The organism is Devosia sp. WQ 349K1 (assembly GCF_016595685.1).
In the GTDB taxonomy this organism is placed as follows: domain Bacteria; phylum Pseudomonadota; class Alphaproteobacteria; order Rhizobiales; family Devosiaceae; genus Devosia.
Genome location: NZ_JAENGO010000001.1, coordinates 795,136 through 910,478 on the forward strand (window position 1 = coordinate 795,136; position 115,343 = coordinate 910,478).

A 115,343-nucleotide genomic window follows, 5' to 3' on the forward strand; every position below is an offset into this window, starting at 1 on the left:
ACTGCGCCGCCGGTCCCCAGAACGCCCGCGCCGTGCCCAAGAACACCAGCACAACGAACATCGGCCAGACCTCGTCGCTGTTCCCCCCTGTCAGCACCAAAAAGCTCAGTGCGCATAAGAGCTCAACAGCCAAACAAATGGCCATGATACGGCGTCGACTAAACCGGTCCGCCGTCAGCCCGGTCACCAGCATCAAAACCAGCGCCGGCAAAAACAGCGCCAGCCCGACAAGTCCAAGCAGCAGCGCATTGCCTGTCACATCATAAATGTGCCACGCAATCGAGACCGACATGATCTGAACGGCAAAGCTGACGAGCAATGTCGTCAGCCAGAAAAAGCGGAAACCGATATAAGTAAAAGCGAGCTTGGAGGGCTCAGAGGGGGCGTGCGTACTCATGAGTACACTGCATCGCACTTTGCCCCCACGCCGTCAAAGACCAAATAGAGCGTGAGTTCTAGCTCACTCGTCTTTCTGCGACTTCTGCCGATTGGGGTTCGGCCGCTCATGGCGACGATCAATGGAAGAGATCACGCCCCGCAAGGTGCGGATTTCTTGGCTCGTAAAGCGACCACGCGTCAGCGCCGTACGCAGATTGGTGATCACGCTGGGCTTTTTGTCAGGCGCGGTAAAGAACCCCGACCCTTCCAGAACGGTTTCCAGATGCTCCATCAGCCCCACCAGTTCGTTGCGTGGCGCAGGCTCATGCAGCCCATCGCCAAACGGCAGGGCCTTGCCTTCTTCGCTGGTGCGACGGAACTCGTAGCTCATCAGCAAGACTGCCTGGGCAATGTTGAGGGAGGCAAAAGCCGCTTCAACCGGCAGCGTCACAATGGCGTCAGCCAGCGCGACTTCATCATTGAGCAGTCCCCAACGCTCACGTCCAAACAGCAAGCCGACCTTTTCGCCCTTGCGAATATGGGTCGCCATGGTCGCTGACGCTTCTTCCGGCCCATAGACCTCTTTTTGCATATCGCGCGAACGCGCAGTGGTCGCATAGACCAGCGTCAAATCGGCAATAGCTTCTTCGAGAGTTTCATAAACCGTCACGCGTTCCAGCACGTGGTCAGCCTTGGATGCCGCAGCAATTGCCTTTTCATTGGGCCAGCCATCGCGTGGACGGACAAGGCGCAAGTCCCACAAGCCGAAATTGGCCATGGCACGCGCGGCCGAACCGATGTTTTCTCCCAACTGAGGCTCACACAAAATGATCGCCGGAGTTGGTGCGTAGTTAATCGGTTGAGAACTGTCCGTGCCTGCCATGTGCCGCCCATCCTAGAAAGTCTGGGCGGCATATCGCAATTGCTTGCTAGGGGCAAATCAAGCGACGCGGCCACGCACCGGTAATTGCACGATTTTTGTGGCCGGACGCCAATCGCGGTCGAGCAGTGCGAAGTGCATTTCTTCGTCCCAATCGCCTTGATAAAGTGCATGCTCACGGTAATGCGCTTCCAGTCGCATACCCAGTTTCTGCAGCAATTTCACAGTGTTGTGGGAGCGAGCATCACTTCGCGCCACAATGCGATGCATATTGAAATGGTCGAACCCCAGCTCGAACATCGTCGACAAAGCCTGCGTCAAATAACCTTGCCCACTCATGCTCGGCTCAATGGCAAATGTCATTTCGCCCTGACGCGCCATGGCATCATACCAACGCAAGCTAACCTGCCCGATCAGCCGTTCATCGCCCTTCCGGCATAGCGCCAGCGTGAGCACATCGCCGGGCCGCACCAGATCGGTTTGCTTACGCATAAGCTCGACCGCCTCGGCTTCGTCTCCGGCATAGCGAGATGGGCGCTCCAAATAGCGGGCAAGCGTTGGCAGAGCGTGATAGCGCGACACCGCCTCCAAATCCGCACGCTCAAAGGGGCGTAAGATCAGATGAGCAGTTTCAATCGGAAAACGCAAAGTCGACATCCTCGGGTCCCTTTCAGTTGAGTGAAATATCAGCACTTGCCCGTTGAACGGCGTCAGCTGCTCGCGGTTCCCGAAATATTGTCTCCTATAATAGCGTCTTAGAGCCTTGATTTTGCGCGACCCACTCACGGCTCAGCATGGCGTAGTACAGTTCCTCATCCCAGCGCCCTTTGAACAAGCCGTGCTCGATGAAATGCGCTTCCTTCCGCATCCCCAAGCGCTCCATCAAGCGCCATGACGGGGTGTTAGCGGCGTCGCAGCGGGCAAAAACACGATGCAGTTCGGCGCTTTGAAAGGCGAGAGCCAACAGCACGCGGCACGCTTCGCTGGCGTAGCCCTTGCCCTGATGATCTGGATGGAAAATCCAGCCAATTTCTCCCTGACGCGCTTCAACATTACGCAGGATAAGACACACCTCACCCACGAGGGTCCCATCGCGTGTCTCGACCGCCAGCGTCAGCCGACTATCGACCTTATCCAAATGCACATGATTTATCCTCTGCTGGATGGCTAGCGCGCATTCTTCGCGCGTCAGCGCCTCATCCATCAGATACTGCGCCACGTCCTCACGTCCGCGATACGCAAACATCGCATCAGCGTCCCGGCGCGAAAAATGTCGCAAAACCAGACGCTCAGTCTCAAGAGGCGAGTGTAGGTGAAAATCCATGAGCTTTATCACGCCATTGGCGCCTTCCCACTGCTCAAAACATTTGGCACTTTTGGCCCCTTGCGCCACGAAATGCCAAATGCAAGCCTATCCAGATGCCACAAGATGTACAGCATAATGCCATAGTAGAAGCCAATGGACGCTGCGACTGCGGGGCGGTCACGGTCAGGGCGAGTGGTCGCATCCTTTCCATGTTCACCTGTGCCTGTCTGAACTGTCAGGCAGTCACTGGCACCGGCCATAGCAGCATAGCGCTCTTGGCAGCAGACGATATCTCCCTCACCGGCGAAACCAAGCCCTATACCCGTGACGCCGCCTCCGGCGCGCGCTTCACGCGCCACTTCTGCCCGGTGTGCGGCACCACACTCCACGCCCAAAGTTCTCGCGCTCCGGGCGTCAGCATCCTACCTGTCGGTATTTTCGCAGGCAATAATCAGTGGTTTAAGCCCAAACACCTACTTTTCGGACGCAGCCGCCAACCTTGGGACTGGCTGCTAGAAGACCTGCCCATCCACGAAACCTATCCCGAGAAAGCTGCGCCATGAGCATGGCCATGCAAGAGCTACTCGACCGGTTGGAAGCAATCATTCCGCCAAGCCTTGTCTACGCGACCAAGAAAATGTTCGGCGGAACAGCCCTCATGGTCCGTGGCCACATGGCGCTTTGGGCCGGAAAAGAGGGCAATATGCTCGTCCGCGTCGGAAAAACCGGAATGGAAACAGCGCTCAAACACGAAGGCACCTCGCTCATGGAAATGACAGGACGCACCATGGGCGGCTTCGTTCTGGTGTCCGGCGATGTGCTGGAAGACGAGGAAACGCTGGCCTTCTGGTTGCAAACGGGCCTCGCCTCAGTCCAAATTCTTCCGCCGAAGTGAACACAGACTTCTCGGCATGCCCCCTTGCCGAGCCTAACTTTGCTCTTTCTTTGGCCGATGTTATACGGCTTACTCACGCGCGGCTAAGATGCCGCTATCATGCTTTTAAGGGAGTTTTCGATGAGCAAGATCAAAGTCGCCAACCCGGTCGTCGACCTCGACGGCGATGAAATGACCCGCATCATCTGGCAGGCCATTAAAGACAAGCTCATTCATCCCTACCTCGACCTCGACATCGAATATTACGATCTGTCGGTCGAAAACCGCGACGCCACCAACGATCAGGTGACCATTGACGCTGCAAACGCGATCAAGAAGCACGGCGTCGGCATCAAGTGCGCGACCATCACCCCAGATGAGCAGCGCGTCGAAGAATTCGGCCTCAAGAAAATGTGGAAGTCGCCAAACGGCACCATCCGCAACATCTTGGGCGGCGTTATCTTCCGCGAACCAATCATCTGCAAGAACGTGCCACGCCTCGTTCCAGGCTGGACCCAGCCAATCATCGTTGGCCGTCACGCTTTCGGCGACCAGTACCGCGCCACCGACTTCACCTTCCCAGGCAAGGGCACGCTGACCATCAAGTTCGCCGGCGAAGACGGCACCGTCATCGAGCACGAAGTCTTCCAGGCTCCGGGTTCTGGCGTTGCCATGGCCATGTACAACCTCGACGACTCGATCCGCGATTTCGCTTATTCGAGCTTCAACTATGGTCTCGCCCGTGGCGTTCCGGTCTACCTCTCGACCAAGAACACCATCCTCAAGGCCTATGACGGTCGCTTCAAGGATATCTTCCAAGAGATCTACGACGCCGAGTTCAAGCAGAAGTTTGAAGAAGCCAAGATCTGGTACGAACACCGCCTGATCGACGACATGGTTGCCTCCGCCCTTAAGTGGTCCGGCGGCTATGTTTGGGCTTGTAAGAACTACGACGGCGACGTGCAGTCCGACATCGTCGCCCAGGGCTTTGGTTCGCTCGGCCTGATGACCTCGGTTCTGGCGACGCCAGATGGTAAGATTGTTGAAGCTGAAGCTGCCCACGGCACCGTGACCCGTCACTACCGCCAGCACCAGCAGGGCAAAGAAACCTCCACGAACTCGACCGCGTCGATCTTCGCTTGGACCCGCGGCCTCGCGCACCGCGCCAAGCTCGATGACAACGCAGAGCTCGCCAAGTTCGCGCTGACTCTGGAAAAGGTCGTTGTCGACACCATCGAAGAAGGAAAAATGACTAAGGACTTGTCCTTGCTCGTTGGTCCAGATCAGCCATGGCTCTCGACCCTCGGCTTCCTCGATGCGATCGACGAAAACCTCCAGAAGGCAATGGCTAAGGCCTAATCCCTTCCAATACCAAATCAAAGAAACGGCGCCCCTGTGGCGCCGTTTTTTTTATTCACAAAACCAAAGACTTGAACCGTCCAAAAGCAACGGTGGCACACCACCATGTCCTGCGAACCAACCGCTACAAACGCCACCCTGCCCAAGACGCCTGTGGCCTCACTAAAGCACGGTCGAACACCAAAACGGGCCTCGACTGCCGAGGCCTAATCCACTCACCAAAAAACAAAAAGGGCGCCCGTTGGGCGCCCTCCTCAGATTGAAACCGACCAATCTATTTCGTCTTTTTCTTGCCCTCTGTGGGCTCAGAAGCAGGGGCAGACGACGCTGGCTGATCAGCGGCGATACCGGCAGCGGCGGCGGCAGCTTCAGACACTTCCACCTCCACACGTTCACCGGCGATGACGGTAAACGGCACCTCATATTCTACGTCGTCGGCAAACTGCCCCACGGCAACATAGTCGCCCTCGGCAAAAGCGTACTGCCATTCGACGTCATATTTGGTAGTGACCTCACGGCGCGTGCCATCGATACCTAGCCCGGCTTCATAAATGGCCATGCGCTCTACGCCCGGCGCAGTGAAAGCCGCAACCCCGGCATTGAGATTGACCACAAGGTCCAGCCGCTCACCATCGACTATGGTAATAGGGGTCTCAACGCTGACAGCTTCAAAGTCAGTTTTGAGGATATAATCCCCTGGCGCTGCATAAAATTTAGCCGACGTATCATATTCCACGTCGATCTCTTCACGGCGTCCGTCGATGGATTTACGGGCCGACATCAAACCATACCGCAGCTGATTGCTGGTCACATCCACGCCTTCGGCATAGATCGCCGTGGCCTCCATAAAGCCCGCGTGGAGATTGATGTCCTTCTCTAATATTTCACCCGCAGTGAGAGAAAACTCTTCGGTATAGATGACGGAGTCATGGGTCACCTCCATCTCCAGCGGTCCTGCTGGAAGCCGGAAAGTGCCTTCGCCAAACTCAGTAGACCTGTCATCACCATAAGAGATGCGGATCTGCGTATTGCTATTGGGAACCTCGCCTTCCGAGGTTACGGCGCGGACCTTCACCAAACCGGCATTCAGATTGACCACCGGCTCGGCCAACTCACCATCGCCAACACTGATTTTCTGCTCGACCTTCGCCCCGCCCAAAGTGGCGCGCAAATAGTAATCACCGGGCTCAACGTTGAACTTAGCCCCTGAGTCATATTCGGTTTGCAAACGCTCACCGATACCGGTTGTAGCGACTGCGTGCACCTCCCAGACCAACTGGCCCAATTCATTATGATAAGGCACGCCCTCGGCCAATATGGCCTGCGGCACCAGATTAAACTCATGTTCCACTGGAGCAGGTTCAGGTGCTGGTTCGGGTTCTGGAGCTTGGGCGACTTCGGCAACGGCGGTGCCGAGAGCATCAACTAGCCCTGCCCCGTTATCAGCCGAGAAATACTTGCCGCCGGTGTTCTCCGCGAGGCAGGCGACTTGTCGCCCTTCCTCATCGGTCAAACCAAAACCCAGAACGTGGGTGGTGAAATTGACGCCTTGCGCTTCTAACTCATTGCCCAGCGCACAAGGATCAACCTCGCAAGTCTCCAACCCGTCAGTAATGAGAATGACCGTTGCGGCATCCTCGGTGTAGCGCAGTTCTTCCGCAGCCAAGCGCACCGCATCACTGAGTGGCGTCATGCCCTTAGGGTTTATTTTCGCTGCAGCTGCATTGATTGCCGCAGCTGTCCCAGACGCAGGCGCCACCAGCAACTCGATATCGCCGCAGTTTCCCTTTTCGCGGTGACCATAGGTCATAAGACCGAGCTCTAACTCACCCGGCAGGGTGGACAGCACTTCGCTCAACGTATCGCGAGCAATGCCAATTCTGGGCGTTCCATCGACTTGGGCCCACATTGATCCGGACCCGTCCAAAACAATAATGGCCTGTTCCGCGGACGTTACCGGAACAACCATAGCCAGAGCGACGCAAGCTCCGGAAAAGAGTTTAATCAAGTTCAATCTAGGCTCTCCTCACGAGGCAGAACCGAAACCAGCCCTGCACTATGCTTCGCACCCAGAGACGAAAATAGGCAAACAACTAAACTGATAGCAATAGATCACGCCATCACAAGTCAAACTAACCCCTAACAGAAGCCAATAAAGTAACGCACAACTTCCATTTGGAAGCAGAGCCTAACCAGCGACGAAAAACTTAAGCAACTGTCATTAAATACATTTCACATCCCGAAGCGACGTAACCACCCCCTGTCTTCATCACCTCCTTGAAAAATCATACAAAGCGGCGCACTCCGTGAGTGACGGGGTAAGATTTCACTCGTATGGTAGTCCCGTCTACCGAATCTCCCTTTTTTCACTGAGTGATCCTGATGCCTATCGGCGTCCTACTTGCGTTTGTCGCCTACGCCGTTTTCTCTATGAGCGACGCTCTGATCAAAGTGATCGGCTCTGGCATATCTGTCTTTGAAGTCGCGTTTTTTACGGCCATATTCTCCATCATCCCTTTGATGCTCCGCAAAGACGGCGAGCGTTTTCGCGACATATACAAGCTCCACCACCCTTGGCTCTTGCACCTCCGCTGCGCGACGGCAATTACGGGGAGCGCCTGCGTAGTCTACGCTTTTACGCATATTCCCTTTGCCGACGTCTATGCGATCGGCTTCACCACACCTGTATTCGTCACCATACTTTCAGTAGTGTTTCTCAAGGAACACGTCACCATCCAGCGCTGGCTGCTGCTGGTCCTGTGTTTCTTGGGTGTTGTATTGGTCATCCGCCCGGGCGTGCGTGAAGTCCTGCCCGGCCACTACATTATGATGTTCGGCGCCTTCCTTGGCTCCATCACGACCATCATTCTGCGCCATGTAGCGCCCCGCGAGCGGCGCGTTAGCATTGTCGGGCTGCAAGTGCTCTATTCGGCGATCATCAATGGCTTGTTGATGATCCCAACCTTCGTCATACCAACGTGGGAACAGATGCTGATCTTCCTCAGCATCGGCCTGCTCGGAGGGCTCGGCGGGCTACTTGTCATTGCAGCCACGAAGGTCACACCGGCCAACATCGTGGCCCCTGTCCAATACAGCCAGCTCATCTGGGCTATCCTATTTGGGGCACTCTTCTTTGGCGAATACCCGGATTGGGTAGCCATTATCGGCATGGTGATCGTGGTGATCGCTGGCCTCCTCAACGTCATCAGCGACCGCAGACCGATCCGCTGGAAGCCCCGCATCTTCTTCTTTCGTACCGGCCAATAGCCATAAAAAAAGCCCCGTCTCTCGACGGGGCTTTTGTATTTCGAACTGACCCGCTTAGAGCAGCGCGCGGATCGCCGCAACGGCGTCTTCAGCTTTGGAAGCGTCTGGTCCACCACCCTGAGCCATATCCGGACGACCGCCGCCGCCCTGACCGCCGAGAGCAACTGTAGCGGACTTGATCAATGTGCCTGCAGCGTACTTGGCGGTGAGGTCTTCGCTGACGCCAATAGCAACAGTGCCCTTGCCGTCTTCACCCTTGAGGACAACGACAACCACGCCGGAACCAATACGCTTCTTCTCAGCGTCAACGACCGACTTGATGTCCTTAGCCGCAATGCCTTCAACCACGCGACCAACGAAGGTCACGCCGTTGACTGTTTCGGTAGCGCCGCCACCTTCACCGCTACCGCCGAGCGCCAGCTTCTGACGGGCATCAGCAAGAGCCTTTTCAGCACTCTTAAGCTGGTTCTGCAGCGCTTCAATACGATCAAGAACCTCGTGGGTTCCCGAACGTAGGAGACCGGCCGCCGAGGAAACCAGCTGGATATTGGTGTTGCCACGATGACGAGCTGCAGTGCCGGTGAGTGCTTCAACGCGACGGACACCAGCAGCAACTGCGCCTTCCGACACAATCGACACCAGACCGATATCGCCAGTACGCTTCACATGCGTACCGCCACACAGTTCAACGGACCAGCCAACACTGTTACCGGTTGGCTCACCCATGGAAACAACGCGAACTTCGTCGCCATATTTTTCGCCGAACAGAGCACGCGCGCCAGATTCCTTAGCTTCTTCCACGCCCATTAGGCGTGTTTCAACCGGGGTGTTCTGGAGAATGATCGCATTGGCGATGTCTTCAACTTCTGCCAATTCCTGTGGCGTCATTGGCTTGGTGTGGACGAAGTCAAAGCGCAGACGATCGGCCGAAACCATCGAGCCCTTCTGCGCAACGTGATCACCGAGAACGAGGCGCAGCGCTTCGTGCAGCAAGTGGGTCGCGGAGTGGTTCGAACGGATCGCCGAACGACGTGTGTGATCGACAACCAGCTCAACAGCCTGACCGACCTTCAGCGCCCCCTCCTTGACGGAGACGCGATGCGCGAAGACGCCCTGATACTTATTGGTATCGGTCACAAGGGCCACAACGCCATCAGCCTTGATCACGCCGCTATCGCCGACCTGACCGCCGCTTTCGCCATAGAATGGTGTCTGATTGACGACGACAATGCCGTCCTGACCAGCGGAGAGTTCAGTGACTTCCTTGCCATCGACCAAGATGACATTGATCTCGGCTTCTGCAGTTTCAGTTTCGTAACCGAGAAATTCGGTTGGGCCGAGCTTGTCGGCAAGACCGAACCAAACAGTGTCGGTGCCCGCTTCGCCCGAACCAGCCCAGTTTTTGCGGGCCTCGGCCTTCTGCTGCGCCATAGCGGCATCAAAGCCTGCCTGGTCAACAGTGATCGAACGCGAACGCAAGGCGTCTTCGGTCAGATCGAGTGGGAAGCCATAGGTGTCGTAGAGCTTGAACGCGGTCGCACCAGCGAGCACGTCGCCTTCGCCCAGCGAAGCGGTTTCGGCTTCGAGGATCTGCAGGCCACGGCCAAGGGTCTTGAGGAAGCGGCCCTCTTCAAGACGGACGGTTTCCGCGATCATGGCTTCGCCACGGCTCAGTTCTGGATATGCCTGACCCATTTCGCGCACGAGGGTTGGAACCAACTTGTGAATCACTGGCTCATTAGCACCCAGAAGGGTCGCATGACGCATCGCACGGCGCATGATGCGGCGCAAAACGTAGCCGCGACCTTCATTGGACGGCAGTACGCCTTCAGCAATGAGGAAGCTCATCGAACGCAAGTGGTCGGCAATTACGCGCAGCGAGCGATTGCCCGGACCGTTGATGTCGGAATTGGTTGCGTGAGCGGCAGACGAGATCAGCGCCTTGAACAGGTCGATATCGTAATTGTTGTGAACCCCCTGCATCACTGCAGCGATACGTTCAAGACCCATGCCGGTATCGATGGACGGGCGTGGCAGGCCAGTACGCGAACCATCGGCATGCTGTTCGAACTGCATGAAAACAAGGTTCCAGATTTCGATCCAACGATCGCCATCTTCATCAGGAGAACCCGGAGGGCCGCCCCAGACCTTATCGCCGTGGTCATAGAAGATTTCCGAGCACGGACCGCAAGGGCCGGTATCGCCCATCTGCCAGAAGTTGGACTTGGCGCCGAGGCGAACAATGCGATCTTCAGAAAGACCAGCAATCTTCTTCCAAAGCTCCATAGCCTCATCATCGTCCTGATAGACGGTGACCATCAGCTTGTCTTTTGGAAGAGCCCAATCCTTGGTGAGGAGGTTCCAGGCCAGTTCAATCGCGTCGGACTTGAAATAATCGCCAAACGAGAAGTTTCCGAGCATTTCAAAGAAAGTGTGGTGGCGCGCGGTAAAGCCCACATTGTCCAGATCGTTGTGCTTACCGCCAGCGCGTACGCACTTCTGCGCCGTCGTCGCGGTCGAGTAAGGACGCTTTTCAACGCCGGTGAAGACGTTCTTGAACTGGACCATGCCCGCATTGGTAAACATCAACGTCGGGTCATTGCGCGGGACGAGCGGGCTCGAGGCAACAGCTTCGTGGCCATTGCGTGCAAAGTAGTCGACAAAGCTCGAACGAAGATCGTTTACGCTGGTCATACACAGGCTTTCATGGCGAGCGGGCGCAGTGACGCCCGAGTAGGAAAATTTGGGGGCTATTTATCGTGATGGCTCGTTGTGTGTCCAGCGTTGGACGGGGAAAAACCGGCGAGTTTTCAGCAAGTGGCGCATTTGCCCCAAGTGCTGTGACGGCTTTGTCAATTATTTGACCTAAAGCGTCTCCCCGGAAAACAAAAACCCCCGCCGAAGCGGGGGTAGTGCAATCAATTTCAATCTTAGTCTTCGCTACCTGCGTCGTCTTCGCCGGCCGCCACCAAGAGCACTTCACCGAGGAGGCCGGAGCTTTCGCGCACACCCTGTTCAATGGTGTTGGCGACTTCTGGATTATCCTTGAGGAACTGTCGGGCATTTTCACGCCCCTGCCCCAGACGCTGACTTTCCCAGGAGAACCAAGCGCCCGCCTTATCGACGATGCCGGACTTCACACCCAGATCGAGCAATTCACCGGTTTTGGAAATGCCTTCGCCATACATGATGTCGAATTCGACCTGACGGAACGGCGGGGCAAGCTTGTTCTTGACCACCTTCACGCGGGTCTGGTTACCAACGATCTCTTCGCGATCCTTGAGAGCACCGATACGACGGATGTCCAAGCGAACTGACGCATAAAACTTTAGCGCGTTACCGCCTGTGGTGGTTTCTGGCGAACCATACATCACACCGATCTTCATACGGATCTGGTTGATGAAGATGACCAGACACTTCGACTTCGAAATCGACGAGGTCAGCTTACGCATGGCTTGGCTCATCAGACGCGCCTGCTGTCCCGGCAGGCTATCGCCCATTTCGCCCTCAAGTTCAGCGCGAGGGGTGAGAGCCGCAACCGAGTCGATGACGAGCACGTCGATCGCGCCCGAGCGCACCAAGGTGTCCGTGATTTCAAGCGCCTGCTCGCCAGTATCCGGCTGCGAAATCAACAGGTCGTCGATATTCACGCCAAGCTTACGAGCATAGACCGGATCAAGTGCGTGCTCGGCGTCCACAAACGCGCAGATGCCGCCCTTACGCTGGGCCTCCGCGATAACATGCAGCGCCAATGTAGTCTTACCGGAGCTTTCCGGACCAAAAATCTCGACAATACGGCCCTTTGGCAGACCACCAATGCCCAGCGCGATGTCGAGACCAAGCGAACCGGTTGAAATAGCTTCAACTTCAATCGCCTGGTTTTCACCCAAGCGCATGATTGAGCCTTTACCGAAATTACGTTCGATTTGGCTCAGCGCGGCCGCAAGAGCCTTATCCTTGTCCATAGATCCACCTTCAACAACGCGAAGCGACGAAGCTGCCATAATGCTGTCTCCTTATTTCACGCTCTCGAAGTCACTGCAACGAGAGGATCTAGCCAATGTGCGATATCTGTATCGCATTTGTTCTCACTTTGTACCCATTCAGTCAAGGCGGAAAATGAGAACAAAGCCAGACTTTTGAAAGACAGCCTGTTCAGGGCCCAATTGCCGCGATTCTGCTGCGCCTGTCGCGCCACTTTAAAAAGTATGATTTATAGCTAGACAGCTGCCAAAAGCTTGGGTTCTATGCCCCCGCTCAGGGGAAGCGCAGCCGAGGACTGATATGCATCTCATTCAATATTTGGACGACAACAACACGCGTGCTGTGGGCGTAACGCTCGAGGGCGTCACGAGACGCCTCAACGAGATCACGAGCGTCTACGCTTTGGCGCAGAAGGCTTTTTTGACCAAAGGTGGCATCCCTGCAGTGGTGAAGGCTGTGGGTCTTGGTGAGACCGTCGACAAGGCACAGCTCTCCGCCGCAGGACGCTTGCTTTCGCCCATTGACCACCCCGATGCCGCCCATTTGCACGTTACCGGAACGGGCCTAACCCACCTTGGTTCGGCAGCAACCCGCGACGCAATGCACAAGGCAAATGGTTCAAAGCCTGTCGAAGAGCTGACCGACAGCATGAAAATGTTCCGTATGGGACTTGAGAACGGCAAACCGAAAGACGGTGAGCGTGGCGTCCAGCCGGAGTGGTTCTACAAGGGCAATGGCAATATCGTTGCGAGGCCCGGCCAGCCAATCCCGTCCCCAAGCTTTGCCCTCGACGCTGGTGAAGAGCCGGAGATGGCCGGCATTTACGTGATCGATGGGGATGGCAATCCTCGCCGCATCGGCTTTGCCGTAGCCAATGAGTTTTCTGACCACGTCACCGAGCGCATCAACTATTTGTACCTCGCACACTCGAAACTGCGCTGGTGTTCATTTGGCCCTGAAATCCGTGTCGGTGATTTACCGAAGCACGTGGAGGGCACCTCGCGCATCCTGCGTAATGGCGAAGTTCTGTGGCAAAAACCGTTCCTCTCTGGCGAGGACAACATGAGCCACACCATAGCCAATCTCGAATACCACCACTTCAAATATGACCTATTCTGCCAGCCGGGCGATGTGCATGTGCATATGTTCGGGACAGCAACACTGAGCTTTGCTGATGGGATTTCGACTCAACCCGGCGACGTCTTCGAAATCGAAGAGACCCAGTTCGGTCTACCGCTCCGCAATGGCGTTGCGATCGATGCCGACAAGGATGTGAAAGTTTTGGGGCTCTACTGATCCCCTCACCCGCGCAGTAAAAAGCCCGCTTCTCATGAAGCGGGCTTTTTTGTTCAGACTACATGATCAGTTCGGCTTGTCCTGGCGCTGCAGGACTTCCTTGACCTTGGAATTGATGTCGTCGAGCGAATAAGGCTTTGGCAGGAAGTCGACGCTCTGATCGTCCTCAATGTCGCGTCGTACGCTTTCCTCAGCATAACCAGAGACGAAGATGATCTTGAGATTTTTGATCTTACCACGGATCGATTTGAGCATGGTCGGTCCGTCCATTTCCGGCATCACCACGTCAGAGATGATCAGATCGACCTCATAATTGTGGTCTTCGAGCACCCAGATCGCCTCTTCCCCGCTATCGGCTTCGAGCACTTCATAGCCGGTAGCGCGCAGCGCGCGAGCGGAGAAGGCACGGACGCTTTCCTCGTCTTCCACGAGCAGAATGCGTTCGTGACCGGTAAGGTCCTTGGCTGGAACGGCGGCCGCGATAGCTGCCTTCTGCACTTCTTCAATCGTCGGTACATGACGCGGCAGGAAGATCTTGAAAGTCGTGCCCACGCCGACGGTCGAAACCGGATAGATAAAACCTTCGGTCTGTTTGACGATGCCATAAACGGTCGACAGACCAAGCCCGGTACCCTTGCCGAGTTCCTTGGTGGTGAAGAAAGGATCGAAAATCTTCTGCAAGATTTCTGGGCTCATACCGGTACCGGTATCTTCCACCTCAATGAGCACGTAATCGGCTGCCGGCATGCCTTCATGGCGCATGGAGACAACATCGATCTCGCCCACATTGCTGGTGCGAATGGTGATCGAGCCACCATTAGGCATAGCGTCACGGGCGTTAACGACGAGGTTGATAATAACCTGCTCTAGCTGCACCACGTCAGCGCGAACTGGCCAAATATCACGTCCATGATCGACGGCCAGCTGGTTCTTTTCGCCAATCATGCGCTTCAATAGCACCGTCAAATCATCAACGATCAGCGGCAATTCAAGCACTTGTGGCCGCAGGGTCTGGCGGCGCGAGAAAGCCAAGAGCTGCCGGGTAAGACCGGCCGCGCGATTAGCGTTCTGCTTGATCTGCATCAGCTCATTAAAGGATGGATCGCCCAACTTGTGCTTGAGCAAGAGGAGATCGGAGAAGCCAATAATAGCGGTGAGGAGATTGTTAAAATCGTGGGCAATGCCGCCTGCCAACTGACCAATCGCCTGCATCTTCTGGCTTTGCGCAAACTGCGCTTCGAGCTTGCGCTGGTCCGTCATATCAAGCGCGTAGACGTTCACCTGTTCAGGCGAACCAGCACTGAGTTCCGAAGCGGAGATATAAAGGCGAACCGCGTGATCGCCTTCCATATTGAGCGTCGCATCTACAGGCTCGACGGCCGACCGCCCCGACATAGCGTCGGCAATGGCCTTCACCAGCTTGTCGCGGCTAGAGCCATCGACCAAGTCAACGACCGGATGCAGCTCCAGACTTTGCGCTTCCCCCGACCACTGGAAGATACGGCTGAATGGGGCATTGGTACGGACAATCCGCCCTTCCCCATCAAGGGTCGCAATCGCGAATGGCGTATCGTTGAAGAAGCGCGAGAAGCGCACTTCAGCGGCGCGTAGCGCTTCTTCATTGTCTGGGGCACTGGAGCGATCGAGCACCAACGTCCGGGTTTCCCCGAGTTCGCCATCGGCCAAGCGCGCTGCACGGTGCAACAGCCGCACCGGCAATGTCGTGCCATTGCGGCGCACGAAATCTATGTCGATGATCTCCGTGCGAATTTCGCCATCGCCACGACCACGCATCAGCAGCGACGCACCATCTCCACGGACAATGTCCGATAGCGCCAACTGGCCGACATTAAACTCGGCCAAATCATAGCCCAGCCAATCCGCAAGCGTTGAGTTGAGATACTGGATGCGGCCCTGGGCATCTGCAGAGAAGAAACCGGAAGGCGAGTGATCAAGATAGTCAATGGCGCGCTGCAGATCGCGGAACGCCGTCTCGTTGTTTTCGCGATCACGCGTAATGTCTTCTACCGACCAAGTGACTAAAGGCTTGGTCGTTTCGTCGCTAGCAGGGAGCGGACGCACTGCGACACGATACCAGAAAACACGATTGGCTTCAGCCTGAGAACCACCGAGGCCGCCCGGAATTCGAATGTCTTCGATGGCATTTCGGCCTTCCTTGGCAGCGCGCGACAGTCGGTAAACCGCCTCGCTCGCATCGGCATATCCCGCAAAAAGGCGCGGTACGCCAACAGGGACACCATTGGTGACGCCGCCGGGGAAACTACCATAATGGTGGTTCACATATGAAATCTTGCCGTCACGGTCAGCAATCAGCACGCCAAAGGGCATGCTATCGACCAGAGCATGATTGACGGTACGGCGTTCTTCGGTTGAGGCGAAGCGGAAGAGATTGGCCGCAAGCCCGAACAGGAAAAACACACCAGCGACAGCTAGCAGCCCAACGAAACTCATCACGATCTCGGGTGATATGCGATCCCCGAAGAGAGAAAACACAACCGCCGCCGCAATCAGCGCCGCGCCGAGTAGTATAACGCGCCACAATCCTGTGCCGCCGCGCGCAGCGTCGAGGACGGGTTCGGGATAGCTATGCTCGCCGAGCGGCGTCCTTGCCATAATTACGTGCTCCAACGTCCCGAATCGAGACAATTAAAAAAGGATTAGCAAATGGGGGCCGGTGTTGGGAGCCCGAAGGAGTTAATCTTCATAGTCAATCTACCGCGTCGGACGCCAACCTCCACGCCGATTTTTCAGCCCCATCACGAAACCGATGACTTCAGCAACAGCCTTGAAGTGCTCGATTGGAATGGTTTCATCAAGATCCACAGTGGCATAGAGCGCACGAGCGAGGGGTGGGTTTTCAACCACAGGCACGTCACTATCTTCTGCCAAAGCGCGAATGCGCAGAGCAACGGCATCAACGCCCTTGGCGACGCAAATTGGCGCAGCCATCTTAGCATCGTATTTTAGCGCCACCGCAAAGTGCGTGGGGTTTGCGATAACCACGGTAGAATTAGGAACCTGCGCCATCATGCGCTTACGAGACCGTTCTTGCCGCAGCTGACGCAGGCGTCCCTTCACATGCGGATCGCCTTCCTGCTGCTTATACTCTTCGCGCGTTTCCTGAACGGACATCATCTGACGCTTCCACCACTTCTGACGCACGTAGAAGTAGTCCGCACCAGCGATAATCGTCACGACAATCAGAACTGCGCCGAGGATTTTCACGCCGAGCTCTTGAAAATCCAAGAGCATAACGAGCGGATCAGCAGTCATCATCGTGTCCAGTCGGTCGCGTTCCGGCCAACACACTGCAACGACGACGGCGCCAACAATGATGATTTTAAGGAGCCCCTTGCCGAAGTTCACCAGAGCTTCAGAAGAGAACAGGCGCTTTGCCCCTGCTAAGGGAGAAATTTTGGATAGCTTGGGCGTGATGGGCTGCGCGGACCAAACCGGCTTGTGCTGTACCAAATTCGCCAGCACGCCGCAGGCAAACAGAATGATAAGTGGGATCAACATGACCCCGAGGACAGAATAAACTAAGCGACCGATGAAATCAGAAAAGCCAGCGGCACTGATGTCGATCTGATCAACGTTCATCAGGACAAGACTGAGCGACGTGTTGAGTTCGCTCGCAACCCAAGGCGAGACCGATGCGAAAACACCGGTGATGCCTATCAGCATAAACCAAGAGGTGACCTCTTGGCTTTTCGCGACATCACCCTTTTTGTGAGCGTCATCGAGCTTCTTCTGGGAGGGGTCTTCGGTTTTGGAGTCTTTGTCCTCGTCTGACATCTCTTAGCCTCGCCACATCGTCAGATGCTCTTCGAAGGCGGTAAGATACCAGCCCATCATCATCGAGAGGAGAAGGAAGAGGAGCAGGATGCCGACCAAGATATTGGCTGGCATAAGCACAAAATACACCTGCAACGCAGGCATGAGACGCGCGAGGATGCCCGAACCAAGGTTAAAGACCAGGCCGAAAACGATGAACGGCGCTGCCATCTGTACGCCCACAGCGAAAGCACTAGCCACGGTTTGCAGGGCAAGCTGCATAAAGTCTTCAAACATCATCGGGGCCGATATGGAGAAGACCCCGTAGCTGTCATAAATCGCGGCAAGAGCCAGATGGTGCAGGTCTGTCGAAAAGATGAGCGCCAAACCCAAAAAAGACAGAAAATTCGCAAACACGGCGCTTTGCGCACCAGCTTGGCCGGGGTCCGCTCCGAGAGCACCCGATAGACCCGTTTGGAACGCCACAATGGTCCCTGCCACGAGCGTTGCCATTGTGGTGATACGAATAATCCCGCCGATGATCAGCCCAATAGCTAGTTCATGCAGCAACAGGCCAACGACAGCGCCTAAGTCTGTCGGCATAGAGGGAATGAGGGGACTAAGAAGGGGAAAAACCACAAACGTAAACGCTAGCGCAAAGCACAAGCGAAGCCGCATCGGAATAGTCTTCTCTCCGAGGGCGGGCATCAGCATCAGCAACGCGCCAATGCGTGCGAACAAGACCATGAACGCAAAGGCCACATCTGGCAGCCAATTTAGGCTGACCGTCACCTCAGAACCCGACGATAATCATGTCGACGACTTTATCCATAAAGCCCGACATGGTCGCCCCCATAAAGGGCAAGATAAGCAACATGGTAAGGAACATCGCCACCACCTTCGGCACGAAGACGAGCGTCTGTTCTTGAATTTGAGTTAGCGCCTGGAAAAGCGCGATGACAACACCGACAGCAAGGCCAACAAGCATCAATGGTAGCGATACGATGAGCAAAGCCCAAATCGCTTGTTGAGCAATATCGAGTGTTTCTGCGCCAGACATGACAGGGTTCCGGTGGAATCAGGCCGTTAGGGTAGCGCAATTCGGGGTAGCCCGGCTCTGAAATTGGCCGGGCTCCCCAAAACTTAGTCTTAAATCGACATCCGCATGATTTCTTCGTAGGCGGAAATCACACGATCGCGGAGAGTGACCATGCTTTCGATAGCCATCTCGGTTTCTGAAAGGGCCGTCACCATATCGATGACATTTGCCTTACCGTTGACCATGTCGATGGCCAGCGCATCCGAAGCCTGCCCCTTATCGAGCACACTCTGAACATTGCTCGCCAGCATGGACGCAAAGTCGTTGATGGGACCGAGGTTTGCCTGCAGATCGGTCATCGGCAGCGGCTGCATAGTAACGAGACGGCTAGCGTTGGTATAAGCGCTAGTTGCGGCATTCAGTGGGGTAGTAATTGCCATAACAAAAGCTCCAATAAAAAGGGTTTTTAACCGCCGAGAATGTCGAGCGTGCGCCCGAGCATTTGACGGGTGACCGTGACAACGTTGAGATTGGCTTCGTAGCTACGCTGCGCCTGCCTCATGTCCGCGGTCTCAATAATGCTGTTCACGTTTGGATATTGAACGTAGCCACTCTCATCGGCTGCAGGGTGACTAGGCTCGTAGCGTGGAATGAAGTCCGATTGGTCCAACGCCAACCGGCCCACCTCAACAATGCGACCACCCACCTCTGCATCAAAGCTAGCGTGGAAAGTTGGGATCCGCCGACGATAGGGATCTTCGCCAGGCGCCTTGCCCGCCGAGTCCGCATTGGCAATATTCTCTGCTATGACGCGCATGCGCGCGGTCTGAGCGTGCAATCCAGTAGCGGCGATCTTGAGTGATGAATTAAAGTCCATGACCTACCTCAAACGTTCTTACCCAGCGCAACGCGCAGGATACGGACCGACTTCTGATACAGCGACGTCGCTGCCTGGTAGTCCATCATGTTGGTTGTAACTTTCATCATCTCATCCTCGAGCGTAATCCCATTGCCCTCGGGAGTGACTTCGAAGTTGGCCATACGCTGGGCTGCAAATTGACCGCCTTCTGAAGATGCAACGATGTGCATAGGCTGAGTTACGATCGTGGAGATCGAAGCTGAACTCATTTGCTTTGCTCTATTAGCAAAGTCATACTGCGCAAGATCTCGACCGCGATAACCGGGTGTTTCGGCATTCGCGACGTTCTCTGCGAGCAATCCTTGTCGGCTTTGATGCCAACGCATTTTATCGGTCAGTGCTGAAAACACCGGCATGTCCATCAGTCCCATTTCCCGACTCCGCAGTTGTTAATGGGCAATTCTTGCCGATTTTAGGGTTAACAAATGGTTAATTTTGGTCGCAAAATGCTTTGCTGACAGCAATATGCGGCAATAATTACCCACCAAAAGGCCGATCTTGCCCTAAAATACAAATCGGACTATCGCCTTACGTGCCTGAAAAAATGGGAGTTTCGACCTTGCAGTTTATCACCAGCCTCTTCGGGGGCAGCGGCAATACGGTGGTTACCGCCGTGCTCGCGCTTGCCATCGTCCTAGTCCTTATTCTGCTGGTAAGCTGGCTACTCAAGTTCATCAGCAATGCATCAGGCAAAGCAGTACGCGGTCGCAACAAGCGACTGGCCGTCATCGACACGTTAAATGTTGATCAGAAAAGACAATTGCTCATTGTACGCCGCGACGATGTCGAGCATCTCATCCTCATTGGCGGCCCCCAAGACATCGTCGTAGAGGCGGGTTTCGCTGCGCCTGAACAACAAGTCGCGGTCACTGCGCGACGCGGTTTGGCACCTTCAGCCGTGCGCCGAATGACACCCCCTGCCCAACCAACAGCATCGCCGGATGTCGCACAGACCGATTCTCCGGAGCCTGTAGTGACGGCCGCGCCAGGTACTGTACTTGAGCAGTTGCAACGTGCAGGTCACCCATCGGACAAGAAGGGTCACGTGTCGCTGCGCCACACCGGTCTTCTGCGCCCTGTCCGCAAGGGAGACGAAGATTCCACGTCGCAAACCTCGGATTATTCGCCCGTTAAGCCTGTCGACTCAGATAAAGAAGGCGCTGACACCGATTTGGGCGGGAATGCGTCGCTTGATAATGACACTAAAAAAGATGCAAATCGCAGCTAAACCAGCACGCAGCTGGGGATGGAAAATCTGGCTGCCAGTGATCTTCGCTGGCAGCTTTTTAGTTGCCGCGACATCCACAGGCTACGCTCAAGACGTCTCGATAGACTTCGGGGACGAAACGACCCTCACGGAACGCGCTGTGCAGCTGATCGGCATGATCACGCTGCTATCGCTAGCGCCCTCGATCCTCGTCATGGTGACGAGTTTCACGCGCATCGTTGTGGTACTTTCCCTTCTCCGCACAGCCATTGGCCTACAGACTGCGCCGCCGAACTCTGTGATGATCTCGCTGGCGCTCTTCTTGACACTTTTCATCATGCAGCCGACGCTGCAGCAGTCTTACGACCAGGGCATAGCGCCACTTATGGCCGGTGAAATTGAGGTCGCCGAGGCCTTCGAGAGAAGTGCAGCACCGCTCCACGAGTTCATGCGCTTCAACGTGCGCGACAAGGACCTCTCTCTATTTTACGACCTAACGTCAGCCGAAGTCCCTGAAACCGTAGAAGAAATTCCGCTGCATCTGCTCGTGCCAGCGTTTATGATTTCTGAGTTGCGGCGGGCATTTGAAATCGGCTTCCTACTCTTCCTTCCCTTCGTCATCATCGACATGGTGGTCGCTTCAGTTCTGATGAGCATGGGTATGATGATGTTGCCGCCGGTAACGATCTCACTCCCCTTCAAACTCATTTTCTTCGTACTGGTCGACGGCTGGTATCTCGTTGCCGGGTCACTTGTTCGAAGTTTTGGCACATAGCCAAGCCTAACCTTGGAATTTGTAACGCCGCGGCTTAACTGAAAGCCGCGGCGTTTTTCTTATTTCCTGTGTCAGACAACCGACGCCACGGTCACAGCCTTAGCGCTGGTCGGCGCCTTATCTGATCATGTTGGAGCACATCAATGGGAGGCACGTGCCCGCAGCCCTAAAAGCCTAACTATGCGCTCAAAATGAAAACGCCGCGGCCTCGAGTGAGGCCGCGGCGTTATTGGTTCAAGGTCGCTCGTTTAGCGCGACGCCATTCCTGCATCCACCTTGGTAGCGGTAGCAGGCGTCAAGGCCCCCTCCCCGCCATAGGTCTCGTGGTAAGAGGTCAGGAATGCTGTGAGACTATCAATCGCAGCAATTTCAGCCGCAACTTTCTTGAACTCCAGCGAGCTCGCTTGGATCGGGCCAGTGACATAATCGAACATCGCCCACTCTGGAGCACCGACCATTTCATCGCTGAACTTTGTCCGTAGACGCGATGCACCATAGTTATCGTTGGCCAAAACATAGCCAACACCCGCCTTCACCAGGTTCAGACGCGCAGCCGCATCGAGCGGAGTGCCTTCGGGACGATTACCATAAATGGCTTCGATCATTTCGCCCGCTTGCGAATAACGCTTCGCTTTCCAATGCGCATCAATGCGGAGCATGTCCACATCCTTGCCACTCAGCATGCGGACGAGATCGAGCGCCAGCACGTCGCGCCCAGCATCGATCATGGCGCGAGCCTCCAGAATGCGGCGCTGGCGCTGCAGGCTATCCGGCAGGTCTGGCAATCGCGTATCGTTCAAGACGCGCATGGCATCCTGCGGACGACGGTCCGCCAGATAAATCACAGCAAGGTCCGTGCCCAGCTGAGCACGCGCAGCTCCACGAAGTCGATTATCCAGCTGATACCGCAAGAGTTCGGCTGCCTGGGGAAGCAAATCCACCCGCACGAGACGACGCGCCAGATTGCGGATCATTTCGTCACCACGCGCGCCTGGCGGCGTCAGGTGCTGGAAGTCGTAGTATATGCTCAGGGCCTCGATCGGGCCGATGGAGTCGGCCACACCATTGAGATAGAGATCGCTGAACGTCTCCTGCGCTTCGTCTCGTAGCGCATTAAGCGTTGGACTCTCGTTGTAATGCGAGATCGCATTACGCACCGCCTCGAAACCGAGGCGATAATCCCCGTTACGGAAATACAAGCTTGCTAGCAGCGCCTGCATGTCCGCTTCCAGCCTGTCACCACGCCAAAGCATGATCTCCGACGAGAGCGTTTCTGTTGCCTTTGCAAGGTCCAGCCGCCCCTGCTTGTCGAGCAATAGCAGCGTGCGATATACAGCTTCCGCACGGCTCGGACGCACCTCCGAAGCAATGACTTGACCGTAGATATCGAGCGCTTCGTCAGGGCGGTTCTTAAGCTCTGCCATACGCGCAGTGGCGATGAGATAATTAGACGCCATCTGTTCAGGCAGCAGCGCAAAGTTCAAATCATCCAGCACAGATTCTGCGAGCACAGGGTCTTCTGCCTCTACCGCAGCGCGTGCTGTCGCCAATTGAAACTCGCGGCGAGCCCACTCGGGATAATTCTGCTGCACGGCTTGCGCATCGAGTGCATCCGAACGCGCGCCACGGAAATCACCCGCATTCGCTCGCGCGATCGTCCGCCAGAACTTGGCGTCGATATCTTGGTCGAGCGACGGCGAATTTAGAACGCTGAGCGCGTCGAGCGAGCGTTCAGCAAGGATGTTCGCTACAGCAGCCGTCGTCCGCATCTCGCGGGTCAACGCCTCGTCGACCTGTTCCTCTTCAAGCAGACGGATGACCCCTAGAGCCTCCTCCGCGAACTGGTTGGCGATGTAATACTGCGAAAGGTTAAGACGCGCCGCGTCACGCTCCGCGCCCTGCGTCAATGCAGCTGCCATTTCCAGGCGATCGCGCTGCTCGGTGAACACGAAGGGATCTTTATGTTCGAGCGTACCGAAATCGATAAAGCCACTGCGGTCCATGACTTCGCTGGACGTTCCGATATTCCGGAGCGTATCAAGCGCCGAAACGGTCAATCCAGTCGCCTCGGAGACAACCGCATAACTATCCTCAAGCGCAACCGTCACAGTGGATGACTTCGGCTTGACGACCAGACCATGCACACTGCGCAGTGCAGTGAAATCAACATAGTCCAGTGTGCGCGTTAAACCGCGCGCTGGTGGATAGGCCGTAACGACGGATAGCGTATCGCCCACAATCGGATCTTGAAACTGGTGGATACGCCCCGGGCGCGCGATATCAGCCACCATCTCGAACGATCCAATATCGTCGCGACGACGGCTGAGTGCCATTGGCTCAGTCGGGCTCAGCATCATGTCACCAAGCGACAATACCCATGCCATGCCTTCCGAGCCGATAGTCGCGAGGCGCTCTTGGGAAAGATCCAATCGGACGATTTGCGTGTCACCAGATGTCAACACAGCATAGTCGTCGGTAATAGCCTCGAGGTCAGATGAGTACGCCGGCGTACCGATGCCCGAGACGGTATCAAAAATGAGCCACACACTGTCGCCGCGACGGAATACCGCCGCCGGAATATCTCTTTCAAACGGAAAGACGACGCGTACCGTGTTGCCCAGCACGTTGACATAAGGCGTAATCGTCTCGGCCGGAGTTGCCTGCAAAGCCGAGATAGTCGGCTCTGGCGGACGTGACGCCTCCGCCTCTGCCTGCGCATTTTTTGCCGCCTCATCGGCGAGCGCGGTCGCCGTCAACGCAGGCAGATCAATACCACCGGTGTCGATATCCAAGACATACTGGCTGGACGAAATGGCATAGAACCGAGGCTCAACACCTTCGGCGAAACGGAGTGACGCGACCGAACCGTCAAGCGAATAGCCCGTAGCAATCGAGGCCAGCTGCTCGGGGAGTTGGTCGATAATTTGAGAAACATCGATCTCAACTGGCCATTCAAAATTGATAGCGCCCAGCTCGCCCTTCTGAACGAAGTTAGCGTCAGTGGGCACGGACCAGTCGAATTGAATACGTGTAAAGGTAGCGGCAGTACCAATGCGCACCTTAGCGGTTGGATTTAGCTCCGCAGCCATGCGGGCCTTACGGTCTTGTTCGGCCTTAATCGCAGCCTGGCGGGCGCGCTCGGCCAACTCATCCACAATCTCTTGCGGGAGTGGTGGCGGCATCCCCTGCCAACTGGAAGGCATGAGATCGACGAAAAGCTTCTCGCCTGCCTCTATATGATTGAAGTTGTAGGTATTTTTTAGTCCAACTCGCAGACCGCGTCGGTCGGGATCGACCCGCGCCACAGAAAGGTAGTTTGGCATAGTGGTGCCGACATCGGGCAGCACTAAATCGACCTGTTCTTCAAACTGAATCGAGAGCACGCCATTATCGATTTTCATCGAGTATGCAGGCAATGCATCCAAGTTTGGAAAGCTGAGTATGAGGCGGGCAAAGCCATCTTCTTCAGTGGCGAATAACTGCCCCTTTTCTTGGGCCCATGCGGAAGAAGCTACCATTTGGCAGCTTAAGGCCACAGTAGCTAAAAGGAGGTACTTCGTCCCCTTGGGACTCTTCTTAATAGCGCTCTTCACCGGCCTTCTGCCCGTCCGACGCCAAAACGCGTTCATGAACAAGGCTACTGCCAGGCACCTCATGAACGCGAGGCTTTCCATAACTGACCCGCCGCATACACGACGGGCCTGTTATATCTACCTAGCGCTACTTAACAGCAGCCTAAGCCATTCACAGCTATTGACCAACAATCTGTGGTAAAGCGGCCAGATCGTCGACTGACATCTGTTCTGCTGGCTCAGTGGTATCCGTCGCCATGCGCACGGTCAGCTCTTGAGCACGCGCAGTCGTCATCGCCGCCATAATGGGAGCCATCTTACGCGGCGTCATCATCTTCGCCACTCGGAACAGGACTTCCATATCCAGCTCATCAAAGATTGCTGCAGCGTCCTTCGGCTTCATGGTGCCGTACATCGCGACAAGAGCGCCGAACTGACCTTCTTCCATAGCCTTGCGCTCTTCCACCAAGGACGAGATTTGAGTCTCGATGGACTGCAAGGTCTGCTGACGCTCTTCAATGCGCTTTTCAGCTGCTTCAACAAGTGCCGCACGCATAGCGAGCTCTTGCTCATAAGTCTGGAGCTCGGTGCGACGCTCGGTCAAACGCTCAGTGATCACGCCTTCGGTGCTCTGCACACCACCATCAACCAGCGGCACTGCACCAGTTGGCGTTAACAACTGCGCCTTTGCATCAAGCATTGGCGGGCAATCTGCCGAAATCACTAGCAAAGCACCAGGAGCCGCGTCTTCGGACCCATCTGCCGGAACTGGAGCACATGCGTTATCCAAGGCGACTGGGTTCGACAAGGTAAGATCGGTAACCGCAGCTTCGCCAGTAGGAGTGCCCGACGGAGCCATAGTTGGAGCACCGTCAGCGAGAGTCGGCGACATATCGTCAATCGTCGGCTGATCAGAGAGGGTAACAGTCTGATCGGCCAAGGTTGTTCCAAGCGCGGTAGACGCGCCTTCACCATCAGCTGCAGCCACCCCCGACACTCCAGTCAAGACGTAGCCGCCTGAGCTTACTAGCCCAATAGTCTTGAAGACCAGAAGCGCCGAGATTGAAACAATAACAACTGGGAGAAGGCGGATTTTAGTCACGCAGCGACTCCACGGTTACGAACGCGAGCCTGCAGTTGATCAAGTGCCGACTGCACCTTGTTGGCCACGGGCTGCTCAACCTGCACAGAAGGCTCTTCAGCCTGAGCATTGCGAGCAACACTTGTGATACGGGCAATGCGCTCCATGAGAACATTACCGGCATTAACGTGGTTCGCCAGTTCGATGCCAAAACGCTCAGCTTCCTGCAGACGCGAGGAAAGCTGGTTATCAGCCTCAATCGCAGTACCCTTCAGCTCTTTAATTGCCTGATTGGCGAGATTGGTCGCAGCAACAAGATCTGCAACCATTTGACGAAGCGCGTCACGATCCTGATGCAAACGCTTCAGGCGCTGGTTCAGAACGACACAGTAACCGATCGTCAGCAGCAAAAGTACAGCGACAGACCCTTCAACGATCACACCCAGTGGTAGGCCGAACATCAGCGCTGCTCCATCTTCTCATCAATAGCTTCAAAGGCGGCCATGGTGACCTTTGGCGGATTTAACGGGCGCGCGACGCGCACCGATACTTGGTTACCGATATGCCCCATGATGGCTTCGGTGAGTTCGACATCACCACAACGCAACCGGATCGGGTCGCTCGGCGTGCGGTCAAACATCAATGTATGGCCAGGCTTGATGTTGAGAACCTTGGCAAGCGGTAGTCTCTGCTCATGCAGCACCGCCTCCACTTCAACATCGGCCTGATAAATCTCTGACGCGAGGTGACCTTCCCAGATCGGATCGCGGCCGAATTTTTCACCCATGAACATCTGCAACAGCTGATCACGGATAGGCTCGATGGTCGCGTATGGCAGCAGGATTTCAACCTTACCGCCGCGATCATCCATCTCGATACGAAGTTCGATCAGAATGGCCGCATTGGCCGGACGGGAAATTGCAGCAAAGCGCGGATTGGTCTCCATGCGCTCAAGCTTAAAATTCACCTGCGTTACCGGCTCAAAAGCGCGATGCGTATCTTCAAGAATGACCTCGATCATCCGGCGCGCCAACGCCAGTTCAATCGTTGTATAAGGCCGCCCCTCAACACGGATATTGCCACCTACACGACGCCCGCCCAACAACACATCAATCATCGAATAGATGAGGTTGGAGTCGACCGTTAGCAGGCCATAATTTTCCCACTCTTCCGCTTTGATGACCGACAAAATGGCCGGCAGCGGAATGGAGTTCAGATAGTCGCCGAAGCGCACGGACGAGATCGAGTCCATGGTCACTTCAACGTTGTCAGAGGTGAAGTTGCGCAGCGAAGTCGTCGACAAGCGCACAAGGCGATCGAAGACGATTTCAAGCATCGGCAGGCGCTCGTAGGAGACCAGAGCCGAATTGATAAGCGCCTGAACGCCTGTCAGCTCAACATCACTGCCCGCACTCGCATCAAAACCGAGGAGACTGTCGATTTCGTCCTGATTAAGAACGCGATCAACACCACCGTCTGGCTCACCAGCCGCAGCTTCAAGCATTGCGGCCCATTCAGCAGCAGCGGCCGCAGCGCGCTGCTCTTCAGTCATATCTTCGTCAGAAGGCGGCGGTGGTGGCGTGGACAGACTGTCCAGGTCATCAAGGCCCCATTCGTCGTTGAGTTTATCGTCGTCGCCCGGACCAGCCATTACTGCACCAGAATTTCTTTGAAGAGAATGCTCTCAACCTCAGCCGGGTAGATGGCCAGATTAACGCGACGCAACAGCTCTTCCTTGAGACGATAAATACCCGCCGAGCCCTCTAGATCGCTTTTACGCAGCTCGCGCAGATAGACTTGGAACGCATCGACAACCTTCGCGAGGCGCGGCTGAATCTGCGTCATCATTTCTTCATTGGCTACTTCAAGCGCGATCGACAGCTTCATATAGGCCGGACCACTTCCCGCAGAATTCAAATTCACGGTCATCGGTGGCAGGTTAAAAATGAAGGTGTCTCGTGCAACTACGGGCGCCTCACCCTGAGCTGAGTCATTTGAGCTACTCAGGAAGAAGTAGAGGCCACCACCGCCAAGCAGCAGAGCCAAAATCGCCGCAGCGATAATAATCAAGAGTTTCGGGGGGCGCTTCTTTACAGGCGCGTCTGTACCAATTTCAGCTTCCGCAGCCATAGTTTTGCCCTACCAAAAGTCTGCATCACAAGACGATTCCGGATGCCCTCTCAGCTAATGCCCAGATGGTTAACGAAACCTTAACAAACCTCTAAACCGGCATTTTTTGCCGGGTAAGTTTTACCTAGGTGATAGTTCTTTAGCGGCAAGATTTTCACACACGTTAGTCACCAAACCCTTGGAAACGCTAGCGCCAATCAGTTGGCATGGTTTCTGCAAGGTTAACGGCGAGGCCCTGCTTGGGGAAGTAAGGCTTCGGGACTAACGGGGATCTAAATGATTGAAAACGCACAACTGATCAGCCTGTCGAGGCAAATCGCACTGCAGCGCCGCATGGATGTGATGGCCAACAATATGGCCAACATCAACACGACAGGGTTCAAAGGAGAGAATATTCTCTTCGAAGAATACCTTATGCCAGTTGCGCGCCACAACGACTTCCCCACACTCGATCAGCCTCTTTCTTACGTTCAGGACTGGGCCACAGTTCATGACATGAGCGCTGGCGCTTTCATGAACACCGGCAACGACCTGGACGTAGCGCTGAATGGCGAAGGCTTCTTTGCTGTCGAAACGCCTGCAGGTGAACGATACACCCGCGCAGGGTCATTCCAGTTGAGCAACACTGGCGTCCTGGTTGACCTGTCGGGCAATCCAGTCATGGGCGTTGGCGGCCAGTTCCAGTTTGGCCCTGAAGAGATCGGCATCACCATCAGCCAAGACGGCACCGTATCGTCCAGCGCCGGTGTTAAGGGTCAGCTGCGTATCGTTGAGTTCGCAAACACCGAAGAGCTCGTACGCTCGGGCGACAATCTGTTCGCTGGTGGCACCCCACTCGAAGCAACAACGACCGTTGCTATGCAGGGTTACCTAGAACGCTCCAACGTCTCGGGCATCTCCGAGATGGCCGACATGATCCGCATCACGCGCTCTTACGAGAGCATCTCAAGCCTTACCAAAAAACACGACGACATGCGCCGTGACGCCATCCAGCGTCTCGGAAGCGCACAAGCATAATTCGGAGAGCCTGCCATGAAAGCACTATATATCGCATCGACCGGCATGGGCGCTCAGGAGCGCAACGTCGAAGTTATCTCAAACAACATCGCGAACATGCGCACCACTGGCTACAAGCGCCAGCGCGCTGAGTTCCAGGACCTGCTTTACCAGCAAATCAGCCGCGCCGGCTCGCAGACCTCAAGCCAAGGCAACATGATCCCGGCAGGCCTCGAAATTGGTTCGGGCGTTCGCACCGTGGCGACCCCACGCGTGATGAGCCAGGGTTCGGTCAACCCGACTGAGCGTGAACTCGACGTCGCTGTCCGCGGCGAAGGTTTCTTCCAGATCGCCCTGCCAGATGGCCGCACCGCATACAGCCGCGACGGCTCGTTCGAACGCGATGCTGAAGGCAATCTCGTAACCTCCAATGGCTACCTCGTTCAGCCGGGCATCAACATCCCAGCCAACGCTCGTAGCGTTTCGATCTCGCCAGACGGCACGATCGAAGCCTTTATCGGTACAGACGGCCTTCCAACCCAACTCGGCCAGCTTCAGCTTGCTCGCTTCGTGAACAAGTCTGGCCTTGAATCGATGGGCGACAACCTGTTCCTCGAAACCGCGGCCAGCGGCGAAGCGCAGATCAGCGTTCCGAACGTCGATGGGTACGGCGACTTGATGCAGGCCTATTTGGAAATGGCAAACGTCAACTCGGTGACCGAAATTTCCGATCTGATCGCAGCGCAGCGCGCGTACGAAATGAACGCCCGCGTCATTTCTGGCGCTGACGAAATGATGCAAGCGACTAGCCAGCTCACCTAATGAGGATCACGGGAATGTCCGCACTTCGCTCTGTTACCTTGGCATTGAGTGTCGCGCTTTCATGCAGCTGCGCCTTTGCGATGCCGCTTATGAAGTCCGACGTTACGATATCGAGCGCCATCGTGACCTTTGGCGATATGTTCGACAACGCCGGAGCAGACGCAGAAAAAGCGCTGTTCCGTGCGCCCAACCCAGGAACGACCGGCGATGTCGACGTAAACACCGTTCGTCAAGCCGCCAAGCGTATCGGCGTTCCCGTGTTTGATACCAGTGGGCTGGAGCAGGTGCGGGTCTCAAGATCTTATAGCCTTGTAGACCAAGCGATGCTCACGGAGCTGATTGAAGCTGACCTGCGCCAGAAGGGTGTCGTTACCGGCCAAATGCAGGTGCAGGCCCATTTCAACGAAGGCTTCGAGCCAATTAAGGCTGCCGATAGCTTTCAGCCCGCCAAGCTGGATGCCCTGCGCTACCTGCCGGGCAGCAGCAGCTTCACAGCGCGCTACATCATCGATGGCGTCGGCAGCGCATTCACCTTGTCCGGCACGCTGGACCTGTTGATCGAGGCACCGCACTTGGTCGCGGCTCTCCCCGCAGGGGCAGTTCTGGCACCAGAGCATATTTCTATGCGCCCGATTTCTGTCAAGCAGGCCGACGCTCAGGGCATTCCCCACTATGACCAGCTTATCGGCAAAGCGCTCAACCGTCCAAGCCGCGACGGCATGCTGCTGCGTGCAACCGATGTCAGCGTGCCGCTGACAATCGCCAAGAACGACCTCGTTACGATCGTCTTCAATCAGGGCCCAATGACTTTGACCGTAAAAGGCCAAGCCATCACCAGCGCTGCGCAAGGCGAGGCAGTACAAGTCCTCAATCTAGCTTCTAGGCGCATCATCAGCGCCACCGCAATCTCCCCCGGGGCCGTGGCCGTATCCACCGCACCAATGAATATTGCCGGCCTCTAATTCGGGATAGATGAAAATGAACTTCACCAAGACCATCACTCTCGTTGCCCTCGCAGCATCCCTTGCCGCATGCGCCACCACCGATAAGCTCGCGCAGGTTGGCCAGGCCCCAGCGCTCACGCAAATCGCCGATCCAACAACGACCGCGGGCTACCAGCCTGTGCGCATGCCGATGCCTGAGCCGCTCGCTGACACCTATCAGCCGAACTCTCTCTACCGCACTTCGGCCAAGGGCTTTTTCAAGGACGAACGTGCCCACCGCGTCGGCGATATCCTTACCGTACAGGTGACGATCAACGACAACGCGCAGTTCAACAACCAGACGCAGCGCGCTCGCAACTCGAGCAATAGCGCTGGCATGGGCGGCATTCTTGGCTCCGCAGTGAACACTGCCTTTGCAAGCGGCACCGTCCCGATCGATGCGGAAAACGCTGTCGACTTCAACTCGGGCCTGCGCGACACCGGTTCGGGCTCAGTCAACCGCAAGGAAACGCTGACGACCTCAGTTGCAGCTGTCGTCACGCAGGTTCTGCCAAACGGCAATCTGGTGATCGAAGGCCGTCAGGAAGTCCGCGTCAACTTTGAAGTCCGCGACCTCATCGTCGCCGGTATCGTTCGCCCATCCGACATTCAGGCCAATAACACGATCCCATCAACCAAGATCGCTGAAGCCCGCATCTCCTACGGTGGCCGCGGACAGATCACCGATGTCCAGCAGTCCCGCTATGGCCAGCAGGTCCTCGACGCCATCCTGCCGTTCTAATCCATCCCCGACAGTGTCCTCCCCGGACACTGTCAATCCCCGGCCTGCCGCATGTCAGGCCAGTCCAATCTGTAAGTTTGGACATCCCAAGGCGCAGCTTCCCCGGCTGCGCCTTTTCTTTTTTGCCCAGCGACCCCGCTCTTGATGCCAGCCTCAGCATATGAAAATGCTTGGCCAACACTGGAGCCTTTCATGACCTTTGCCAAACTTGACGATCTCGGCCGCAAGCTCGAAGCGCTTGAACACGCCCTCTCCATTCTGGGCGCCGATGAGGCAACCCATATGGCCGTTGGCGGCGGCGAGAAGCGCGCTGATGCCGTCTCGACCCTTGCGGGCATGCACCACGCCCAAGCCACTGCCCCACATATCCGCGACTGGATCGAAACCGCCAAGGCCGAAGACCTCTCTGCCGACCAGCGGCTCGCTGTCGAAGAGTTTGAGCGCGACTATGTAAAGGCCACCTGCCTGCCGACGGAGTTCGTTGAACGCTCCTCAAGCGCCAGCATGCGCTCTGAACAGCTCTGGCGCGAGCTGCGCGCTAAGGGCGACTGGAAGGGGTTTGAACCTGCACTGCAGGGCGTGGTCGACATTGCCCGTGAGGAAGCTGCACTCCGTTCGGAAGCAACCGGGTTAGCGCCGTATGATGCGCTGATGGACAAATACGACCCGGGCAATCGCGCCGCCGATATCGACGCTGTATTTGCCGATCTCAAAAACTTCCTCAAGGCCTTCATTCCCACCGCACTTGACGCCCAAGAAGCCCGCCTCGCCAAACGACCACGCAAGGCGCTCAACGCCCCATACTCAATCGAGAAACAGCGCGAGTTGGGCCTTGCGGCCATGCAGGCGGTCGGCTTTGACTTCAATCACGGCTCACTTGCCGTATCGCATCACCCCTTCTGTGGCGGCGTACCGACCGACGTCCGCATGACCACGCGCTACCGTACCGACGAATTCCTGACTTCACTCATGGGCGTTCTACACGAAACCGGCCACGCGCTTTACGAGCAAGGCCTACCGAAGAACTGGTCGCATTGGTCGCTTGGCAAGGCGCGCGGCATGGGAATCCACGAAAGCCAGAGCCTGTTCGTGGAAATGCAACTCGCCCGCAGCCCTGAATTCTGGCAATTCGCCATGCCACTCGTCACTCAACACCTCGGCAAAGACGCGCTGCCGGGTTGGGACATTGACGATGTTCTGATCGAAGTGAATTTCGTGGAGCGTGGCTATATCCGCGTAGACGCCGACGAGGTGACCTATCCGCTGCATGTCATTCTCCGCTACGAGCTGGAGAAGGAGCTGATTGCAGGCACGCTGCAGGTGAAAGATATTCCCGAGGCTTGGGACGCCAAGATGCAAGACTACTTAGGCCTCTCGACCATCGACAACCCCAAGGACGGACCGATGCAGGACGTTCACTGGCCGAGCGGTGGCTTTGGCTATTTCCCGAGCTATACGCTGGGCGCCATGACAGCCGCGCAACTGGCCAGCGCCATGCGCAAGGATCTGCCCAATATGAGCGCCGACATTGCCAAAGGCGACTTCTCGGCGATCAATCAATGGCGGGCAGACAAGATTTGGAGCCAAGCCTCCCGCTATTCGACGCCTGACTTGATCACCAAGGCGACGGGAGAAAAACTCAATGCAGATTATTTCAAATCACACCTAAAGAGCCGCTACGCAGGCTAACTCCCTGCCCGCGCGAAAATATCAGAGCCAGAAGTCGGCGAAACGCTCGCCGACTTTTTTCTTGGGTGAATGATTTCTGAATTTGCGCTTCAGCGGCCGTTCCAAATCGCCCTCGTAAAAAGGTCCCATCAACAACGCGACCGGAGGGGTCGCAAAACGAGGAGACCTAAAATGATCCGCACTTTCATCATCACCACCATCGCCGCAGCGACACTCGCAACCGCAGCAGCTCCCGCCATGGCAAATGGCATCTCGATCTCACAGTACGGCTACGGCAATGCCGTTGGCGGCGGTCAGACTGGGTGGAACAACTTCTTCGCAGGCTACCAGAACGGCGCTTGGAATGAGGCGGTTAGCTCGCAGAACGGCGGTAACAATGTGTCCGCTATCGGTCAGGACGGCTACGACAACTACGGCGACATCTCTCAGCAGGGCTGGAACAATCAGGCGGGCGTCGGCCAGTTCGGCACCAACCACACCAGCGTCATCACCCAGGACGGCAATGGCAACGTCGCCGCCGGCGTGCAGGTTGGCAATGGCTGCAATGCCAATGTCGTTCAGCATGGCTCGAACAATGTCAGCGCCTTTGTGCAGGCTTGCCCATAACACCGATAAACCAATGAATTGGGCCGGCGCTGCCGGCCCTCATGCTTTTGAGGAGGATAGAATGACACACTCTGTTATCCGCATCGCGACCCTAGCCGTCATTGGCTGTGTTGCCGCGAGCGCCTTTGCCAACCAGCCACCAGTTAACACCGGCATCAGCTGCGGCATCCATGCCAGCACGGAACGCGGCATGAAATCCCTTGAAGCGGTTGTTTATAGCCCCGAGACCATCAGCGGCGAATATCGCCTGTCGATGAAGGGATCTGGCGGGGCGGGCTCGACAAATATCAACCAGGGCGGCGGCTTCACTGCCCCCAAAGCACAGACAATCACCATGAGCAAAGTGACGGTCAGTGCTGATGCGAAACTGAACATCGACTTCACTATCACAGCCAAGGGCGTGACCTATGATTGCTCGAACACCATCAGCTACCAAAGCTAATCGGTTGAACGCTATTGCTTTTATGCCCCGGCCTCGTCCGGGGTATTTTTATTTCAAATTCGACATGATTAACGCTGTCTGAACGAGCTCTTCCTGCGCCGTTCAGTTGCTCCTCGCTAATCTTGTTTCATCAGCTGGAACACCAGCACTGGGAACGCAAACACTGAGGAGACTAAAATGACCAAGACCTTCACCAAGATCATCGCCGCCACCGCAACAGCCGCTATTCTGGCTCTTAGCGCCGCACCAACACAGGCCGCAGGTCAGATTTCGTTTGGCTTCGCCCCAACCGACCCAGACCAGGCTCAAGCGCTTGGCGTCGGCCTCCAGCTCGTCTCGCTGTTTCAGGGCATGTCCGGCACCGGCGCAAATGTCTATCAGAACGGCTCGGGCAATGCCGCAGGCGGCTCGCAGAACGGCTCTGGCAATCACGGCCTGATCTGGCAAGAAGGGAATGGCCATAACGGCACTATTCACCAGAACGGCAATGGCAATAGCTGCGGCCTATTCCAGTTCGGCAATGCCACCAACGGTCAGTGCCTGCAGAACGGAGATGGCCAATCGGGCATCACCACCGTCTTCGGTTTTTAAGGCCCTCCATCAGCACGACCCAAGAGCGGAGCCCCGGCTCCGCTTTTTGCTGTTTGGCGGACAGAAACAAAAAGCCCGCATCTCTGCGGGCTTCTGTAAAAATCTTTATTCGTCGCGATAGACCTTTTCGCGGCGTTCGTGCAGCTCTTGAGCTTCAAGACTTAAGGTCGCTGTCGGACGAGCGTCCAAGCGCGCTATGCCGATAGGGTCACCAGTCTCTTCGCAATAGCCATAAGTGCCATCATCGATGCGCTTGAGCGCCGAGTCGATCTTGGCGATCAGCTTACGCTGTCGATCACGCGTACGCAGCTCAAGCGAGCGATCGCTCTCTGAACTGGCGCGATCGGCCATATCAGGATGGTTCTGGCTCTCTTCCTGCAAGGTCTCGAGCGTTGCGCGGCTTTCGCGCAAAATTTCATCCTTCCAAGCGTTCAACTTCGCCCGAAAATACTCCCGCTGGCGCGGGTTCATGAAAGGCTCGTCCTCGCTGGGTCGATAGTCCGTAAGTTCAACCGAAGACATCAGCAGACTCAACTCCAATGCGCTCTTATGGGCGGCCTATATATTCGGCTGAGTCGAACCCCGCAAGCATACAAAGCAGATTCGAGCATGATGACCGGCGGCAGGACAATGCCGATCACCGCAAAACCATTAGAAAATCAGGGAAAATATAACATCCCGACCCGAACTAAAGTGTCGGGAAACGGCCAGACTTTGCCAATTCAACGAGTACTCTGAGCTCAATTTCATCCAGAACAGCATCGAGATCTGGGTCAACCTTATCGCGCAACGTTGAGAGTTGTTGGCTCATGGCGTCTAAACGAGCCGGTGAAACATCACCCAGCAACAGGTCTGCCTTCATACCCTCAAGTAGGTCCAACAACGCAGCCCCACGTTTAACCGCGCGACGGCGGCCCTCATTGACGTCACCAATGCCCTGCAGCGCCAGAATTGAACCAACGCCCATCACTGCAGAAGCAGGAGGCGCTTGTTTAATCCGTCCCACACCGCCCTGACCGGTCGGAGCAAAAACAGCGCCCGCCCCCGCTTTCGACAAAGCGCCGCGGTTGGACACAGACCCAGACCTATTTGAACCCTCGATGCGCAAGCGAATGACTCACCGTGACGAAACCTACACCGGCAAAATCTGCCCACAGCAGTTAACGAATGGTTAATATGCTCGGCAAGAATTGCTTATCACCTTCTCAAATGGCGAATAAACCGCCCGAGCACGATCCATTTACTCTTTAGAAACATATGGATAGAGGGCAAAAACATAAACTGGCACGGTTCTCGCATTTACCTTTCCGACTGGCTCCGCAGATCTTGCACGGCGCCAACCCTCGGGGAATGAAATGCAATACCGTCTGGTCCGATCGATTATAGCCGCAACACTCACCGCCGCCTTGGCCTTGAGCCCACTTGCGCCCGTAACCGCCGCCCCTGCGCGCATTAAAGACATTGTCGACATGGAAGGCATTCGCGAGAACCAGCTCGTGGGTTATGGCCTCGTTGTCGGCCTCAATGGCACCGGCGACAGGCTCAACAATTCCCCATTCACCAAGCAGTCTCTGCAATCGATGCTCGAACGCATGGGCGTGAATACGCAGGGCGAGAACGTGCGTACTGCGAACGTAGCAGCGGTCATGGTCACAGCCAATCTGCCGCCATTCGGCACACAGGGCACGCGCATCGACGTCAGCGTTGCAGCCATGGGCGACTCGCGGAGCCTCCAAGGCGGCACCCTGCTGGTCACCCCTCTCGTTGGCGCCGACGGTGAAGTCTATGCCATCGCGCAGGGCCCGGTGTTGATCAACGGCTTTGAAGCCACTGGCGACGCTGCCCGTGTTATCTCAGGCGTACCAACCACAGGCCGTATCGCCTCTGGTGGTTTGATTGAGCGTGAGATCGATTTCCATCTCGGCTCTCAAAACTCTGTACGCTTGGCTCTCCGCAACCCCGACCTCACCACGTCACGTCGTATCGCCTTGGCGGTCAACGACTTCATCGGCGTGCCAACTGCGGTGCCTGAAGATCCATCAACCGTGCGTCTAACGCTGCCACCGGGCTTCAACGGCAACATCGTGGACCTGCTGACCGATATCGAGCAGTTGATCGTGCAGACCGACCAGTCAGCAAAGATCGTCATCGACGAAAACTCTGGTATCATTGTTGTCGGCAAGGACGTTCGCGTCTCCAGCGTAGCCGTCGCACAGTCAAATTTGACAGTGACTATCGCTGAAAACCCTCAGGTCGTGCAGCCTGCCCCGTTCTCAGATGGACAAACCGCTGTTGAACCCAACACCGATCTCCAGGTCACCCAAACGGACTCTGCGCTCCAAGTGGTGGACCAGTCCGTGACCCTGCAAGAACTCGTCGATGGCCTAAATGCTCTTGGGATTGCCCCTCGAGATCTCATCGCCATCCTTCAGGCCATCAAAGCGACTGGCGCGCTTCAAGCCGAAATTCAGGTGCTCTAATGGACGCGATTACCAACTCAACGCTCAAGCAAAGCCCTCAGTACGCAGCCTTCCGCCAGCAGGCCGAAGAGCTTGAAGGGGTCTTCCTGACGCAGCTGACCAAAGCCATGTTCGAAACCGTACAAAGCGACGAAGGCATGGGCGGCGGCAGCTTCGGTGAAGATACCTGGCGCGGCATGCAAGCAGAAGAGTTCGCCAATGCCATCGCTCAAAACGGTGGAATTGGTCTCGCTGATCAGATCGTCGCGCAGCTTTTGAGCCAACAAGAAGCCAATTCTAACCCAATCAATATTGTTTCCGGCATCGGAGCCTACCAGAAATGACCGCAGCGTCCCGTTTGGCAGAATTAGACAGCCTAGATCCTCTCGATCTCTGCGTACGCGCCGAGGCCTCTCTGTCGTCACTGGTCGACGTGATGAACAAAGAAACCACGCTGCTCCGTGCTGGGCACTTGCGCGAAGCCGGTCAGCTCACGCCAGAGAAGACTGCCCTCGCGCAGGACTACGTGGGCTTTGCGCGTGCAATCCAGCGCCAGAATGCCCGTATCGTTGCTGAAGCGCCCGATGCATTGCGTCGTTTGCAAAATGGCCACGAAAGCTTGGCCACACAAATGGCCGAGAACCTGCGCGTTCTCGCGACGGCAAAATCCGTCACCGAAGATGTGCTAACCGACGTTTCCAGAGCCGTTGGTCAGCAGGAACGTACCCGGACCTATGACATGAGCGGAACCATCACACTCGATCCTGAAAGCGCTGCACGCGGCATCGCCGTCAACCGCGCACTTTAGCGTCCAGCCGCCTCCCATACATTGGTTGCAAATAGGTTTTGCAACCAATGACCTAGCCGTACGTTTCTGGTGCAGTAGGCAGCATTGGAGATCACGATGGCTTCGACCATTGTCGTTCGCGGCTCTACGGGAACGACAACCAATCCAGATCAGCGGCAGCGCTTGATTGAACATCAGGCGGCGAGCAGTAGCCGATACGCCGGTCCACGCACGGATAGTACGGGACTAAGGCACAACCCTCCGCAATCAACTCCTGTGAGCCAGATGCTAGGCCGACCTCTTCTCGATGGAGAAGCTGGTTTCACCACATCATTGCTCGCGCAGAGAATGACGGGCGAACGGCGGAAACACGCACCGTCCAGCGCCCCCTCGTCTCCCGATGCACCACAAATGCGCTTAAGAGACATTCTCGTCTAACTCGATATGCCGACAATGTTTTATCTGAAATTTGATTTGATTTGTGACCGCGGTGTAAGCGGAACACCGTAGTCGGCTCTTAAGCCCAGTTTACGCCCCTCAAGATCAGCATGAGCGCACCTCAGGAAGAGGTATCTCAAGCGTACCCTAGAAAGGGGCCTGATCATGAGTGACATTTCTTTATCAAAAGCCGTTCGCACGAACCTGCTTTCCCTCCAAAATACCGCTCAACTGATGGAAAAGACCCAACAGCGCCTGGCGACAGGCAACAAGGTCAATTCCGCTCTGGACAACCCCTCCAACTTCTTCACGGCCTCAGCGCTGAATAGCCGCGCGGCTGATATGAGCAATCTTCTCGACTCTATGGCCTCCGGCATCAAAGTGATCGAGGCCGCTAACAATGGCTTGACTGCTCTGACCAAGAATTTGGAGTCCATGCAGTCGACCCTGCGGCAGGCCCGCCAGGATAAATCGTTCCAGACGCAGTCCTTCGATGTAACCGACGCATCCGTATTGCGCTTAAAAGGAGGACAGCTCGGCGACACAGTCAGCGAGCTTAGCCTAGCGACTGCCACGGTTGACGGGCAAAAAGCCACTGTCCAGACGATAGCCGCGACCTCATATCGCGGCCCCGTAATTGCATCCGACGCACGTGCTGGCACAGGCGCGCGCGCCATCATCAGTGCGGACGCTGGCTTCAAGACTGGCGACACCTTCTCAGTTGCAGGACAGACTGTAACCGTAACTGGCGCGACACCCGATGCTGAAAGTGTGGCTGAAAACATCCGGCTCGCACTCGACGGTCACGAGGATACTCAGGACGAATATACGGTGTCGATCGGAGCCGCGAGCACGCCCTTTGATGGCAAGATCATCATCGAGACCGTGAGAGCCAAAGACCCCGCAGCGACAATCAACCTCGACCCAGATAACAATCCTGAAACAGGCGTCACCCAAGCCATCAAAGGCAGCATCAGTTTCAATTATTCTGACGTTTCAACGGCTATCGAAGCGGGCGGACAAACCATCACAACTGGCGGCTCGTTCTCGCAATTTGTCGAAAATCTCCGTAGCGCTAGCGTTGAAGGCGGTTATAGCGTCGATGTCGACGAAGACACCAAGCAAATCACGCTGACCGCCCTAACACATGGCGCAAACCCACCGACCATAACCGGTGTCACACCCTCCAATCCAGGCGTCGAGGCAAGTCCCGCAAGCCTAACGTTCCGTCTCAACAGTGACTACCAACCAGCCTCGACCGCCCAGACCACATTCCAACTCACGAACAGCGCTGGCGAGCTGACCTCTGGACAAATCCTCACCATCGACATCGGGACCAGCGAAGAAGAGATCGAGCTTGTTGCCGATGCCACGTCCACTGAAGTGGAGGCAGCGCTACGGGACCATATCGTCGGCGGCTCGACGCTTGGCGCCTTGTACAGCATCGCCGTTGATGACGACTTTAATGTCAGCATCAGCGCCTTGGAACCCGGAGCTGCTGCGGCACCTGTCGTCACATCTGACGCGATCGGTATTCGTGATCCATCAGAAATGAATGCCGCGGCAGATGGTGAAGATCTACGAAACCATTATGCTGAATTGGCAGGCGCCCGCATTGTTCTCGCGACCGGCTCTCAACCCAATACGGAATATGAGTTCGACGCATCAGTGACAAGCGCTGACGTCAACGCATTCCTCGCTGAACTCCAATCTGATGGCTACACCGCTGCATTCGGTACGGACGGCCTAACTATCTCACGAGCCACAGGCGAGAGCTTTAGTATTAACGTCTTCAACGGCACCGGCGACGCAGCAGACGCTCTCGGCATCGACGTCACCCCTGAAGGGGATCCAGTCAGTGTCGGTGCCGGTGACACTGACGTGATAGTGAAGACACCGACCGTTGTAACTCCAGGAGCAGACGCAACCCCTGGCCCTGCCGCTGCGCTCGTCTTCTCATTCGGCCTCGAGTTTTCGGGAGCAACATCAGAGCCGCTCGGGACCCACCAAGAGCTCAAAATTGGCGACTTCGAGGTTGTGCTTCAAGCGAATATGTCTGCCTCCGAAGTTGAAGATGCGATCAATGCCATAACTGACTTTTCCGACGATTGGGTAGCGTCAGTAGACGACGACTTCGTGGTAACAATTACGGCGGCGGCCGTCGGTGACATTGACCCGCCGACCGTTGCAGTGATGACGACGCAGCCCTCACAACATACTCCCACCGATGGCATAAACTTCTCAGCTGTTGACACTGCCTTTGCAGATTTTGATGGCCAAGAAATATCCGTTAGCGTGGGCGGAGGCGCTGCTGTAGACATCGAACTTGGCAACACGCTTGATGAGTTCAACCAAGTTGTAATTGAACTTCAGGGCTTAGGGTTCACAGTCTCCCGCACGCAAGACGGCATTAGCCTTTCTCGCACCGACGGCGAAGCGTTCACATTTACCACGACCGATGTCGACAGCGCAGAGGCACTAGGGCACGAAGACGCCTTCACAACGCCAGTATCTATTGACGCCACCGATATCGATCTGGCGACACAGGGCATTGTCGGCGGGAATATTGCAGTAGATTCTGTGGACGGTGAAGATGCGACTGTCGGGGCGACCCTACCAGCAGATCGAATTTTGACGATCAACGGAGAAGAATATGAAATCTTCACGACCACCACACCGGCCGATCTGCAGGCATTGCTTGCCGACGAGGACGACGGCATTGGTGCGGACTATGACGTTGAAGTGGCAGATGATTTTACAGTAACGATAACGGCCAAAACCGCAGGCGAAGAAGGAACAATTACCTTCGAAACCGATGCAGCAATGGTCGGCACGCCCGATAATACTCCCGGCATTGACGCCGCAGACCCAATCTATGGCACACCAACGGCGCCGGAGGCTGGCGCCCACTACGAAACCGTCGCTGCCGCGACCAATATTTTCACAGTCTCCTATGGTGCGAAAACCGCGGATATACGCATCGGCGGCATTCGCGGCGGGACAGGTGACGACGCAACAGCCCCTTCGCTCTACGACATCAGCCAATGGGAAAGCGCCACGGTCGAGAGCATAAATGCGCAACTCGCCGAAAAGGGCATCACCGGGGTAGAAGCCCAATTCGACAGTGTCGGCAAACTGTCGATTATAGCCAAGAACGCAGAAGCACAAACGCTTGCAATAGCCGGCCAGGATGCAGTCGCTCTATTCGGCACCAACGCGGTCTCGACCGGTGTGGCCGAACGCAGCGAGCTCACGTCCATCAAGACCGTCGACAAATTTGTGGAGCTGATCAATCGCGATCACGCGTCTCAAGTGCGAGCATCAAATGACAATGGCCGCCTCCGGATCGAGAACCTTTCCACGCAGCGGCTTGAAATCGACATCTCAGGCGCGAACGCCCCAACGACGCTAAACATCGAAGGCAATTCGGTTCGTGCTAATCTGTCTAAACAGTTTAACGAACTGCGAGATCAGCTTGATAAACTAGCCGACGACTCGTCCTTCAACGGCATTAATCTGCTCCGCGGTGACAAGTTGAAGATCACCTTCAACGAGAGCGGCAGCTCGGCCATCGATATCCAGGCGAAAGACCAAAACGGCAATGTGCGCAGCCTCAACTCCGCAACTCTGAATGTTGCCAGTCTGGACGCGCAAGATCTCGACACCGACGCCAAGATTGATGCCTTCCTGACCAAACTATCAGCGGCCTTGAGCGATCTCCGCTCTCAGTCGTCCACTTTCGGTTCGAACCTATCCTCGGTTCAAAACCGGCAGGACTTTACCAAGAGCATGATTACCACGCTCGAGACCGGCGCAGCCAACCTCACCTTGGCTGACATGAACGAGGAAGCAGCAAACTTGCTAGCGCTACAGACACGACAGTCACTAAGCACTTCGGCACTGTCGATGGCCTCGCAAGGCGATCAAAACATACTGCAGCTGCTTCGTTAAACTCTTCACAAATAAGCGAATATCTAGGCGGGCCAAGGCCCGCTTTTTTTGTTGCCCGGCACAACAGCCCTACACAGCAGGTCAGGCGCAAGAATCCCACAAAAATATGTAATATATTTCACTCGGAAGTTCCGGCCAACAAAATCTCGAAAACACATTACGCGCCCGAATACTAAGTATAAAACCAGATCAATAAATCACCCATTAGATGAAAATGGGACCATCAACTGTTAATTCCCCATTAGGACATCTACGTACAGTTTCAGCGGACCTCAGGAAGAGGCATGAACTAGCGTAACCCTAGGAAGGGGATTATTATGAGCGACATTTCGCTTTCTAAAGCAGTCCGCACCAATCTGCTTTCGCTGCAGAACACCGCCAGCATGATGGAAAAGACGCAGGAGCGTCTGGCTACTGGCAACAAGGTGAATTCGGCGCTGGACAACCCCACCAACTTCTTCACCGCCTCCGCTCTGAACAGCCGCGCTGCTGACATGGGCAATTTGCTGGACTCGATGGCGTCGGGTATCAAGACAATTGAAGCCGCTTCCAACGGCATCACCGCACTGACCAAAAACCTGGAATCCATGCAGTCCACCCTGCGCCAGGCCCGTCAAGACAAGTCGTTCCAGACCAAGTCTTTCGAAGTGACCGATACGTCAACTATCGCACTCCTCGGCGGCCAGTTTGGAGTCGACGGTGTGAACATCAGCCTGGCAGAAGCCACTGAAGCGGGCGTTAAGTCACAAGTCACGACGACCGGCACGTCTCCGTACATCGGCGCATCTGGCACCAACGCGACTGCTACCGGCGCTGGCGCTCGTACTCTGATCACCACCAATGGGAGCATCAATCAGGGCGAAAAATTCACTGTCGCCGGCGTAGAAGTCACCGCTGGTGCAGATGTTACTGCTGCAGGCCTTGCCACTACGATCCAGAGCGCTCTCGACTTGAGCACCAACCCGCCGACCACTGGCAAATACACCGTCACCGCAGGTGCGGTTGGTTCTGTCAATGAAGGCAAAATCATTATCGAATCTGTGGAAACGTCGGCCGCTGCCGCCGAGGTCACGTTCGCGAATGCCGATGTGGACGTTAAGGGCACAACCACATTCAACTATTCTGCAGTGTCAAGTGCCATCACCGTCGGTGGCCAGAGCGTTACGTCCGGCGCTTCCTTCGAAGACTTTGTGACAAGCCTCGAAGCCAAGGCCGAGGCTGGCAAGTACACGGTTACGTACGACACCACAACCAAGGATATCACGCTCACAAACGTGAAATCTGGTGCCAACGCCCCGACCATCACCGGCATCACCACAGCCACTCCGGCAACGGGTGCAAAGAGCGACATCACTCTGACTGGTGGCGTCTCGCTGGCGAATGAAACACTCAAGATCGACGGCGAGACTCTGACGCTTGCTGCCAACGCAAATGCCGACGCCTTGGGCGCCGACATTAAGAGCAAGATTGAAGCCAACGCTACGCTTAGCGCCAAGTATGCGGTCACCTATGACGCTACTAACGACAAGCTGACCCTGACTGAGCGCAGTCTTGGCCAAGGTAAGAGCGCTGCAACCTACGACTGGACCGGTGTTGCTACCGACCCAAGCTCCGTCGCCGTCACATTTGCCGACGGAACGAATAATGGTGGCGTTGCCTCGGCTACCTTTGCTAAGAGCGAAATAACCCTGACTGGCTCCGTCGCAGCGGCAAATAACCCGGTGGTTATCGACGGTCAGACCCTAGTCATGCCAGTAAGCGCCAACGCTGACGCGGTTGGAGCCAATCTTGTCACTAGGTTTAATGCCAATACGACCCTGACCGCGAAGTACAATATCGCCTACGATGCAGCGACGGATAAGCTGACGATCACCTCCAAGACTGCCGGGTCTGGAAGCCTTCAGCCTGACATGAATTTTGCAGGCCTCGGTACCGACCCATCAGATATGACTGTAACGTTCACAGCCGGCACGGACGCTGGGGGCGCGAAGCGTGCGACGAGCTCGGTCGACCTGACCGGAGCCAACTCGGCTTTGGGCAACCAACTCGTCATCGATGGCGAGACCCTAACCCTCGCCGCGAACGCCAATCCGGATGCTTTGGCAGCTGACATCAGGTCCAAGGTAGCGGCAAACGCGACCCTGTCAGCAAAGTATGATGTTACCTATGATACTTTTAGCCAGAAGATCGCGTTCACCGAGAAGTCAATCGGCGCAGGTAAAACCGTCACCGCGTTCGATTGGAGCGGCTTGGCCAATGACCCGACCGTAACCACGGCAACGTTCACTCAGGGCGTTAATGCCGCATCTCCAGATGGCGACGCACTCTCTGTTATCGGCATACCTGGTGCCTTCACCGAGACAGTTGCTGCTGAGAAAGACGAGTTCACCATCTCCTATGATGGCAAGACTGCAAACATTTCGATCTCTGCAGTGAAGGGTGGTATTGGTTCGACCGCAAACCCGGTCGAAACCAAAAACTGGCAGGATGCCACAGTTCTTTCCGTGAACAACCTGCTCGTCAACCAGGGCATCACTGGAGTCGAAGCCAAGTTCGACGAAAGCAACAAGCTCACGTTTGTTGCCAAGACTGCGGAAGCGAAGACGCTTGCTGTGTCCGGCACTGATGCGACTGCCCTGTTCGGCACCAACGGTGTTAACACCGGTAAGGCCGAAAAGAGCGAGCTCAACGCCACCAAGACAGTGGACAAATTTGTAGAGCTGATCAATCGCGATCACGCTGGCAAGGTCCGCGCATCAAACGATAACGGCAAGCTGCGCATCGAGAACCTGTCAACCCAAGAGCTCGACATCAACGTCGACTCCGATGGTGCTTTGACGGGCATTAAGGTCGAAGGTAACTCGGTTCGTGCGAACCTGTCCAAGCAGTTCAACGAGCTGCGTGACCAGCTCGACAAGCTGTCGGACGACGCGTCCTTCAACGGCATCAATCTGCTCCGTGGCGACAAATTGAAGATCAACTTCAATGAGTCCGGCACGTCCTCAATTGATATCGAAGCGAAGGACAAGAACGGTAACAATCGCAGCATCAATGCTTCGAACCTGAACGTCGACAGCCTAGCCGCTATCGATTTGGACACCGACACTGCGATCGATGGCTTCCTCTCGAAGTTGACTTCCGCACTAACCGAACTGCGCTCACAGGCGTCTTCGTTTGGTTCAAACCTGTCGGCTGTTCAGAACCGTCAGGACTTCACCAAGAACATGATCAATACGCTCGAAACCGGTGCAGCAAACCTGACCCTGGCTGACATGAACGAAGAAGCAGCAAACCTGCTGGCTCTTCAGACCCGTCAGTCGCTGAGCTCCTCGGCTCTGTCGATGGCTTCGCAGCAGGATCAGTCGGTTCTCCAGCTGCTCCGTTAATCGGACGCAACAACCAATAAGAATAGGCGGGCTTCGGCCCGCCTATTCTCGTTTGAGGAGGCCAAAATCACCCTATAACTGCCTGCCGTCTACCGCACTGCGAGTTGTCATTAAAAAAGGATTAACAAGCATCGTTAACAACTCATTAATATTTACCTCCGTAAACATTTCCTTACTTAAATAGAAAGTCACGAGTCTTTCTGCGCGAGGTAAGAGAAATGTCGGATATAACTCTGTCAAAAGCCGTACGGACTAATCTGCTTTCCTTGCAAAGCACAGCAGACCTGATGGCACGAACACAAGAACGCCTTGCGACAGGAAACAAGGTCAACTCTGCCCTTGATAACCCGACGAACTTTTTTACTGCGTCAGCACTCAATAGTCGCGCATCAGACTTGAATTCGCTCATGGACAACATGTCCAACGGCATCAAGACTTTACAGGCAGCAGACAACGGCTTGACGGCCATTACCAAGACGCTTGAATCGATGCAGTCGACCCTGCGCCAAGCCCGACAGGACAAGTCCTTCCAGAACCATATCTACGAAGTGACCGCAGACAGTATCCTGACAGTGAATGGCGGCCAGTTCGAACTACCAACAGAAATAAAGCTCGGGGTAGAAGCTGTGGGGCGGAAGGCGCAGCTAACAACCATTGATGCTCAACCGTATCAAGGCCCTATACCTGCCGCGACTGGCTCCCAGGCCTCCGAGGCAACTGGTATTGGTGCCCGCACCAAGATCAATGTTGGCGGAGGCCTCGCCAATAACTCTGTCATCAAGGTCGGGGGCATAGATGTAACGCTAACCGGCGCGGGCGCTATCCTTACCCCGGCAGAAATTGCTCAAAGCATCGATGACGCAATCAACGCCAACAGCTCGCAAATTCTCGGTGACTACACCGTGAGTGTTGGCACCGGCGTCAACGCCGATAGCGTGATCATCGAAACAGTTGAAACTGACCAACCGGCTGCCACAGTGGCCCTCGTCTCTGGTCACAGCGCAGCCCAAAAGGCGACTTCGAGCTTCGCCTACGGGTCCGTACCGACGACAGTAACTGTCGAGGGACAATCCATTTCAACCGGTGGGTCGTTTGAGACGTTTGTCGCCAGCCTTGAAGCCAGTGCGACAGCCGGTGGGTATCGCGTTGTTGCAGATCCGCTCACGCAAAACATTACACTAGAAGCACTGGAGTATGGCGACCCCGCGCCGGTCGTCAACGGACTGTACGACGGCGTACCCGCTGTGGCTGCGGAAACCCGCATCGACCTCACAGGGGCAAGCGTCACTGCCAGTGAGACACTCACGTTCGATGGTCAGACCCTCACTCTAGCCACCGGAGGCTCCAATCCTGCCGATCTCGCGCAGGAGTTGGAAGCGTTGATCGCTCTAAACACCACGCTGAATGGTACTTATGAGGCATCTGTTTCCGGCAACATACTCACAATTCGCAATCGTGCTGCAGGCGAGATCGGCTCTGCCCCCTCTGTGACCCATACCTTCACGACGGCACCGACCAATCCCGCGGTATTTGAGGACGGTGAGGATGGGATACCCAGTGACGTCACCACAACGCCTGTAACGACGGGCGTTCACATCGAGACCGTTGAAGCTGCGAGTGACAAATTCTCGATCAACTACGACAATATATCAGTTGAGGTATCCATTACGGGCGTCAAAGGCGGCGTAGGCACAGCCATCTCTGCAATGGATATCCAGACATGGCAGAACAGTACGGTCGAACGCATCAATGCTGAGTTGAAAAACGCCGACATCAACGGCCTAGAGGCCGTTTTTGACGCTGATGGCAAATTTTCCATCGTCGCTCGCGTGCCAGAAGCCAAAACCTTGTCAATATTCGGCCCACGTGGCGTTGCCCTGTTCGGCCCGGACAGCACAGTTACCGGAACACCGACTGTTGACGGTTACTCCGCCAAAACCGCTGTCGACAAGTTTGTTGAAGAAATCAATCGTAACTACGGTTCAAAGCTTCGCGCGTCCAATGACAATGGCAAATTGCGCGTTGAAAACCTTTCGACAGCGGAGCTTGAAGTTCAATTTGATCCAGACGGTGCAGGCCCTGTCACTACAAGACCTTCCACGATCAAAGGCAATTCTGTTCGCGACAATTTATCTTTGCAGTTCAACGACCTAAAAAACCAGCTCGACCGCCTTTCAGATGACGCTTCATTTAACGGCATCAACCTGCTGCGCGGCGATAACTTGAAAATCACATTTAATGAAAACGGCAGCTCGTTCATTGATGTGCAGACGAGTGATGGTCGGGGCATCAATGCCAGCGCTCTAAAAATCGAAAACCTAATCGGCCGTGACCTCGATACTGATGAGGGCATTGATGCGCTGATCAATGATATCAAATTGGCGCTTTCAGACATTCGTTCTCAGGCGTCTAAGTTTGGGTCGAACCTGTCCATCGTTCAAAACCGCCAAGACTTTACCAAGAAAATGATCAATACGCTGGAGACAGGTGCCGCTAACCTCACCCTAGCCGATATGAACGAAGAAGCTGCCAATTTGCTCGCGCTGCAAACGCGACAGTCACTATCAAGCTCATCTCTTTCTCTTGCCAGCCAAGCCGATCAAAGCGTGCTACAACTGCTCCAATAACGTATTGATATGTATTCACTTGAGTAAACCGGGCACATTTCTTGCCTTCTCTTGCCTTTCAATCTCAGGCAGAAGCTCATTGGATCATATCCCATCAAGCGGAGCGTCGAGTAATGGCCCTAAAAGTCGAATTGAAGCCAGGCGAGAAACTGCTGGTTGGCAACTGCATTATTACAAATTCAGACCAGAGAACACGCCTCTACATTGATGGTCGCGCGCCAATTTTACGCGAAAAAGACATCCTGACCTCTGACACCGCAAAGACCCCTGCGAAGCGGATCTACCTTGCAGTTCAGCTGATGTATATTGAGGATGACATCAGTGTCGCAAAGGACGAGTATTTCGCACTTATTAACGACTTCACGACAGCAGTTCCTTCGTCAATTGAGATAGTTAGCCAAATAAACAACGAGATATTAACCGGCCAGCTTTACAAAGCATTGAAGGCCGCACAACGGCTTATCGAGTACGAACAGGAACTCGTTTCTCATGTATCAAACCGGGGCTAATGCCTACCAGCAAACCGCACGAGTCGTCGAAACTTCACGTGAACGCGAGTCCGCACTATTAATGCGCGCAGCGGCGTCGATCCAAAAAGTAACAGACGAATGGCCAGCGAGTTCAGATCAGCTTGAACCTGTCTTAAACTTCAACCGAAAGCTCTGGACCGTGTTCATGACTTCCGTAACGAAGGAAGATAGCCCCCTGCCCGATGATGTCCGGCAAAACATCGCCAATCTTGGTATTTTCGTGATGAACCAGACACGCGAAGTATTGCTCGAGCCCGAACCAGGCAAGCTCGAGGTGTTGGTTCGATTGAACCGCCAGATCGCAGCTGGCCTGCGCGGCATGTAGCTTGCGACACACCCGAGTTTAATGCCCCGCAAAATGTGGGGCATTTTTTTTGTGACCGTTCCTTACAAATGCAAAAGCCCCGCTCGAAAGCGGGGCTTTTGCATTTGCGGACTCGGTTCGATCAGAGGAAGTTCACCAAGCTCAGTTGGCTGATCATCGCGGTTGCCTGATAACTCGCCTGAAGCCGCGTTTGCAGCGCAAGCAATTGCATAGCAACGTCTTCTTTGTTCACGGCTTCGGCTTCGCCAAGCAGGTTTTCTAGCTGCGCTTTATAGTTGGTGTGCCTCTGGGTGGCTGCGAGCAGGTTGGATTGAGCCACCCCCAGTTCCATCGTCACCATTTCGATCGACCCACGCTCACTATTGCGCGCTTCGGACAGCTGCGATGCCTGTCGGCTCGCCAACGCATCGAAACGCGCGCGCGCTGGGTTGAGGTCAATTGAGTTGGGATCCTCAGCACCTGCTGCCTCAGGATAGGTTTCGATCGAGAGCGCAGCAAAGCTTCGGATCATCCGCAGATAACCAATCTCGTTGGCCTGCATGCCGTAATTGACGCGACCATTATCCTCCACCGCCGCCGACACTGCTTGGCGAGGGTTCCCTTCGGCCAAAGCCGCCGTTGTGGACAAGGAGCGCGTAATGGCCTGCTCAAAATTGGCGGTGGTATTGGCGATAGCATCGCCCGCCGCAGTGACAGTGCCGATCGTGAACTGCCCTGGCCCCGCGCGCCCAGTCACGGCCTCCAAAGTGACCTCCCTTTCCTTCCCCGATGGTTCGGTGAGGGTAAAGGTCACTTGATCACCGGCAGTGGGCAGCTGGCTGAACTGCACTGATAGAGACGACGGCGGCCCCGCGGTCTGCGTTACGGTTGGTAGTGTAGCGGTCGGAGGGAACTGGCTGGACTGTGCAGACGCCGCCGTAATACGGAAGCCATGAGCAAAGGAACTAGGCTCCAGGCCCTTTACGGTAACACTGTCGCCACCACCCGACGAAACACCCAATCGTCCTAGATTGCTGGCTGATACAGCTGCGGTTTCGCCATTGTACCACTGCACAGTGTCGGATGGAGTTGCGACACGCAAAGAGGTGGCAGTGTAAGGATCACTGCCAGCAACACGCACTACGGGCTCACCAGCGGCGTTAAAAAAATTCTCTGCCGCTGCGAAGGTGGATGCTCCCATTAGCTCGCCTTCAGCCGCTATCTGAATCTTTTCCAAAAGCGCGGTCTGGAAATTTGCAGCTGTCGTTGCAGCGTCTTCGCCAATTGTGAACTCACCCTTTGTGCCCGTGTCCTCTTCTGAAGCACGCAGGGTAATCTGCGTTTCGGACCCGTCGGGCAAGGTAAAGCCCAGGGTGATGCTCTCGCCGGCGCGCGGCAGGTTGGCGTCGTCAAAGGTAAACGCCAAAGCTGCCGGATCCGCGTTTTGCGCGCTGGTGTCGATCGTAACCCGTCCACCGACTTGAGAAACAGTCGATAGCTTCATGCCGAATGGATGTGCACCATCCTCAGCAAATGTCACGGTTCCGGGAGTGAGAACATCAATGTCTGCGGTCAAACGGCCGTAACCCGATTGCCCCAAATCTGCAGCACGCCGTTCGGTCACTACGGTGGCATAGCCAGCACGACCGCCCACACCGTTGAGAAGCTCTTCAGTGGGCTTCAAAGGCAAGGTGTCGGTCTTGTTGCCACCATAGAGGTAGCGACCGTTGACGTCTGCATTCAGCATGGTGACCAGCTCGTCAAAGCGCGCCTTGGACAGCCCAGGCAAAGTCGCCATATTGATGTTGTTGGACCCGTATTGCCCCTGCACTGCTGAGTTGCGCGCTTCGCCTTCCATCTTGTCCATGCGTGTGAGCGCATTGTTGTAGAAGGACAGGCGCAGGTTCACTTGCTCGACATTGCCCATATAGCCTTCGATCTGGGTCAGCCTGGACCGCGCCGAAAGTGATACAGGCAGGTCTTTGCCCATTTGGGCCAATGTCTGCGCCTTGTTGCCCGTGCCAAGCTGCGTCTGAAGGAGCGCGAACTGGCTGTTCATCTTGGAGATGACACCGAAACCAGCCTGAAGCGGGAACATCGATTTATTGACGATCATTTTCTCGATCTCCCTTAAACGGCTTGCATCAGCGTATCGAGCAGTTCCTGCACGACTGACATGACACGAGCATTGGCGGCATAGGTGCTCTGCAACTGAGTCAGACGAGCCATTTCCTCATCCATGTCGACCCCATAATCGGCGTCCATCTGCTCGGAAATGGTATCCAGAGTCAGCTGACGATGATCACTCACACGCTGCGCGTTACCGATCGTCGAACCTTGAAAATTGAGGACCTGCCCAACAATCTGTTCAAGCGAACCGTTGAGCTGATGGCGCCCATAATTGGATGCTGCGGTCGTGCCGGACACAAACGACATGCCCTGCAATTGCTTGAGCACATATTCCGGTCGACTGGCGTCGCCCAATGGGGATTCCAAGTCATACTGCACCAGCAAACGGTTGTCAGAAAGGACATCCGCGTTGATGGTAATGCGTGACGCAAAGCCAACAATTTGGCCAGGCTTATACTCTGTGCTGCCCGAATAGGGTTTTGCCCCATCTGTAAACAGAGAGAACGCAAGCTCCCCCTGCTGCATTCCCGTCGCGGTTCCGCGCGTGGTTAGTGCAGTGATATCTCGGGTGCCTTCCGGACCATCGTCCAGAATTTGCAGATTACCATCCGTCCCTGAAATTTGCAGAAAGGAGAAGCGCGACTGTAACGTCGATGCCACCTGAGCGGCATCTGGCGGGGAACCGAAATTGAACGACACAACGCGTTGGCCACTCGCATCAACATAGTCTTCATCGACTGTGCTGTTCACCACCCGCACACGCTGCTCTTCGCCATTTTCGCTATAGCGGAACAGAATATCGTTGCCGGATTTGAGATGCGAGATATCGGCAACAAAGCCACTGGCCTGCGTGGCTTGCTGCGTGACTGGCGTACCCTCAGTGGTAATTGTTGAGAAGACCGAGGCCACACTAGCAGCGATCTCATCGAGCTGATTTTGCGTTTCGACCAATGTCTTGTCGCGCAGCTCAACCAAGGCCGCAAGTTCGCCACCACCGAGCACACCCTGCTTGACCAGATCAATGGTCAGACCCGAAGGCGTCGTCAGCGTCAGAATGCCAACTTTATTCAGTTCGGGATCAATGCTCGCTTGCGTCGTGGGCGATAGGGCCCCAGCGGTGACAAAATTAAACGAGCTTGGGCCGTTGTCTAACAGGCCAACGCCGGATCGGGTCATCAACGCCACTGAACCATCCGGGCGATAGTCCGCTTGCACGTCGATGATCTCGGCAAGGCCAGCAACGAGGCGATCTCGCTGATCCATAAGGGATGCACGGGCGGTGTCCGTCATGCCAAGATCGAGCATGCGCTTGTTCACTTCATCGAGTGAATTGAGCATGGCGTTGGCAGTCGTCACATTGCTCTGGATCTGCGTCTCAGTATCCTTGCGGAGCCCCTGCACCGTCGTCGACAGCTCATTGAGGCGATTGGCAAAGGTTTGAGCGTGCGACACCACATCAGCCCGCGTCGAATAATCGTCCGGACTTGTTGCAAGTGCATGCAAAGAGTTTTTGAGCGACCCGACCAGCGTATCGAGCGAACCGGCGGAACCGGGCTTGCCGAGCACCCCATCCAGCTTACTCAAATAGCGCGTCATCACATTGGAGGCCGACGTGTCCGACACCTGCCGATTGTAATAAGTCTGAAGGCTCTGACTAAAAGCGCGGTTCACCCCGACGGTGCGCGCATAGCTAGAGTTCTCCGTATTATAATCGACAATATTGAGAGATTGCCGGTGATAGCCGGGCGTCCCTGCATTGGAGACGTTACGACTTAGGACCGAGATTGCATCTTGGTTAGTCCTAAGACCCGAAACAGCATTGGAGAGTGAGGACATCAAGCCCATGGAAACAACCCTTCCGCGAAATATGAACCTCAGCCATCCTAGCCGAGGGGAAAGTCATGACCCGCCTTAGCGGATCATGTTCAGCACTTCTTGGAGCATTTCATCGGCTGTAGAGACGATGCGCGTACTGGCCGAATAGGCCTGCTGCGTGATGATCAGCTTGGTGAATTCGTCGGAGATATCGGTATTCGATGACTCCAGCGCTCCCCCGATAATACCACTGCCGGAGAGGTCGATGATGGGCTCCCCAGACTCCGCGGTCGCCTGATAGACGCCACCGTCGAGACGCTTGAGCGAGTTCACACCGTTGAACTGGGCGGTAGCCACCTGCGCAAGTTCAAGACGCTCACCGTTGGAATAGGTCGCAACAACGCGCCCTTCATCGGTAACGGCAACGGAGAGATATTCACCAGCGCCATAGCCGTTCTGGTTGAGCGTCGAAACACTCACGGAACCATTGACGTCTGCGAATTCCGACATCCCGTTCTCTTGGTGACGCAATTTCACGTCGCCGATGGTGACGCCGTTGACCGTCAAATTGCTGATCGTGGCTTCGGTCACGCCTGGAGCAACGAGGGTACCGTTGGGGTTGAAGGTGTAGTCTTGCCCAACATTGGTCCATGCCGTAGCACCGCCGACGGCAGTGCTGTTGGACATGTAAAACAACTGCCACTTGTCCTGACCACCTGTGGCTTCGCTATCCACTTTCGCCCAACGCAACTGGACGTTCGCCGGTGCACCGTTGTCGGCGTAAACGGTTATTGCACCACCAGAAATCGACTCGGAGATGAACTTTGCGGAGTCATCGGCAGTGATCGTGGCGAGCGTACCGGTTTCGGCAGCAAAGGAGCCATTCACTCCAAGCGCTGTGGCCGCGCTGCCCGTGATCGACACATTGTAGAGATAGTTGCTATCAAACGAGACAACGACCTTGCCACCCTCATAGACCACCCGCGCATCAGCAGCACCCGGCCCGCCGTTCGCCCGCAGATCCGTCTGAATATCCGCCAGCATGCCATCCAGTGTTTTACTGGAATTGATGATCGCCTCGCCCGTACCTGCGGTCATGCCACCAACAGCATCGAACGTATACTTGCGGACCAGACCACCGATGTTGATTTCCATCGATTGACCATGAGAGACGGCCATATAACCTGGCGTTGTGGCCGAAGTCACAGCCCCCCCAGTCTGGGCAGTTTTCGTCCCGTCGCCCAGTCCAAGCATGCCACCAACGACTGCACCGCCCGCAGCGCGTGTCGTGGCTAAGGTAAGGTCTGCCGTATTGCCATCCCCAGCGGACAACACCATCGCGCCATGGCGCAGTTGAGCCGAAACCGTCGGCTCACCCGTCGCCGTGCGCAGGGCCGTCTGAATTCGGCCCACCACATCAGCGACCGTACCAGTGTTATCGATCAGGATTTCGCCAACGCCAGGCGTCGTACCGGTCGGAGCGAACAGCAGGTTGTAGGTGGCGCCATGCATCGTCACGGCCAGCAGATCGCCGTCATTGGCGATGGTATTTGCCGCCGCTGTTCCGACATAGGTCTGCGCGCCGACTGCACGAGCAGGGACACTCGTCGCAAAATCGGAAATGGTCGCACCGTTTGTCGTACGCGGATAGGCAGGACTACCGGAAACTCCAGTGTAGGACCAAGTCTTCATCAGCTCGCTATTTGGCGATGCAGCGTTGTAGTTGGCCGTCTTGGGAACCTGTGGCAGGTTCGCCTGGTAGTTGATTAAACGCGTCACATTGGCGGGCAAATAGGCGTTTGAGATCGAAATCACACTCGGCACAGAGCCCGAGATATTCCCAGTGGCGGTATCGATCGGGAACCCCTTCAGGTAGTAGCCCGCGCCATTGACAAGAAGTCCGTCCTTATCGATCTCAAAATCGCCACGACGGGTGAAGTTATTGGTGCCAGCGAATAGCGGCGAACCATCAGCCTGGCCAATCTTAGGCTCAACAACAAAAAAGCCGTTACCGTTCAGAGCGATATAGGTCTCGTTGGAGCTAGTCTGGATATCGCCCTGCTGATTGTTGGTCGATTGCGACTGAGCAAGCACCGCACCAGGAATTTGCGCACGGACCGGCGCGTCTGCGATCAGATCCTTAAAACTCGTGTCGATACGCTTGTAACCAACAGTCTGAGAGTTTGCGATATTACCTGATATATTCTCTAGTGCATGAGACTGAGCGCGCAACCCAGTAACCGCAGTAGAAAGTGCACCATATATACCCATTATTCGCTCCGCCTAACCTCGCGCCCAACTGGGCTCACTTGGCACTAACAAAGCAAGACGGATGCCACTTACTTGGAACGTTGAATCTATTAACGATTTTGACTTTTACATCACAATAAACTTGGCAACCACGGCAAAACGATCCACTCCAACCGGCAGTTTTTGCCTCTTGCTTGTGAAACCACAGAGCATCAGCTAAATCGAACCGATCTATATAACGACGAGACTGCCCAAATGCTGTTTTCCAGCGCCGATGAATTTGTGAAGGCCCCGAGACGCGCGATCACCGTGTTTGGCATGGCAGGCGTGGGCAAAACTCGTCTGAGCAATATGCTGCGCGACAATAGCTGGTTCCACTATTCGGCCGACTACCGCATTGGCACGCGCTACATGGGCGAGTTTATCGTCGACAATTTCAAACATGAGGCGATGAAGGTGCCGTTCCTCGCGCAACTGCTGCGCTCGGACTCCATCTACATCTCGTCCAACATCACCTTCGACAATCTCGACCCGCTCTCGACCTATCTCGGCACGCCGGGCGATGAAACGCGGGGGGGATTGCCCTTGGCGGAATATCAACGCCGCCAAGAGCAACATCGCGTGGCGGAAATCGCGGCGCTGCAGGACGTTCCCTACTTCTTCGACCGTGCGAAGGCCCTGTACGGCTACAATGACTTCATTGCAGACACCGGCGGCTCGCTGATCGAAGTGATCGACCCAACCAATGCCGAAGACCCGGTGGTTAAGACGCTGGCCGCGCACACGGCGCTTATTTACATCCGTGGCACCGACAAGGATGCGATCGAGCTGGTGAAGCGGTTTAAAAAGTCGCCGAAGCCCATGTATTATCGCCCCGAATTTCTCGTTGAGAAATGGGCCGAGTATAAGCTGATCAACGGCATTATGGACGACTGCGATGTCGACCCAGCCGGGTTCGGAGCCTGGGGCTTTGAAGCTCTGCTCCATGATCGTCTGCCGCGCTACCAAGCGCTCGCGGACAATTTCGGCTATGTTATCGAAGCATCGGACTTGGCCACTGTCCGCGATGGCGACGAGTTTATCGATCTGGTGGCCGCCGCAATTGAGAAGCGAATGCGCTAGCGCGCGCACCCCGTGGTGACGCGCGCTCCGCTCGAAACGCTCTCTCCTTGCATCGAATAAGAGGCCACCATGCCTATTAGAATTCCAGACGGGCTGCCTGCCCGAAAGACCCTCGAAGACGAGGGCGTATATGTCATGGATTCCTCGCGCGCTGCGCGTCAGGATATCCGTCCGCTTGAAATCGGCCTGCTCAATCTGATGCCGAATAAGGAGCGAACTGAAACCCAGTTCACGCGCCTTATCGGCTCGACGCCGTTGCAGGTGAACCTGTCGCTCGTGCGCATCACCGAGCACCAGTCCAAGCATACCTCGGAAGAATACCTCAATTCGTTCTACCAAACCTGGGACGAAGTGAAGAACAAGAAGTTCGACGGCTTCATCATCACTGGCGCGCCGATTGCGCATATGCCGTTTGAGGAAGTGCGCTACTGGCCAGAAATGCTCGAAATTATGGAGTGGACCCGCACCAATGTGCACCACACCATGTTTATCTGCTGGGGCGCTCAGGCCGCGCTGCACCACTTCCATGGTGCCCGTCGCTATCGCACCGAGAAGAAGTCGTTTGGTGTGTACGAGCATCAAGTGATCACTCCGCGTTCGCCATTCCTGCGCGGCATGTCCGATAATCTGATGGTGCCCGTTTCGCGCTACAATGATATCGACCGCAGCACGCTCGGTGATAACCTTGAGATTATGGTTGATAGCCAAGACGTTGGCCTGTGCATGCTGGGCGACAAAAACCAGCGCGCGGTCTATTTCCTCAACCACTTCGAATACGACAATCGCTCGTTAGCCGATGAGTATGAGCGCGATATCAAGGAGGGGCTCGACACCCCGCCGCCGGCCAATCTTTATCCGGACAATGATCCGACCCAAGCGCCGCGCAATATCTGGCGTAGCCATGGGCATCTCTTGTTCCAGAACTGGATCAACGAGATCTACCAATCCACGCCATACAATCTCGACGAGATTGGCGCATAATATCCAAAGGGGCCCTCGTGGCCCCTTTGTTTTGGAACGGCTCTCCCCCACTTGGGGTTAAAGCCTTGTATTGGCGCAGAACGCCCTTAAATTCTGGGTGCCATTGAGGACTGACCGCGTGCCGCAACCGCCCACCAGACTGACCGACGAAATCGGTATTGCTCTTTCCAATCTTGCAGATAGCGCCACTGGCGTGATGACCCCAACCTTGAGATTGGGCGTCACCGGCTTGAGCCGCGCTGGCAAAACCATCTTCATCACCGCGCTCGTTCATAACCTCCTCACCAATGGGCGTTTGCCTGGCTTTGTGCCGGCATCTGAGGGGCGTTTCATTGGCGCGCGATTGGCCGAATACCCCGATGCGACCATCCCGCGCTTTGCCTATGAGCAGCACCTGGCAACGCTGACGGGCAACCCGCCGACGTGGCCAGAAGGCACAAAACGCATTTCACAGCTCAGGATTGTCCTGAAATATCAGTCAGCCAAATGGTGGTCCAATATGCGTGGCCCGGCGACGCTGAACCTCGATATCGTCGACTACCCCGGCGAATGGCTGCTTGACCTGCCGCTCTTGGGCCTGTCCTACGCCGAGTGGAGCAAGGACGCGCTGGAGCGCGCACAAAAGCCGGGACACCTCGCCGAGGCTTCCGAGTTCCTGACCGAGCTTAACACGGTTGACGTCAAGGGGGAGGCAACGGACGTTTTGGCCGAACACCTTGCTGCGGCCTTCACGACTTATCTGCGCCGCAGCCGCGAGCACGGAGCCCTCTCGACGCTACCGCCCGGTCGCTTCCTGTTGCCCGGTGATTTGGAAGGCTCGCCTGCCCTCACCTTCGCGCCACTGCCGCTGCCTGCCGGAGACATTCCGCGCAATAGCCTCTACCGCATGCTTGAGCAGCGCTACGAGGCCTATAAGGACCGCATCGTCCGCCCCTTCTTCCGCGATCACTTTGCGCGGCTCGATCGGCAGATCGTGCTAGTCGATACGCTGCGCGCGCTGAACACTGGCGCTGCCGCAGTGAGCGATCTCGAAACGGCGCTGACCGCTGTTATGGCTTGTTTCCGTCAAGGCGAAGCGAACCCCATTCTGCGGCCATTCTCGCGCCGGATCGATCGGGTTCTGTTCGCCGCGACGAAAGCGGACCATGTGCACCACACGAGCCACGACAAGCTCGAAGCCATTCTCAATCGGCTGGTTGCTAATGCTGCCAAGCGCGGCCGCTTTGCAGGGGCTGACGCCAAATCCATGGCCCTTGCCGGCATTCGTGCGACCACCGAAGGCACCATCCGCGAGGATGGTCATACACTGCCCACGCTGGTTGGAACGCCCATCGCCGGCGAAGAACTGGATGGGACCGTCTATGACGGCAAAACCGAAATCGCTCTATTCCCCGGCGACTTGCCTGCGCGGCCGGATTCATTATTCGAAGATGGCGCGCCAGTGGACTTGAATTTCCTGCGTTTCACGCCGCCACAACGCCTTGAGCGCAATGCCGCCGGTGATGTTGTGCTTCCGCATATCCGCCTAGACCGCGCCATTGATTATCTCATTGGAGACTGGATGGCATGAAGCGCCCTGTTGCCCACACCATCACGTCGTCCGAAGAGAGCCAGGTGCCCGTGCGCGCACCAAGGGCATTCGCAGCGGAACGGGCGGAGATCGTTGAAGTCGCGTTCGAGCCTGAACCAGACCCGGAATTGATAACGCCACCGGCCCGACGCATGGGCTGGGTTGGGCGGATCGCTTGGACGACGGGTGGCATCCTCGTATCCGCCGGACTGGGTCTGGCGGCTGAGCGGCTCATCAGCGATCTCTTCGCGCAGAATGTCTATGTCGGCTACATTGGCCTAGGCGTTCTTGGCGCGTTCATCGTAGCCATTCTGGCGCTGCTGACGCGCGAGTTTTTTGCGCTCCGACGCCTGCGCGTTCTTGATGCGCTGAAAGCCGATGCCGCACGCGCAAAAGCCGAGAACGACCGCCACCGTGCGGGCAAAGTCGCCGACGAACTGCTCGCCATATACGCGTCTCGCGCCGATCTGGCACAAGCCAAGCAGAACGTCTCCGAACATCTGCCCAATATGTTCGACGGCAATGAGGTGATCGCTCTCTCGGAGCGCGCGCTGATGTCCCCGCTTGATGCGAAGGCCAAACGCCTCACTGCGGCGTCGGCGCGTCGCGTGGCGCTTGTTACGGCGGTGTCGCCCCGCGCGCTGATCGACATTGCATTTGTGATTTATGAGAGCATCCGGCTCGCAAGCTCTATCGCAGCCCTCTACGGGGCCCGCCCGGGCCTCTTTGGGTTCTTTAGGTTCACGGGTGCCGTTCTCTCCCATTTGGCCGTTACAGGTGGCTTAGTGCTCACGGACGGCATCGTCGAGCAGCTCGTCGGGCAAGGTCTGGCCGCGAAGCTGTCGGCACGCTTGGGCGAAGGCGTGGTGAACGGTCTGATGACGGTGCGTGTCGGTATCGCCGCGATGCGGGTCGTGAGGCCACTGCCATTTGACACCCAACCGCAGCCGATGGTTCGCGACTTCATTCCCGAGCTGGTGAAGATCACACAGGATGCGGGCAAAGGGGCATAATGGAGCGCTCGTCGCTTGCCCTTCCGCGCTCCTTGCAGTTCGTCATCACCGGGTTTGTCCGGCAATGACGATGGAAGCGATGATCCTCAGTGCTGCACAGCACGGCGAAGAGCCCTCGGGTCAAGCCCGAGGGTGACGGCTGGAGGGTGTGGGCGGTCTGGCAGTTAGGCAGCGAGGCGGATGTCGCCAATGGCTTGAAATTGCTCGATCTGGGGCCGAGCGAAATAATAGCCTTGGAAGAGCGAGATACCCGCCTGACGGAGTGCGTTGAGTTCGCCTTCAGTCTCAACGCCTTCGGCCAATACCATCACGCCCAACTGCTGGGCCATGGTTACAATAGCGCCGATAATATGCTGGCGCGCCGACGACGTATCAATGCCGCGCAGCAGTTCCATATCGATCTTGATGAGGTCTGGCTGGAATTTGGCAAGCAGGCCGAGCCCGGCATAGCCGGCACCAAAATCATCAAGCGCGGTCAGAAACCCCATGCGCTTATACTCGGCCACGATGTTGGCGACGTGTGAGGCATCTGCCATGCGCTCGTTTTCGGTGAACTCAAACATCAGGCGATGCGGGTTGAACTCTGTCCGTGCGGCAGCGGCCAAGGTCGCGCGGATGCAGGCGCGCGGCTCATAAACCGCATTGGGCATGAAGTTGATCGAAAGACGAGCTGTCGACGATGCTGGCAAATGCTGGCCTGCCAGCTCAATGGCTTTTACGCGACACGCCTGGTCGAAGACATAACGGTTCGCTTCCGTGACGACGGCGAGCACCGTACCGGCCCCCTGTCCTTCGGCACCCCGAACCAGTGCCTCATAGCCCCAGATTTCTCCGGCACTCACATCGACGATCGGTTGAAACGCCATGGTGAAGGCAATCGGAAACGGTTCCGCATCTTGGCAGCCTCGGCATGAAACGGCACTCATCGACTAGCCCATGTGGTCAGAAAGAAATACGCCGCGTTCCTAAGGCAGGAGAGCTTAAAGCATCGACAACGGAGCGTGGTAGCAGTGGGCGTCATCCCCGGACTTATGTCGGGGAGAGTGAACAAGCATTGCACTGGATTGCCGGAACAGGCTCGGTAGTGAGATGGAGGGGCCAATACCCCACCCGGCCTCCCCTACAGGGGAGGAGCCAGATCGAGTCCGACGGGAGATATTATCATGAGGCGCTGTCGTCCCTCCCCCTATTAGGGCGAGGTTAGTGGGGGTGATAAAACCCACTCAGTCCTTAGCTGCGCTCGGCGCTAGGGTCAGTTTGAGACCATCTAGGTCGTCTGAACAGAGGATCTGGCACGAGAGACGCGAGTTGGATTTCACGTCGCCAACCGTGTCCAGCATATCTTCTTCGTCGTCATTGGGAGCGCCAACGGCGGCCAGCCATTCCGGATCGACATAGACATGGCAGGTCGCGCAGGCGCAGGCGCCGCCGCATTCAGCCTTAATGTTCAGGCCCCAATCGCGGATCACTTCCATCACGCGCCAGCCTTCCAAGCCCTCAAGCTCGTGAACTTCGCCAGCCTGATCAGTTACAGTGATCTTCATTCAGTCGCTCCTCAACAGCGCGATGGGGATAAAGCCGAAAGGGCGTAGAAGCAAGTCCTACGCCCTCGCCGCAAACAGTGTGTTGGGCGCTAGCCTTATGCGACGCCGAGCTTCTTCTGCAGCTTGGTCGAGCTGGTGGTGTATTGGAACACAACGCGTTCGCCGGGAGAGATGACGGCCTTAGCGGCTTGCGCCATCAGAGCCGCTTCATGGAAGCCGGACAGGATCAGCTTGAGCTTACCTGGGTACCAGTTGATGTCGCCAATGGCGAAAATGCCTGGAACCGAAGTCTGGAACTTTTCAGTGTCAACGACGATGGTGTTGTCATTGAGTTCAAGGCCCCAATCAGCAACCGGACCAAGCTTCATGGTCAGGCCAAAGAACGGCAGCAAGCGGGTTGCTGGGATCGAGAGATCGCCCGCATCGGTTGCGAGGTGAACGTGGTTGAGCTGACCGTTTTCGCCTTCAAGCTTGGCGATCTGACCGAGCTGGAAGTTGACCTTACCTTCAGCAACCAGTTCCTTCATCTTGTTGACCGAAGCGGGAGCTGCCTTGAAGGCGTCGCGGCGGTGCACAAGGGTGATGGTGCGCGCAACGGATTCGAGAGCCAGGGTCCAGTCGAGAGCGCTATCGCCACCGCCGACGATGACTACGTCCTGACCACGGAAATCTTCCATTTTGCGTACAGCGTAGAAGACAGACTTGTTTTCGAACTGCTCAATGTCCGCAACTGGCGGACGCTTTGGCTGGAAAGAACCACCGCCAGCAGCGATGACCACAACCTTGGTGTTGAACACTTCGTCCGCGTCAGTGGTGAGCTTGAACGAGCCATCTTCCTGCTTCTCGATGGAATTGACCATGCGCGAGAAGTGGAACTCAGGCGAGAATGGCGCGATCTGCGCCATGAGATTGTCGGTCAGCTGCTGACCTGTGACGACCGGGAAGCCCGGAATGTCATAGATCGGCTTTTCAGGATAAAGTTCTGCGCACTGGCCGCCGGCGCGATCAAGAATGTCGATGAAGTGGCATTTGATGTCGAGAAGCCCGAGCTCAAAGGCAGCGAAAAGCCCGCATGGGCCCGCGCCAATTACAACAACATCGGTGGTGATCTCAGTGGTCATCTCTCACGTCCAATCGAAACCAGAGCCCAGTGGACTCTGGATATAAGGTCCCATCGGGGCCAAGTGCCCCGCACTGAATGAATGGGAACAGCCGCTGTCACCAGCGCCCCCGTTTTGCCTCGTCAAAGGCGATACGCGCGCTCCACTTAACTCACGACGCGCGTCGAAGGAAGGGGCGCGTGCCCGCAGGCACTTCCGTCAATCCAACTGGCTGATAAAACAATGCCATTTCTGGCAGTCGTTTTTCGATCAGCGCTTGGCGCGACGGCTCATGGCTGACCACGAGCGCGGTGAAGCCACAACGATACATATGCGGAATCTGATCCTGCAGAACATCGCCTACAGCTCTGATTTCACCGACATATTTGAGCCGTTCCGCCAATAAACGAGCGGCCGAATAGCCGCGACCATCGGTGTAGGCCGGGAACGAAATCGCAATAGAGGCGAAACGCGCGAGATCATCTTCCACCGCTTCGATTTTGTCGCTGGGGGCTATAAGAAGTCCGAGCGGATGCGGATTGGCAAGATAGTCGCTGCGGTGCGTGAGGAAATGGGCAAGCGGGACGTGCACATAGCGCGCCTCCGAAGGCGAGACATCCTCTGAAAAAGCGGTGAAGGGATCGGCGATAAAAGCGCCATCCTTCCAGAGCGTGTGACGAGCAGCGGCGGTCATAGCGGGGGCAATCGCTCCGTTGAAATCATAATGGATACCGCATTCTTTCTTGTTCTTGCCGCGCCAACGGCCAGCTCGCGGGTCTTCGCCCTCTGCCACCGCAGAGGTGCATGGCGCGCAGCCGATGGACTTAAAGCCCTTCGCGTAGAGCGGATGCTCCGGAAGCTTGTGCTCATTGCGATAGGCGATGACGTCTTCGTCGGTAAAATAAGCGAGCGGATTGACCTTGATGCGATCATCAGCGGTCAATTCAAAATGCGGAAGAACGCCGCGCTCTCTGGTCTGGTGGCGCTTACGCCCCGTCACCCAGCCGCCAAATTGTAGCGTGATAGGTTCGAGCGGTTCGGTCTTGCGAATATGGCAGCAGCTATCCGGGTCCGACTGCCAGAGCGTGCCATCAGGATCAAATCGCGTGATGTCTTTTGGATCAGGATGGATCGCCCGGACATTTGAGAGGCCGAGCGTACGCTTGAGCGTTTCGACATATTCAAGCGTCTCCGCAAAGTGCTTGCCAGTTTCGAGGAAATAGACCGGCATGGACGGATCGACTTGCGCCACCATATGCAGCAGCACAGCAGAATCCGCACCAAAGCTTGAGACAATGGCGAGATCGTCGGGCAGGACATCGCTGACGGCATAGCGCAGCACGCCAACGGCATCCATTTCGTCGAACATGCCATTGAGGGCGAGAATGCCAAGCGCGCGAAGCTTTTCATTGGCGACGGGAACGGGGGCGAGTTTAGGCATTGCCATGAGAAGAGGCCCCCTCACTCGTCGCTACGCGCCGACCTCTCCCCCAAAGGGAGAGGTAAAGAGAAGTAAGTTCAGCCATAGAGCGCCTCCTTGAAGGGGGCTTCGCCCAAGCGGCGATAGGCTGCGAGGAAGGTTTCTTCTTCGCCCTGACGCTGGCTGATGTAGAAATCTACGAGCTTCTCAATGGCGTTTGGCACCTCTTCGGCCTCAAAGCCGGGTCCGATGATCTTGCCCACAGAAGCGTTTTCGGTGGCGTCGCCGCCGAGCGTGATCTGATAAAGCTCGCCGCCCTTCTTCTCGACGCCCAAGAGCCCGATGTGGCCAACGTGGTGGTGACCACAAGCGTTGATGCAGCCGGAAATCTTGATCTTGAGGTCTCCGATTTTCTTCTGGCGTACCGGATCAGCAAATTTGCGCGAGATTTCCTGTGCGATCGGGATCGAGCGCGCATTGGCAAGCGCGCAGAAATCGAGGCCCGGGCAGCAGATCATGTCGGTGATGAGGTTGTTATTACCCTCGGCCAAATCATGGGCGACGAGCACATCAAACACTGCGCGCAGATCGGCGATGGCGACGTGCGGCAGCACGAGGTTCTGCTCATGGGTAACGCGCAGCTCATCATAGGAATAGCGCTCGGCGAGATCGGCCACCACATCCATCTGCGCATCGGTGGCATCGCCAGGAGCGCCGCCAACCGGCTTGAGCGAAATGGTCACCGAGGCATAGCCCGGCTGGACATGCGGATGCAGGTTATTGTCGAGCCAACGGCCATAGGCCGGATCGATGATCGACTGATAGGCGATGTCGATACTGTCGCCCGAACGGTCGGCAAACGCAGGCGGAGCGAAATAGGCAGAGATACGATCAACCTCTTCCTGCGGAAGGGTGAGAACGCCGCCACGCACTTCGGAAAATTCGGCCTCAACCTGCCCCTTGATGCTTTCCAGCCCTTCTTCGTGGACGAGGATCTTGATGCGCGCTTTGTATTTGTTATCGCGGCGGCCATAGCGGTTATAAACCCGCATGATGCTTTCGAGATAAGCCAGCAAATGCTCGTTTGGAACGAAGCTGTTGAGGAGCTTGGCGATCATCGGCGTGCGGCCAAGGCCGCCACCCACCCAAACTTCCCAGCCGATCTCGCCGGACCCATTTACCGCTGCTTGCAGACCAATGTCGTGGAAGCGGATGGCGGCGCGATCATTGGGCGAACCGGTGATGGCGATTTTGAATTTGCGTGGGAGGTATGAGAACTCCGGGTGGAGGCTCGACCACTGGCGCAGGATTTCGGCAATCGGGCGCGAGTCGATGATTTCATCGGCAGCAGCACCAGCGAATTGATCCGTCGTGACGTTGCGAATGCAATTGCCCGAGGTTTGGATGGCGTGCATCTCAACGCTCGCCAGCTCTTCCAACACCGCGGGGATATCGCTCAGCTTTGGCCAATTGTATTGAATGTTCTGGCGCGTGGTAAAATGGCCATAGCCCCGGTCATATGTGCGGGCGATATGAGCCAGTTTCCGCATCTGGCGCGAACTGAGCGTGCCATAAGGCACGGCCACACGCAGCATATAGGCGTGCAGCTGCAGGTAGAGCCCGTTCATCAGACGGAGCGGACGGAACTGGTCTTCGCTCAGCTCGCCGGAAAGACGACGCTTCACCTGATCAGCAAATTGCGCAGTGCGGCCTGCAACGAAAGCCGCGTCAAATTCATCGTATCGATACATGCCCGTCTTCACCCAAGTGCTGGCGTTCGTATGCCTGCCCGTTCAAAGAGAGGGGAGCGGTGGGGCCCGCCGCCCTGATGCGTTCGCGCAGGCGCTTGGGCACAATCACCCCGTCGACCTGCTCAACTTCTTCAATTTCCAGACTGACCACACGGCCGGTGGCCTTGCTGGCTGCCAGCGCCTCATCGCGGGCAACGGCCTCGTCCTTGGCGTAAAGACGCGCGGACTGCAGGTCCTCGACCCAAACGCCGTGTCCATCGAGATAAACAGCGGCGCCCGAGATCAGCTCGTTGCCGGTTAGAATTTCCATAGTCACGCTACCTTAAAACTCTCAGCAGCGGCCGAGGCCGCTTGCGCCCAATCACCGTGGGCGACAGCCCGTCCAATCAGAATGACGGCGGGTCCATCGACGAACTCGACTGCACCTTCTGCCAAGGCACCAAGCGTGCCCGAATAGAATGTCCGATCCGCCCTGCCCGCATTGACGACAATGCCGACAGGAAGATCAAAACCTGCCCCATGCGAAACCAGTCGCGCGGCCGTTTCGGCGGCGATGGCTTTGCCCATGTAAAGCGCGACCGTCAGCCCCGACTGCGCCAGCGCCGCCCAATGGTTCAAATCTGTGTCGTCCGCGCCGTGCGCCGTCGCAACGACAAAGCCCGTCGACACGCCACGCAGAGTAACTGGCGTTGCCGTATCTGCGGCAGCGGCAAGAGCCGCACTGACGCCAGGCACGATATCGTAAGCAATGCCGGCTTTGCGCAGAGCCGCGATCTCTTCGCCCGCGCGCCCAAAAATCATCGGGTCGCCGGACTTGAGCCGGGCGACCTTTTTACCCTCCGAGGCGAGACGCACGATGAGGGTATTGATCTGAGCCTGACTGAAGGAATGGTGTCCCCGCGCCTTGCCAACGCAAATCTGTTCGGCATCGCGGCGGCCCATCTCCACCACGGCTGCGGGGACGAGCTGATCGTGAACAATCACATCAGCGGATTGAAGCAAGCGCTGGGCGCGTAAGGTTAGCAGGTCTTCAGAACCCGGGCCCGCGCCGATCAACCAAACGACGCCTTCGCCGCTGCCAGCATTCGCGTGCTGCTGAAGGAGATCATTGGCTGCGGCGTCTCCTGCGCCCGCTTCGACAGCACGAGCGACCGCGGGTGAACTGACAAGCTCTTCGTAATACCGACGACGCTTCGGCCCCTCGTGGATCAGGGCCTCGACCGCGTGGCGCATCTTACCCGCAAGGCCAGCGATCTTGCCGACGCTGGGCGACAGCATGGCTTCCATTTGCGCGCGGACAAGACGCGCGAGAACGGGAGCATCGCCCTCAGTGGAGATCGCCACGGTCAGTGGCGCACGATCCACGATTGAGGGCGTATAGAAATCACATTCGGCTGGAACGTCGACCACATTAAGCGGAATGCCGAGGCGACGTGCTGTCGCCTTGGCCAACTCTGCCGCGTCGCTTTCTTCTGCGACGAAGACGAGGCTTGCGCCGACAACGTCGTCTGCAGTGATGGCACGAGGGATGATGGTTACAGGAAAGGCGGAGAAGTCAGTTTCGACAGTCTGGGAGTAAATCTCTACCGAAGCTGTCGTCTTACTAACCAACCGGACCTTATTAAGGGCTTCATCGTTACCGCCGACGATGATGATGCGCTTACCCTTGACCTTAAAACTCAACGGAAATGTGTTGAGACTGCCCATTTGGTTTCCAAACAATAGATGCTGGAACCTAATCTAATTTCATCAAGCGCAACAATGGCTTGAAATTCGATAGCTTTTATTTTCCTCTTCAGACGCGTGACTTGGAAAGAGCATCACCATGCAGGCCACTTCTCGCCAAATAAATCTTTCCCGGATCGCCAGAGAGAATTTTTTGCTGACGAGCGGCGCCAGTTTTGGTCGTGCAATTTGCGTGTAGCGACCCGTTTGGAGAGAAATATTCTCCGAATTGCACGGTCCGCGTCAGGCCGGATAATTCTGCAAGTCAGAGGATGACGGGCGGTGAGTGGTGTGCGGTCCGTTGCGACGGCTGACGCGGAGAGAGAAAGGCTTCTGCGTGAAAGCAGTATGGCCAACAAAAAAGGGACCGCATTGCTGCGGCCCCTTCAAACTTGAAAATCAAACCCTCAGCCCTGGCGGCTCGGTACGTGAACGACAAGACCATCGAGCTCGCCACGCACCTTGATCTGGCATGACAAGCGACTTTCGTCACGAACGTCGAAGGCGAAGTCGAGCATGTCTTCTTCCATCGACGATGGACCACCAACCGTGTCGCGCCATGCAGCGTCGATATAAACGTGGCAAGTCGCGCAGGTGCACGCACCACCGCACTCGGCGACGATGCCCGGAACAGCGTTCATGATCGCCGTTTCCATGACGGTGGAGCCGTTTTCGCCAACAGTTTCGATACGTTCACCCTGAGCGGTGACATAGGTAATCTTGGTCATTAAGGGGCCTTCCAGACGATCAAAGACCCATAAGGCCTTCGAGGTAATGCTTTTCTATCCCAAACATAGCCTTGACTGAAGCAATCCGGTCAAGCGCGGCTTCGCGAGACATCGCCTGTCCCTTTTGCGCGACGATGAGATTGTTCTTGGGCGTATGTGCATCAGATATGAATTCGAACACCTTGGTGCGATAGCCGTGCACTTCAAGAATGAGTGCGCGTAGACCGTCCGTCACCATCTCGGCCTGCTTTTCAAGGAACGTGCCGTGGCGCAGCAGGAAGTCGAGGCGTTCATCGGCTTGCCCCTGCTCCATCGAGCGACGGATCTGCTTATGGCAGCACGGCGCAACGGCGATCAGAGTCGCTCCCGACGTAATGCCCATAAAGATTGCGTCGTCGGTGGCTGTATCGCAGGCGTGGAGCGCGATTATGGCATCAGCGCCGCTCGTGTCGAAATCAAGGATCATGCCGGACGCGAAGCTGAGGCTCGCAAAGCCAGACTTTGCGGCCAGGGCATTGCCGCTCTCGACCAAGGCGGGACGCATCTCTACGCCCACAATCTTGGCCTTTAGGCTCTCACGCTTGAAATAGTCGGCCAAGGCGAAATCCAAATAGCCCTTCCCCGCGCCCATATCCATAATGGTGGGCTCGGTTGCGCCAATCTGTTGAATCAGCGGCGCAAAGATTTCGACCATCTTGTTGATCTGGCGGAACTTGTCTTGGGACGCCGACAGAACCTTGCCATCAGCACCTGTAATGCCGAGTTCCTTCAGCCAAACAGAAGACGTATCTGCCAGTGGCCGGTTCTTCGCCCGGTCGTGCGTAGCGGGGGCAGCTTCTCTACCCTTCACGTCGCGACGCTTGAGGCGAACGTCGTCCTTTTGGCGCTCGAGGCTGAGATCGAACGCAACTGTTTCAAGCTTGGCGCTGCGATAGTCGTTCCCAAGACCCGCCGACAAAAACGCTTCAGCTTCGGCCAAAGCAAGGTTCTTGGTGATGTCGCGGGTTTTGTAGCGATAGACCAAGCTCAAACGCTCGCCGGCCTTGATGACCACCTTGCGGGCTTCAACCGACTTCAGATCGGTTTCAGCACCGTGGTAGCCAGCAAGCTTCAGTTTCAGCAGCGTACCGTCCGCGAATGTCTCGCGAACAGCTGCTACAAACTCAGCGATGCGGTCGGACGCGCTCAATGCCGTTCCTTCGTGGTGAGGAAGCGGATCTTGGGCCAGTCCTGCTTCGCGCGGTCAGCCCACCAGGCGTTCTGAGCAAGGAAGACAGGAGATTCAGCGCGATCTTCGGCCATGTTGACCTTCTGCGCTGCGATGAAGCGCTTGAGTTCCTCAGCGTCATCACATTCGACCCAACGGGCAACTTCATAACCCATGGATTCAAAGGTGATTGGGACGTTGTATTCCTTAGCAACGCGCGACGCCAAAACTTCAAGCTGCAGCTGACCAACAACGCCGACGATCCAGTCTGCGCCGACCATGCGGCGGAAGACCTGCGTGACGCCTTCTTCGGATAGGTCCGAGAGAGCCTTAGCCATCTGCTTAGTCTTCATCGCATCGGTCAAACGAACGCGACGGATGATTTCCGGCGCAAAGTTCGGGATGCCGGTGACGTTGATATTTGCGCCTTCGGTGAGCGTATCACCCACGGACAAGGTGCCGTGGTTTGGGATACCGACGATATCGCCCGCAACAGCCTCTTCGGCGAGTTCACGGTTGTTACCAAAGAAGAACATCGGGTTCGACACGGCCATATCTTTGCCGGTACGGACGTTCTTGAGACGCATGCCGCGCTCGAACGTGCCCGAGCACAGGCGCACGAAAGCAATACGGTCGCGATGGTTCGCGTCCATATTCGCCTGCACCTTGAAAACGAACCCAGTGACCTTTTTGTCGGCAGGGTCGATTGGCGCGGGCAATGCTGGTTGTGGGCGCGGTTCAGGCCCCCACTCGCCGAGGGTCCGCAGAAGTTCAGCAACCGAAACACCCTTGAGCGCCGAGCCGAACAGCACTGGGCTCAAATGGCCAGCGTGGAAAGTTTCGAGATCAAACTCTGGCAGCATGGCTTGCGCCATTTCCAAAGTTTCAAGGGCCGTCATGAAGACTGGATTGTTCGCTAGTGCTTCGACGTCCAGCAGATCTTCGAGGCTGTCGAACTCAACGATGGTCTTGCCCTTGGGATCAACAACGCACTTTTCGATCAGATCGATATAGCCGGTGAAATCTACGCCCTGCCCGATTGGCCAAAGCACAGGCGTCAAATCCAGCGCCAGCTTGCCCTGAATTTCGTCAATCAATTCGAGCGGGGCGTGACCTTCGCGGTCCACCTTATTGATGAAGGTGATGATCGGAATGTCGCGCAGACGGCAGACTTCAAACAGTTTGAGCGTCTGGCTTTCGATACCCTTGGCGGCGTCGATGACCATGATGGCCGCGTCAACGGCGGTCAGCGTGCGGTAGGTGTCTTCCGAGAAGTCCGAGTGGCCTGGCGTATCGAGCAGGTTGAGCGTCAACCCGTCATAATCAAAGGTCATCACCGAGGAGGTGATGGAAATGCCGCGCTGCTGCTCCATCTCCATCCAGTCCGAGCGCGTGGCGCGCACGCCCGACTTGCCGCGAACAAGGCCTGCAGACTGAATCGCGCCTGCTGCTGCCAGCAGGCGTTCGGTGAGGGTCGTCTTACCGGCGTCAGGGTGCGAGATGATCGCAAAGGTACGGCGAAGACGGAACGGTTCGTTGGTGGGCCGGGCTGGTGCCGCGGCAGCGGTGGCAATGGTCATCGATACTGCTGAATGTGTTGGCGCTGGCAGAAAGAGCCGAGCGACCCGGCCTTACATATGGGTGCGCTGTATAGTTTGACAGAGGTGTTTGGTCAAACGGACGCAGTGTCTCGCCTGTTCCATTTCATTCTGGAACAAACTTGAGCGTACCGATCGTGCGCAGGGCAAACCCGTCAGAGGTGTGGTGCACCCCATCCATGAGCGGCACATCATGAAAGTCGTAAGGGCTAATGCCCTCAAGACAGGCGACGTTCACGCCATATTGCCCGGCCACGGAGCGGCGAACGTGGAAGGTATAGATGCCACAAACCGAGCAGAAGTAGTGCTTGGCGGTGTTGGTATTGAATTGATAGAGCGTGAGCTTGTCTTCGCCCTCTGTGATGGTGATCCCGCCGGGATCAGCCGACACCGCCACGGCCCCACGCATGCGGCAGAACGAGCATGTGCAACGCCGTGCCGTACGCAAACCGTCAGTCAGCTTTACCGTGAATTGAACTGCACCGCAGTGACAGGCCCCTTTTGTTGTCGCAACATCGAGATCCATCACCGTGCCTCCTAGGTTCTCGGTCTACTCTGCTTCGCTCAGAATATCAGCGATTGTCGCCCGCACTTCTTCTACCGCCATGCCCAAATCATCAAGCTGTTCGGTGGTGAGCGGGCGCATGCCCTGCAAATCGCGTTCAAGCTGGCGCGCGAGTTCTGTCACTTCAAACGCACCCACCCCTGCAGAGGCTCCCTTGATCGCATGCAAATTCATGGCCATGCCGTCGTAGTCCGCCGCCAGACGCAGGCGTTCGTAATAGGTTTTGATGGTCGTATCAAAGAGACGCAAAATTTCGAGTTCTAGGTTGGGATCACCCAGGCACTGCTTGGCCAAATGAGCGCGATCAATGGGACGCTTCGGCAGCGCTTCATTGTTCTCTAGCTCGTTCTCGTTGACTGCCCACTGAGCCATAGTCGCACTCCTAGAACCGATCGAAATCGGCAAATACCCTGTGAACAACTTACGCAACGCCCATGAACAGGGAATTAAGCCACAGCTTTGCCTTGCTCAAACGATCAAAAGGTTAACGTTTTTCACTCAAAAATTAACCTTTGAGCAAGAAAGCGGTGGGTTTGCTTAAAATTGAATGTAAGTATGCGCTTTAACCAGCGCGCGGCGGCGAGGGTTTGGGGGACAATCTGGGGCATTTGCATCGCATTGTCCCGTTGTGGCGTTCAGCTTGCTAAGGGCTTGAACGCGATAACAACTCCCAAAATCCGCCGTGTTGCTGCAGTGCCGACGCGAGAGTTGTAAAGAGTATGGCGAAGAACACGACACCCCAGAACGATCCGGCCGCACTGGCTTTTTCGGCCGTCGAGGATGCGCTTAAGGATTCGGTGTTCGATTTCGAGGAAGGCGCCGAGCCTACTTCGGAAAAGAAGCCTACGGCCCCAGCCCGTTCGGAACGTTTGCGCGCCGCCGATAAAATCGCGCAGCAAGCCGGCGTTGTCGCCAATGACGATCGCATCTCGACTTCCAAGCTTCTCTATAGCTTGCAGAGTCGCTCTTCAAACACCCCGACCTATCTCGCTCTCGGTCTCTCCCTCGTTTGGCTGCTCGCTTGTGGCACCGCTGCTTGGCTGCGTTTCGCGCCGCAGATGTCCAACTTCGGCCAGTTCATGGGCTCGGTCGAATTCGTAGCACTGCTGGCCATCGTTGTTCTGCCGATCGTGGGTTTCTTCGCCGTAGCCACGCTCTTCCGTCGCGCCGCAGACCTTCGCAACGCGGCCTCCTCCATCACCCAAGCCGCTATGCGCTTGGCCGAACCAGAAATTACCGCTGCCGATAAGGTCGCTTCTGTCGGCCAAGCCGTTCGCCGCGAAGTCAACGCGCTTGGCGATGGTCTTGAACGTGCGCTCTCGCGTGCTGGCGAACTCGAAGTGATGATTCACAACGAAGTCACCGCCCTCGAGCGCACCTATTCTGACAACGAATCGCGCATGCGTGCGCTGATTGCCGAACTCGCCAGCCAGCGCGAAAGCGTGCTGACCAACACCGAACGTGTCCGCGAAGCCATCACCGAAAGCCATACCGGTCTGGTCTTCGACCTCGACATGATCAGCCAGCGTATCTCGGGCTCCATCGTCGATAGCGGCGGCAACCTCACCCGCGCGCTGGAAACAGCAGGCAACACGCTTAACACTGGCTTCAACGACCATGCGGACCAGTTTGTCCACCTGCTCGAAAACCGCACGACGGATTTCCTCGGCGCACTGAACGACAGCTCGCGCCGCCTTGAGAGTGGGTTCGACGAAAAAACCGCAGAGATGGCCAAGGCTCTCGATGCACGTGCACTCAACCTCAATTCTGGCGTTGAAGATCGCATTGCCCTGCTCAGCCAAGCACTTGACGCCCATCAGCAGTCCATCTCCGCGACGATCGACGCGCGCACACAGCACATCGCCGAACGCGCTGACGTGCTCACCGGTGCATTTGAAGACCGCACGAAGAATATTGCCGGCCTGATCGAAGCGCGCACCACCAACCTTGCCTCTGAACTTGATCTGCGCACAGAAGCGCTGTCGAACTTGCTCACCGACGGTGGCAGCTCGCTGCTCGAACAGCTGCGCATCCGTGGCGAAGAAGTCAGCGCCGCCCTCGCCGCGATTGGCGCACAGGTTTCGGGCGATATTTCTGGTCGTTCGACCGAAGCCGAACTGCTTCTAGCAACGCTTTCGCGTCAGCTTGATGAATCGGTCTCGATCCAGCTCAACGCCCTCGATAGCCGCCTGCAGTCGGCAATTATCGAAATTAACGGCGCCCTCGATGATACCTCGGAGCGCGCGCGCCTGACCGTTTCGTCGGCTGGTCGCGACTCCTTGCAGGACTTCGACAACCGCCTCACCGAAATCACCGGTGCCTTGGATGACAAGCTCAAGGCATTGGACGATGTTATCGGCGAACGTGGCGAACAGCTTGTTGCGCGTCTGGGCGAACAGGGCACCAATTTTGCTGCGCGTGCAAACGTGCTGGAAATGGCGCTGAACGCAGAGTCCGGTCGTTTCAACGACATCGTGTCGGAACGCACACGCGAACTGAGCGAAACCCTTGGCGCCAAGACACAGTTTGTTGCTGACAATTTGACCAAGCGTGCAGAAGCCATCGCCGATGTGCTCGACGGCCAGGCGACGCTGATTGCCGATACACTTGACGCTCGCACGGGTCAGCTCAATGAGATGCTGATCAACCGCGCTACCGAAGTTGGTCAAACTATCAAGGCTCAGACCGACGAACTCGGCGAAGTCCTCGCGAACCGCACCGTCGAAGTCAGCGAAGCCATCCACCTTCGTTCGCAAGAACTGGGCGAGACCATCGTCACGAGCACGCAGGCGTTCGATCAAGCTATCGCCGGTCGTACGCAGCGTCTCTCCGACACCTTGGAGAACCAGACCCGTCAGCTCGACGAAACCCTCACCATTCACACGCAGGGCCTCGACGAAACGATCACTGCGCGTAGCGAATACCTCAACAACGCACTGGGTACTCACGCGTCCTCCATCGACCAGAGCCTGGCCGTTCGCTCCGCAGAAATTGCGTCGACACTGACTGTCCGCGCAGCTGAAATCGACCAGAACCTAGCAGCGCGCTCGAACGAAATCGCGTCGAACCTGACTGAACGCGGCTCGATGCTCGATCTCAATCTTGCAGCACGTTCGGCTGAAATTGCCTCGACCTTGGCGGAACGCAATGCTGAGCTTGATCAGAACCTTGCGATCCGTTCGGCTGAAATCGCAGCCACCTTGGCGGAACGCGGCTCTGAACTTAATCAGAGCTTTGCAACACGCTCGGCAGAGCTGACCTCGACGCTGTCGGCGCGTAGCCAGACACTCGAACAGAACCTCGCCCATCGTGCGGCGGAAATCGCGGCAAGCCTCGCCACCCACGCTGGCGACATTGACCAGAACATGGCGCTGCGCTCGGCAGAGCTCAACAACACCCTTGCCGCTCGTGCTTCGGAGTTGAACGAAACCTTCTCCGGCCGCGCCGACGAATTCTCCACCACCATTTCCTCGCGCACGCAGGAACTGGCGGCAACATTGGCCGACAGCACGCAAAACCTTTCGCAGGCCTTCGATGGCCGTGCCGACGAGCTGGCAAGCACCATTTCGGCGCGTACCCAGGAACTGGCAGCAACCCTGTCCGACAGCACGCAGAACCTATCGCAGGCCTTCGATGGCCGTGCCGACGAGCTGGCAAGCACCATTTCGGCGCGTACCCAGGAACTGGCGGCAACGCTCACCGAACGCACAGACAACCTCTCGCAGGCTTTCGATGGCCGCGCCGAAGCCCTTGCCGACGCGATCACCGCGCGCTCGCAGGACCTCAGCGCCACACTGTCGGAACGCACCAACGCGCTGTCGCTCGAATTCGAAACGCGTACGCGCGACCTCGCCGGTCAAATCGACGAGCGCACTGGTACTCTGGTGTCGAACCTCGACGAGCGCACCTACGAGCTGGCCAACGCAGTTCACACGCGTACCCTGCAACTCAACGAAGCTATGGGCACCCGCACCCAGTCGCTCTCCGACACGCTCGCAACCCACACAGCTTCGATTGGCGAAACCATCGGCCTGCACACCGCTGAGCTGGCGTCGACCCTTGATCAGCATGGTGCAAATGCCCGTGGCAGCATTGAAAACGCGCTGCGTCAGGCCACCGACACCATGTCGGAACGTCTCGAAGAAATGTCGCAGACGGTCACGACCAAGGTCACAGAAGTCAACAATGGCCTCGAAAGCGGCCTCGATGCTGCGATCGTTCGCATCGCCGACGCAGAACGCGGCGTCGCAGCGAGCATCGAAAGCGCCAGCATCACTGTCGGCGAAAGCGCCCGTCAGGCAGCTGAGCTTATCGAACACGGTGTTAACTCCGCGCGTCAGGCCATCTCTGACATGGTCGATGAGCGCCTTGGCACCCTGCCCGAAGCAATCACTGCGCGCGCAGACATTACCGCAGAACGCCTGGCTGCCCTTAACGCGACCATCAGCACCTCGATCACCCAGTCCATGGCGGACCTCGAAGCGGGCGCTGACCGTATCGAAGAAACCATCGCGACCCGCATCACTGCGGCGGCTCATGCGATTTCGGACAATGTCGAGAATACAGCGACCCGCATGGACTCCGCTGTGCGCTCGGCCCTCGACCAGATCCGTCTGGCCGCGACCAATATCGATCAGCTGGTCAGCGTGAAGGCAGTGGATGCTGCCGAAGCAATCGAAACTCGCCTGACCGACATCAATCGCTCGGTGGAAGTTCACACTTCGACCTTCGCGCAGTTGGTCAACGAAAAGACCGGCCTGCTGCACAACGCTTTGGCGAACCACGGCAATATCCTGCGCGATGCTCTCACTGAGAACAGCACTCAGGCTGAGCAGCTGATGGCAAACTCGACCGGTCGCATCCTGAGCGACGTGAGTACTGCCCTAAACAAGCTCAACGACTCCAATCTCCTGCTGCAGCGCGTCCTCGACGCTTCGACCGCAAATCTGGCGAGTCTCGAAACCAGTGTCGCTCAGCAGACCGCGAACTACTCCAGCACCATGCGCGAAGCCATGGGCCAGACCGAACAGGCTGGCACAATGGTTGCCCAGCACGTTGGCGCTCTCCAGACGACAATTCAGTCGATGGTCCAAGAGTTTGGCTCGATCCTCGGCCGTCTCGACCACGAGGCCGTTGGCCTCAATATGGCAGCTCACGCCCTCGATAGCTCGAGCACAACTGCACTGGATAATCTCGAACAGCGCCGTGAGGCGATGGACTCCCTCGCGCAAAGCTTTGCTTCGCGTGCCGACGACATCGACGGCCGTATGCGCGTCTTTGCTCAGAGCATTGCCGACACCGTCAACGACACGGAACGCCGCCTGATCGGTGCGCGCCGCGCCATGGACGAAGCTCTCAACGCGACCACGCACACCGTCACCGACGTTCTGGCGAACACGACCCAGACCCTCACAGAGGCTCTGGAACAGAACAGCGAAAACGTCGCCAACGCGCTTTACACCACCAACGAACGCTTTACCTCGACCCTGAACAGCAATGTTTCGCAGGTTGATCAGGCCGTTCAGCGGGCCGCAGATGCAGCCGCAAATGTTCTGCACCAGACCCAGAGCCAAGTGCGTCTGGCCCTGTCCGAACAGGCCAACCAGGTCAACGCTGCTCTCGACGATAATGCCAACAAAGTCAGCGATGTACTCTCTACAACTGCTGGCAGCGTAACCGACGTTCTGACCACGACCACCAGCTCGCTCGCTGACACAATTTCGGACTCGACCGCTTCGGTTCGCAACGCGATTTCGTCCAATGCTGGCCAGCTGCGCCGTGCTCTGGACGAGACCACTGGCGACGTGACCGGCAAGCTTGGAGAGTTCCATTCGGTCGCAGATACCGAAAGCCGCCGTGCAAGCGAAGTTCTGCAGGAAGCGCAGCAGCGCATGATGGTAGAAATGCAGCGCGCAATCGATGAAGCCACCCAGCGCTTCAACGAAACCGCCCGTGCAATGCGCGAAACCGCCCGCGAAGTGGGTGGCGAACTGGAAGCGACCCGCGCCGAATTGGCTCGCAGCGTCAACGATTTACCGGAAGAAACCCGCGCCAGCGCCGCCGCAATGCGCCGCGTCGTGGCCGAGCAGATCGAAGCGCTCAGCGAACTCAATGCCATCGTCCGCTCGCAGCCAGCGAGCCACGACGTCGCTGAGCGCCGCGCGCCAAACCGCCCTGCCCCGCGCCAGCCAGAAGCACCGAGCTTTACGCCGCGTCAGCCAGAACCTGCCCGCGAAGTCTACCGTCCGGAACCGGCTCAGGCGACCTTGGTTGACCCGATCCGTACCCAGCCGGTCGAGCCGCAGCCAGCACCAGCCCGTGTTGCACCGCGTCCGCAGCCACAGCCACAAGCGGCTCTGCCAACTGCGGCAGAAGTTGCCGCGGCCGCTGTTGCCGAAGCCGGTCCACCACGGGATGGTGGTTGGCTCCGCGACGTGCTGCGCAACGCCTCGGCCAAGCAGGCCGGTGGCATTGCCCCACAGGGCCTTTCGGGCCTGACCGAAGAGATCGCCCGCGCGATTGATGAGAATGCATTGGCGGAAGCTTGGGCACGCTATCAGTCTGGTGAATCGAATGTTTTCACCCGCCGTATCTATTCGCTGACCGGCCAGGGCACCTATGACGAAGTGCGCCGTCGCATCCAGCGCGAGCCAGACTTCGCGCGCACAGCACAGGCCTATATGACCGAGTTTGAAGCGCTGCTGAAACGTGCCGCCTCGGGCAACAACCCTGCTGCCGAAACCCGCGAGTATCTGCTTTCGGATCGCGGCAAGGTTTACACGACCCTCGCTCACGCCAGCGGTCGCCTCGCGTAAAACAACCAATAATCGAGATGAAAAAGCCCCGGAGAGATCCGGGGCTTTTTTTGGCACATCTGTGGCCCGGTGCTGGCACTTTTGGGCGTCAGGGGTGGCGCGGGCGTGGCTTTTTGTGGCCACGGCGGAGTGGCAGCGTGTTGGCGCTGCAGAGCAATTGGTGGTTTTTTTTGGGGACGGAGGCGCGACTGTCTTATGGGCGAGCAGAAGCAGTATCTCTAGGAGGAGAATACAAGCTCTGGGGAGTGCGGGGTTAAGTGACGGGGCCGGACCAAGAGGCTGATGGAAGGCCCCCTCACCCGCCCCAAGAGGGGCGACCTCTCCCCCAAGGGAGAGGTGAAGGAGGATAGTGTAGTTACAGGCTGCGCGCAGTGACCCTTGGATTCAAGTCGACCGATCAGCACTTGCTCGCTGATCTCAAAGTGCAACGTCCTCGGGTCAGGCCCGAGGAGGACGGCTGGTGGGGTGGTTGTTCCACTGATGCGAAGGTAGGCCCCCTCACCCGACGCTGCGCGTCGACCAAGCCTTTCGAGCATAGCTCTCACGGCCTTCTCCGCTAAGGCAGAGGTACAGAGGCAGCTGCGTGGAAGATTGAAAAGCAGGACGGGATTTTATGAAGGCCCCCTCACCCGCCCCAAGTGGGGCGACCTCTCCCCGTGGGGGAGAGGTGAAGGAGCGAGAGCTACAAAGAGGTGGAGCGAGTTAAAAATGGCTCAGAGGGATTTTGGGGGTTTTAGTTTGAGCGAAATCAGAACGCAGACCACCGCTAGGGCGCAGGCGAGGACTGAGTAGAAGAACGCGAAACTACCGAGTGGCTGCATGAGAGCGCCGAAGACGATCAAACCCACCATCGCGGCGGCTTGCGTGAGCATGTTGGAGAAACCCTGCGCTTCAGCAGCGTTTTCTTCGCGGGTCCAATTGGCGATGAAGTGGACCATGCCAAAATAGCCCAGACCAAAACTCAAGGCGTGCAAGCACTGCGCGACATAGAGCAGCCAAACAGGCGGGCTGAAGGCCATGATGGCGAAGCGCACGAGCCCAGCAATCGCCGACACCATGATCATATTGCGCGCCGTGAACCGGCCGCCAAATTTGCGCCAGCCAAACATCAGGGCCGCTTCAGCAGCTGCCGATACGGCGAGCAATGGTCCGATGTGATAGCTGCCAATACCGTTCTCGTGCCAGAGCAGCGAGGCAAAGCCACCCATGATCGCATTGCCCCCGTTGACGAGAGCAAAGGCGACAAGTGGCAGAACAAACCAAAGCTTCAGCGAGTCTTTGAGGCGGCTGGGTGCGTTCTGATCGGCTGTGACGGCGGCAACAGTGAGCTGCGGCTCTGGGGCGCGAAAACGCGGGAGCAGGAACGCCAGAAGCGCACGCGCGACGACCACAGCGACATAGAGATAAACGAAGGCCTCTGCGCCCCAAGTGCTCAGAGCAGACCCCATGATAATGGCAGAAGCGACATAGCCAACTGTCGCCCAGGCGCGAATGACGCCAAAGTCTGTGCCGTTACGGCGGGTCATGCGCACAGTGGCCGCATCAATAACCGGGGGAACAAGGCCATTGCTCGAGGCACACAGGGCCCAAACGAACAATATCCCCCAGAATTCCGAAACGTAGAAGAGCGGCAAGGCAACCAAGGCCGAGACGATGGATAGACCTATCAGCGCCGTCCGCCAGTCATCGGCCTTATCAGCAATGCGTCCAACGACAACGTTGAGGATGAGCAGCAACAGGGTCGGCAAGGCATTGATAAAGCCAATTTGCTCAGCCTGAATGCCGTTCTCAAAGAGCCAGATGCCTAAGAAGACAGAAGCTACGCCACCGGGAAAATAAACGGTGAACTGATAGATTGTCGCGCGCAGCTCGGGAGTATCCCAGCGCGAAGCCAACGACTGCATGAAACTTGAACTCCGGCGCAAAACGGCGCCCCCAAAACCCTACATGAGCCGGAAGTTCAATTGACGCAAGGAGATTTTACGAGGTGACGCCAGAGGTCGCCAAAAACCGATAGGGTTCAGTTTCTTAGGTACGTTTTCGACCTGTCGTCGCGGTCATCTCCGTCCAGCGGATAAGCTCAAAATCGCCGGAATGATTTTCAACGACGGCTGTGCAGCTTTCGACCCAATCGCCGGTGTTGATGTATTGAATGCCCAAGCGGTCGTGCATGTCAGCGAGGTGAATATGACCGCAGATGACGCCATCGACACCAGTTTCCTTGGCCTCATGGACAAGGGCTTCCTCAAACCGCCCGATGACGGAAACGGCGTTTTTCACGCGCTGCTTGGCCCATGCACTGAGTGACCAGTATTGCAAACCAAGGCGACGGCGAACCCAATTGATGGCGCCGTTGACGCGCAGAGCTGCGTTGTAGGCCCAGTCGCCGACATGCGCGAGCCATTTGGCGTTCATCACCACCACGTCGAACTGATCACCGTGAATAACGAGATAGGTTTTTCCGGTGGCGGAGGTGTGGATGGTGCGCTCGACCAGCTCGATTTCACCGAAATAGGTGCCGAGATATTCGCGCAAAAATTCGTCGTGATTGCCCGGCAAGTAGACGACGCGCGCGCCAGCCTTGGCCTTGTCGAGAATGATCTGAACCAGCTGATTGTATTCTTCAGGCCAGTGCCACTGCTTGCCCAAGCGCCAGCCATCGACAATGTCGCCGACCAGATAAATCATATCGGCATCGTGGGCGCGCAGGAAGTCGATCAATTGCTTGATGCGGATCGGTTTCATACCGAGATGCACGTCGGACAGAAATAGCGCCCGGACATGTCGGGTTTGACGATCTTCGGCCATAAGCCAGGCGCCCTCGTTTCAAGCAGAACTTATACTATCGCTGGTCGCTATCGCTGAATACGCAAAAGCAGGCAAGTCAGAATTAAATCGCCAGCTCAACGGATACGCGACTTCAACGCGAGGATGCGTTGGTAACTCTGGTCAATATTTTTTGCAAATTCTGGGTCGCGTTCCGCCTCGGAAACGAGGATATCGCGGATTTCTTTCCCCAGTTCTGGTCGATATTCGGCCGTGTTGGAAAACAGAAGTACGTCCACACCGGCTCGGACAGCGCGCGTCACGGTCTGTTCGAGCGTGTAGTGATCGCGGATTGCACCCATTTCGAGATCGTCAGTGATGACTACGCCGTCAAAACCGATGTCACTGCGGAGCACGCCATCGATCCACTGCCGCGACAATGAGGACGGGGTTTTATCCCCCGCGTCGGAATAATCCGCGTGATAGAGGTGCCCGACCATGACCATGTCCATCAAACCATCCGCCTGCATGAGGCGATAAGGCTCAAGCTCGGCGTCAGACCAGGTTTTGGTGATGTCGACATAGCCTTCGTGACTATCGGCGGTCGACGAGCCGTGTCCGGGAAAATGCTTTAGCGCCGTCACCAAGCCCGCTTCATGATGCGCTTGGATAAAGGCACTGTCATAAGCTGCCACCACCGCAGGATCGGCCGAATAGGATCGACCAAACTTGGCGATGATCTGATTGTTGAGATTGGTATTGAGGTCTGCCACAGGGCCGAAATTGACCGAGAAGCCGACGTCGGCAATGCCGCGCGCCATTTCTGCATAGATCGTCTCGGCTTGCTCAACCGAGTTGACCGCTGCAATCCGGGCCGCATTTGGGATTTCTTTAAACCCAACATCTTTGGTCAGGCGTTCAACCGACCCGCCCTCTTGGTCGAGGGTGATGAAGGGCTTTACGTCTGGAGACGCGGCGCGAAAACTGGCGTTCAATTCGGCGACGCCGGCAAGGCTGGAGACATTCTTTTTCAAGAACATGACCCCGCCAATTGCCCCTTCCGCCAATTGCTCTGTAACGGCGACAACGCCCTTGGACGTGGGAGAAGTGCCTTCAAAGCCCACCACGACCATTTGCCCCGCCTTTTCGGCAAGGCTGGCAGCTGCGGCGGCGGAGACCGAACCCAAAAGCACAGCGATAAACGCAAAAGTTCGAAGCAAAGCAATCACCTGGTTACGCGCAGAGGAGCAAATGGACCGTCAAAAATGTCCATAGCGTGGTGAAAATGCATTTTTTAAGTGCAGAGCCAGCACCAAAGCGCGATAATGGCCCCAGGTGGACGCAATGCCGGATGTTCAACCTTTCATCCGACAACCATCATACTTTTCGGGCGGAGACCGCAGGGTCGCCGCCCGTTTTTTTTCGTTTTAGACCTTGTTCTGGCGGTTGGCGATGAGATCATCCACCACTGCTGGATCTGCTAGGGTCGAGGTATCGCCCAATGCGCCAAAGTCATTTTCGGCGACCTTGCGCAGGATACGGCGCATGATCTTGCCCGAACGGGTCTTCGGCAGGCCAGGAGCCCACTGAATATAGTCTGGCGACGCGATCGGACCGATTTCCTTACGAACCCAATTGCGCAGTTCAGCGCGCAACTCGTCACTGGAACTCTCACCAGCCATCAGCGTGACATAGCAATAAATGCCCTGCCCCTTGATGTCGTGTGGGAAGCCAACGACAGCGGCCTCGGATACCTTTGGATGGGCGACCAGAGCGCTTTCCACTTCGGCGGTGCCGAGGCGGTGACCCGAGACGTTGAGAACGTCGTCGACGCGGCCGGTGATCCAATAGTAGCCGTCTTCATCGCGACGGCAGCCGTCGCCAGTGAAGTAATAGCCCTTATAGGTCTCGAAATAGGTCGAAACGAAGCGACCATGATCGCCCCAAATGGTGCGCGCCTGACCCGGCCAAGAATCCTTGATGGCGAGAACGCCTTCGCCCTTGGTCTGATCCTGCAGCTTGCCTTCTGGCGAGAGCACAACCGGCTGAACGCCATAGAATGGCACAGTGGCTGAGCCCGGCTTAGTCGGTGTTGCACCCGGGAACGGAGCAATCATATGGCCACCGGTCTCGGTCTGCCACCACGCATCAACGATGCCGCAGCGGTCCTTACCGATGTGCTTGCGATACCACATCCATGCTTCTGGATTGATCGGTTCACCAACGGTTCCCAAGAGGCGGAGCGAAGGCATGTCATGCTTATCAGCATATTCCGAACCAGCACCCATCAGCGCGCGAATGGCGGTTGGTGCGGTGTGGAAGATGTTGACGTTATGACGCTCAACCACCTGCCAGAAACGGCTGGAGTCTGGCCAAGATGGAATACCTTCGAACATGACCGTGGTCGCGCCATTGGCGAGCGGGCCATAGACGATGTAGCTGTGGCCAGTGATCCAACCCACGTCCGCCGTGCACCAGAACACTTCGCCGCGACGATAGTCGAAGCTGCGCTCATGGGTCAGCGAGGCATAGGTGAGATAGCCGCCAGAGGTGTGCAGCACGCCCTTTGGCTTGCCGGTTGAACCAGAGGTGTAGAGGATGAACAGCGGATCTTCCGCATTCATTGGCTCTGGGTCATGGAAGGGTTCAACGCCAGCGGCGGCTTCATGCCACCAGACGTCGCGCGAGCCCTTCATGTCGACAGTGCCGCCCGTGTTCTCGACAACGAGCACCTTGGACACGCCGGGGCAATTCTGCAGGGCAGCATCGACGTTCGCCTTGAGGGGAACAGTCTTGCCACCGCGACGACCTTCGTCGGCGGTGATGACCAGCGATGAATCGCAGTCATTGATGCGACCAGCCAGCGAATCCGGCGAGAACCCGCCGAACACGACAGAGTGAACCGCGCCGATGCGCGCGCAAGCGAGCATGGCGTAGGCTGCCTCTGGAATCATTGGCAGGTAAATGGTGACGCGATCACCCTTTTTGACGCCCAGCTTCTTGAGGACGTTTGCACAGCGGCAGACTTTTTCATGCAGCGTGCGGTAGGTGATATGTAGTGCTTCGTCGGCCGGATTGTCCGGCTCCCAGATAATCGCAACGTCATCGCCACGCTCGGCAAGGTGCCGATCAATGCAGTTGGCAGCAACGTTCAGGACACCGTCTTCGAACCATTTGATCGAGACATCCGGATAGGCAAATGTGGTGTTCTTGATTGTCTTGGGGAAGCTTACCCAATCCAGCCGCTTGGCCTGGTCTGCCCAAAAACCATCGGGGTCTTCTACCGAGCGACGATAGTCGGCCTGGTATTGGTCCTGTTTGGTGTGGGTGTGCGCGAGTGCTTCAGCGCTTGGCTGGAATACGAGCTGTTCGCTCATAGGCATCCTCCCTTCGTCTCTCCCACAACTGTTCTACCTGACACCGCAACTATGCGGCAAGTACCGTGGGAGTCGCTGACCGTCTTACACCAGCATGGGGGCTTGCCGAAATGGCAGGTGAGAACCCATTAACAGCTAACCTGTTAGTGTGGCGAAACGCACCGAGATGCGTGTCCATGGAGGGGGCTCATGGCTGAGATGACAATTCGGGCAGCGACGCCCGCAGATATCGGCCTTGTGCACCGGCAGTTGGCTGCGGTGATCCACGAGTCACCCCATTATTCAGACCGTTTCAAAGCCCATGAGGCGGCGCGGCTGGACAAAACCTTCCTCCGCAATTTGCTCGCGATTGACCCGTGGCACATCATGATCATGTGCAGCGACGGTGTGCCGGGCGGCGCGATGGTTTCAGGTCCGGAATGCGGCGCAGTCTTCCGCTATTGGTCTTGGGTATTCCCCGAAGCACGGCAAACCAAGCTGGGCATGTTTGGCATGCGGGCCTTCGACGAGCATTGGGACAATGGCCGGTTTCACAAGGCCTATACCTATGTGCGGCCTGACAATGCCGTGGCGCGCGCATTGCTCAAACGCTACGGCTATCGGGAAACGGCGCTGCTGGAAAAGCACATTTTTGGCGAGGACTATCTCCTGATCGAGAAGTTCTACACGCGCCAGGACGGGCCGTATGACAGTGGCTATATGGGGCGTTTGGGCCGTCTTAAGAAACAGATCAGGCAGTTGGTCGGCGGCTAGCGCGCGAAATATTGGCGGATGGAAACATCGACCTTGGCGACCCGCCAAGCGATGAGCCAGAGCACCAGCGACCATAGGCTAATGGCGAGGCACGCCGAAACGGCCGCGCCGACGAGGCCATAGGCGGGCACGAGGGCCAGATTGCCCAAGACGAGCGCCGATAGGCCGATGAGCACGGCAGGAACGCTTGCCCAAGGGTGATCATAGATCGACAGCACCATGGCGGCCGGGCCCAAGAGCGAGCGCACCAGCAAGGCCAGCGACAGCAAGACCAAGGGCCACAGGCCAGCGCTAAAACCTTCACCAAAGATTGAAAGCGCCAAGGGGCCAAAGATGATGACCCCGACCAGCATCACCAGCGCCGCAAAGCTGGCGGCAAGATTTGCTTCCCCGACTTTACGCAAGAAGCCAGCCCGATCGGCATTGGCCTCGCGCTCGAAGATTTCGGGGAGAATGACGGCATAGACCGCAGCGACACCGAAAGACACCAGAACGAAAATTCGGCTGACGACGCCAAAGATCGCCAGATCCTCTTTGCTCAACTGGGTCGAGAGCAGCAGAAGGTCGATGTCGAAGAAGAAATCGGTGGCTAGACCAATGATCACCCAAGGCAGGGCAAAGCGCCACCAGCGGCGGGTTTCGGGCTGCGGCGGCTCGAGCGCAATGGGAAGCTTGCGCAGGATCGCAAGAACATAGGCGAACTGCAGTGCGGCAATCGCCAGAAAACCGAAGGCAATGGCCCACAGCAGGGTGGTGAAGCCTTGGGTCGGTTGCTCGATGAAGTTGAGACAGACGAGGAAAGTGGCGACCACCATCATCGGTCGGAAAAGGCTATCGGCGAAATAGCCCGCATAGGGGCGCTTGAGGCCGACGAGAACGGCACCACTGATGTAGTTGACCGCAGTGGCACAGGCCAGAATGACGATGGGCAGATGCAGCGCGCCCTGCCCCAAAACCGCCAGTACCAGAACAATGCCGAAGCAGATCGCGACATGGGCATAAGCGCGCTTGATAAAGGCGACGAGTTTTCCGGTTTCGCGCTTGGCCGCATATTCGGCAACGAAGTAAGTGCCGATGGTCTGAAAGCCCAGGGGCATGAAGCAGGCAATCAGATTTACCGCTGCAATGGCGAGCATATAATCGGCGAGGATAGCTGCGCCCCATGCGCGGGCAATCAGCGCCTGGACGATAAAGGTGAGCCCCGCCCCCGCAAGGCGACTGGCAAAAATAATGCTCGACTGCGACGCGAGCCGTCCGACAAAACTCATGAAAACTGTCGATCCAAGGGCGGTAATGGTTGATCGGACTGGGCAATATTGCGGTTGGCGCGACTGAGAGTGCGGCGCAGGCGATGAAGCATTTCTCGCGCGCTCAAGGCCCCAACTCCCAAGGCATAGGCCAGAGGGTTAGAGGCATAATTGACCACGGGAGGGACCGGGGTAATGACGCCACGCGACCCCACCATCCCTTTTTTGAACTGATGGAGGCCGAGGAAACCATCGGTCCCACCGAGATCATACCAATCGGCATCTGTGTTCTGGCTCAGCCATTGGATGATGTGGAAGTGGAGGAAGTAGCCCGCGCGCAAAGGCAGCGCCGCAGCATTGGTCGCGCCATAGAGATAAACGGCGCGCTTGCCAGCTTTAAAAATGACCGCGCCCGCTACAAGCGCGTCCCCCTCGTAGACATAGAACAGCGCGGGGCGCAGCGCGGGATCGAGCGCGAAGAGCTTATCCAGCGTGTCAAAGGCGGAAAAATCGGGGAACAGCTTGCGCTCTGACATAGCGGCATAGAGTGACTTGAACGCACTGAGCTGTTCGGGCTGGACGTGTTCGAACCGCAGATTGTTTTTCTCAGACTTGGTGAGCTGGCGTCGCCAAGTTTGATCAAAGCTGGCGCGCAGCTCAGCCTCTGAAAGTTGCAGTTTTACAAGATAGCGATCGGGATAGGTCAGCGCATAGCCGCGCTTGAACCCGGCCCCGCGCAGTGCAGCATAATCAGCATTGTCCGGATCGGTGCTGGCATGGGGAAGGATCGACACCAACATCCCGCGCTTATCGGCATATTCGGCCTTCAGCGCTGCCACCATAGCGCTATAGATTGCATCAGCTTCTGGATGCTGGGTGTCAGCGATCATCGGCGCCCACTTGGCTATGGCGATAGAGGATAGCCCACCGGGCAAGCGCTGAATCATGATCAGCACACCACCAACCGGCACATTGCTGACGTAAAACAGATTGGGCTCCAAAGTGACGGAGGGCCAGCGCAATTGAGCAAAGGCGAAGATCTGCTCCTGACAGACCGTGTCGAACCCCGAAATGATCGCATCCCAATCATCGGCACTGACCAGCCGACGTGTCAGCTCGATAGTATCCGCCCGAAGCGCGCCGCTCGGACGCAACATCTCGACGCGATCAACAGAACTAACTGCAGCGGACATAAAAACATCTTCCGGACGGCATTCAACATCCGAAAGATAAAACGCTCACATGTTTAAATTCCTACTGCGACAGTGAAAGCCCAGAGAGCTTTTCACTATCGTTTCGCAACTCTTAATGTGCAGCCGCCACATGCGGCGTGTAGAGGAACGGAATTTCCGGAATAGCAACAAAGCTACCAACGCCCTCGAGCAACATCCGAACGGCGACAAAGAGAATGATGAGTAGACCAACCCAAGCGATCCAGCGGAACTTGTGCAGGAGACGCGCAATAAAAGACGCCGCGACGCCCATGAGCACTACGGAAAGCGCCAGACCAAAGACCATTGCTTCGATGTGATGTTGCGCTGCGCCGGCTACCGCCAAAACATTGTCCAGCGACATGGACACGTCGGCGATAACGATCTGGGTCACCGCCTGCCGAAGGGTTTTCTTTGGTGCCTTGCCGGCAACACGTCCGTCAGCATTGATATCAGCATTGTCGAGGGCTTCATGCGCCTCAACTTCATCCTGATGGGAAACACTGAGTTCGCGGTACATTTTCCAGCAAACCCAGAACAGCAGCGCGCCCCCAGCAACGAGCAAGCCTCCGCCCAGAGAGAGAAGCTCGGTGGTGATCAACGCAAAAATAATGCGCAGTCCCGTAGCGGCCAGAATACCGATGAGAATTGCTTTACGACGCAGGTCGGAGGCTAGCCCGGCCGCGGCCAAACCAATGACCACCGCGTTATCACCAGCAAGGACGAGATCGATAAAAATTACTTGTAGGAGCGATGACAGAAAACTCGAGTCTATGCCAAACATCGAAAAATTGTCCCAGAGTATTGGCAGCGCTATACGCCTGCTCGGCCAAGCTGGGAATGCTCTTTGTCAGGCACAAATCACACACAAGCCATGACACTTGCGCATAGGACGAGCCGAGAGCCTTGATTAAGAGGCTATCGTGCGGCCAGAACAGAATTTTAAGATTAGAAAATCCACAAAGACCTGAAGGCCTTGGTGGGTGCACAAGGGCTCGAACCTTGGACCCGCTGATTAAGAGTCAGCTGCTCTACCATCTGAGCTATGCACCCGTAAGGGTTTGGGTGATTTCTCACCCCTTCGTATTCTGACCACCGAGGTTAGAAAACCTTGGTGGGTGCACAAGGGCTCGAACCTTGGACCCGCTGATTAAGAGTCAGCTGCTCTACCATCTGAGCTATGCACCCGTAAGGGTTTGGATGATTTCTCATCCCTTCGTATTCGGACCACCGAGGTTAGAAAACCTTGGTGGGTGCACAAGGGCTCGAACCTTGGACCCGCTGATTAAGAGTCAGCTGCTCTACCATCTGAGCTATGCACCCGAAAGGGTTTGGCCGGAGCCAAGAAACAAAACCTCAATGAAGAGATTTAGACTTTGGTGGGTGCACAAGGGCTCGAACCTTGGACCCGCTGATTAAGAGTCAGCTGCTCTACCATCTGAGCTATGCACCCGAAGGCGGTGTGAACCGCCGTCACCAAAGTGGGTGCTATGTAACAAGCGAGTTTCCGACTGTCCAGCGTGAAAAATGCTGGATGTGTATAACTTTGCTGAGAGTTAGGCAGGCTGTGCTTTTCGGCACCGCAGATAGGAATAGTCTGACATTTCAACGACATTGGCGCCGAAGGTGGACAGCTGCGCCTGCTGATCTTCCAACAACGTTACCGTGCGCGCGATGATGTATCGAATCTCCTCAGTCCGGTCGTCATCCCCCTCGAGAATGGACACGGCGCGCAACAGGTAGTCACGTGCGAGCAGGTGCGATGATTGCATAGGAGGCTCCGCAATGAGTTTTGGAGAAGACACTGGTTGAAACAGGCGCGAATTTGCCTGACCCAAGTTGCAGCGCTGTTGCACTGTCCGACGCAGATTAAGTCAAATGCGACAGATTCCAGTAAAGTGCTGTGGGTATGTAAAATTTGTCGATACGGATGAGTTTAATCACGGGGGCGAGAGGTGTGGTTTTGGGGTGCGTTTTGACCTGTGATATTTCAGGGGTTTAGGGTGTGGTTGGAGGTGTGGTGGGCCCCTCACCCGACGCGACGCGTCGACCAAGCCATTCGAGCGTAGCTCTCACGGCCTTCTCCGCTAAGATCGGTCCACCGGAGCGATCTCTTCACGCTGCGAAGCCCCCAATGGGGCCAGGTGAAGAGAACAGCGACGAAAAACCTGGGGTCGGGGTGGCTTGCCTGAGGGTAGACTGGGGGACGATTCGTACGAAGGAATAGCCCTGTGCCCGTCCCGCCATTCACCGCAGTGGTCGATACTCTGCCCGAAACTGTACCCTTTGTCGGGCCCGAAGCGATTGAGCGGCGGACCGGAATTAAGACGCGCGCGCGTATCGGCGCCAATGAATCTGTCTTTGGCCCGAGCCCAAAAGCGCTGCAAGCCATTCGCGACAATGCCGACAGTGTTTGGTCTTATGGCGACCCAGAGAATTTTGAGCTGCAGCATGCTCTCGCCGCCAAGTTCGGGGTCTCGCCAGATGAGATCACCATTGGTGAGGGCATTGACGGGCTGATGAGCTGGGTCGTTCGCCTGTTTATCGCACCGGGCGATAAGGTGGTTATGGCGGCGGGTGGCTATCCGACGTTTATTTATCATGTGTCGGGCTATGGCGGGGATTTGCACTACGTCCCCTATATGCGCGACCATGAAGATCCAATCGCCTTGGCCTCAAAGGCCCGCGAAGTGGGCGCGAAAATGGTCTATCTCGCCAATCCGGACAATCCGATGGGAACCTGGTGGCCCGCCGAGACCATTCAGGCATTTATTGATGCTGTGCCGGAAGACTGCATCATCGTGCTCGATGAAGCCTATGGCGAATGCGCGCCCGAAGGCACAATGCCCGCCATCGACACGTCGCGCCCCAATGTCTTGCGCATGCGAACCTTCTCGAAAGCCTATGGCCTGGCTGGGATGCGCTGTGGCTATGCCATTGGCAATGCGCGCCTAACCCGCGCCTTCAACCGCATCCGCAACCATTTTGGTATTACCCGCCTGACCCAAGCGGCGGCCCTCACTGCGCTGCAGGACGAAGCACACTTGCAATGGGCGCTAAACTCGATTGATGCGTCGCGTGAGCGTCTTTACGCCATCGCCAGAGAACACGGGCTAGAGCCCATTCCATCGGCGACCAATTTCGTGACCATTGATTGCAAGCGCGATGGCGCGTTTGCCAAGGCCGTGCTCGACGCGCTGGCCGAACAGGGCGTGTTTATCCGCAAGCCCGGATCGCCGGGGCATGACCGGTGTATCCGCGTTAGCTGTGGGCCTGAGCGCGAGATGGATATTTTCGCTGCAGCGCTACCCATTGCGCTCAAGCAGGCTCAGGGCGACGCGTAAAGACTGATTTCTGCGCGCAACGGCAAATGATTGGACCCTAGAGGATCACCCGCCTCTAGGGTTTTTATACGCGCATTGCCGCGCGAGAAGACGTTGTCGATTGGCACGCCGAGCAGCCCGAGATTGACGGGCCAAGTGGCCGAGGGCCAGCCGCCGATTGCAAGGCCTTGATTGGCGGCCAGCGTGGCCAGCGGATCGGACCAAGGGGCGGTATTAAAATCGCCAGCCATGACGACTGGGCCTTCGATGGTCTTGAGGAACTCGCCGACGGCCTGAAGCTCAACCCAGGAGGCCCCATCAAAATAGGGTTTGGAGAGGTGTACGCCGACAATGGTGACGGTCTCGCCATTGAGCGTCAGTTCGGCAGAGACGAGACGATCGCGGGAGAATGGGGGCAAGCGCTGCACACGGGCATTTGCCATCGGCAAAGCGGAGTGAAGCGATATATCGCACGCCTTCCCCTCTTCGCAGCCGACGCTATAGGGCAAGGCGCGCTTGAGCCGATCAAACTGATGGCTGATGCCGGGGCTCTCCAAGATCAGTGCAACATCGGGCGGGTTGGCCAGAATGCCATCCACCAGCTTGGAAGGCGTGGGATTGTCAAACAAGACATTGAACGAGACCAGCGAGAATTCTGCTTTGGGCGCTTCATAAATCGGCGGACGACGCCCGAGGTAGTCGCGGACATAGGTGACGCTGTGAACGGCACCGGCGATCATGATGAAAAGCAGGAGTGTGCCGCGCAGACGCGCGCCAGCGATCATCGCGCCGATGGCGAAAATCGCGCCGAGCCCGAGGATGTGAAAGCGCAGGGTTTGGAGCAAGAGCTCGCCCGGCAGGCCCGGCAAATACCAGATCAACCCGAGCAGACCGAGCACAACCAAACCTAGCGCCAGCATGGCGCCGCGGAATTCTGCACGTTTGAGCATCAACACTCCATCATCACCCGAGTGACCGGCTAGACCAGTTTCGACAGCTCAGTGCAAGTGCGCAAAACAAAAGGCCCCGGCTTATCGCCGAGGCCCATAATGACACTTGCGTGTTTAAAACCGATTAGCCTGCCAGCGCGCCTTGTGCGGCAGCACCACGCTCGATGACAACACGGTTGAGTGCGTTGAGATAAGCGCGGGCCGAAGCCACCAGAGTATCAGGCTCGGCAGCATTGCCCGAGGCGATACGGCCGTTCATTTCGAGGCGAACGTGGGCCGATGCCTGCGCATCGGTGCCCCCGGTTACGCCGTCGACCGCATAGAGAACCAGATGCGGGTTAGCGTCTGCGGCCAACTTGATGGCGTTGAAGATCGCGTCAACCGAGCCCGTGCCTTCATAGGTCACGGACTTTTCTTCGCCCTCAATGGTGACGGTCAAATTGCACTTGTGAATGCCGCCGGTCTTGGAGATGACTTCGAGATCAACCAGCTTGATGCGATCGCCAGCCGAACCGACTTCGTCATCAACCAGCGCTACAAGGTCAGCGTCGTAAACGTGCTTCTTGCGGTCAGCCAGATCCTTGAAGCGCTGGAAGGCTTCTTGGAAGGCATTGTCGCCCAGCTCGTAGCCCAATTCCTTGAGCTTATCCTTGAACGCAGCGCGGCCCGAATGCTTGCCCATGACCAAGGTGGTTTCCTTGATGCCGACGCTCGCCGGGGTCATGATTTCATAGGTTTCAGCATTCTTGAGCATGCCGTCCTGGTGGATGCCGCTCTCATGGGCGAAGGCGTTCTTGCCGACGATGGCCTTGTTATACTGAACCGGGAAATTCGCAGCGGCTGCCACAATACGGCTGGCGCGCGAGAGGTGTGTGGTTTCGATTTCGGAATAGAACGGCATCGCGTCGCCGCGAGTGCGCAGCGCCATGACGACTTCTTCCAAGGCCGCATTACCAGCACGTTCGCCCAAGCCGTTGATCGTGCATTCAATCTGACGCGCGCCACCGGCAACACCGGCGAGCGAATTGGCAACAGCCATGCCCAGATCGTTATGGCAGTGAACCGAGAAGATCGCCTTATCCGAGTTCGGCACGCCTTCGATGACGGTCTTGAACATGCGGAAATGTTCGTCCGGCACAGCGTAACCAACCGTATCCGGCAGGTTGATGGTGGTCGCACCAGCACGGATGGCGGTGTCGACGCAGCGCATCAGGAATTCAATTGGCGTGCGGGTCGCGTCCATTGCGGACCACTCGACGTCGTCGATGAGGTTGCGAGCCTGCGCCACGGTACGCGCAATGATCTCGATCACTTCGTCTTCTGTCTTCTTCATCTGGTGGGCCAGATGGATCGGCGAGGTCGAAACGAAGGTATGGATACGGCCAGCATTGGCGTGGCGCACAGCTTCAGCGGCGCGATCAATGTCGGCGGTGATGGCGCGAGCCAGACCTGCAACGCGCGCGTTCTTGACGTGCTTGGCAACGGCGACAACGGCTTCAAAGTCACCGTTCGAGGCAATTGGGAAACCGGCTTCGATAATGTCGACGCCCATTTCGTCCAGAGTTTCAGCAACCTGCAGCTTTTCTTCCAGCGTCATCGTCGCGCCGGGCGACTGCTCACCATCACGCAGGGTGGTGTCAAAGATGAAGACACGTTCTTTATTGGAATTGGTTGCAGCGGTCATACTAGTCTCTTTCTTATCGGCCCGGGCGCAAAGGCTCACTGGACCGGACAAAATCTCTGTTCGGTTTAAGATGCGCACTCCCCTGACCACCCGCTCGCAAAATCGAGCTGTCGGTTATCAGGGGCTGATAAGAAGGAGGAGAAGTAGTGGAAGCAGCGACAGCGCAGCAACAATCGCGAGCTTGGTCTGGTTGACCTGCTGCTGAGCGACTGCAATGGCTTTGGCGCGGTTGCGCTGCATACGAGTACCCAAGAGTACGGCTTCTGATAATTCCAACAATGCGCGAACTGAAAGCACGTTGCAAGACCAATGTGACAAAATGCGTTCGATTAGCAGCAGAGAGGCTTGAAAAATAACGAGCCGGATCAGGAAGATTTTATGAACTGGGTTATTCTTGCCGTTTGCTGACCCTGCGCATTTCAAAGCCGGTTTTTGTATTGGCAAAGCCGCAATTGGCATAGAAACCGAGGACTTCGGGCTTTGCTGAGCCGGTGAGCAGCATGATCTTGTAGCAGTCGGCGAGCCAGGCGTGGTCGATGACGGTGCTGAGGAGGTGTCGACCAAACCCCTGCTTGCGGAAATCGGCGTGAGTGACGACGTTTTCAAGCAAAGCGAACGGGCGACCACCTCGGGTGAGATTCGGTACGATCACGACGGTTACGGTGGCGACGACCTGGGTGTCGACCAAGGCGATGAACACGCCACTGCCCGACATGGCGGCAAACCGCGCCAGATTTGCCTTAAGCGTATCTGCGCGCAGCACAGGGTCATCGGGATGCAGCTGGCGATAGAGGATGGCAAGACCCGCAAGATCGTCGGCCGTCGCCAAGCGTATGGTGCTTGCGGATATCGCCATGTTCATCTCCCTGTGCGTTGCAATAGAGAGGCGAATTCAGCCCCTCCCCTAAAGCTCCAGTGTGCCGGAGGCGATGATCACCGCGTCGCCACCGATGGCCGCGTGGGTCAGTGCCCCAGCCTCTTTCTTAATGTGGATGGTCATTCGACACGGCCGGCCCATTTCATGGCCCTGGCGCAGAGCATAATCAGCATGCTCATTGTCTCCGAGCTGTGTGGCCAACATGCCGATGAGAGCGGCAGCGGCGGAGCCTGTGCCGGGGTCCTCGAGGCGAGCGTTGAACATGCGCGCGGCGATGTCGACGCCGGGTTCGTTGGGAGTGAGGGTGAAAATATAGGCCGAGTTCCGCGCGAAGGGGAAAGCCTTCTCCCAGATCAGCGCATTGGGTTTGATGCGCTTGAGCACTTCCGTGCTGCGCACCGGAATGAGGTGGAAGGGATTACCCGCCGAGTAGCCTGCAGGCTTATAGAACTCGCAACCGATATCCTCCGGCTCAAGACCTAGCGCCTGGGCGATGGTGAGCGTATCGGGGAGATCGCCGACAAACTCGGGAAACTTCGGCAGGGTAAAGCGCGCGGAGCCCGTGCGGTGGTCGATCTTTTCGACGAGAGCTGAAACGAGCCCTATCTGCTCCTCAATCCGAACCACCCCGCCCCGACCGTTGAGGCCGAGAACCACAGCGGCGCCAACGGTCGGATGCCCGGCAAAAGGCAACTCCTGCGTGGGCGTGAAAATGCGGATTGAGGCCGCATTCCGCTCAGACACAGGTTTGAGGAAAAACACCGTTTCGGAGAGATTGAACTCCTTGGCGATGGCCTGCATCTCGTCGTCCAACAACCCCGTGGCATCGGTAAGGACAGCGAGAGGATTGCCGCGCAAAGGCGAGCGGGTAAAGACGTCGAGAAGCAGGTAATCGCGTTTCACGCTGCAGTCTCCGGCAGAGCATAGTCACCGCGCGCCTTGCCCAGATAGTCGCAGAGCGCATCAACGACGACGCCGTGATCCTTACGGCCGGGCAGACCCGAAATCGTGATGGTACCAATAATGCCTGCGCCCGGTACGCGAACCGGGAAACCTCCGCCCGCAATCACATAATCAGCGGGATCGGCACCTGACTGCGGCGAGAATGGCACTTCGCCACGTTCGAGCACGAGGCGGTAGGATGCGCGCTGGAAACGGCGCACGGAATTGATCTTGCGACGGACCCATTCAGCATTGTCTGCGCCCGTTCCTTCAATCGCCGTAAAGAACAATTGGCGGTCCCAAGTGCGAATATCGCAGACGAGGACTAGGCCTTCCGCCAGCGCGCGGGCGCGTATTGCCGTGCCAATGGCATAAGCGACGTCTTCGTTAAATGCAGGCAGGACAAGCTCCAGTTCCTGCCGTTTCACCAGGGCAATTTCGTCGTCTTTGATCATATTCAAACCTCGTTCGCCCACGCCCATGCCTGGATGAGGGGTTCGCGGCTCGGTGGGCCTTTTGGAAAATTGACAAGTGTTGGATCAATGGGCGCCCAAGACGCAGCGCTATCCGTCCAGATATTGCCGACTGGCTTGGCCCAACTGATATCATCCAGCGTTCCGGCGCGCACAATGCGGAAACCGGGGCTTTGCGGATCGTTCCAGAGCCAGCTGTAGCAGGTGGAGCAAAAGTTCATGGCAATAATATTGCCGCTGTCGGCGGTGCGCCGATAGGTGACAACCTCGCCGGTGACAGAAAAACTCGCGTCCGGAACAACGACCGGCATGCCCCATGACGAGCCAGACGCGCGCTGGCAGTCTTTGCAGTGGCAGTTATAGACGGTCAGGGGCGGCGCGCTCAGCGTGTAGCGGACTTGCCCGCAGCTACATCCACCCGAAACCGGAAATTTTGGTAGTGCCATCTCGCCCCTCCAGACGATCAGCCAGCGACTCCCCGCGCTGACTTGCACCACCAGTTGTAGCGGCTTTTTGCTCTACTGCGAGGGGATTTTAGGGGCGAATAAAGCCGCCGGTTTCGAAAGCCCAGAGCAGCGCCGCCACATAAGGCAGAGGCTCGCCAAACGCTTCAAGCTCGGCCTTGCTGCGCACGGCAACAACATCGGCCAGCTCGCGCTCTTCTTGCATGTCAAGATTGGCGCGAATGGTCGCTAGCATGTCTTCGGCTGTGTGCGGAAAGTAGAGGGCACGAGCGACGGAAACGCGCGGGCCATCAAACACGGCAACCATTTCTCCCTCAACACCATCGGCATAGGAGAGGCCGGTCTCTTCCATCAACTCGATTTCAGTGCTGCGCCGCAAATCAATCGATCCGTTGGGCAGAACGTCACGCGGCTCAAGCGAGCCTGCTGGCGGATAGATACGACCGGCATTGGCGGTGTTGGCACCCATGACGCCCAGAATAACGGCATTGTCGGTGGTGATAATCAGCGCAGAGCCAAAGAGATTGCGTAGCCCAATCTCCGGGAAGCCCTGCTCGCGCCAGGTCATAAAGGCGGAAAAGGCATCTTCATAGGCAGTCGCGTGCAAGACGCCATTACCGTCTATTTGCGGAACAGAAACGCAGATCATGCGCCCGTCCCACAAATGTGGGTTTTCCTGAAGCTGCCGGGCCCATGTCTCGCCAACGGCCTCACGAATGGCCTGCGGCAGTGGCCAGTTCTCAGGGCTGAACCGGATATCAACGGCAGAGATCGGGAATACGGAGGTCATGGGCACCAAGTGAAGATACAAAAAGGGCGGGAGTTTTATCTCCCGCCCTCGAACTCTATTAGTTCTTTGCCTTGTCCACCAGTGCGCCGGCCTTGATCCATGGCATCATGTCGCGCAGCTGGTGACCAACTGCTTCGATTGGATGCTCGTCAGCCAGACGACGGGTTGCCTTGAAGCGTGCGCCGCCACCCGACTTGATTTCCTGCATCCACTCGGAGGTGAACTTGCCCGACTGGATGTCGTGCAGAACGCGCTTCATTTCGGCCTTGGTTTCCGAAGTGATGATGCGCGGACCGGTGACGTATTCGCCCCATTCTGCAGTGTTCGAGATCGAGTAGTTCATGTTCGCGATGCCGCCCTGGTAGATCAGGTCGACGATCAGCTTCACTTCGTGCAAGCACTCGAAGTAAGCCATTTCTGGTGCGTAGCCAGCTTCTACGAGGGTTTCGAAGCCCGCGCGGATCAGCTCAACCAGACCACCGCAGAGAACTGCCTGTTCGCCGAAGAGGTCGGTTTCGCATTCTTCGCGGAAGTTAGTTTCGATAACGCCCGAACGGCCGCCACCAACACCCGAAGCATAAGCCAGAGCGATGTCATGTGCATTGCCCGAAGCGTCCTGGTGAACAGCGATAAGGCATGGCACGCCGCCACCCTTAACGTATTCGCCGCGAACGGTGTGGCCTGGGCCCTTTGGCGCGATCATGATCACGTCAACGGTCGACTTTGGTTCGATCAGGTTGAAGTGAACGTTCAGGCCGTGTGCGAAAGCAAGAGCTGCACCGTCACGGATGTTTGGCTCGATGTCCTTCTTGTAGATATCGGCCTGGAGTTCATCTGGGGTCAGCAGCATGATGACGTCTGCCCATGCGGACGCGTCGGCAACCGACATAACCTTGAGGCCTTCGCCTTCTGCCTTAACAGCAGATGGTGAACCTGGACGCAGACCGACGACAACGTCGGTGATGCCGGAGTCGCGCAGGTTCAGAACGTGGGCGTGGCCCTGCGAACCGTAACCAATGATGGCGACCTTCTTGGCCTTGATGATGTTCAGATCGGCGTCGCGATCGTAATATACGCGCATTGGGAGTCTCCCTCGGAAAGCGGTTTGTTTATGTATTGGCCTTTGCCCCGTAAAGGGCCAAGAATTGATCTGTCGCAGCTTTAACGTCGGCTTCGACGTTTTCTTCGACATTGGAGCTGGTCAGGGCCTTGTCGCCGAGCAGCAGACGGATCTGCACATCACGAACCACAAGACCAAAGAAAGTGCGGTATGCCTCTTCGCTGGAGGTGAACCGCAGAAGGCGCGCGTCACGCGCAGCTTCCAGAATGGGTTTGAGGCGGCGGCGAATGGCCAAAGGACCGTTCTCGAGCACGATATTGCCCAGAGAATCCTTCTCCTGCGCCGCATGGGTAATGGCTGTCCGGTTGAGCGTGACAGACACTTCGCCGATAATGGTCATCAGCAGATCGCGCGCAAAAGCCTCAAGGCTGGTGCGCAGCGCTTTAAGCGACAAATGGCTACGATCAACGAATGGCATACGCACTTTGGCGGCCTGCCATTGCACTGTCGCAGTGAGCAGACCATCGCGGTCGCCAAACCACTTGTAGAGGGTTTCCTTCGAGCACGAGGCGCGGCGCGCCACGGCTGTCATTGTCAGCCCGTCACCGTTCTCGACCAGAAGATCGAGCGCGGCCGTCAGCACTGCTTGCTGGCGGGGCGTAAACGTCTCTTCGTTGACCTTGATGGCGAGTGCCACGACCATACCTTCCACGCGTTGACCGAACGCATCGGCGTTAATCCGTTCGATGGCGTACCGTACGGTACGGTTCGAAGCAAGTGGATTCTTCGGATTAGGGGGAAGGATTTCACCAGCTCCCGCTGCGCTCCAATTCAGCTGATCGAAACAGATCGGTGAAAACATCGAGTGAAAATGAGAATTTCCAATGCGTTAGATGCTTGGAATGGCCGATTCATCGAACTTTTCCGGAAAGCGCAGGACAAACTTTGCGCCGCCGCTATCGCTATCCGAAACGACGACTGAACCGCCGTGATAGTGCATGATCGAGTAGACCAGATTGAGTCCCAGCCCTGTTCCGCGACCGGCGCGGTGGAGGCGTTCAAAGGGCTCAAAGATACGCTCGCGCGCTTCAGCGGGGATCCCCTCCCCTTCGTCCGTGACCGAAATGGTGCGATCTGTCCCGACGCGGACCAGGATTGCTCCAGCCCCGCCACTATGGGCGATGGCATTCTGGACGAGATTGGCAAGGGCGTGATGCAGTGAGCGATTGTCGCCGGTGACGATGACCGGAGCGTCACCGATATCGAGTCCCAAATCATAGCCAGACTTGAGCGCAAGCGGCGCCATTTCTTCGACAACCAGCTCAGCGATCTCACGCAAATCGAGTGGCGCCAAGACGCCTTTGACGATGCCGAGGCGCTGCACCTCGAGCAATTGCTCGGCAAGTGTGGCGAGGCGGGCCACGTCCAACAGGAGGTTCTGCCGCTCCGGGAAGACATCGCTGTTTTCTAGCCGCATTTGCAGAATGGCGATTGGCGTGCGCACTTCATGCGCAGCGGCGGCGAGGAATTTTTGGCGGCCAGCGTAACTCATATCGAGACGCGCCAGGGTCGCGTTGACGGCCTTCACCAGCGGCAGCAGTTCGCTCGGAACGCCGGTTTCACGCAGACGATCACCCCGGTTTTCGTAATTGATCTGGCTGGCGTCCTCTGCCAGCAGCTTCACCCCGCGCAGCTCGCGCCGAACAATGAGCGGAATGGCAATGACGGTCACGAGCGTGAGTACGAGCCAAATACTGAAGGCGAGAAGAATGGTGGCATTGCGCAAAAGGCCAACAACACTGACCGTCGGGCCATTGCCGATGAGCACATGAACTGGCCCAACGCTGGAGTTTTCGGTGCGGACAAAGAAACGCCCACTGGCGTCCTTGGTGCGCAGATCCAAAATGGTGACCTGAGACAGGTTAGCAATAAGCGGCTCCGCGCTCGCCGGTACGGCACCGAGTGTCAGAGTCGCTCCGCTATCACTTACCGCATAAACATACATGTCGGGATTGTTGACGAAGAGGTCGCGAACCTCCGGGCTTGGCCGTATGACGATTTCGCCATCTTGGACTTGAGCGAAACTCGCCGCGAGCGTGCTCGAAACACTGGGGTCAATGGCCCGCGCTGTGCCGGCCTGGCTGACGATGGGGTAAATGACCAGCGGGAAAACGCCCACACCGAAGAACAGGGCGAGCGAAAACAACTGCACGACAATCATCTTGCCCGTGAGCTTGCGGCCAAGAGAGGGAGATTTGCGGTCCATCATGATTGAGCCTGCAGAATGTACCCGACCCCGCGCACAGTGTGGAGCGTGGCTGTCGCGCCAGCATCGGCCAAGCGCTTGCGCAAGCGCGAGACATGGGGCTCGAGTGCATTGGCCTGCACCTCGTCGTCAAAGCCATAAACCTCTTCTTCAATGAGGCTGCGGCGGACGGTGCGCCCCGAGCGACGGATAAGGCTTTCCAAAAGCAACAATTCGCGGCGCGGCACCTCTAGCGGCTGGCCGTTGACACTAACCTGCCCGAGGGTGACATCGACTTCGACATTACCCAAGGCAAAGGCTTCGGTGACGACATCGCGGGGGCGACGCAGCAAAGCGCGGACGCGGGCGATCAACTCATCGACCATAAAGGGCTTGGCAAGGTAGTCGTCGGCACCAAGATTGAGCCCCTCAACCTTGTCGGAGGCCGTGCCATGCGCTGACAGGACCAGAACGGGCATGGACGGGTAGAGCTTGCGGACAACGGGGATGAGGCTGGTGCCTTCGCCATCCCCCAAAGACCGATCGAGCACGACGAGATCATACCGCGTGCTTTGAATGGTTTCGGAGGCGGTCGCCAGAGAGGGCGCCCAATCGGTCACGAAACCAGACTTTGTGAGCGCGGCACGGACCAATTTGGCCATTTCCGGTTCGTCTTCAACGAAAAGAATCTTCATGCCCGACCTCACGCAAAAAGCCGACTTCCGGAAATCCAGAAGCCGACTTTTGTTATTCTACAGCAATTGCTGCCGAATTTTGATTAGTCGTCGGTGTTCGGGATCGACTTAGCTTCGCAGAACGATGCTTCCTTGAAAGTGCAACCGTGGGTGGTGGCCTGCGCGAAAGTCGGCGCGGTGACGCCAGCAACCAGAGCAACGGCGAGGAGAGCGGATGCGATCTTCTTCATTTTCAATTCCTTGTTCGCGTCTCGAGGAGGGATCGAGTGCTGTGAAATTGCACCGGCAACCTTGCGTCAAACTTGCCTCATCAGCGAGTAAACGCACAATTCTCGCTGAACACAGAAAGTTGATCAAAATCAGCCAGATACGAAGGCACTCGCGCGCTGAAACGCGATGAGTAAAACGAAGTAGAAGCCCACACTTTCGCGAGCAAACATACCATACAAGTCATGCAAAACATTGACATGATCAAAGCCCGAATGGTTGATGCAGCAATGACCGCACGGCGCACTGTTTTAAAACTCGAAGATATCCATCTGCACTTCGGCGATGTCGTTGCGCTTCATGGCGTGGATCTCGCTGTTATGGATGGCGAGATCATTTGTCTTTTGGGACATTCGGGCTGCGGCAAGTCTACTCTGCTGCGCGCTATTGCCGGTGTCGAAACGCCTCATGCAGGGACAATTGCAATCGACGAGACGCTGGTTTTTGCCCCCCACAGGTTTGTCGAACCAGAGCATCGGCGGATTGGCTATATGTTGCAGGATTATGCTCTATTCCCGCACCTGACAGCGCGTCAGAACATTGCCTTCGGCCTGAGAAAACTCGCGAAGCAGGAAGCCAGCATACGCGTGGACGAGTTGTCCTCTAGGCTTGGCATTGACCATTTGCTTGAGCGCTATCCGCATATGCTATCGGGCGGTGAGCAGCAGCGCATTGCCCTTGCAAGAGCATTGGCCCCCCGCCCGCATGTGCTGTTGATGGACGAGCCCTTCTCCAACCTCGACCGTGGACTGCGTGACACCTTGCGCGGGGAAGTTGTGGCGCTGCTGCGCGAGCTCAACACCACCGCGATCATCGTCACCCACGACCCGGAAGAAGCCTTGGCGGTTGGCGATCGTATTGTTCTGATGCGCGAGGGCAAGGTCGTAGAGGCCGGCCGCGGCAGCGAATTGTTCAACGCGCCAAAGAGCGCCTATACGGCCGAGTTCTTTAGCCGGATGAACCGCATTCCGGCCACCCGCAATGGGCAATGGCTCGACACAGCACTCGGGCGCTTCCCTGCACCCGATAAGCCAGACGCGATCAGCGAGATATTCATCCGGCCGCGCGCGCTCAGTTTTGGGGCCGACGGAATCAACGCCACTATTCTTAGCCATGCCGTTTTGGGCGAAATCGAAGAATGGCGCATTGCCGTTCCAGAATTATCCGAACCCATTTTGATTCGCACCAGTCAGCGCTATAAATTGCACCCCGGACACACAGCCAAGCTAAATGTCTCTGAAGACGAAATATTGATCTTTTCTCCGTGATCGATATTCTCATCATAGTATTCTTGAGAAACCGCTGTGGTTTAGAACTATTCTAATTCAAATCTATATTTCTTGACTCAATAATTCCACTTAGCTTATTGCCCGGCCATGGGCGCAGAATTCTCCGTCGACGGCGCGCTTGTTTGAGTCAGCCACAAGGGAAACACCATGGCATCGCTTCACAAGATCATCTTTGCGACCAGCGCACTCGCGCTTGGCGTCGCAGTTCCTGCATTTGCCGAAGAACTCAACATTTACACCACCCGCGAGCCAGGCTTGGTGCAGCCTTTGCTCGATGCCTTCACGGCCGAAACCGGCGTGACGGTCAACACCGTGTTCCTGCAGGACGGGATCATCGAACGCGCGAAAGCTGAAGGCGAAAGCTCGCCCGCCGATATTCTGATGACCGTCGACTTCGGCAACCTCATCGACCTCGTTGATGCGGGCCTCACCCAGCCGATCCAGTCAGACGTGCTTTCGGCAGCGATCCCAGAAACGCTGCGCGACAAGGATGGTAATTGGTTTGCCCTGTCGTCTCGCGCCCGCGTTGTCTACGCGGCCAAGGACCTTGATCTCGACGCGATTACTTACGAGCAATTGGCCGATGAAGAGTGGAAGGGTCGCCTGTGCATCCGTTCGGGCCAGCACCCTTATAATACAGCGACGTTTGCAGCCTATCTCGCCAAGCATGGTGAAGAGGCAACCAAGACCTGGCTGGAAGGCATCAAGGCCAATCAGGCCCGTGCAGCAGCAGGCGGCGACCGTGACGGCGCACGCGACATTGCAGCCGGGATTTGCGACATCGCGCTGGCCAATTCCTACTATGTTGGGCTGATGGCTTCGGGCGCTGGTGGCGACGAACAAAAGGCCTGGGCCGATGCGATCAAGGTCATTCTTCCGACCTTTGAAAACGGCGGTACTTTGGTGAACATCTCGGGCGCTGCTGTTGCCAAGCACGCACCGAACAAGGATCAGGCCGTTAAGCTGCTGGAATATCTAGTGTCGCCAGCAGCGCAGAAGATCTACGCCGAAGCCAATTTTGAATATCCAGTCAATGCTTCGGCTGAAGTCCATCCGATCATCGCCGCTTTCGGCACGCTGACACCAGATAGTCTCGCGCTGAGCGACATCCTTCCGTTCCGCAAGCGCGCCAGCGAACTTGTGGATGAAGTGAACTTCGACACCTTCTCAAACTAACACTGTTCGGTGCGGCGGCTCGTTCCCGCCGCACCGTTTCCCATCATGACCATGGCGGCCAACGCGCCTTTGGCGCGCACCAGAAACCCAATCTCTGCATGGACCGCCGTGGCTGCTGCCACCGCGGTTTTGGTGTTTGTGCCAATCCTCGTCATTGTCTTCACCGCGAGCGCCGACACGGGCGATCTGTGGGGCCATGTGCTGGTCAACGTGCTGCCCCAATCAGCCTGGAACACCGGCGTTCTGCTGCTCGGTACCGGCATTATCGCGACGCTGGTGGGCACGGGCGCGGCTTGGATCGTCTCGGCCTACGAGTTTAAAGGCCGCGGCGTGCTGGAATGGGCGCTGCTCCTGCCCCTCGCCGTTCCGACCTATATTATGGCCTATGCCTATCTCGACATTTTAAACCCGCTCGGGCCGGTACAAGGCACGATACGATGGGTCTTGGGCTATTCCTCGCCCCGTCAATTCCGTCTGCCCGATATTCGCTCGATGTGGGGCGCCATCCTCGTTTTTGGCTTCGTGCTCTACCCCTATGTTTATCTCACGACCCGGGCGATGTTTCTGACCCAAGCCGCAAACCTTGTGGAGGTGTCGCGCACCTTAGGGGTCAGCCGAAACATGGTGTTTTGGCGTGTGGCCTTGCCCCTCGCCCGCCCCGCCATCGCTGTGGGTGTAGCGCTAACGCTTATGGAAGTGCTCAACGATGTGGGGGCGAGCCAGTTTCTTGGCGTCCGCACGCTGACGGCTTCGGTCTATACAACGTGGATTGTGCGCACCGATTTGGCTGGCGCGGCACAAATCGCCACCGCGATGCTCACCCTCGTGCTGTTGCTGCTGGTTCTTGAGCGCTGGGCGAGACGAAACCAACGCTATGCGAGCAATGCGCAACGGGCTCGCCCCATGCCAGCGCAGAAACTACGCGGCTGGCAGGCAGTTCTGGCGCTTTGCCTTGGCCTAACCCCAATCCTCATCGGCTTTGCGGGACCAGCGATTTATCTGATATCATCAGCAATCAAGCGCCTGGATTTTGCCGGGTTCTCGCCAAGCCTATTGCGCGCGACGGTGAACACGGTGACGATTTCATCGCTGGCGACTGTGCTCATTCTATCCCTCGGCTTTGCCGTGGCTTATGCAGCGCGGGTCCGCAGCGGACCGGTGACGCAGGGCTTTTCGCGCATCGCGACGCTGGGCTATGCCGTACCGGGGACCGTTCTCGCCATTGGCATTCTGGTCCCTGTCGCCGCTTTCGACAGAACGCTCGACGGCTTTTTGCGCGCCAACTTCGGCCTGTCCTCTGGCCTCCTTCTCTTGGGATCAGGCGCGGCACTCCTCTATGCCTATAGCGCGCGGTTCCTCGCGATTTCGACAGGCGGGATCGAGGCAGGACTGTCGCGCATTCCGCTCTCTTATGATCATGCTGCGCGCACCTTGGGCCACAGTGCATCTGGCACGCTGCTCAGAGTGCATCTGCCCCTGTCACGCACAGCGCTGATCGCGGCGGCACTTTTGGTGTTCGTCGATTGCATGAAAGAATTACCAGCCACGCTGCTGCTGCGACCGCTCAATTTTGAAACGCTCGCAACACTACTCTATGGCGAGGCCGCACGCGGCACATATGAAGATGCCTCGTTAGCGGCAATTTTATTAGTAGCGATAGGGATATTGCCGGTCATCTTGCTGGCGCGCACGGGACGGCCGCGAAAACCCTGATCCTCAGACCCTAGCGACCCAATAGAGTTTTATTCTCTCATCTCACGCTCGATTGAGCGGAATTTTATTCTCCTGAACACGCTTTTAGACCCCTGTGCTTTGAAAATTATGCCCCGAAAAGGCCATGATTGGGTCAACGCGGCAGATACGCCGAGCTCATCAGGACGAGAGAATGACAAAATTTTCCCGACTACTGACCACCGCAGCAGTCAGTGTTGCATTGGTTGCCACTCCCGCCCTCGCAGACGACGCCAGCCCGCTGGTCACTGCTGAGTGGGTTCAAGAAAACATCAGCAATCCAAACGTGCGCATCTTTGAAGTCAGCGTTGATACTGGCGTTTATGAGCGCGGCCATATTCCGGGTGCGTTGAACCTGTCGTGGCACACGGATCTCGTGGACACCGTTCGTCGCGACATCGTTTCGAGCGAAGGCTTGGAAGCCATCCTGCAGCAGGCTGGCGTGACCGAAGACACCACCGTTGTTCTCTATGGGGACAACAACAACTGGTTCGCAGCTTGGGGCGCTTGGGTGTTTGATATCCACGGCATCCACGACGTAAAGCTGCTCGACGGCGGCCGTAAGTACTGGGAAGCACAGGGCCTGCCGCTCGACACTGCAACCCCAGAATACGCAGCTTCAACCATCGACCTGCCAGAAGAAGCGGCTCCTATCCGTGCGCGCCTCGTTGACGTTCTCGAGGTTGTGGAAGGTGGCGCCGACGTGTCGCTGGTCGACATTCGCGGTCCAAAGGAATTCTCGGGTGAAATCTTCGCTCCGGAAGGCGTGCAGGAACTCTCCGTCCGCGCCGGTCACATCCCTGGTGCAGTGAACTTCCCATGGGGCGGCGCTGTGCAGGAAGACGGTCGCTTCAAATCGACTGAAGACCTCAAGGCAGCTTTCGCGGCTATCGGCATCGACGGCTCCAAGCCGATCATCACCTACTGCCGCATTGGCGAACGTTCGAGCCACACCTGGTTCGTTCTCTCGCGTATCCTTGGCTACGAAGTGAAGAATTACGACGGCTCGTGGACCGAATATGGCAACTCAGTTGGCGTTCCGATCGACAACCCATCGGGCACCGTTTGGGGCCGCATCTAAACCAGAGCTGAACTAGCTTTGACGATCTGACATGGCGGACGCTTCGGCGCCCGCCACTGACTTTTCCGGGGCATTCTTATGACTTTGTCGCCATCTCGCTATCTCGTGCCGCTGATTGCAGCGACGGTGTTGATCTGGGGTTTCGTTTCTCTCAACAGTGCGGGCGTCGAAAGCCGCCCCCTCGCCTTGTCACTGGTGCTCGGCACGGCCTTCGGCATTGTGCTGCAGCGCAGCCGCTTTTGCTTCCTCTGCAATTTCCGCGATCTCATCGAGAAGCGGCAGGCGGAGGGCATCATTGCCATTCTGGTGGCATTGGGCGTTGGCGCGATTGGCTACACCACCATTTTTGGCGCTTGGCTGCCCACACCGGCGCTGGAGCGCTTACCCCCGACCGCCCATATCGGCCCGGTTAGCATTACCCTTGCCATTGCCTCGACCGTCTTCGGCATCGGCATGGCCATCTCCGGCTCATGCCTTTCGGCGCATTTCTATCGCCTCTCTGAAGGCTCGGTCATTTCCCCTTTCGCCATTATCGGCGCCTTCTTCGGCTTTGGGCTGGGCTTCCTCACCTGGAACAGCCTGTTCCTCGCCATCACAACGAATGCCTTCATCGGCTGGATCCCGCACCACCTTGGCTATGCTGGTGGGCTGACGCTCACGCTGGTGCTGCTCGGCGCTTTGGCGATTGGTGCGTTGCTGTGGGCCAAGCCGCAAGCGACGGAAGCGGAGCCAGCACTGACGCTGGAAACCGGGGTAAGGAACCTGTTCTTTAAGCGCTGGCCCGCGATCATTTCCGGTACGCTGGTGGGCATTATCTCCACCCTCGCCTATCTGCGCGCCGCACCGCTGGGCGTAACAGCCGAACTCGGCTCGCTGGCGCGTACTGCAGGCACTGCGGGAGGCATTGTGCCGTCGAGCCTCTTTGGTCTGGACACGCTGCGAGGTTGCGCCACCATCATCAAAGAAACGCTGCTCTCCAACAACGGCCTTTTCGTTCTAGGGATCATCGGAGGGAGCTTTATCACCTCGTTTATCGCCGGTCAGTTCAAGCCGCGTCGCCTAAAAGGCTCAGACGTCGCTCGTGGTCTTGTCGGCGGTGTGCTGTTGGGCTGGGGCTCGATGACGGCGCTTGGTTGCACCGTAGGCGTTCTGCTCTCTGGCATTCAGGCTGGGTCTTTGTCGGGCTGGGTCTTCCTCGTCTTCATGTGCCTAGGCATTCTGCTGACCTGGCGCTTGGCGCGGGCCTTCCGCATCAGCCTTTAAGGAGCAATGCGCCTGGCTCAAGTCAGGCCCTACGATAGAAGCGTTTACCAAGAGGCTGCGGCGCGCTATGCCAATGGTCCAGCGCGCCCAGACTGCTTACTTGTTTGCACGACACGAAATTGTTTTAGAACTTTTGACGTCTCGCATTGCAGTCTTTCCGCACGCGCAGGCGTAAAGAAACATGACTAGTACAGGCCCTCATGTACGACGTATTCGATGAATATTTGAACCGCGATACCTGGCACACACCCGACTCTCTCGAGGATAATGTGTTCCACCGCACGCTCCGCAAGGTCGTCGACAATATCAACTTCACACCCGACGCGATGGGCGACTATTTTCGTAAGGTGAAGGGGCTTGCCCCCGGTGCCAATTGCGAACTGGCACAAGCCATCGCCCGCCGTGTCGCCGACGCGAAGGCCGTGCAAGATTATCGTCAGTATAATCCAAGCCACTAAGTCTTTCCGCTCAGGCGGCGTGGGTTGAAACATCTTGCTTCCATCGGCACTTGCCGATGGAGCAATATCAAGGCATGGTCACCGCCCCACCCTATGCGGATGAACCAATGTCTGAGTTATTCTCCCCGATCACGCTTCGTGACGTGACGCTGCGCAACCGGACTGTGGTTGCGCCCATGTGCATGTATTCCTCCATCGACGGCTTCGCCAATGACTGGCATTTCGTTCATCTGGGGCGCTTTGCCATTGGTGGTTTCGGTCTGGTGATTGTGGAGGCCACGGGCGTTGTGCCCGAGGGTCGCATTTCCTATGCGGACATGGGGCTCTGGAAAGACGAGCACATCGCTCCCCTCGCCCGCATTGTCGATTTCCTGCACACGCACGGCACTGCCGCAGGCATTCAGCTGGCCCATGCGGGGCGCAAGGCTTCGACATCGGTCGAATGGCGCGGTGCGGATGAGCTTCAAACGGAAGAACAGCGCAAGGCCGTAGGCTTTGAGCACTGGGTACCAGTGGCGCCGAGTGCCGAAAGCCACGACCCCAATGACGACGACTATCAAGTGCCAACAGCACTCGACGCAGCCGGTATTCAGCGTGTCATTGACGGGTTTGCAGACGCTGCAATCCGCGCCGACAAGGCGGGTTTCGATACCGTCGAAATCCACGCCGCGCATGGGTATCTGCTCAACCAGTTCCTCTCGCCACTCGCCAACCATCGTACCGACGAATATGGCGGCAGCCGCGAAAACCGGATGCGACTGGTTTTGGAAGTGACCGAAGCGGTGCGGGCGGTGTGGCCTGCCAGCAAGCCGCTGATGGCGCGCATCTCCGCGAGCGACAATGCGGAAGGCGGCTGGACAATTGAGGATAGCGTCGTGCTGGCACGCGAGCTCAAAGCGCGTGGTGTTGAGGTGATCGATTGCTCAAGCGGCGGGTTTGCGCAGGGTCGGATCAAGCCCGAGGCGAATTATCAGGTCAAGTTCGCCCAGCAGGTAAAGGCCGAGGGCGATATTCTGACCATGGCAGTGGGCCTATTGGGTGACGTTGACGCCGCAGAACAGATCATTGCGCGCGGCGAGGCCGACTTCATCGCGCTGGCCCGCGGGGCCATGGACGATCCGCAATGGGCAGCACACGCGCGACGGGCGCTCGATGGGTCTTATGACAACTGGCCGGTGCAAACAGTGCGGGTGCAAAGTCGAGACAAGGTTCTCGGCGTGCGGAAATGACAAAGGGGGCTCACGCCCCCTTTTCTTTTACAACAGCACCTGTGTGCCGATTTCCACCACTCGCCCGGACGGGATGTGGAAGTATTCGGTGGCGTCGCTGGCGTTGCGCGACAGGCGAATGAACAGCTTGTCCTGCCAGGTGTGCCAGAACGACGTGGACTTGCCGATTTTGAGCGAACGACGCGAGAGGAAGAAGGAGGTCGACATGATGTCGAACTTCCAGCCCAGCTTGCGCGCCAGCCCTAGGGCCTTTGGCAAGTTCGGCGTTTCCATGAAGCCAAAGGTGATGACGACGCGGAAGAACAGCGCGTTATAGGCGTCGATCGTGACCTTTTCATCGTCCGGCACGCGCGGCGAAGTCGAGGTACGAACCGTCAGAATGACGTTCTGCTCATGCAGCACCTTGTAGTGCTTGAGGCTGTGCAGCAGCGCTGTCGGCGCGCCCTCGATGTCGCTGGTGAGGAAGATCGCTGTGCCGGGCACAGTCGTTGGCTTTTTCTTGGCGAGATTATCGACGAGGAACTGCAACGGCACTTCATCGCGACGGGTCTTTTCTTGCAGGCGGCGACGACCGGCCATCCAGCTGCCCATCAAGAGCGCGACAAACACTGCGACCGCCGCAGGGAACCAGCCACCCTGGAAGAGCTTTGAGGCGTTCGCGGCGAAGAACCCGCCGTCGATAATGGCAAAGACCACGCCAAATGAGGCAACGGCCCAGAGCGGCCATTTCCAGTTGCGACGCATGACGACGAGCAACAAGGCCAGCGTGACAATCATCACCCCCGACACGGCAATACCATAGGCATTGGACAGGGAGGCCGAGCTGCCAAACGCGGCCACGAGGATAAGCACGCCGATCATCAAGAACATGTTGATCTGCGGCATGTAGATCTGACCGCTCTGCGTCTCCGATGTATGGAGCACGCGCATGCGCGGCAGCATGTTCATAGCGATAGCCTGCTGGGTGAGGCTGAAGGTGCCCGTGATGACCGCCTGAGAGGCAATGATGGTCGCCAAGGTGGCGAGGATCACGAAAGGCAGCAACGCCCATTCAGGCTGCATCTCATAGAACGGGCTGACAACGTTGTTGACGCCCGTATGCAGCACATAAGCCCCCTGCCCGAAATAATTCAGCAACAGGCACGGAAAGACAAGACCGAACCAAGCCAGCACAATCGGCTTGCGGCCAAAGTGCCCCAGATCGACGTAGAGCGCTTCTGCGCCGGTCACAGCAAGAAAGATTGCCCCCATCACCACAAAGGCAATGCCGAGATGGGTGACAAGAAACTCGATGCCGAGTAGCGGGTTCAGCGCCCACAAGATTGCCGGATATTGCGCGATGTTGAAGAGGCCTGAGGCCCCGAGAACCAGAAACCAAATCGCCGTTATCGGGCCAAAAATGATGGCGACTTTCGCCGTTCCGAATTTTTGCACGGCGAATACGCCGACAATAATGACCAGTGTGATTGGCACCACCCAGCGCGTCATGCCGGGGGCGACAAGATCAATGCCTTCAACGGCTGACAGAACCGAAACGGCGGGGGTGATAATAGCATCGCCAAAGAACATGGCTGCGCCCAAAATGCCGAGCGCTGTGATCCAGAATGGTGGGTTGGTGAAGGTCTTGCGGGCAAGCGCCATCAAGCTGAGCGTGCCACCTTCGCCATTGTTGTCCGCACGGGTGACGAAGAACACATATTTGACCGCAACGGTGAGCGCGAGCACCCACACGATCAGCGAGAGCAGGCCAAGGATCTCGATATTCGTGGCCGCAGCGCCCGGGCGCACGTGCATGGCCTGACGGAAAGCGTAGATCGGCGAGGTGCCGATATCGCCATAGACGACACCGATCGCCCCGAGGGTCAGCATGGGTAGATTGTTGGACTTGTGATCGCTGTGGGGGACGTTCACATCACCGACGCTGGGCGCGGTGTTTTCCGAGTGCGTCATGAGCGTTAGGGCTCTCGCTGTAGCAGGGCGGGCGCCGCTATACACCCGCACCCATAAACTATCAATGCCCGGCGCGATGCTTGGTTCAACAAGAAAAAAAGGCCGCTCGATTTGCGAGCGACCTTCCAAGACAAGAATTGTCTCTGAGCGTGAGTGATTTACTCAGCAGCGATTGCAGTTGCAGCGTCTGCTTCGCGAGCCTGCTTTGTAGCAGAGGCCCACCAGATCAGCTGATCGAGCATGTCCTTGGCTGCGCCACCGATTGCACCTTCGATGTCGTTCAGCGACTTGGTGCCGCCAAAGCCTGGGTGAACCGAAGCAAATTCAGCGCCAGCAAGGTGAACTGCCGAGCGAGTCGAAACCATCTGCAGCTCAACACCGATGTTGCGCAGGTGCTCAATAGCGCGTGCGCCACCAACACCACCGTAACCGAAAGCGCCAAAAGCCTTCTTGTTCCACTCGACATAGGCCTGATCGATTGCGTTCTTGAGAGCGCCAGAGATCGAACGGTTGTATTCAGCGGTTACGAAGATGTAGCCGTCGAGTTCAGCAATTTTCTTCTGCCACTTCTGCGCATTTGCGTTCTGCGAAGGCATCCAGGCAGTGGACGCAGCTTCGTCAAAGAATGGCAGGTCATAGTCGCGCAGGTCTACGATTTCAGCTGCGATTTCAGGGCGTTCGTTGGCCTTGTCAGCAATCCACTGGGCAGGGACGTGACCGAAGCGGGTCGGACGAGTGGTCGAAATAATAACGCCAATCTTGAGCTTGGACATCTGAGTGCCCTCCTTGGTAACAAAACGTAACTGAGGCGATATATGTGCCTGTCTCGTCCGTTCACAAGTGGGCACTATTATGTTCCCAGATACAGATGCCACACTAGGTAACACCGATGTAAGTATCGGAAAGTCCTAGGCTTTTAGAACGAAAAATGGACGGATCACGATAATCCGTCCATTTTCAGCATAATTAAAACGCAGTGTTCTGTTTTATCGAACAGTCTTCAGTCTGCGAGGACCGCGCAGTAGCGACGAGTGGCTTCAGCAAAGCCATAGAGCAGTGCGTCTGCGGTGATGCCGTGGCCAATGGATGCCTCGGCGACGCCTCTCACCTGCTCCTGGAAAGCGGGCAGGTTTTCGAGGGTCAGATCATGTCCGGCATTGACACCCAGACCAATGGCAAGGGCAGCGGCGCAGGTCTCAGCCAGCGCCACGAGTTCACGCTGCGCGGCAGCCCGGTTGTCATAGCAAGCGCCATAAGGGCCGGTGAACAGCTCGATACGATCGGCACCAACCGCCTTGGCAGCAGCAACGCCTTCGGCCCCAGCGTCTGGATCGCAAAACAGCGAGATACGGCGACCTTGAGCACCACGAAGACGCGGGATGACCGCATTGAGAATGTCGGCCTGACCGACAAAATCCCATCCGTGGTCAGAAGTCGCCTGGCTCGGATCGTCAGGCACCAGCGTCACTTGATGCGGATTGATGGTCTCGATCAGGGTGATGAAATCTTCGCTTGGGTAGCCCTCGATGTTGTATTCAACATCGGGATATTCCAAGGACAGAAGCTCAGCCAAAGCGAACACGTCCGTACGCCGAATATGGCGTTCGTCGGGACGGGGATGAATGGTGATGCCCGCAGCGCCCGCGTCCAAAACTACGCGCGCCATGCCGGTCACACTCGGCCACGGCAGATCGCGGCGATTGCGGAGTTGGGCGACGGCGTTGAGATTGACGGACAGCAGAGTCACGGACGGATATCCTTACAGCAGATAGCTTCTGCTTACGCCCTGCCCCACCGAGGAGCAATACTGAAGCGCTAGGCCGTTAGACGCAGACTAAAAAACACCCGGCGCGATGAGCGAACACCGCGCCGGATGATTGGGCATTACATGCTTTCAGGACCGCGGCTGATCGCAGCCAGACCGGTGCGGACGACTTCGACGAGACCAAGCGGCGCCATCAGAGCGATAAAGCTATCGATCTTTTCTGGCTTGCCGGTGACTTCGAAAACGAAGCTCTCGACGGTCGAGTCGATGATGTGCGCGCGGAAGGCATCAGCAAGGCGCAGCGTTTCGGCGCGATGATCGCCCGAACCACGAACCTTGATCAGCGCCAATTCACGCTCAACGAAAGCGCCTTCTGCCGAAAGGTCGTGGACCTTGTGGACCGGCACGAGACGCTCAAGCTGGCTCTTGATCTGGATCAGAACCTTGGGCGTGGCGATGACAACAACAGTGATGCGACTAAGTCGACTGTCGTGTTCGGTCTCACTGACGGTCAGGCTCTCGATATTGTAGCCGCGCGCCGAGAAGAGGCTGACGACGCGGGCGAGGATACCGGGCTCATTGTCGACCAAAACCGAAAGCGTGTGGCGTTCGTTCTGCTGGGTTTCCGGAGCCATGAAATAGGCGGAACCAGTGGGCTGGAGATGTGCGTTCATGTTTGTTTCTCTCCGCAGTTGGCTTAAACCAGCTGGCGTCCCTTCTCGTCGATGATGTCGCCGATGTCAGCGGTATCAGGCAGGATGATTTCATTGTGCGGCTTGCCCGATGGGATCATAGGCAGGCAGTTTTCGTCCTTCTCTACGATCACGTCGAAGATAACTGGGCCGTCATAGTCGAGCATTTCCGCGATTGCCGCGTCGAGCTCGGCTGGGTTTTCGCAGCGAATACCCTTAGCGCCATAAGCTTCAGCGAGCTTGACGAAGTCCGGCAGCGATTCAGAATAGGAATGCGCGTAGCGCGAACCGTGCAGCAGATCCTGCCACTGGCGGACCATGCCCATGCGCTCGTTGTTGAGGATGAAGATCTTGATCGGCAGACGATACTGAACCGCCGTCGAGATTTCCTGCATGGTCATCTGAACGGACGCTTCGCCGGCGATATCGATCACCAGTGCATCTTCATGCGCAACCTGCACGCCAACTGCAGCTGGCAGGCCATAGCCCATGGTGCCCAGACCACCCGAGGTCATCCAGTGGTTTGGCTTATCGAAGTGGAAGTGCTGCGCAGCCCACATCTGGTGCTGGCCCACTTCAGTGGTGATGTAGACTTCCTTGGACTGGTTCTTGGTCGCTTCATACAAGCGCTGGATAGCCCATTGCGGCTTGATGACCGTGTCCGAGTTCTTGAATTTGAACGAACCAACGGCGCGCCACTTTTCAATCTGGCTCCACCAAGGCGCAATCGCTTCAGTGCGAGGCTGATTGGTCTTGGAACGCCAGATGCGGATCATTTCCGCCAGCACGCGGTTGCAATCGCCAACGATTGGAATGTCGACGCGGATGATCTTGTTGATCGATGCAGGATCGATATCAACGTGGATCTTGCGGCTGTTTGGCGAGAAAGCATCGACGCGGCCGGTGATACGGTCGTCAAAGCGTGCGCCGATGTTGATCATGACGTCACAGTCATGCATCGCCAAGTTCGCTTCGTATGAACCGTGCATGCCCAGCATGCCGAGCCACTGCTTGTTGGAAGCCGGGAACGCGCCCA

99 protein-coding genes and 4 tRNA genes (2 of these 103 only partly in view) are annotated in these 115,343 nt (G+C 56.9%); 37 read left to right on the plus strand and 66 right to left on the minus strand.

What is annotated here, in order from left to right; genetic code table 11:
• From JHL21_RS03835 to JHL21_RS03850, 4 genes are all read right to left on the minus strand, one after another.
• Positions 1-397 carry the 5' end (the start) of an MFS transporter gene (locus JHL21_RS03835; protein WP_200211974.1) on the minus strand. 842 nt of this gene lie to the left of the window's left edge, so the window shows 397 of its 1,239 coding nt (coding positions 1-397); the start codon lies at positions 395-397; its stop codon lies beyond the left edge, outside the window.
• 63 nt (positions 398-460) lie between these two features.
• A complete protein-coding gene (locus JHL21_RS03840; protein ID WP_182394031.1) occupies positions 461-1,261 on the minus strand; it encodes an RNA methyltransferase in 801 nt (266 codons plus the stop codon).
• 57 nt (positions 1,262-1,318) lie between these two features.
• Positions 1,319-1,906: a GNAT family N-acetyltransferase gene (locus tag JHL21_RS03845; protein WP_200211977.1), complete on the minus strand. Its 588-nt coding sequence runs from the start codon at positions 1,904-1,906 to the stop codon at positions 1,319-1,321.
• 94 nt (positions 1,907-2,000) lie between these two features.
• A complete protein-coding gene (locus tag JHL21_RS03850; RefSeq protein WP_199530978.1) occupies positions 2,001-2,582 on the minus strand; it encodes a GNAT family N-acetyltransferase in 582 nt (193 codons plus the stop codon).
• Between the two features lie 95 nt (positions 2,583-2,677).
• Between JHL21_RS03850 and JHL21_RS03855 the strand changes: the two genes are divergently transcribed.
• The 3 genes from JHL21_RS03855 to JHL21_RS03865 all read left to right on the plus strand — a co-directional run bounded on the left by JHL21_RS03855 (position 2,678) and on the right by JHL21_RS03865 (position 4,797).
• Positions 2,678-3,127, plus strand: coding sequence for a GFA family protein (locus JHL21_RS03855; RefSeq protein WP_200211978.1), 450 nt, complete (start codon positions 2,678-2,680; stop codon positions 3,125-3,127).
• Positions 3,124-3,459 carry a TfoX/Sxy family protein gene (locus JHL21_RS03860; RefSeq protein ID WP_200211980.1) on the plus strand — a complete coding sequence of 112 codons (336 nt, stop codon included), beginning with the start codon at positions 3,124-3,126 and terminating at the stop codon, positions 3,457-3,459. Before JHL21_RS03855 ends, JHL21_RS03860 begins: the two co-directional genes overlap by 4 nt.
• Before the next feature lie 120 nt (positions 3,460-3,579).
• Positions 3,580-4,797, plus strand: a complete 1,218-nt coding sequence (locus JHL21_RS03865; RefSeq protein ID WP_182394035.1) for an NADP-dependent isocitrate dehydrogenase — start codon at positions 3,580-3,582, stop codon at positions 4,795-4,797.
• Between the two features lie 274 nt (positions 4,798-5,071).
• Here JHL21_RS03865 and JHL21_RS03870 read toward each other — a convergent pair whose 3' ends face one another.
• Positions 5,072-6,811 (minus strand): VWA domain-containing protein, encoded by a 1,740-nt coding sequence (locus JHL21_RS03870; RefSeq protein ID WP_200211982.1) that lies wholly within the window; start codon positions 6,809-6,811, stop codon positions 5,072-5,074.
• Positions 6,812-7,179: 368 nt separating this feature from the next.
• Here JHL21_RS03870 and JHL21_RS03875 point away from each other — a divergent pair, with 368 nt between their 5' ends.
• Positions 7,180-8,064 carry a DMT family transporter gene (locus JHL21_RS03875; protein WP_200211984.1) on the plus strand — a complete coding sequence of 295 codons (885 nt, stop codon included), beginning with the start codon at positions 7,180-7,182 and terminating at the stop codon, positions 8,062-8,064.
• Between the two features lie 54 nt (positions 8,065-8,118).
• Here the strand turns inward: JHL21_RS03875 and alaS are convergent, their stop codons facing one another.
• Both alaS and recA read right to left on the minus strand, forming a co-directional pair.
• Positions 8,119-10,758, minus strand: a complete 2,640-nt coding sequence (gene alaS / locus JHL21_RS03880; protein ID WP_200211985.1) for an alanine--tRNA ligase — start codon at positions 10,756-10,758, stop codon at positions 8,119-8,121.
• A gap of 236 nt (positions 10,759-10,994) precedes the next feature.
• Positions 10,995-12,068, minus strand: coding sequence for a recombinase RecA (recA, locus tag JHL21_RS03885; protein WP_169195257.1), 1,074 nt, complete (start codon positions 12,066-12,068; stop codon positions 10,995-10,997).
• Positions 12,069-12,348: 280 nt separating this feature from the next.
• Here recA and araD1 point away from each other — a divergent pair, with 280 nt between their 5' ends.
• Positions 12,349-13,344 (plus strand): AraD1 family protein, encoded by a 996-nt coding sequence (araD1, locus tag JHL21_RS03890; protein WP_200211986.1) that lies wholly within the window; start codon positions 12,349-12,351, stop codon positions 13,342-13,344.
• Between the two features lie 66 nt (positions 13,345-13,410).
• On the opposite strand, the gene cckA is transcribed toward araD1, so the two are convergent.
• From cckA to flgB, 7 genes are all read right to left on the minus strand, one after another.
• Entirely contained in the window at positions 13,411-15,978 is a 2,568-nt protein-coding gene (gene cckA / locus JHL21_RS03895) for a cell cycle histidine kinase CckA (protein WP_199530970.1), read from the minus strand.
• A gap of 99 nt (positions 15,979-16,077) precedes the next feature.
• Complete coding sequence (gene flhB, locus JHL21_RS03900) at positions 16,078-17,160, minus strand: flagellar biosynthesis protein FlhB (RefSeq protein WP_200211987.1); 1,083 nt, start codon at positions 17,158-17,160, stop codon at positions 16,078-16,080.
• A 3-nt stretch (positions 17,161-17,163) separates the two neighbouring features.
• Complete coding sequence (gene fliR, locus JHL21_RS03905; protein ID WP_367948151.1) at positions 17,164-17,931, minus strand: flagellar biosynthetic protein FliR; 768 nt, start codon at positions 17,929-17,931, stop codon at positions 17,164-17,166.
• Position 17,932: 1 nt separating this feature from the next.
• Complete coding sequence (gene fliQ / locus JHL21_RS03910; protein ID WP_169195253.1) at positions 17,933-18,199, minus strand: flagellar biosynthesis protein FliQ; 267 nt, start codon at positions 18,197-18,199, stop codon at positions 17,933-17,935.
• An 89-nt stretch (positions 18,200-18,288) separates the two neighbouring features.
• Positions 18,289-18,618, minus strand: a complete 330-nt coding sequence (locus JHL21_RS03915; RefSeq protein ID WP_210338831.1) for a flagellar hook-basal body complex protein FliE — start codon at positions 18,616-18,618, stop codon at positions 18,289-18,291.
• Positions 18,619-18,644: 26 nt separating this feature from the next.
• Entirely contained in the window at positions 18,645-19,055 is a 411-nt protein-coding gene (gene flgC / locus JHL21_RS03920; RefSeq protein WP_169195251.1) for a flagellar basal body rod protein FlgC, read from the minus strand.
• An 8-nt stretch (positions 19,056-19,063) separates the two neighbouring features.
• Complete coding sequence (gene flgB, locus JHL21_RS03925) at positions 19,064-19,468, minus strand: flagellar basal body rod protein FlgB (RefSeq protein ID WP_200211988.1); 405 nt, start codon at positions 19,466-19,468, stop codon at positions 19,064-19,066.
• 188 nt (positions 19,469-19,656) lie between these two features.
• Here flgB and JHL21_RS03930 point away from each other — a divergent pair, with 188 nt between their 5' ends.
• Both JHL21_RS03930 and fliP read left to right on the plus strand, forming a co-directional pair.
• On the plus strand, positions 19,657-20,325 hold the full coding sequence (locus JHL21_RS03930) for a flagellar biosynthetic protein FliO (protein WP_200211989.1): 669 nt from the start codon (positions 19,657-19,659) through the stop codon (positions 20,323-20,325).
• Positions 20,309-21,079, plus strand: coding sequence for a flagellar type III secretion system pore protein FliP (gene fliP / locus JHL21_RS03935; RefSeq protein ID WP_169195276.1), 771 nt, complete (start codon positions 20,309-20,311; stop codon positions 21,077-21,079). The genes JHL21_RS03930 and fliP overlap by 17 nt, the downstream gene beginning before the upstream one ends.
• Before the next feature lie 248 nt (positions 21,080-21,327).
• Here fliP and JHL21_RS03940 read toward each other — a convergent pair whose 3' ends face one another.
• The 5 genes from JHL21_RS03940 to JHL21_RS03960 all read right to left on the minus strand — a co-directional run bounded on the left by JHL21_RS03940 (position 21,328) and on the right by JHL21_RS03960 (position 27,862).
• Complete coding sequence (locus JHL21_RS03940) at positions 21,328-24,597, minus strand: lipopolysaccharide assembly protein LapB (RefSeq protein ID WP_200211990.1); 3,270 nt, start codon at positions 24,595-24,597, stop codon at positions 21,328-21,330.
• Positions 24,598-24,829: 232 nt separating this feature from the next.
• Positions 24,830-25,753: a MotE family protein gene (locus JHL21_RS03945; protein WP_169195247.1), complete on the minus strand. Its 924-nt coding sequence runs from the start codon at positions 25,751-25,753 to the stop codon at positions 24,830-24,832.
• Positions 25,750-26,193 (minus strand): DUF6468 domain-containing protein, encoded by a 444-nt coding sequence (locus JHL21_RS03950; protein ID WP_200211991.1) that lies wholly within the window; start codon positions 26,191-26,193, stop codon positions 25,750-25,752. The genes JHL21_RS03945 and JHL21_RS03950 overlap by 4 nt, the downstream gene beginning before the upstream one ends.
• Positions 26,193-27,236 (minus strand): flagellar motor switch protein FliM, encoded by a 1,044-nt coding sequence (gene fliM, locus JHL21_RS03955; RefSeq protein ID WP_248305977.1) that lies wholly within the window; start codon positions 27,234-27,236, stop codon positions 26,193-26,195. Before fliM ends, JHL21_RS03950 begins: the two co-directional genes overlap by 1 nt.
• A gap of 146 nt (positions 27,237-27,382) precedes the next feature.
• On the minus strand, positions 27,383-27,862 hold the full coding sequence (locus JHL21_RS03960) for a flagellar basal body-associated FliL family protein (RefSeq protein WP_200211992.1): 480 nt from the start codon (positions 27,860-27,862) through the stop codon (positions 27,383-27,385).
• 276 nt (positions 27,863-28,138) lie between these two features.
• Here JHL21_RS03960 and flgF point away from each other — a divergent pair, with 276 nt between their 5' ends.
• The 8 genes from flgF (at position 28,139) to JHL21_RS04000 (ending at position 34,733) form a co-directional block, all read left to right on the plus strand.
• On the plus strand, positions 28,139-28,879 hold the full coding sequence (gene flgF, locus JHL21_RS03965; protein ID WP_210257057.1) for a flagellar basal-body rod protein FlgF: 741 nt from the start codon (positions 28,139-28,141) through the stop codon (positions 28,877-28,879).
• Between the two features lie 15 nt (positions 28,880-28,894).
• Positions 28,895-29,680: a flagellar basal-body rod protein FlgG gene (gene flgG / locus JHL21_RS03970; RefSeq protein WP_169195243.1), complete on the plus strand. Its 786-nt coding sequence runs from the start codon at positions 28,895-28,897 to the stop codon at positions 29,678-29,680.
• A gap of 89 nt (positions 29,681-29,769) precedes the next feature.
• Positions 29,770-30,642 (plus strand): flagellar basal body P-ring formation chaperone FlgA, encoded by an 873-nt coding sequence (flgA, locus tag JHL21_RS03975; protein WP_210338832.1) that lies wholly within the window; start codon positions 29,770-29,772, stop codon positions 30,640-30,642.
• 16 nt (positions 30,643-30,658) lie between these two features.
• A complete protein-coding gene (gene flgH / locus JHL21_RS03980; protein WP_200211994.1) occupies positions 30,659-31,405 on the plus strand; it encodes a flagellar basal body L-ring protein FlgH in 747 nt (248 codons plus the stop codon).
• A gap of 192 nt (positions 31,406-31,597) precedes the next feature.
• Positions 31,598-33,094, plus strand: a complete 1,497-nt coding sequence (locus JHL21_RS03985; protein WP_200211995.1) for a carboxypeptidase M32 — start codon at positions 31,598-31,600, stop codon at positions 33,092-33,094.
• Positions 33,095-33,265: 171 nt separating this feature from the next.
• Entirely contained in the window at positions 33,266-33,700 is a 435-nt protein-coding gene (locus JHL21_RS03990; protein ID WP_200211996.1) for a curlin, read from the plus strand.
• 61 nt (positions 33,701-33,761) lie between these two features.
• The gene (gene csgH, locus JHL21_RS03995; protein WP_200211998.1) at positions 33,762-34,142 is read left to right on the plus strand and encodes a curli-like amyloid fiber formation chaperone CsgH; all 381 of its coding nucleotides are present in this window, start codon (positions 33,762-33,764) and stop codon (positions 34,140-34,142) included.
• 177 nt (positions 34,143-34,319) lie between these two features.
• Positions 34,320-34,733 carry a curlin gene (locus JHL21_RS04000; RefSeq protein ID WP_200212000.1) on the plus strand — a complete coding sequence of 138 codons (414 nt, stop codon included), beginning with the start codon at positions 34,320-34,322 and terminating at the stop codon, positions 34,731-34,733.
• 105 nt (positions 34,734-34,838) lie between these two features.
• Here the strand turns inward: JHL21_RS04000 and dksA are convergent, their stop codons facing one another.
• Both dksA and JHL21_RS04010 read right to left on the minus strand, forming a co-directional pair.
• Positions 34,839-35,255, minus strand: coding sequence for an RNA polymerase-binding protein DksA (gene dksA, locus JHL21_RS04005; protein WP_169195236.1), 417 nt, complete (start codon positions 35,253-35,255; stop codon positions 34,839-34,841).
• Positions 35,256-35,421: 166 nt separating this feature from the next.
• Positions 35,422-35,841: a flagellar assembly protein FliX gene (locus JHL21_RS04010; protein ID WP_302052350.1), complete on the minus strand. Its 420-nt coding sequence runs from the start codon at positions 35,839-35,841 to the stop codon at positions 35,422-35,424.
• Between the two features lie 247 nt (positions 35,842-36,088).
• Between JHL21_RS04010 and JHL21_RS04015 the strand changes: the two genes are divergently transcribed.
• The 8 genes from JHL21_RS04015 (at position 36,089) to flaF (ending at position 49,236) form a co-directional block, all read left to right on the plus strand.
• A complete protein-coding gene (locus JHL21_RS04015; protein ID WP_169195234.1) occupies positions 36,089-37,213 on the plus strand; it encodes a flagellar basal body P-ring protein FlgI in 1,125 nt (374 codons plus the stop codon).
• Complete coding sequence (locus JHL21_RS04020) at positions 37,213-37,536, plus strand: rod-binding protein (protein ID WP_169195233.1); 324 nt, start codon at positions 37,213-37,215, stop codon at positions 37,534-37,536. The genes JHL21_RS04015 and JHL21_RS04020 overlap by 1 nt, the downstream gene beginning before the upstream one ends.
• Positions 37,533-38,000 (plus strand): hypothetical protein, encoded by a 468-nt coding sequence (locus tag JHL21_RS04025; protein WP_200212003.1) that lies wholly within the window; start codon positions 37,533-37,535, stop codon positions 37,998-38,000. The genes JHL21_RS04020 and JHL21_RS04025 overlap by 4 nt, the downstream gene beginning before the upstream one ends.
• A gap of 582 nt (positions 38,001-38,582) precedes the next feature.
• A complete protein-coding gene (locus tag JHL21_RS04030; protein ID WP_200212005.1) occupies positions 38,583-42,368 on the plus strand; it encodes a flagellin in 3,786 nt (1,261 codons plus the stop codon).
• 317 nt (positions 42,369-42,685) lie between these two features.
• On the plus strand, positions 42,686-45,754 hold the full coding sequence (locus JHL21_RS04035) for a flagellin (protein WP_200212007.1): 3,069 nt from the start codon (positions 42,686-42,688) through the stop codon (positions 45,752-45,754).
• 218 nt (positions 45,755-45,972) lie between these two features.
• A complete protein-coding gene (locus JHL21_RS04040) occupies positions 45,973-48,381 on the plus strand; it encodes a flagellin (protein ID WP_302052351.1) in 2,409 nt (802 codons plus the stop codon).
• Between the two features lie 113 nt (positions 48,382-48,494).
• Positions 48,495-48,890 (plus strand): flagellar biosynthesis repressor FlbT, encoded by a 396-nt coding sequence (gene flbT / locus JHL21_RS04045; protein ID WP_182394056.1) that lies wholly within the window; start codon positions 48,495-48,497, stop codon positions 48,888-48,890.
• The gene (gene flaF, locus JHL21_RS04050) at positions 48,871-49,236 is read left to right on the plus strand and encodes a flagellar biosynthesis regulator FlaF (protein ID WP_199530952.1); all 366 of its coding nucleotides are present in this window, start codon (positions 48,871-48,873) and stop codon (positions 49,234-49,236) included. Before flbT ends, flaF begins: the two co-directional genes overlap by 20 nt.
• A 121-nt stretch (positions 49,237-49,357) precedes the next feature.
• On the opposite strand, the gene JHL21_RS04055 is transcribed toward flaF, so the two are convergent.
• The 3 genes from JHL21_RS04055 to JHL21_RS04065 all read right to left on the minus strand — a co-directional run bounded on the left by JHL21_RS04055 (position 49,358) and on the right by JHL21_RS04065 (position 55,431).
• Positions 49,358-51,331: a flagellin gene (locus tag JHL21_RS04055; RefSeq protein ID WP_200212011.1), complete on the minus strand. Its 1,974-nt coding sequence runs from the start codon at positions 51,329-51,331 to the stop codon at positions 49,358-49,360.
• Positions 51,332-51,345: 14 nt separating this feature from the next.
• Positions 51,346-53,190 carry a flagellar hook-associated protein FlgK gene (gene flgK, locus JHL21_RS04060; protein ID WP_200212013.1) on the minus strand — a complete coding sequence of 615 codons (1,845 nt, stop codon included), beginning with the start codon at positions 53,188-53,190 and terminating at the stop codon, positions 51,346-51,348.
• Between the two features lie 66 nt (positions 53,191-53,256).
• On the minus strand, positions 53,257-55,431 hold the full coding sequence (locus tag JHL21_RS04065) for a flagellar hook-basal body complex protein (protein WP_200212015.1): 2,175 nt from the start codon (positions 55,429-55,431) through the stop codon (positions 53,257-53,259).
• A 234-nt stretch (positions 55,432-55,665) separates the two neighbouring features.
• On the opposite strand from JHL21_RS04065, the gene JHL21_RS04070 reads away from it, so the two are divergent.
• The 4 genes from JHL21_RS04070 to JHL21_RS04085 all read left to right on the plus strand — a co-directional run bounded on the left by JHL21_RS04070 (position 55,666) and on the right by JHL21_RS04085 (position 60,096).
• The gene (locus JHL21_RS04070) at positions 55,666-56,532 is read left to right on the plus strand and encodes an ATPase (RefSeq protein ID WP_199530948.1); all 867 of its coding nucleotides are present in this window, start codon (positions 55,666-55,668) and stop codon (positions 56,530-56,532) included.
• 69 nt (positions 56,533-56,601) lie between these two features.
• Positions 56,602-57,513: a homoserine O-succinyltransferase gene (metA, locus tag JHL21_RS04075; protein ID WP_169195228.1), complete on the plus strand. Its 912-nt coding sequence runs from the start codon at positions 56,602-56,604 to the stop codon at positions 57,511-57,513.
• A 118-nt stretch (positions 57,514-57,631) separates the two neighbouring features.
• The gene (locus JHL21_RS04080; RefSeq protein ID WP_367948152.1) at positions 57,632-59,083 is read left to right on the plus strand and encodes a YcjX family protein; all 1,452 of its coding nucleotides are present in this window, start codon (positions 57,632-57,634) and stop codon (positions 59,081-59,083) included.
• Positions 59,080-60,096 carry a YcjF family protein gene (locus tag JHL21_RS04085; RefSeq protein WP_200212017.1) on the plus strand — a complete coding sequence of 339 codons (1,017 nt, stop codon included), beginning with the start codon at positions 59,080-59,082 and terminating at the stop codon, positions 60,094-60,096. Before JHL21_RS04080 ends, JHL21_RS04085 begins: the two co-directional genes overlap by 4 nt.
• Before the next feature lie 164 nt (positions 60,097-60,260).
• On the opposite strand, the gene JHL21_RS04090 is transcribed toward JHL21_RS04085, so the two are convergent.
• The 12 genes from JHL21_RS04090 to JHL21_RS04145 form a co-directional block, all read right to left on the minus strand.
• Positions 60,261-61,022 carry an EAL domain-containing protein gene (locus JHL21_RS04090; protein ID WP_200212019.1) on the minus strand — a complete coding sequence of 254 codons (762 nt, stop codon included), beginning with the start codon at positions 61,020-61,022 and terminating at the stop codon, positions 60,261-60,263.
• Positions 61,023-61,319: 297 nt separating this feature from the next.
• Entirely contained in the window at positions 61,320-61,640 is a 321-nt protein-coding gene (locus tag JHL21_RS04095; RefSeq protein ID WP_200212021.1) for a 2Fe-2S iron-sulfur cluster-binding protein, read from the minus strand.
• Positions 61,641-61,735: 95 nt separating this feature from the next.
• Complete coding sequence (locus JHL21_RS04100) at positions 61,736-62,761, minus strand: NAD(P)/FAD-dependent oxidoreductase (protein WP_169195224.1); 1,026 nt, start codon at positions 62,759-62,761, stop codon at positions 61,736-61,738.
• 151 nt (positions 62,762-62,912) lie between these two features.
• Positions 62,913-64,187: a phosphoadenylyl-sulfate reductase gene (locus JHL21_RS04105; protein WP_200212023.1), complete on the minus strand. Its 1,275-nt coding sequence runs from the start codon at positions 64,185-64,187 to the stop codon at positions 62,913-62,915.
• Positions 64,188-64,258: 71 nt separating this feature from the next.
• Positions 64,259-65,911 (minus strand): nitrite/sulfite reductase, encoded by a 1,653-nt coding sequence (locus JHL21_RS04110; RefSeq protein WP_200212024.1) that lies wholly within the window; start codon positions 65,909-65,911, stop codon positions 64,259-64,261.
• Positions 65,895-66,221: a DUF2849 domain-containing protein gene (locus tag JHL21_RS04115; RefSeq protein ID WP_210257056.1), complete on the minus strand. Its 327-nt coding sequence runs from the start codon at positions 66,219-66,221 to the stop codon at positions 65,895-65,897. Before JHL21_RS04115 ends, JHL21_RS04110 begins: the two co-directional genes overlap by 17 nt.
• Before the next feature lie 2 nt (positions 66,222-66,223).
• Positions 66,224-67,618, minus strand: a complete 1,395-nt coding sequence (gene cysG, locus JHL21_RS04120; RefSeq protein ID WP_200212025.1) for a siroheme synthase CysG — start codon at positions 67,616-67,618, stop codon at positions 66,224-66,226.
• A 425-nt stretch (positions 67,619-68,043) separates the two neighbouring features.
• Positions 68,044-68,364 carry a 2Fe-2S iron-sulfur cluster-binding protein gene (locus JHL21_RS04125; protein ID WP_169195219.1) on the minus strand — a complete coding sequence of 107 codons (321 nt, stop codon included), beginning with the start codon at positions 68,362-68,364 and terminating at the stop codon, positions 68,044-68,046.
• 19 nt (positions 68,365-68,383) lie between these two features.
• Positions 68,384-69,553, minus strand: a complete 1,170-nt coding sequence (locus JHL21_RS04130; protein ID WP_200212026.1) for an SAM-dependent methyltransferase — start codon at positions 69,551-69,553, stop codon at positions 68,384-68,386.
• On the minus strand, positions 69,550-71,151 hold the full coding sequence (locus tag JHL21_RS04135) for a peptide chain release factor 3 (RefSeq protein WP_200212028.1): 1,602 nt from the start codon (positions 71,149-71,151) through the stop codon (positions 69,550-69,552). The genes JHL21_RS04130 and JHL21_RS04135 overlap by 4 nt, the downstream gene beginning before the upstream one ends.
• 124 nt (positions 71,152-71,275) lie before the next feature.
• Complete coding sequence (locus tag JHL21_RS04140; RefSeq protein ID WP_200212030.1) at positions 71,276-71,695, minus strand: GFA family protein; 420 nt, start codon at positions 71,693-71,695, stop codon at positions 71,276-71,278.
• A gap of 24 nt (positions 71,696-71,719) precedes the next feature.
• Positions 71,720-72,106: an Hpt domain-containing protein gene (locus tag JHL21_RS04145; protein ID WP_199530937.1), complete on the minus strand. Its 387-nt coding sequence runs from the start codon at positions 72,104-72,106 to the stop codon at positions 71,720-71,722.
• Positions 72,107-72,453: 347 nt separating this feature from the next.
• Here JHL21_RS04145 and JHL21_RS04150 point away from each other — a divergent pair, with 347 nt between their 5' ends.
• Positions 72,454-78,549: a hypothetical protein gene (locus JHL21_RS04150; RefSeq protein WP_200212032.1), complete on the plus strand. Its 6,096-nt coding sequence runs from the start codon at positions 72,454-72,456 to the stop codon at positions 78,547-78,549.
• Positions 78,550-79,262: 713 nt separating this feature from the next.
• On the opposite strand, the gene JHL21_RS04155 is transcribed toward JHL21_RS04150, so the two are convergent.
• The 4 genes from JHL21_RS04155 to acs all read right to left on the minus strand — a co-directional run bounded on the left by JHL21_RS04155 (position 79,263) and on the right by acs (position 84,692).
• Positions 79,263-80,453: an MFS transporter gene (locus tag JHL21_RS04155; RefSeq protein ID WP_200212033.1), complete on the minus strand. Its 1,191-nt coding sequence runs from the start codon at positions 80,451-80,453 to the stop codon at positions 79,263-79,265.
• A 124-nt stretch (positions 80,454-80,577) separates the two neighbouring features.
• The gene (locus JHL21_RS04160; RefSeq protein WP_199530934.1) at positions 80,578-81,357 is read right to left on the minus strand and encodes a UDP-2,3-diacylglucosamine diphosphatase; all 780 of its coding nucleotides are present in this window, start codon (positions 81,355-81,357) and stop codon (positions 80,578-80,580) included.
• A gap of 95 nt (positions 81,358-81,452) precedes the next feature.
• Positions 81,453-82,535, minus strand: a complete 1,083-nt coding sequence (locus tag JHL21_RS04165) for a glycoside hydrolase family 3 protein (protein WP_200212034.1) — start codon at positions 82,533-82,535, stop codon at positions 81,453-81,455.
• Between the two features lie 207 nt (positions 82,536-82,742).
• The gene (acs, locus tag JHL21_RS04170) at positions 82,743-84,692 is read right to left on the minus strand and encodes an acetate--CoA ligase (protein ID WP_200212035.1); all 1,950 of its coding nucleotides are present in this window, start codon (positions 84,690-84,692) and stop codon (positions 82,743-82,745) included.
• Positions 84,693-84,881: 189 nt separating this feature from the next.
• Here acs and JHL21_RS04175 point away from each other — a divergent pair, with 189 nt between their 5' ends.
• Positions 84,882-85,445 carry a hypothetical protein gene (locus JHL21_RS04175; RefSeq protein ID WP_200212036.1) on the plus strand — a complete coding sequence of 188 codons (564 nt, stop codon included), beginning with the start codon at positions 84,882-84,884 and terminating at the stop codon, positions 85,443-85,445.
• On the opposite strand, the gene JHL21_RS04180 is transcribed toward JHL21_RS04175, so the two are convergent.
• From JHL21_RS04180 to JHL21_RS04215, 8 genes are all read right to left on the minus strand, one after another.
• Positions 85,442-86,713, minus strand: a complete 1,272-nt coding sequence (locus JHL21_RS04180) for an oligosaccharide flippase family protein (protein ID WP_200212038.1) — start codon at positions 86,711-86,713, stop codon at positions 85,442-85,444. The genes JHL21_RS04175 and JHL21_RS04180 overlap by 4 nt on opposite strands.
• Positions 86,710-87,885, minus strand: a complete 1,176-nt coding sequence (locus tag JHL21_RS04185) for a peptidoglycan bridge formation glycyltransferase FemA/FemB family protein (RefSeq protein WP_200212040.1) — start codon at positions 87,883-87,885, stop codon at positions 86,710-86,712. Before JHL21_RS04185 ends, JHL21_RS04180 begins: the two co-directional genes overlap by 4 nt.
• Positions 87,886-87,997: 112 nt before the next feature.
• Complete coding sequence (locus tag JHL21_RS04190) at positions 87,998-88,687, minus strand: YjbE family putative metal transport protein (protein WP_169195206.1); 690 nt, start codon at positions 88,685-88,687, stop codon at positions 87,998-88,000.
• A gap of 193 nt (positions 88,688-88,880) precedes the next feature.
• A tRNA-Lys gene (locus tag JHL21_RS04195) sits at positions 88,881-88,956 on the minus strand.
• 59 nt (positions 88,957-89,015) lie between these two features.
• A tRNA-Lys gene (locus JHL21_RS04200) sits at positions 89,016-89,091 on the minus strand.
• A 59-nt stretch (positions 89,092-89,150) separates the two neighbouring features.
• Positions 89,151-89,226 (minus strand) — tRNA-Lys (locus JHL21_RS04205).
• A 54-nt stretch (positions 89,227-89,280) separates the two neighbouring features.
• A tRNA-Lys gene (locus JHL21_RS04210) sits at positions 89,281-89,356 on the minus strand.
• A gap of 103 nt (positions 89,357-89,459) precedes the next feature.
• The gene (locus tag JHL21_RS04215) at positions 89,460-89,675 is read right to left on the minus strand and encodes a hypothetical protein (protein WP_169195205.1); all 216 of its coding nucleotides are present in this window, start codon (positions 89,673-89,675) and stop codon (positions 89,460-89,462) included.
• 459 nt (positions 89,676-90,134) lie between these two features.
• On the opposite strand from JHL21_RS04215, the gene JHL21_RS04220 reads away from it, so the two are divergent.
• Positions 90,135-91,247 (plus strand): pyridoxal phosphate-dependent aminotransferase, encoded by a 1,113-nt coding sequence (locus JHL21_RS04220; RefSeq protein ID WP_200212041.1) that lies wholly within the window; start codon positions 90,135-90,137, stop codon positions 91,245-91,247.
• On the opposite strand, the gene JHL21_RS04225 is transcribed toward JHL21_RS04220, so the two are convergent.
• The 13 genes from JHL21_RS04225 to JHL21_RS04280 all read right to left on the minus strand — a co-directional run bounded on the left by JHL21_RS04225 (position 91,232) and on the right by JHL21_RS04280 (position 101,636).
• Positions 91,232-92,176 (minus strand): endonuclease/exonuclease/phosphatase family protein, encoded by a 945-nt coding sequence (locus JHL21_RS04225; protein ID WP_200212042.1) that lies wholly within the window; start codon positions 92,174-92,176, stop codon positions 91,232-91,234. The two genes, JHL21_RS04220 and JHL21_RS04225, sit on opposite strands and share 16 nt — an antisense overlap.
• Positions 92,177-92,300: 124 nt before the next feature.
• Positions 92,301-93,860, minus strand: coding sequence for a 2-isopropylmalate synthase (locus JHL21_RS04230; RefSeq protein ID WP_199530925.1), 1,560 nt, complete (start codon positions 93,858-93,860; stop codon positions 92,301-92,303).
• 117 nt (positions 93,861-93,977) lie between these two features.
• On the minus strand, positions 93,978-94,112 hold the full coding sequence (locus tag JHL21_RS17865; protein ID WP_302052352.1) for a hypothetical protein: 135 nt from the start codon (positions 94,110-94,112) through the stop codon (positions 93,978-93,980).
• A gap of 136 nt (positions 94,113-94,248) precedes the next feature.
• The gene (locus JHL21_RS04235; protein WP_200212043.1) at positions 94,249-94,716 is read right to left on the minus strand and encodes a GNAT family N-acetyltransferase; all 468 of its coding nucleotides are present in this window, start codon (positions 94,714-94,716) and stop codon (positions 94,249-94,251) included.
• A gap of 48 nt (positions 94,717-94,764) precedes the next feature.
• Positions 94,765-95,640 carry a PhzF family phenazine biosynthesis protein gene (locus JHL21_RS04240; RefSeq protein ID WP_200212044.1) on the minus strand — a complete coding sequence of 292 codons (876 nt, stop codon included), beginning with the start codon at positions 95,638-95,640 and terminating at the stop codon, positions 94,765-94,767.
• On the minus strand, positions 95,637-96,134 hold the full coding sequence (locus JHL21_RS04245) for a heme-degrading domain-containing protein (protein WP_200212045.1): 498 nt from the start codon (positions 96,132-96,134) through the stop codon (positions 95,637-95,639). Before JHL21_RS04245 ends, JHL21_RS04240 begins: the two co-directional genes overlap by 4 nt.
• A 2-nt stretch (positions 96,135-96,136) precedes the next feature.
• Positions 96,137-96,598: a GFA family protein gene (locus JHL21_RS04250; protein WP_200212046.1), complete on the minus strand. Its 462-nt coding sequence runs from the start codon at positions 96,596-96,598 to the stop codon at positions 96,137-96,139.
• An 88-nt stretch (positions 96,599-96,686) separates the two neighbouring features.
• Complete coding sequence (locus tag JHL21_RS04255) at positions 96,687-97,406, minus strand: hypothetical protein (RefSeq protein WP_169195196.1); 720 nt, start codon at positions 97,404-97,406, stop codon at positions 96,687-96,689.
• Positions 97,407-97,464: 58 nt separating this feature from the next.
• Complete coding sequence (ilvC, locus tag JHL21_RS04260; RefSeq protein WP_182394074.1) at positions 97,465-98,487, minus strand: ketol-acid reductoisomerase; 1,023 nt, start codon at positions 98,485-98,487, stop codon at positions 97,465-97,467.
• 28 nt (positions 98,488-98,515) lie between these two features.
• Positions 98,516-99,163, minus strand: a complete 648-nt coding sequence (locus JHL21_RS04265; RefSeq protein WP_248306511.1) for a TetR/AcrR family transcriptional regulator C-terminal domain-containing protein — start codon at positions 99,161-99,163, stop codon at positions 98,516-98,518.
• Positions 99,164-99,355: 192 nt separating this feature from the next.
• The gene (locus tag JHL21_RS04270) at positions 99,356-100,735 is read right to left on the minus strand and encodes a HAMP domain-containing sensor histidine kinase (protein WP_200212047.1); all 1,380 of its coding nucleotides are present in this window, start codon (positions 100,733-100,735) and stop codon (positions 99,356-99,358) included.
• Entirely contained in the window at positions 100,732-101,406 is a 675-nt protein-coding gene (locus JHL21_RS04275; RefSeq protein WP_200212049.1) for a response regulator transcription factor, read from the minus strand. Before JHL21_RS04275 ends, JHL21_RS04270 begins: the two co-directional genes overlap by 4 nt.
• Before the next feature lie 83 nt (positions 101,407-101,489).
• Positions 101,490-101,636 (minus strand): hypothetical protein, encoded by a 147-nt coding sequence (locus JHL21_RS04280; RefSeq protein WP_169195190.1) that lies wholly within the window; start codon positions 101,634-101,636, stop codon positions 101,490-101,492.
• Positions 101,637-101,873: 237 nt separating this feature from the next.
• Between JHL21_RS04280 and JHL21_RS04285 the strand changes: the two genes are divergently transcribed.
• The 7 genes from JHL21_RS04285 to JHL21_RS04315 all read left to right on the plus strand — a co-directional run bounded on the left by JHL21_RS04285 (position 101,874) and on the right by JHL21_RS04315 (position 109,900).
• Positions 101,874-102,941 carry an ABC transporter ATP-binding protein gene (locus JHL21_RS04285; protein WP_254081906.1) on the plus strand — a complete coding sequence of 356 codons (1,068 nt, stop codon included), beginning with the start codon at positions 101,874-101,876 and terminating at the stop codon, positions 102,939-102,941.
• A gap of 168 nt (positions 102,942-103,109) precedes the next feature.
• Complete coding sequence (locus JHL21_RS04290; protein WP_200212050.1) at positions 103,110-104,138, plus strand: extracellular solute-binding protein; 1,029 nt, start codon at positions 103,110-103,112, stop codon at positions 104,136-104,138.
• Positions 104,139-104,189: 51 nt separating this feature from the next.
• The gene (locus JHL21_RS04295; protein WP_254081950.1) at positions 104,190-105,851 is read left to right on the plus strand and encodes an iron ABC transporter permease; all 1,662 of its coding nucleotides are present in this window, start codon (positions 104,190-104,192) and stop codon (positions 105,849-105,851) included.
• 172 nt (positions 105,852-106,023) lie between these two features.
• Entirely contained in the window at positions 106,024-106,950 is a 927-nt protein-coding gene (locus JHL21_RS04300; RefSeq protein WP_169195188.1) for a sulfurtransferase, read from the plus strand.
• Positions 106,951-107,028: 78 nt separating this feature from the next.
• A complete protein-coding gene (locus tag JHL21_RS04305; protein WP_200212052.1) occupies positions 107,029-108,213 on the plus strand; it encodes a YeeE/YedE family protein in 1,185 nt (394 codons plus the stop codon).
• A gap of 200 nt (positions 108,214-108,413) precedes the next feature.
• Positions 108,414-108,671 (plus strand): hypothetical protein, encoded by a 258-nt coding sequence (locus JHL21_RS04310; protein WP_200212053.1) that lies wholly within the window; start codon positions 108,414-108,416, stop codon positions 108,669-108,671.
• Positions 108,672-108,778: 107 nt separating this feature from the next.
• Positions 108,779-109,900, plus strand: a complete 1,122-nt coding sequence (locus JHL21_RS04315; RefSeq protein WP_200212055.1) for an NADH:flavin oxidoreductase/NADH oxidase — start codon at positions 108,779-108,781, stop codon at positions 109,898-109,900.
• Between the two features lie 27 nt (positions 109,901-109,927).
• Here JHL21_RS04315 and JHL21_RS04320 read toward each other — a convergent pair whose 3' ends face one another.
• The 5 genes from JHL21_RS04320 to JHL21_RS04340 form a co-directional block, all read right to left on the minus strand.
• Entirely contained in the window at positions 109,928-111,850 is a 1,923-nt protein-coding gene (locus JHL21_RS04320) for a potassium transporter Kup (RefSeq protein WP_200212057.1), read from the minus strand.
• A gap of 158 nt (positions 111,851-112,008) precedes the next feature.
• On the minus strand, positions 112,009-112,623 hold the full coding sequence (locus tag JHL21_RS04325) for an NADPH-dependent FMN reductase (RefSeq protein WP_169195183.1): 615 nt from the start codon (positions 112,621-112,623) through the stop codon (positions 112,009-112,011).
• 227 nt (positions 112,624-112,850) lie between these two features.
• Positions 112,851-113,597, minus strand: coding sequence for a pyridoxine 5'-phosphate synthase (locus JHL21_RS04330; protein WP_200212059.1), 747 nt, complete (start codon positions 113,595-113,597; stop codon positions 112,851-112,853).
• Positions 113,598-113,734: 137 nt separating this feature from the next.
• Positions 113,735-114,289 carry an acetolactate synthase small subunit gene (ilvN, locus tag JHL21_RS04335; protein WP_169195181.1) on the minus strand — a complete coding sequence of 185 codons (555 nt, stop codon included), beginning with the start codon at positions 114,287-114,289 and terminating at the stop codon, positions 113,735-113,737.
• Between the two features lie 23 nt (positions 114,290-114,312).
• A protein-coding gene (locus JHL21_RS04340; protein WP_199530989.1) for an acetolactate synthase 3 large subunit crosses the window boundary here: on the minus strand, positions 114,313-115,343 show its 3' portion. 739 nt of this gene lie beyond the right edge of the window; 1,031 of the gene's 1,770 nt are visible here — the last part of the coding sequence; its start codon lies beyond the right edge, outside the window — the gene reads right to left on this strand; its stop codon occupies positions 114,313-114,315.

Bases quoted from the DNA above. Each gene is read 5' to 3' on its own strand.
- flgK (WP_200212013.1), bottom strand. From the start codon at position 53,190: ATGGGCTTGATGTCCTCACTCTCCAATGCTGTTTCGGGTCTTAGGACT.
- JHL21_RS04325 (WP_169195183.1), bottom strand. From the start codon at position 112,623: ATGTCCAAGCTCAAGATTGGCGTTATTATTTCGACCACTCGTCCGACC.
- JHL21_RS04055 (WP_200212011.1), bottom strand. From the start codon at position 51,331: ATGATCGTCAATAAATCGATGTTCCCGCTTCAGGCTGGTTTCGGTGTC.
- JHL21_RS04160 (WP_199530934.1), bottom strand. From the start codon at position 81,357: ATGGCCGAAGATCGTCAAACCCGACATGTCCGGGCGCTATTTCTGTCC.
- flgC (WP_169195251.1), bottom strand. From the start codon at position 19,055: ATGGACTTTAATTCATCACTCAAGATCGCCGCTACTGGATTGCACGCT.
- fliM (WP_248305977.1), bottom strand. From the start codon at position 27,236: ATGCTTGAAGCTGCGGCTGGTGAGCCAGACGGTGGTGTTGATCGCGTT.
- JHL21_RS04030 (WP_200212005.1), top strand. From the start codon at position 38,583: ATGAGTGACATTTCTTTATCAAAAGCCGTTCGCACGAACCTGCTTTCC.
- JHL21_RS04085 (WP_200212017.1), top strand. From the start codon at position 59,080: ATGAAGCGCCCTGTTGCCCACACCATCACGTCGTCCGAAGAGAGCCAG.
- JHL21_RS04125 (WP_169195219.1), bottom strand. From the start codon at position 68,364: ATGACCAAGATTACCTATGTCACCGCTCAGGGTGAACGTATCGAAACT.
- JHL21_RS04280 (WP_169195190.1), bottom strand. From the start codon at position 101,636: ATGAAGAAGATCGCATCCGCTCTCCTCGCCGTTGCTCTGGTTGCTGGC.
- JHL21_RS04225 (WP_200212042.1), bottom strand. From the start codon at position 92,176: ATGCTCAAACGTGCAGAATTCCGCGGCGCCATGCTGGCGCTAGGTTTG.
- JHL21_RS04090 (WP_200212019.1), bottom strand. From the start codon at position 61,022: ATGAGTGCCGTTTCATGCCGAGGCTGCCAAGATGCGGAACCGTTTCCG.
- acs (WP_200212035.1), bottom strand. From the start codon at position 84,692: ATGAGCGAACAGCTCGTATTCCAGCCAAGCGCTGAAGCACTCGCGCAC.
- JHL21_RS03875 (WP_200211984.1), top strand. From the start codon at position 7,180: ATGCCTATCGGCGTCCTACTTGCGTTTGTCGCCTACGCCGTTTTCTCT.
- JHL21_RS04185 (WP_200212040.1), bottom strand. From the start codon at position 87,885: ATGTCCGCTGCAGTTAGTTCTGTTGATCGCGTCGAGATGTTGCGTCCG.
- JHL21_RS04250 (WP_200212046.1), bottom strand. From the start codon at position 96,598: ATGGCACTACCAAAATTTCCGGTTTCGGGTGGATGTAGCTGCGGGCAA.
- JHL21_RS03960 (WP_200211992.1), bottom strand. From the start codon at position 27,862: ATGGCTGCGGAAGCTGAAATTGGTACAGACGCGCCTGTAAAGAAGCGC.
- JHL21_RS03865 (WP_182394035.1), top strand. From the start codon at position 3,580: ATGAGCAAGATCAAAGTCGCCAACCCGGTCGTCGACCTCGACGGCGAT.
- JHL21_RS04310 (WP_200212053.1), top strand. From the start codon at position 108,414: ATGTACGACGTATTCGATGAATATTTGAACCGCGATACCTGGCACACA.
- JHL21_RS04150 (WP_200212032.1), top strand. From the start codon at position 72,454: ATGGCGAAGAACACGACACCCCAGAACGATCCGGCCGCACTGGCTTTT.
- JHL21_RS04095 (WP_200212021.1), bottom strand. From the start codon at position 61,640: ATGAAGATCACTGTAACTGATCAGGCTGGCGAAGTTCACGAGCTTGAG.
- JHL21_RS04295 (WP_254081950.1), top strand. From the start codon at position 104,190: ATGGCGGCCAACGCGCCTTTGGCGCGCACCAGAAACCCAATCTCTGCA.
- JHL21_RS04300 (WP_169195188.1), top strand. From the start codon at position 106,024: ATGACAAAATTTTCCCGACTACTGACCACCGCAGCAGTCAGTGTTGCA.
- JHL21_RS04190 (WP_169195206.1), bottom strand. From the start codon at position 88,687: ATGTTTGGCATAGACTCGAGTTTTCTGTCATCGCTCCTACAAGTAATT.
- JHL21_RS04320 (WP_200212057.1), bottom strand. From the start codon at position 111,850: ATGACGCACTCGGAAAACACCGCGCCCAGCGTCGGTGATGTGAACGTC.
- JHL21_RS04000 (WP_200212000.1), top strand. From the start codon at position 34,320: ATGACCAAGACCTTCACCAAGATCATCGCCGCCACCGCAACAGCCGCT.
- JHL21_RS04025 (WP_200212003.1), top strand. From the start codon at position 37,533: ATGACCGCAGCGTCCCGTTTGGCAGAATTAGACAGCCTAGATCCTCTC.
- araD1 (WP_200211986.1), top strand. From the start codon at position 12,349: ATGCATCTCATTCAATATTTGGACGACAACAACACGCGTGCTGTGGGC.
- JHL21_RS03915 (WP_210338831.1), bottom strand. From the start codon at position 18,618: ATGGCAATTACTACCCCACTGAATGCCGCAACTAGCGCTTATACCAAC.
- flhB (WP_200211987.1), bottom strand. From the start codon at position 17,160: ATGTCAGACGAGGACAAAGACTCCAAAACCGAAGACCCCTCCCAGAAG.
- JHL21_RS04305 (WP_200212052.1), top strand. From the start codon at position 107,029: ATGACTTTGTCGCCATCTCGCTATCTCGTGCCGCTGATTGCAGCGACG.
- JHL21_RS04065 (WP_200212015.1), bottom strand. From the start codon at position 55,431: ATGGGTATATATGGTGCACTTTCTACTGCGGTTACTGGGTTGCGCGCT.
- JHL21_RS04140 (WP_200212030.1), bottom strand. From the start codon at position 71,695: ATGGATCTCGATGTTGCGACAACAAAAGGGGCCTGTCACTGCGGTGCA.
- JHL21_RS04235 (WP_200212043.1), bottom strand. From the start codon at position 94,716: ATGGCGATATCCGCAAGCACCATACGCTTGGCGACGGCCGACGATCTT.
- JHL21_RS04270 (WP_200212047.1), bottom strand. From the start codon at position 100,735: ATGATGGACCGCAAATCTCCCTCTCTTGGCCGCAAGCTCACGGGCAAG.
- flgG (WP_169195243.1), top strand. From the start codon at position 28,895: ATGAAAGCACTATATATCGCATCGACCGGCATGGGCGCTCAGGAGCGC.
- alaS (WP_200211985.1), bottom strand. From the start codon at position 10,758: ATGACCAGCGTAAACGATCTTCGTTCGAGCTTTGTCGACTACTTTGCA.
- csgH (WP_200211998.1), top strand. From the start codon at position 33,762: ATGACACACTCTGTTATCCGCATCGCGACCCTAGCCGTCATTGGCTGT.
- cckA (WP_199530970.1), bottom strand. From the start codon at position 15,978: ATGGCAAGGACGCCGCTCGGCGAGCATAGCTATCCCGAACCCGTCCTC.
- flgA (WP_210338832.1), top strand. From the start codon at position 29,770: ATGAAGTCCGACGTTACGATATCGAGCGCCATCGTGACCTTTGGCGAT.
- dksA (WP_169195236.1), bottom strand. From the start codon at position 35,255: ATGTCTTCGGTTGAACTTACGGACTATCGACCCAGCGAGGACGAGCCT.
- JHL21_RS03855 (WP_200211978.1), top strand. From the start codon at position 2,678: ATGCCACAAGATGTACAGCATAATGCCATAGTAGAAGCCAATGGACGC.
- JHL21_RS04070 (WP_199530948.1), top strand. From the start codon at position 55,666: ATGCTGTTTTCCAGCGCCGATGAATTTGTGAAGGCCCCGAGACGCGCG.
- JHL21_RS04285 (WP_254081906.1), top strand. From the start codon at position 101,874: ATGATCAAAGCCCGAATGGTTGATGCAGCAATGACCGCACGGCGCACT.
- JHL21_RS03860 (WP_200211980.1), top strand. From the start codon at position 3,124: ATGAGCATGGCCATGCAAGAGCTACTCGACCGGTTGGAAGCAATCATT.
- JHL21_RS04135 (WP_200212028.1), bottom strand. From the start codon at position 71,151: ATGACCATTGCCACCGCTGCCGCGGCACCAGCCCGGCCCACCAACGAA.
- JHL21_RS04110 (WP_200212024.1), bottom strand. From the start codon at position 65,911: ATGTATCGATACGATGAATTTGACGCGGCTTTCGTTGCAGGCCGCACT.
- cysG (WP_200212025.1), bottom strand. From the start codon at position 67,618: ATGGGCAGTCTCAACACATTTCCGTTGAGTTTTAAGGTCAAGGGTAAG.
- JHL21_RS03940 (WP_200211990.1), bottom strand. From the start codon at position 24,597: ATGGTAGCTTCTTCCGCATGGGCCCAAGAAAAGGGGCAGTTATTCGCC.
- flaF (WP_199530952.1), top strand. From the start codon at position 48,871: ATGTATCAAACCGGGGCTAATGCCTACCAGCAAACCGCACGAGTCGTC.
- flgB (WP_200211988.1), bottom strand. From the start codon at position 19,468: ATGGGACTGATGGACATGCCGGTGTTTTCAGCACTGACCGATAAAATG.
- ilvN (WP_169195181.1), bottom strand. From the start codon at position 114,289: ATGAACGCACATCTCCAGCCCACTGGTTCCGCCTATTTCATGGCTCCG.
- JHL21_RS04290 (WP_200212050.1), top strand. From the start codon at position 103,110: ATGGCATCGCTTCACAAGATCATCTTTGCGACCAGCGCACTCGCGCTT.
- JHL21_RS04255 (WP_169195196.1), bottom strand. From the start codon at position 97,406: ATGACCTCCGTATTCCCGATCTCTGCCGTTGATATCCGGTTCAGCCCT.
- fliP (WP_169195276.1), top strand. From the start codon at position 20,309: ATGCAAATCGCAGCTAAACCAGCACGCAGCTGGGGATGGAAAATCTGG.
- flgH (WP_200211994.1), top strand. From the start codon at position 30,659: ATGAACTTCACCAAGACCATCACTCTCGTTGCCCTCGCAGCATCCCTT.
- JHL21_RS04040 (WP_302052351.1), top strand. From the start codon at position 45,973: ATGTCGGATATAACTCTGTCAAAAGCCGTACGGACTAATCTGCTTTCC.
- JHL21_RS04275 (WP_200212049.1), bottom strand. From the start codon at position 101,406: ATGAAGATTCTTTTCGTTGAAGACGAACCGGAAATGGCCAAATTGGTC.
- JHL21_RS04105 (WP_200212023.1), bottom strand. From the start codon at position 64,187: ATGGCAATGCCTAAACTCGCCCCCGTTCCCGTCGCCAATGAAAAGCTT.
- JHL21_RS04315 (WP_200212055.1), top strand. From the start codon at position 108,779: ATGTCTGAGTTATTCTCCCCGATCACGCTTCGTGACGTGACGCTGCGC.
- JHL21_RS03850 (WP_199530978.1), bottom strand. From the start codon at position 2,582: ATGGATTTTCACCTACACTCGCCTCTTGAGACTGAGCGTCTGGTTTTG.
- recA (WP_169195257.1), bottom strand. From the start codon at position 12,068: ATGGCAGCTTCGTCGCTTCGCGTTGTTGAAGGTGGATCTATGGACAAG.
- JHL21_RS03985 (WP_200211995.1), top strand. From the start codon at position 31,598: ATGACCTTTGCCAAACTTGACGATCTCGGCCGCAAGCTCGAAGCGCTT.
- JHL21_RS04175 (WP_200212036.1), top strand. From the start codon at position 84,882: ATGGCTGAGATGACAATTCGGGCAGCGACGCCCGCAGATATCGGCCTT.
- JHL21_RS04115 (WP_210257056.1), bottom strand. From the start codon at position 66,221: ATGGAAATTCTAACCGGCAACGAGCTGATCTCGGGCGCCGCTGTTTAT.
- JHL21_RS04230 (WP_199530925.1), bottom strand. From the start codon at position 93,860: ATGACCGCTGCAACCAATTCCAATAAAGAACGTGTCTTCATCTTTGAC.
- JHL21_RS04015 (WP_169195234.1), top strand. From the start codon at position 36,089: ATGCAATACCGTCTGGTCCGATCGATTATAGCCGCAACACTCACCGCC.
- JHL21_RS04180 (WP_200212038.1), bottom strand. From the start codon at position 86,713: ATGAGTTTTGTCGGACGGCTCGCGTCGCAGTCGAGCATTATTTTTGCC.
- metA (WP_169195228.1), top strand. From the start codon at position 56,602: ATGCCTATTAGAATTCCAGACGGGCTGCCTGCCCGAAAGACCCTCGAA.
- JHL21_RS04035 (WP_200212007.1), top strand. From the start codon at position 42,686: ATGAGCGACATTTCGCTTTCTAAAGCAGTCCGCACCAATCTGCTTTCG.
- JHL21_RS04100 (WP_169195224.1), bottom strand. From the start codon at position 62,761: ATGACCACTGAGATCACCACCGATGTTGTTGTAATTGGCGCGGGCCCA.
- JHL21_RS03840 (WP_182394031.1), bottom strand. From the start codon at position 1,261: ATGGCAGGCACGGACAGTTCTCAACCGATTAACTACGCACCAACTCCG.
- JHL21_RS03950 (WP_200211991.1), bottom strand. From the start codon at position 26,193: ATGTTCGGCCTACCACTGGGTGTGATCGTTGAAGGGTCTGTCGCTGTA.
- JHL21_RS03990 (WP_200211996.1), top strand. From the start codon at position 33,266: ATGATCCGCACTTTCATCATCACCACCATCGCCGCAGCGACACTCGCA.
- JHL21_RS04215 (WP_169195205.1), bottom strand. From the start codon at position 89,675: ATGCAATCATCGCACCTGCTCGCACGTGACTACCTGTTGCGCGCCGTG.
- JHL21_RS04155 (WP_200212033.1), bottom strand. From the start codon at position 80,453: ATGCAGTCGTTGGCTTCGCGCTGGGATACTCCCGAGCTGCGCGCGACA.
- fliQ (WP_169195253.1), bottom strand. From the start codon at position 18,199: ATGTCTGGCGCAGAAACACTCGATATTGCTCAACAAGCGATTTGGGCT.
- ilvC (WP_182394074.1), bottom strand. From the start codon at position 98,487: ATGCGCGTATATTACGATCGCGACGCCGATCTGAACATCATCAAGGCC.
- JHL21_RS04145 (WP_199530937.1), bottom strand. From the start codon at position 72,106: ATGGCTCAGTGGGCAGTCAACGAGAACGAGCTAGAGAACAATGAAGCG.
- JHL21_RS04245 (WP_200212045.1), bottom strand. From the start codon at position 96,134: ATGATCAAAGACGACGAAATTGCCCTGGTGAAACGGCAGGAACTGGAG.
- flgF (WP_210257057.1), top strand. From the start codon at position 28,139: ATGATTGAAAACGCACAACTGATCAGCCTGTCGAGGCAAATCGCACTG.
- JHL21_RS04020 (WP_169195233.1), top strand. From the start codon at position 37,213: ATGGACGCGATTACCAACTCAACGCTCAAGCAAAGCCCTCAGTACGCA.
- flbT (WP_182394056.1), top strand. From the start codon at position 48,495: ATGGCCCTAAAAGTCGAATTGAAGCCAGGCGAGAAACTGCTGGTTGGC.